Source organism: Streptomyces sp. NPDC086023, from assembly GCF_044540325.1.
Classification (GTDB): domain Bacteria; phylum Actinomycetota; class Actinomycetes; order Streptomycetales; family Streptomycetaceae; genus Streptomyces.
On the sequence record NZ_JBITRX010000002.1, the window covers coordinates 1 to 113,488 of the forward strand.

The 113,488-nt window shown below is 73.3% G+C and carries 93 protein-coding genes, 3 pseudogenes and 1 riboswitch (1 of these 97 cut by a window edge); of the genes and pseudogenes, 45 read left to right on the plus strand and 51 right to left on the minus strand.

Going from position 1 to position 113,488, the window contains the following annotated elements; translation table 11 throughout:
* The 9 genes and pseudogenes from ACIF6F_RS03360 to ACIF6F_RS03400 form a co-directional block, all read right to left on the minus strand.
* Nucleotides 1-170 (minus strand): annotated as a pseudogene (locus tag ACIF6F_RS03360) (sulfate adenylyltransferase small subunit); the annotation flags it as partial.
* A gap of 14 nt (nt 171-184) precedes the next feature.
* On the minus strand, nt 185-730 hold the full coding sequence (cysC, locus tag ACIF6F_RS03365) for an adenylyl-sulfate kinase (protein WP_399942106.1): 546 nt from the start codon (nt 728-730) through the stop codon (nt 185-187).
* A gap of 41 nt (nt 731-771) precedes the next feature.
* Complete coding sequence (locus tag ACIF6F_RS03370) at nt 772-1,485, minus strand: phosphoadenylyl-sulfate reductase (protein ID WP_399940586.1); 714 nt, start codon at nt 1,483-1,485, stop codon at nt 772-774.
* Nucleotides 1,482-1,661 (minus strand): hypothetical protein, encoded by a 180-nt coding sequence (locus ACIF6F_RS03375; protein WP_399940589.1) that lies wholly within the window; start codon nt 1,659-1,661, stop codon nt 1,482-1,484. The genes ACIF6F_RS03370 and ACIF6F_RS03375 overlap by 4 nt, the downstream gene beginning before the upstream one ends.
* Entirely contained in the window at nt 1,658-3,355 is a 1,698-nt protein-coding gene (locus ACIF6F_RS03380) for a nitrite/sulfite reductase (RefSeq protein ID WP_399940591.1), read from the minus strand. The genes ACIF6F_RS03375 and ACIF6F_RS03380 overlap by 4 nt, the downstream gene beginning before the upstream one ends.
* A gap of 203 nt (nt 3,356-3,558) precedes the next feature.
* Complete coding sequence (locus ACIF6F_RS03385; RefSeq protein WP_399942109.1) at nt 3,559-3,642, minus strand: putative leader peptide; 84 nt, start codon at nt 3,640-3,642, stop codon at nt 3,559-3,561.
* A gap of 501 nt (nt 3,643-4,143) precedes the next feature.
* Complete coding sequence (locus ACIF6F_RS03390) at nt 4,144-4,704, minus strand: GNAT family N-acetyltransferase (RefSeq protein ID WP_399940594.1); 561 nt, start codon at nt 4,702-4,704, stop codon at nt 4,144-4,146.
* 13 nt (nt 4,705-4,717) lie between these two features.
* A complete protein-coding gene (locus tag ACIF6F_RS03395) occupies nt 4,718-6,010 on the minus strand; it encodes a GAF domain-containing protein (RefSeq protein WP_399940597.1) in 1,293 nt (430 codons plus the stop codon).
* Nucleotides 6,011-6,420: 410 nt separating this feature from the next.
* Nucleotides 6,421-8,064, minus strand: coding sequence for an acyl-CoA dehydrogenase family protein (locus ACIF6F_RS03400; RefSeq protein WP_399940599.1), 1,644 nt, complete (start codon nt 8,062-8,064; stop codon nt 6,421-6,423).
* A 17-nt stretch (nt 8,065-8,081) separates the two neighbouring features.
* On the opposite strand from ACIF6F_RS03400, the gene ACIF6F_RS03405 reads away from it, so the two are divergent.
* Entirely contained in the window at nt 8,082-9,215 is a 1,134-nt protein-coding gene (locus tag ACIF6F_RS03405; RefSeq protein ID WP_399940602.1) for a YihY/virulence factor BrkB family protein, read from the plus strand.
* A gap of 96 nt (nt 9,216-9,311) precedes the next feature.
* Nucleotides 9,312-10,034, plus strand: coding sequence for a helix-turn-helix domain-containing protein (locus tag ACIF6F_RS03410; protein WP_399940605.1), 723 nt, complete (start codon nt 9,312-9,314; stop codon nt 10,032-10,034).
* Here the strand turns inward: ACIF6F_RS03410 and ACIF6F_RS03415 are convergent.
* Nucleotides 9,977-10,366, minus strand: coding sequence for a VOC family protein (locus tag ACIF6F_RS03415; RefSeq protein WP_399940608.1), 390 nt, complete (start codon nt 10,364-10,366; stop codon nt 9,977-9,979). The genes ACIF6F_RS03410 and ACIF6F_RS03415 overlap by 58 nt on opposite strands.
* Before the next feature lie 344 nt (nt 10,367-10,710).
* On the opposite strand from ACIF6F_RS03415, the gene rsgA reads away from it, so the two are divergent.
* Complete coding sequence (rsgA, locus tag ACIF6F_RS03420; RefSeq protein ID WP_399940611.1) at nt 10,711-11,880, plus strand: ribosome small subunit-dependent GTPase A; 1,170 nt, start codon at nt 10,711-10,713, stop codon at nt 11,878-11,880.
* 207 nt (nt 11,881-12,087) lie between these two features.
* Here the strand turns inward: rsgA and ACIF6F_RS03425 are convergent, their stop codons facing one another.
* Nucleotides 12,088-12,459: a PPOX class F420-dependent oxidoreductase gene (locus ACIF6F_RS03425; protein WP_399940614.1), complete on the minus strand. Its 372-nt coding sequence runs from the start codon at nt 12,457-12,459 to the stop codon at nt 12,088-12,090.
* 192 nt (nt 12,460-12,651) lie between these two features.
* Here ACIF6F_RS03425 and ACIF6F_RS03430 point away from each other — a divergent pair, with 192 nt between their 5' ends.
* The 3 genes from ACIF6F_RS03430 to ACIF6F_RS03440 all read left to right on the plus strand — a co-directional run bounded on the left by ACIF6F_RS03430 (nt 12,652) and on the right by ACIF6F_RS03440 (nt 15,659).
* A complete protein-coding gene (locus ACIF6F_RS03430) occupies nt 12,652-13,299 on the plus strand; it encodes a hypothetical protein (protein WP_399940616.1) in 648 nt (215 codons plus the stop codon).
* Between the two features lie 183 nt (nt 13,300-13,482).
* Nucleotides 13,483-15,054, plus strand: coding sequence for a serine/threonine-protein kinase (locus ACIF6F_RS03435; protein WP_399940619.1), 1,572 nt, complete (start codon nt 13,483-13,485; stop codon nt 15,052-15,054).
* Nucleotides 15,055-15,098: 44 nt separating this feature from the next.
* Nucleotides 15,099-15,659 (plus strand): YciI family protein, encoded by a 561-nt coding sequence (locus ACIF6F_RS03440; RefSeq protein WP_399940622.1) that lies wholly within the window; start codon nt 15,099-15,101, stop codon nt 15,657-15,659.
* Between the two features lie 19 nt (nt 15,660-15,678).
* Here ACIF6F_RS03440 and ACIF6F_RS03445 read toward each other — a convergent pair whose 3' ends face one another.
* Together ACIF6F_RS03445 and ACIF6F_RS03450 are read right to left on the minus strand one after the other, a co-directional pair.
* Nucleotides 15,679-16,164, minus strand: a complete 486-nt coding sequence (locus ACIF6F_RS03445) for a DUF456 domain-containing protein (RefSeq protein WP_399940625.1) — start codon at nt 16,162-16,164, stop codon at nt 15,679-15,681.
* A gap of 618 nt (nt 16,165-16,782) precedes the next feature.
* A complete protein-coding gene (locus tag ACIF6F_RS03450; protein WP_399940628.1) occupies nt 16,783-17,763 on the minus strand; it encodes a helix-turn-helix domain-containing protein in 981 nt (326 codons plus the stop codon).
* A 214-nt stretch (nt 17,764-17,977) separates the two neighbouring features.
* On the opposite strand from ACIF6F_RS03450, the gene ACIF6F_RS03455 reads away from it, so the two are divergent.
* The 4 genes from ACIF6F_RS03455 to ACIF6F_RS03470 all read left to right on the plus strand — a co-directional run bounded on the left by ACIF6F_RS03455 (nt 17,978) and on the right by ACIF6F_RS03470 (nt 26,744).
* Nucleotides 17,978-21,763 carry a S8 family peptidase gene (locus tag ACIF6F_RS03455; protein ID WP_399940630.1) on the plus strand — a complete coding sequence of 1,262 codons (3,786 nt, stop codon included), beginning with the start codon at nt 17,978-17,980 and terminating at the stop codon, nt 21,761-21,763.
* A gap of 165 nt (nt 21,764-21,928) precedes the next feature.
* Complete coding sequence (locus ACIF6F_RS03460) at nt 21,929-24,208, plus strand: hypothetical protein (RefSeq protein ID WP_399940632.1); 2,280 nt, start codon at nt 21,929-21,931, stop codon at nt 24,206-24,208.
* A 167-nt stretch (nt 24,209-24,375) separates the two neighbouring features.
* Nucleotides 24,376-26,118 (plus strand): pyruvate dehydrogenase, encoded by a 1,743-nt coding sequence (locus ACIF6F_RS03465; RefSeq protein WP_399940635.1) that lies wholly within the window; start codon nt 24,376-24,378, stop codon nt 26,116-26,118.
* 242 nt (nt 26,119-26,360) lie between these two features.
* Entirely contained in the window at nt 26,361-26,744 is a 384-nt protein-coding gene (locus ACIF6F_RS03470; protein WP_399940638.1) for an ATP-binding protein, read from the plus strand.
* A 183-nt stretch (nt 26,745-26,927) separates the two neighbouring features.
* Here the strand turns inward: ACIF6F_RS03470 and ACIF6F_RS03475 are convergent, their stop codons facing one another.
* The gene (locus ACIF6F_RS03475) at nt 26,928-28,001 is read right to left on the minus strand and encodes a DUF2637 domain-containing protein (protein ID WP_399940640.1); all 1,074 of its coding nucleotides are present in this window, start codon (nt 27,999-28,001) and stop codon (nt 26,928-26,930) included.
* A gap of 209 nt (nt 28,002-28,210) precedes the next feature.
* The gene (locus ACIF6F_RS03480; RefSeq protein WP_399940643.1) at nt 28,211-29,590 is read right to left on the minus strand and encodes a lipase family protein; all 1,380 of its coding nucleotides are present in this window, start codon (nt 29,588-29,590) and stop codon (nt 28,211-28,213) included.
* A gap of 218 nt (nt 29,591-29,808) precedes the next feature.
* Between ACIF6F_RS03480 and ACIF6F_RS03485 the strand changes: the two genes are divergently transcribed.
* Nucleotides 29,809-31,104 carry a PucR family transcriptional regulator gene (locus ACIF6F_RS03485; protein WP_399940645.1) on the plus strand — a complete coding sequence of 432 codons (1,296 nt, stop codon included), beginning with the start codon at nt 29,809-29,811 and terminating at the stop codon, nt 31,102-31,104.
* A gap of 25 nt (nt 31,105-31,129) precedes the next feature.
* Here the strand turns inward: ACIF6F_RS03485 and ACIF6F_RS03490 are convergent, their stop codons facing one another.
* Nucleotides 31,130-32,035, minus strand: a complete 906-nt coding sequence (locus tag ACIF6F_RS03490) for a (2Fe-2S)-binding protein (protein ID WP_399940648.1) — start codon at nt 32,033-32,035, stop codon at nt 31,130-31,132.
* A gap of 173 nt (nt 32,036-32,208) precedes the next feature.
* On the opposite strand from ACIF6F_RS03490, the gene ACIF6F_RS03495 reads away from it, so the two are divergent.
* Complete coding sequence (locus ACIF6F_RS03495; RefSeq protein WP_399940651.1) at nt 32,209-32,952, plus strand: GntR family transcriptional regulator; 744 nt, start codon at nt 32,209-32,211, stop codon at nt 32,950-32,952.
* A 129-nt stretch (nt 32,953-33,081) separates the two neighbouring features.
* On the opposite strand, the gene ACIF6F_RS03500 is transcribed toward ACIF6F_RS03495, so the two are convergent.
* Nucleotides 33,082-33,843 (minus strand): hypothetical protein, encoded by a 762-nt coding sequence (locus tag ACIF6F_RS03500; protein WP_399942111.1) that lies wholly within the window; start codon nt 33,841-33,843, stop codon nt 33,082-33,084.
* Between the two features lie 172 nt (nt 33,844-34,015).
* The gene (locus ACIF6F_RS03505) at nt 34,016-35,683 is read right to left on the minus strand and encodes a PucR family transcriptional regulator (RefSeq protein WP_399940654.1); all 1,668 of its coding nucleotides are present in this window, start codon (nt 35,681-35,683) and stop codon (nt 34,016-34,018) included.
* Nucleotides 35,684-35,936: 253 nt separating this feature from the next.
* Here ACIF6F_RS03505 and ACIF6F_RS03510 point away from each other — a divergent pair, with 253 nt between their 5' ends.
* The 7 genes from ACIF6F_RS03510 (at nt 35,937) to ACIF6F_RS03540 (ending at nt 45,385) form a co-directional block, all read left to right on the plus strand.
* Entirely contained in the window at nt 35,937-36,830 is an 894-nt protein-coding gene (locus ACIF6F_RS03510) for an FAD binding domain-containing protein (RefSeq protein WP_399940657.1), read from the plus strand.
* A 2-nt stretch (nt 36,831-36,832) separates the two neighbouring features.
* The gene (locus tag ACIF6F_RS03515) at nt 36,833-37,432 is read left to right on the plus strand and encodes a (2Fe-2S)-binding protein (RefSeq protein ID WP_399940660.1); all 600 of its coding nucleotides are present in this window, start codon (nt 36,833-36,835) and stop codon (nt 37,430-37,432) included.
* Nucleotides 37,433-37,434: 2 nt separating this feature from the next.
* Nucleotides 37,435-39,831: a xanthine dehydrogenase subunit D gene (gene pucD, locus ACIF6F_RS03520; RefSeq protein ID WP_399940662.1), complete on the plus strand. Its 2,397-nt coding sequence runs from the start codon at nt 37,435-37,437 to the stop codon at nt 39,829-39,831.
* A gap of 310 nt (nt 39,832-40,141) precedes the next feature.
* Complete coding sequence (locus tag ACIF6F_RS03525) at nt 40,142-41,602, plus strand: NCS2 family permease (protein ID WP_399940665.1); 1,461 nt, start codon at nt 40,142-40,144, stop codon at nt 41,600-41,602.
* Nucleotides 41,603-41,669: 67 nt separating this feature from the next.
* Nucleotides 41,670-42,821 (plus strand): XdhC family protein, encoded by a 1,152-nt coding sequence (locus ACIF6F_RS03530; protein ID WP_399940668.1) that lies wholly within the window; start codon nt 41,670-41,672, stop codon nt 42,819-42,821.
* A 135-nt stretch (nt 42,822-42,956) separates the two neighbouring features.
* A complete protein-coding gene (locus tag ACIF6F_RS03535; protein WP_399940670.1) occupies nt 42,957-44,126 on the plus strand; it encodes a glycoside hydrolase family 6 protein in 1,170 nt (389 codons plus the stop codon).
* Between the two features lie 32 nt (nt 44,127-44,158).
* Nucleotides 44,159-45,385, plus strand: a complete 1,227-nt coding sequence (locus tag ACIF6F_RS03540; RefSeq protein ID WP_399940673.1) for a GNAT family N-acetyltransferase — start codon at nt 44,159-44,161, stop codon at nt 45,383-45,385.
* Between the two features lie 54 nt (nt 45,386-45,439).
* Here the strand turns inward: ACIF6F_RS03540 and ACIF6F_RS03545 are convergent, their stop codons facing one another.
* A complete protein-coding gene (locus tag ACIF6F_RS03545) occupies nt 45,440-47,788 on the minus strand; it encodes a germacradienol/geosmin synthase (protein WP_399940676.1) in 2,349 nt (782 codons plus the stop codon).
* A gap of 358 nt (nt 47,789-48,146) precedes the next feature.
* Nucleotides 48,147-51,815 carry a cobaltochelatase subunit CobN gene (gene cobN, locus ACIF6F_RS03550; protein ID WP_399940678.1) on the minus strand — a complete coding sequence of 1,223 codons (3,669 nt, stop codon included), beginning with the start codon at nt 51,813-51,815 and terminating at the stop codon, nt 48,147-48,149.
* 53 nt (nt 51,816-51,868) lie between these two features.
* A riboswitch (cobalamin riboswitch) is annotated at nt 51,869-51,955 on the minus strand.
* Between the two features lie 1,247 nt (nt 51,956-53,202).
* Between cobN and ACIF6F_RS03555 the strand changes: the two genes are divergently transcribed.
* Genes ACIF6F_RS03555 through ACIF6F_RS03565 form a run of 3 tightly spaced genes read left to right on the plus strand, consistent with a single transcriptional unit; the run spans nt 53,203 to nt 56,701 of the window.
* Nucleotides 53,203-54,543, plus strand: a complete 1,341-nt coding sequence (locus tag ACIF6F_RS03555; protein ID WP_399940681.1) for a cobalamin biosynthesis protein CobG — start codon at nt 53,203-53,205, stop codon at nt 54,541-54,543.
* Nucleotides 54,540-55,187, plus strand: coding sequence for a precorrin-8X methylmutase (locus ACIF6F_RS03560; RefSeq protein WP_399940683.1), 648 nt, complete (start codon nt 54,540-54,542; stop codon nt 55,185-55,187). The genes ACIF6F_RS03555 and ACIF6F_RS03560 overlap by 4 nt, the downstream gene beginning before the upstream one ends.
* A complete protein-coding gene (locus ACIF6F_RS03565) occupies nt 55,184-56,701 on the plus strand; it encodes a precorrin-2 C(20)-methyltransferase (RefSeq protein WP_399940686.1) in 1,518 nt (505 codons plus the stop codon). The genes ACIF6F_RS03560 and ACIF6F_RS03565 overlap by 4 nt, the downstream gene beginning before the upstream one ends.
* Before the next feature lie 241 nt (nt 56,702-56,942).
* Here ACIF6F_RS03565 and ACIF6F_RS03570 read toward each other — a convergent pair whose 3' ends face one another.
* From ACIF6F_RS03570 to cbiE, 4 genes are all read right to left on the minus strand, one after another.
* A complete protein-coding gene (locus ACIF6F_RS03570) occupies nt 56,943-57,944 on the minus strand; it encodes a hypothetical protein (RefSeq protein WP_399940690.1) in 1,002 nt (333 codons plus the stop codon).
* 317 nt (nt 57,945-58,261) lie between these two features.
* On the minus strand, nt 58,262-59,032 hold the full coding sequence (locus ACIF6F_RS03575) for a cobalt-precorrin-6A reductase (protein WP_399940692.1): 771 nt from the start codon (nt 59,030-59,032) through the stop codon (nt 58,262-58,264).
* Nucleotides 59,022-59,771: a precorrin-4 C(11)-methyltransferase gene (cobM, locus tag ACIF6F_RS03580; RefSeq protein WP_399940694.1), complete on the minus strand. Its 750-nt coding sequence runs from the start codon at nt 59,769-59,771 to the stop codon at nt 59,022-59,024. Before cobM ends, ACIF6F_RS03575 begins: the two co-directional genes overlap by 11 nt.
* Nucleotides 59,768-61,060, minus strand: a complete 1,293-nt coding sequence (gene cbiE, locus ACIF6F_RS03585; RefSeq protein ID WP_399940695.1) for a precorrin-6y C5,15-methyltransferase (decarboxylating) subunit CbiE — start codon at nt 61,058-61,060, stop codon at nt 59,768-59,770. The genes cobM and cbiE overlap by 4 nt, the downstream gene beginning before the upstream one ends.
* Before the next feature lie 340 nt (nt 61,061-61,400).
* Between cbiE and ACIF6F_RS03590 the strand changes: the two genes are divergently transcribed.
* Complete coding sequence (locus ACIF6F_RS03590) at nt 61,401-62,330, plus strand: oxidoreductase (RefSeq protein ID WP_399940698.1); 930 nt, start codon at nt 61,401-61,403, stop codon at nt 62,328-62,330.
* A 74-nt stretch (nt 62,331-62,404) separates the two neighbouring features.
* Here the strand turns inward: ACIF6F_RS03590 and ACIF6F_RS03595 are convergent, their stop codons facing one another.
* Both ACIF6F_RS03595 and ACIF6F_RS03600 read right to left on the minus strand, forming a co-directional pair.
* Nucleotides 62,405-63,013 (minus strand): HIT family protein, encoded by a 609-nt coding sequence (locus ACIF6F_RS03595; RefSeq protein WP_399940701.1) that lies wholly within the window; start codon nt 63,011-63,013, stop codon nt 62,405-62,407.
* A gap of 113 nt (nt 63,014-63,126) precedes the next feature.
* Nucleotides 63,127-63,603 (minus strand): MarR family transcriptional regulator, encoded by a 477-nt coding sequence (locus ACIF6F_RS03600; protein ID WP_399940704.1) that lies wholly within the window; start codon nt 63,601-63,603, stop codon nt 63,127-63,129.
* A gap of 145 nt (nt 63,604-63,748) precedes the next feature.
* Between ACIF6F_RS03600 and ACIF6F_RS03605 the strand changes: the two genes are divergently transcribed.
* Together ACIF6F_RS03605 and ACIF6F_RS03610 are read left to right on the plus strand one after the other, a co-directional pair.
* On the plus strand, nt 63,749-64,963 hold the full coding sequence (locus ACIF6F_RS03605; protein WP_399940707.1) for an MFS transporter: 1,215 nt from the start codon (nt 63,749-63,751) through the stop codon (nt 64,961-64,963).
* Nucleotides 64,964-65,085: 122 nt separating this feature from the next.
* Nucleotides 65,086-66,147, plus strand: a complete 1,062-nt coding sequence (locus ACIF6F_RS03610) for a phosphatidylinositol-specific phospholipase C domain-containing protein (protein ID WP_399940710.1) — start codon at nt 65,086-65,088, stop codon at nt 66,145-66,147.
* 14 nt (nt 66,148-66,161) lie between these two features.
* On the opposite strand, the gene ACIF6F_RS03615 is transcribed toward ACIF6F_RS03610, so the two are convergent.
* From ACIF6F_RS03615 to ACIF6F_RS03625, 3 genes are all read right to left on the minus strand, one after another.
* The gene (locus ACIF6F_RS03615; protein ID WP_399940713.1) at nt 66,162-67,112 is read right to left on the minus strand and encodes an HET-C-related protein; all 951 of its coding nucleotides are present in this window, start codon (nt 67,110-67,112) and stop codon (nt 66,162-66,164) included.
* A 112-nt stretch (nt 67,113-67,224) separates the two neighbouring features.
* Nucleotides 67,225-68,151 carry an AEC family transporter gene (locus ACIF6F_RS03620; RefSeq protein WP_399940715.1) on the minus strand — a complete coding sequence of 309 codons (927 nt, stop codon included), beginning with the start codon at nt 68,149-68,151 and terminating at the stop codon, nt 67,225-67,227.
* Between the two features lie 76 nt (nt 68,152-68,227).
* A complete protein-coding gene (locus tag ACIF6F_RS03625) occupies nt 68,228-68,860 on the minus strand; it encodes a hypothetical protein (RefSeq protein WP_399940718.1) in 633 nt (210 codons plus the stop codon).
* Between the two features lie 348 nt (nt 68,861-69,208).
* Between ACIF6F_RS03625 and ACIF6F_RS03630 the strand changes: the two genes are divergently transcribed.
* A complete protein-coding gene (locus ACIF6F_RS03630; protein WP_399940721.1) occupies nt 69,209-70,522 on the plus strand; it encodes a phytase in 1,314 nt (437 codons plus the stop codon).
* Between the two features lie 56 nt (nt 70,523-70,578).
* Here the strand turns inward: ACIF6F_RS03630 and ACIF6F_RS03635 are convergent, their stop codons facing one another.
* The 3 genes from ACIF6F_RS03635 to ACIF6F_RS03645 are packed head-to-tail and all read right to left on the minus strand — an operon-like array spanning nt 70,579 to nt 76,456.
* Nucleotides 70,579-73,011, minus strand: a complete 2,433-nt coding sequence (locus ACIF6F_RS03635; protein WP_399940723.1) for a SpoIIE family protein phosphatase — start codon at nt 73,009-73,011, stop codon at nt 70,579-70,581.
* A complete protein-coding gene (locus ACIF6F_RS03640; RefSeq protein WP_399940726.1) occupies nt 72,998-75,520 on the minus strand; it encodes a SpoIIE family protein phosphatase in 2,523 nt (840 codons plus the stop codon). Before ACIF6F_RS03640 ends, ACIF6F_RS03635 begins: the two co-directional genes overlap by 14 nt.
* A 21-nt stretch (nt 75,521-75,541) precedes the next feature.
* Entirely contained in the window at nt 75,542-76,456 is a 915-nt protein-coding gene (locus ACIF6F_RS03645; protein ID WP_399940729.1) for an SDR family NAD(P)-dependent oxidoreductase, read from the minus strand.
* Between the two features lie 117 nt (nt 76,457-76,573).
* On the opposite strand from ACIF6F_RS03645, the gene ACIF6F_RS03650 reads away from it, so the two are divergent.
* From ACIF6F_RS03650 to ACIF6F_RS03660, 3 genes are all read left to right on the plus strand, one after another.
* Complete coding sequence (locus ACIF6F_RS03650; protein WP_399940732.1) at nt 76,574-77,236, plus strand: TetR/AcrR family transcriptional regulator; 663 nt, start codon at nt 76,574-76,576, stop codon at nt 77,234-77,236.
* 357 nt (nt 77,237-77,593) lie between these two features.
* Entirely contained in the window at nt 77,594-78,292 is a 699-nt protein-coding gene (locus ACIF6F_RS03655; protein ID WP_399940734.1) for a tRNA-dependent cyclodipeptide synthase, read from the plus strand.
* Nucleotides 78,292-79,470: a cytochrome P450 gene (locus ACIF6F_RS03660; RefSeq protein ID WP_399940737.1), complete on the plus strand. Its 1,179-nt coding sequence runs from the start codon at nt 78,292-78,294 to the stop codon at nt 79,468-79,470. The genes ACIF6F_RS03655 and ACIF6F_RS03660 overlap by 1 nt, the downstream gene beginning before the upstream one ends.
* A gap of 79 nt (nt 79,471-79,549) precedes the next feature.
* Here ACIF6F_RS03660 and ACIF6F_RS03665 read toward each other — a convergent pair.
* Nucleotides 79,550-79,957, minus strand: a pseudogene (locus ACIF6F_RS03665) (YidB family protein); the annotation flags it as partial.
* A 322-nt stretch (nt 79,958-80,279) separates the two neighbouring features.
* Nucleotides 80,280-80,741, minus strand: coding sequence for a DIP1984 family protein (locus ACIF6F_RS03670; protein ID WP_399940739.1), 462 nt, complete (start codon nt 80,739-80,741; stop codon nt 80,280-80,282).
* A gap of 172 nt (nt 80,742-80,913) precedes the next feature.
* On the opposite strand from ACIF6F_RS03670, the gene ACIF6F_RS03675 reads away from it, so the two are divergent.
* The 7 genes from ACIF6F_RS03675 (at nt 80,914) to ACIF6F_RS03705 (ending at nt 88,736) form a co-directional block, all read left to right on the plus strand.
* A complete protein-coding gene (locus ACIF6F_RS03675) occupies nt 80,914-82,440 on the plus strand; it encodes an MFS transporter (RefSeq protein ID WP_399940742.1) in 1,527 nt (508 codons plus the stop codon).
* 113 nt (nt 82,441-82,553) lie between these two features.
* Nucleotides 82,554-83,801, plus strand: coding sequence for an NAD(P)/FAD-dependent oxidoreductase (locus ACIF6F_RS03680; protein WP_399940745.1), 1,248 nt, complete (start codon nt 82,554-82,556; stop codon nt 83,799-83,801).
* 321 nt (nt 83,802-84,122) lie between these two features.
* Nucleotides 84,123-84,230, plus strand: coding sequence for a keywimysin-related RiPP (locus ACIF6F_RS03685; RefSeq protein WP_399940748.1), 108 nt, complete (start codon nt 84,123-84,125; stop codon nt 84,228-84,230).
* A 111-nt stretch (nt 84,231-84,341) separates the two neighbouring features.
* A complete protein-coding gene (locus ACIF6F_RS03690; protein WP_399940751.1) occupies nt 84,342-86,216 on the plus strand; it encodes a lasso peptide isopeptide bond-forming cyclase in 1,875 nt (624 codons plus the stop codon).
* A 4-nt stretch (nt 86,217-86,220) separates the two neighbouring features.
* Complete coding sequence (locus ACIF6F_RS03695; protein WP_399940754.1) at nt 86,221-86,478, plus strand: lasso peptide biosynthesis PqqD family chaperone; 258 nt, start codon at nt 86,221-86,223, stop codon at nt 86,476-86,478.
* Nucleotides 86,479-86,518: 40 nt separating this feature from the next.
* Nucleotides 86,519-86,935, plus strand: a complete 417-nt coding sequence (locus tag ACIF6F_RS03700) for a lasso peptide biosynthesis B2 protein (RefSeq protein WP_399940756.1) — start codon at nt 86,519-86,521, stop codon at nt 86,933-86,935.
* Nucleotides 86,936-86,939: 4 nt separating this feature from the next.
* Nucleotides 86,940-88,736: an ABC transporter ATP-binding protein gene (locus ACIF6F_RS03705; protein WP_399940759.1), complete on the plus strand. Its 1,797-nt coding sequence runs from the start codon at nt 86,940-86,942 to the stop codon at nt 88,734-88,736.
* Between the two features lie 82 nt (nt 88,737-88,818).
* Here the strand turns inward: ACIF6F_RS03705 and ACIF6F_RS03710 are convergent.
* Nucleotides 88,819-89,004: pseudogene (locus ACIF6F_RS03710) on the minus strand (CorA family divalent cation transporter); the annotation flags it as partial.
* A 345-nt stretch (nt 89,005-89,349) separates the two neighbouring features.
* On the opposite strand from ACIF6F_RS03710, the gene ACIF6F_RS03715 reads away from it, so the two are divergent.
* Nucleotides 89,350-90,867: a serine/threonine-protein kinase gene (locus ACIF6F_RS03715; protein WP_399940760.1), complete on the plus strand. Its 1,518-nt coding sequence runs from the start codon at nt 89,350-89,352 to the stop codon at nt 90,865-90,867.
* 1,430 nt (nt 90,868-92,297) lie between these two features.
* Here the strand turns inward: ACIF6F_RS03715 and ACIF6F_RS03720 are convergent.
* From ACIF6F_RS03720 to ACIF6F_RS03730, 3 genes are all read right to left on the minus strand, one after another.
* Nucleotides 92,298-93,428: a hypothetical protein gene (locus ACIF6F_RS03720; protein WP_399940762.1), complete on the minus strand. Its 1,131-nt coding sequence runs from the start codon at nt 93,426-93,428 to the stop codon at nt 92,298-92,300.
* A 1-nt stretch (nt 93,429) separates the two neighbouring features.
* Nucleotides 93,430-94,065 (minus strand): DUF4365 domain-containing protein, encoded by a 636-nt coding sequence (locus tag ACIF6F_RS03725; RefSeq protein ID WP_399940764.1) that lies wholly within the window; start codon nt 94,063-94,065, stop codon nt 93,430-93,432.
* A gap of 67 nt (nt 94,066-94,132) precedes the next feature.
* On the minus strand, nt 94,133-95,167 hold the full coding sequence (locus ACIF6F_RS03730; protein ID WP_399940767.1) for a serine hydrolase domain-containing protein: 1,035 nt from the start codon (nt 95,165-95,167) through the stop codon (nt 94,133-94,135).
* A 193-nt stretch (nt 95,168-95,360) separates the two neighbouring features.
* Here ACIF6F_RS03730 and ACIF6F_RS03735 point away from each other — a divergent pair, with 193 nt between their 5' ends.
* Entirely contained in the window at nt 95,361-96,392 is a 1,032-nt protein-coding gene (locus ACIF6F_RS03735) for a phosphotransferase (protein WP_399942114.1), read from the plus strand.
* Here the strand turns inward: ACIF6F_RS03735 and ACIF6F_RS03740 are convergent.
* From ACIF6F_RS03740 to ACIF6F_RS03770, 7 genes are all read right to left on the minus strand, one after another.
* Entirely contained in the window at nt 96,389-97,474 is a 1,086-nt protein-coding gene (locus ACIF6F_RS03740; RefSeq protein WP_399940769.1) for a glycosyltransferase, read from the minus strand. The two genes, ACIF6F_RS03735 and ACIF6F_RS03740, sit on opposite strands and share 4 nt — an antisense overlap.
* The gene (locus ACIF6F_RS03745; protein ID WP_399940771.1) at nt 97,471-98,085 is read right to left on the minus strand and encodes a hypothetical protein; all 615 of its coding nucleotides are present in this window, start codon (nt 98,083-98,085) and stop codon (nt 97,471-97,473) included. The genes ACIF6F_RS03740 and ACIF6F_RS03745 overlap by 4 nt, the downstream gene beginning before the upstream one ends.
* Nucleotides 98,082-98,960, minus strand: coding sequence for a PIG-L deacetylase family protein (locus ACIF6F_RS03750; protein ID WP_399940772.1), 879 nt, complete (start codon nt 98,958-98,960; stop codon nt 98,082-98,084). The genes ACIF6F_RS03745 and ACIF6F_RS03750 overlap by 4 nt, the downstream gene beginning before the upstream one ends.
* Before the next feature lie 14 nt (nt 98,961-98,974).
* Nucleotides 98,975-99,706: a glycosyltransferase gene (locus tag ACIF6F_RS03755; protein ID WP_399940774.1), complete on the minus strand. Its 732-nt coding sequence runs from the start codon at nt 99,704-99,706 to the stop codon at nt 98,975-98,977.
* Complete coding sequence (locus ACIF6F_RS03760; RefSeq protein ID WP_399940776.1) at nt 99,703-100,587, minus strand: phosphotransferase; 885 nt, start codon at nt 100,585-100,587, stop codon at nt 99,703-99,705. The genes ACIF6F_RS03755 and ACIF6F_RS03760 overlap by 4 nt, the downstream gene beginning before the upstream one ends.
* 20 nt (nt 100,588-100,607) lie before the next feature.
* Nucleotides 100,608-101,468, minus strand: a complete 861-nt coding sequence (locus tag ACIF6F_RS03765) for a glycosyltransferase family 8 protein (protein WP_399940779.1) — start codon at nt 101,466-101,468, stop codon at nt 100,608-100,610.
* A 180-nt stretch (nt 101,469-101,648) separates the two neighbouring features.
* On the minus strand, nt 101,649-102,041 hold the full coding sequence (locus tag ACIF6F_RS03770) for a hypothetical protein (RefSeq protein WP_399940782.1): 393 nt from the start codon (nt 102,039-102,041) through the stop codon (nt 101,649-101,651).
* Between the two features lie 166 nt (nt 102,042-102,207).
* On the opposite strand from ACIF6F_RS03770, the gene ACIF6F_RS03775 reads away from it, so the two are divergent.
* Both ACIF6F_RS03775 and ACIF6F_RS03780 read left to right on the plus strand, forming a co-directional pair.
* Nucleotides 102,208-103,482 carry a Tat pathway signal protein gene (locus ACIF6F_RS03775; protein WP_399940785.1) on the plus strand — a complete coding sequence of 425 codons (1,275 nt, stop codon included), beginning with the start codon at nt 102,208-102,210 and terminating at the stop codon, nt 103,480-103,482.
* 23 nt (nt 103,483-103,505) lie between these two features.
* Complete coding sequence (locus tag ACIF6F_RS03780) at nt 103,506-104,084, plus strand: GNAT family N-acetyltransferase (protein ID WP_399940788.1); 579 nt, start codon at nt 103,506-103,508, stop codon at nt 104,082-104,084.
* A gap of 541 nt (nt 104,085-104,625) precedes the next feature.
* Here the strand turns inward: ACIF6F_RS03780 and ACIF6F_RS03785 are convergent.
* From ACIF6F_RS03785 to ACIF6F_RS03795, 3 genes are read right to left on the minus strand one after another with little or no spacing between them, the layout of a single operon-like run.
* Entirely contained in the window at nt 104,626-105,489 is an 864-nt protein-coding gene (locus ACIF6F_RS03785) for a DUF2637 domain-containing protein (protein WP_399940790.1), read from the minus strand.
* Nucleotides 105,490-105,519: 30 nt separating this feature from the next.
* Nucleotides 105,520-106,170 (minus strand): ATP-binding protein, encoded by a 651-nt coding sequence (locus tag ACIF6F_RS03790; RefSeq protein ID WP_399940793.1) that lies wholly within the window; start codon nt 106,168-106,170, stop codon nt 105,520-105,522.
* Nucleotides 106,171-106,214: 44 nt separating this feature from the next.
* Nucleotides 106,215-107,108, minus strand: coding sequence for a hypothetical protein (locus tag ACIF6F_RS03795; RefSeq protein WP_399942117.1), 894 nt, complete (start codon nt 107,106-107,108; stop codon nt 106,215-106,217).
* A 253-nt stretch (nt 107,109-107,361) separates the two neighbouring features.
* On the opposite strand from ACIF6F_RS03795, the gene ACIF6F_RS03800 reads away from it, so the two are divergent.
* From ACIF6F_RS03800 to ACIF6F_RS03810, 3 genes are all read left to right on the plus strand, one after another.
* The gene (locus ACIF6F_RS03800; protein WP_399940796.1) at nt 107,362-107,646 is read left to right on the plus strand and encodes a helix-turn-helix domain-containing protein; all 285 of its coding nucleotides are present in this window, start codon (nt 107,362-107,364) and stop codon (nt 107,644-107,646) included.
* A gap of 119 nt (nt 107,647-107,765) precedes the next feature.
* Nucleotides 107,766-108,083: a helix-turn-helix transcriptional regulator gene (locus ACIF6F_RS03805; protein ID WP_399940799.1), complete on the plus strand. Its 318-nt coding sequence runs from the start codon at nt 107,766-107,768 to the stop codon at nt 108,081-108,083.
* A gap of 45 nt (nt 108,084-108,128) precedes the next feature.
* Entirely contained in the window at nt 108,129-109,376 is a 1,248-nt protein-coding gene (locus tag ACIF6F_RS03810; protein ID WP_399940802.1) for a tyrosine-type recombinase/integrase, read from the plus strand.
* Between the two features lie 62 nt (nt 109,377-109,438).
* Here the strand turns inward: ACIF6F_RS03810 and ACIF6F_RS03815 are convergent, their stop codons facing one another.
* From ACIF6F_RS03815 to ACIF6F_RS03825, 3 genes are all read right to left on the minus strand, one after another.
* A complete protein-coding gene (locus ACIF6F_RS03815) occupies nt 109,439-109,867 on the minus strand; it encodes a restriction endonuclease (protein WP_399940805.1) in 429 nt (142 codons plus the stop codon).
* Between the two features lie 254 nt (nt 109,868-110,121).
* Nucleotides 110,122-110,334 (minus strand): hypothetical protein, encoded by a 213-nt coding sequence (locus ACIF6F_RS03820; protein ID WP_399940808.1) that lies wholly within the window; start codon nt 110,332-110,334, stop codon nt 110,122-110,124.
* Nucleotides 110,335-110,733: 399 nt separating this feature from the next.
* Entirely contained in the window at nt 110,734-111,900 is a 1,167-nt protein-coding gene (locus ACIF6F_RS03825) for a CorA family divalent cation transporter (protein ID WP_399940810.1), read from the minus strand.
* A gap of 124 nt (nt 111,901-112,024) precedes the next feature.
* Here ACIF6F_RS03825 and ACIF6F_RS03830 point away from each other — a divergent pair, with 124 nt between their 5' ends.
* Entirely contained in the window at nt 112,025-113,203 is a 1,179-nt protein-coding gene (locus ACIF6F_RS03830; protein WP_399940811.1) for a winged helix DNA-binding domain-containing protein, read from the plus strand.
* Nucleotides 113,204-113,370: 167 nt separating this feature from the next.
* Nucleotides 113,371-113,488: the 5' end (the start) of an AMP-binding protein gene (locus ACIF6F_RS03835; protein WP_399940813.1), read on the plus strand. 1,412 nt of this gene lie beyond the right edge of the window; 118 of the gene's 1,530 nt are visible here — the first part of the coding sequence; its start codon is at nt 113,371-113,373; its stop codon lies beyond the right edge, outside the window.

Genomic DNA, 113,488 nt, shown 5'->3' on the forward strand with positions numbered 1-113,488 from the left:
TTGAGCGCCAGGTGCAGCATGACGATGGAGTCCTTGCCGCCGGAGAACAGGATCACCGGCTTCTCGAACTCGCCCGCCACCTCGCGGAAGATGTGCACCGCCTCGGACTCGAGGGCGTCGAGGTGCGACAGGGCGTACGGCGCGTCGGCGTCGGCGGCCGGGTTGTGCAGGTGCGCGGCGGTGGTCACGCCAGTCCCCTCTCGTTGAGCAGCGCGAACAGCGACGCCGCGGACTCCTGGACGGTCTGGGTGTGCGACTCGATGCGCAGGTCCGGCGCGGCCGGAGCCTCGTACGGGTCGTCGACGCCGGTGAGACCGGAGATCTCGCCGGCCGCCTGCTTGGCGTACAGGCCCTTCACGTCGCGCTCGGAGCAGACCTCGACCGGGGTGGCCACGTGGACCTCCAGGTACGCGGTGCCGGCGTCGGCGTGCCGCTTGGCGACGGCCTCGCGGCTGTCCGCGTACGGGGCGATGACCGGGACGAGCGCCTTGACGCCGTTGCCGGCCAGCAGTTCGGCGACGAAGCCGATCCGCTGCACGTTGGTGTGGCGGTCCTCGCGGGTGAAGCCGAGGCCCGCCGAGAGGAACTCGCGGATCTCGTCGCCGTCCAGGACCTCCACGCGGTGGCCCTCGCCGCGCAGCCGCTCGGCCAGCGCGTACGCGATGGTGGTCTTGCCCGCGCTCGGCAGACCGGTCAGCCACACGGTGGCTCCCTGGCCGGTCACGCTCATCTGCTTCTCCGTAGCTTCCGTCACTTCGGTGCGTTCCGTCATCAGCCGTGCAGTCCGCACTCGGTCTTGGCCCGGCCCGCCCAGCGGCCGGCCCGCGCGTCCTCGCCGTCCGCCACGCGGCGGGTGCAGGGGGCGCAGCCCACCGAGGCGTAGCCGTCCATGAGGAGCGGGTTGGTCAGCACGCCGTGCTCGACGACGTACGCGTCCACGTCCTCCTGCGTCCACTTGGCGATCGGCGAGACCTTGACCTTGCGCCGCTTCTCGTCCCAGCCGACCACCGGGGTGTTCGCCCGGGTCGGGGACTCGTCGCGGCGCAGGCCGGTCGCCCACGCGTCGTAGCCGGTGAGGCCCTCTTCGAGGGGCTTGACCTTGCGCAGGGCGCAGCACAGGTCGGGGTCGCGGTCGTGCAGCTTCGGGCCGTACTCGGCGTCCTGCTCGGCGACCGTCTGGCGCGGGGTGAGGGTGATGACGTTGACGTCCATCACCGCGTCGACCGCGTCACGGGTGCCGATGGTCTCCTCGAAGTGGTAGCCGGTGTCGAGGAAGACCACGTCCACCCCCGGGAACGCACGCGAGGCCAGGTGCGCGACGACCGCGTCCTCCATCGAGGAGGTGACGCAGAAGCGCGGCCCGAAGGTCTCGGCGGCCCAGGCGAGGATCTCCAGCGGGGAGGCGTCCTCCAGGTCGCGGCCCGCCCGCTCGGCCAGCGCCCTGAGTTCCGCGGTCCTGAGATCCGTGTCTTGAGCGGTGGTCATATCCCGTCCCCTCCGTTGCCGTTCGACTGGAAGCCGCGGGCCAGCAGCCCGAGGTACTTCAGTTGGAAGGCGCGGTTGCAGGACCGGCATTCCCAGGCTCCGTGGCCCTGTTCGTTGGGGAACAGGTCCTCGTCGCCGCAGTACGGGCAGTAGAACGGTGCGGCGCGCTCGCTCACGACAGGCTCTTCTCGTCCGCGCGGGCGACCCAGGCGGCGAACCGCTCGCCGTCCTCGCGCTCCTCCTCGAAGCGGCGGACGACCCGCTCGACGTAGTCGGGCAGCTCGGCCGAGGTGACCTTCAGCCCGCGGACCTTGCGGCCGAAGCCGGCCTCCAGGCCCAGCGCGCCGCCCAGGTGCACCTGGAAGCCCTCGACCTGGTTGCCGTCGTCGTCCAGGACGAGCTGTCCCTTGAGACCGATGTCCGCAACCTGGATACGGGCGCAGGCGTTGGGGCAGCCGTTGATGTTGATCGTGATCGGCTGGTCGAACTCCGGCAGGCGGCGCTCCAGCTCCTCGATGAGGGTCTGGCCGCGGCCCTTGGTGTCGACGATCGCCAGCTTGCAGAACTCGATGCCGGTGCACGCCATGGTGCCGCGCCGGAACGGGGACGGCTTGACCCGCAGGTCCAGCGCCTCCAGGGCGGAGACCAGCGGCTCGACCTGGGCCTCCGCCACGTCGAGCACGATCATCTTCTGCTCGGCGGTGGTGCGCACCCGGCCGGAGCCGTGCCGCTCGGCGATGTCGGCGATCTTGGTGAGGGTGGCGCCGTCCACGCGGCCGACGCGGGGGGCGAAGCCGACGTAGAAGTTGCCGTCCTTCTGGCGGTGCACGCCGACGTGGTCGCGCCACTGCTGGACCGGCTGGTCCGGGGCGGGGCCGTCGGTGAGCTTGCGCTTCAGGTACTCGTCCTCCAGGACCTGGCGGAACTTCTCCGCGCCCCAGTCGGCGACCAGGAACTTCAGGCGGGCCCGGGTGCGCAGGCGGCGGTAGCCGTAGTCGCGGAAGATCGAGATGACGCCGGTGTAGACGTCCGGGACCTCGTCGAGGGAGACCCAGGTGCCGAGGCGGACGCCGAGCTTGGGGTTGGTGGACAGGCCGCCGCCCACCCAGACGTCGAAGCCGGGACCGTGCTCCGGGTGGTTCACGCCGACGAAGGCGATGTCGTTGATCTCGTGCGCCACGTCGAGCAGCGGCGAGCCGGAGACGGCGGACTTGAACTTCCGGGGCAGGTTGGAGAAGTCCTTGTTGCCCACGATGCGGCGGTAGATCTCGTCGATGGCGGGGGTGCCGTCGATGATCTCGTCCTCGGCGATGCCGGCGACCGGGGAGCCGAGGATGACGCGGGGGGTGTCACCGCAGGCCTCGGTGGTCGAGAGACCGACCGCCTCCAGGCGGTTCCAGATCTCCGGGACGTCCTCGATGCGGATCCAGTGGTACTGCACGTTCTGGCGGTCGGTGATGTCCGCGGTGCCGCGGGCGAACTCCTCGGAGATCTCGCCGATCACACGCAGCTGCTGCGTGGTGAGGCGGCCGCCGTCGATGCGGACGCGCAGCATGAAGAACTCGTCGTCCAGCTCCTCCGGCTCCAGGATCGCGGTCTTGCCGCCGTCGATCCCGGGCCTGCGCTGGGTGTAGAGGCCCCACCAGCGCATGCGTCCGCGCAGGTCGTTGGGGTCGATCGAGTCGAACCCCGCCTTGGAGTAGATCGTCTCAATGCGTGTCCGCACGTTGAGACCGTCGTCGTCCTTCTTGAACTGCTCGTTGCCGTTGAGGGGCGTGAAGTGGCCTACGGCCCACTGGCCTTCTCCGCGGTGGCGGCCGGTCTTGCGGCGCGCGACGGCGGCGGCGGGCTTTTCGGGGGTGGCGGCCATGGCGGTACGTCCTTCTGTGGCGGCTCAAGGCAAGGGGACAGGTGGCGGCGGAATGACCCCGTTACTGCGGTGACCCGGGACAAATGCTTCCGGGTGCGGCAAAACGGGCCCCGCTGCGGGTGTGCGGGGGCCTGTTCCGGCCTCAGGGGGATCGACGCGTCCGCGACGACGGGGACGGCGAAATTACGGCGTGGCTGGTTCCGTCAGCGCGCCGGACAGATGGCGCTGGACACGCGGCCGAGGTCGACGTGCCGCCGACTCACCAAGGCAATTCCAGCTCCAGTCATGGCGGAAGCCTGGCATGCGGCGCTTGGAGGAGTCCACTAGTGTCCGCGATTTGGACGCGTGGGTCTCGAAATGCGGGACGCTGTGGCTTGGGTCACGTGCCGGCACGCCTGGGGGAGACGGCCCCGGGGGGCCCGATCCGGCCGCCGTCCGTGCCGGGCGGCCCCGGAGGGGCGACTGCCGGGGGCCGTCGCGGGGCGGGCCGCCGAGCCGAGTGCAAGCGCCCGGAGTCCGCGGCGATGCGGGCCGCCGAGCAGGGGTCCCGCCGCCGCGAACGAACCGCCGGGCGGCATCACGCACCGGGCGCCAGGGCCTCCGCCCCGGCGCCCGTCCGGGGCGGGGGAGGGTGGTGACGGCCGGCGGCCCCGGAGGGGCGATCGCGGGGTCCGACGCGGTGCGCGCCGCCGGGCGGCGGGCGTGCCGCCGGGGTTCGTCGCCGTCCGGCCGCCGGGTAGGGGCGGGCCCGCGCCTACCCGGCGGCCCGGAAGAACCGCCGGACGGCACTACGCGCCGGGCCAGGGCCCGGGCGTCGGGCCCTCCGCCTTCTCCTCGGTCTCGGTCCGGAAGAGCCGGAAGCCCCGCCGCAGGTAGTTGTCCATCGCCGTCGGCCCGTCCTGGCTGCACGTGTGCACCCAGACCCGCCGGGTCGGCTCGCGGTCCGGCCAGCGCTCCGCCAGGTCCCAGGCGCGGGCGGTGCCGACGGTCAGCAGGTGTCCGCCGATGCGGCGGCCCCGGAAGGCCGGCAGCAGGCCGAAGTACATGATCTCCACCACACCGTCCGGCTGCGGGTCCAGCTCGATGTACCCCGCCGGGGTCCCGCGGTCGTACGCCACCCACGTCTCCACGCCGGGCCGCTCCAGGACCTTCACCCACTCCTCGTAGGTGAGTGAGAGCCGGTCCGTCCAGTGGATGTCCTGGCCGACCGAGGCGTACAGGAAGCGGCTGAACTCGGGCGAGGGGACCTCGGCCCGCTCGACGCGGATCTCGTCGCCGGGCACGACCGCGGGCCGCAGGTCGTCCGGCGAGGTCTGCTCCAGCGACCAGGTGGTGAGAGTGATGCTCATGCCTGCCAGGGAATCACGGGTGCCCCTCGCGCCCCAAGCGGGTCCTGATCACAGCGGGCGCGGTCGAGTGCGGCAGCAGGTCGGAGGGGTCCTCCGGCATGACGACCTCGACGCCCACCGACTCCTGGAACCGGTAGGGCCGGTGCGCCAGCACCCCGGCCAGGTGCCTCCTGACCCGGGACATCTCGGCCCGCACGGTCACCGTGCGCGACGCGTCCCCGAAGATCTCCTCCGCCAGCTCTGCCGCCGTCCGACCCCGCGGGTCCGCGGCGAGCAGGAACAGCAGCTCCGCGTGGCGCGGGCTCAGCTCCAGCGTCCACTCCCCGGCGCTGCCGCCCACCGTCGCCGACCAGCGCCGCGGCCGGCTCAGGTCCAGCACCACGCGGGAGACCTCCCCGCCGGTACGGGCCTCCTCCACCCGTATCAGCCAGCCCCCCGGCAGCGGCTCCACCGCGCAGTCGCCCAGCGCCGGCAGCCAGACCCGCCCCGGCCCGAAGGACTTCGGCAGCGGCACCCGCCCCGGCGGCGCCATCCCGGTCACCGCCGCCGTCCAGCCCTGCCCGTCCACCGCCAGGGCCCGCCCCGGCAGCCGCGCCAGCAGCGGGGCGGCCACCGCCCGCAGCCCCTCCAGGGACCGCAGGTGCCGCAGCCGCAGCTCGCTCTCCGCCAGCCGGGCCACCGAGGACACCCAGGCCAGCGTCGCCGGGTGCATGGTCGCGAGCGGACCGCTCACGTCGATCACGCCCAGCAGCGAGCCGTCCCGCGGGTCGTGGACCGGCGCCCCGGCGCAGGTCCAGTCGTGGTGGCTGCTGACGAAGTGCTCGGCCGAGAAGACCTGCACCGGCCGCCGGGCCACCAGCGCGGTCCCCACGCCGTTCGTCCCGACCACGCCCTCGTCCCAGTCCGCGCCCACCTCGAAGCCGAGCCGGTCCGCCTTCCGCAGGATCGAGGCGTGCCCCTCCCGCCACAGCAGCCGCCCCTCGGCGTCGGCGACCACCATGATGTGCAGCGCCTCGTCGAGCGTGGGCAGCAGCCCCTCCCGCAGCACCGGCAGCAGCTGCCGCAGCGGCGACAGCTGCCGCCGCTCCTCCGTCTCGGCCACCGACAGCATCCGGGAGCGGGCGTCCCGGTCGGGGTGCACGCCGCCCGCCATCATCCGGCGCCAGGACTCGGCGATCTCGGGACGCGGCGCGGCCGGCGGTCTCCTGCCGGCCAGGGCGGCCGCCCGTACGCCCTTGAGCAGGCGCGCGGCCTGCCCCGCGTCCATGGCCGACAGGCGGGCCAAGTCGACAGCGGTGTTGGTCACCGGATCCTCCCCGTACTGAACCGGACGTGCCCCGGAACCGGACCGGTCACCCCGGGAGCGCTCCTCCCCGGGACCCCTCGCGGACGGTTCCGCACCAAAGCGTTGCAACGGTATGCAACTCTCGCCAAGTCCCGGTCGGCCGACCGAAACTAACCGCGACGCCGCTCGGCGGCGTCGCAGCTCCTCCTCGGGGCGAACGTGGCGGGGGTGGTGCCGAGTCGGCGCGGTGCCACCCCGGTCCGCAGCCGTACGGGCCGCCGCCACCCTCTCTCCGCCGCCCGGCGGACACCCCTCTCCCGGCCACGCGCCCGCGGCTCCGGCCCCACGGGTCGGGTACGTGCCGTCACTCCGGCCGGCCCCCCACGTTCAGGTACCTGCCATCACTCCGGCCCCAGGTCAGGTACGTGCCGTCACTCCGGCCCGGCCGCCACCCGCGCCCGCTCCACCAGCGCGCCCAGGTCCAGCGTGGGCGGCAGCGTGCCGAAGCTCGACCCCCAGTCCCCGCCCAGCCGCGAGGCGCAGAACACGTCCGCCACCTCCGGCGGGGCGAACCGCACCAGCAGCGACCCCTGCAGCACCAGCGCCATCCGCTCCACCAGCCGCCGCGCCCGCGCCTCGATGCCCTCCAGGTCGGCCAGCTCCGTCAGCATCCCCTTGACCGCCGCGTCCAGCCGGTGGTCCGCGCCCCGCGCCAGCCCCACCTCCCGCAGGAAGGCGTTCAGCGCCATCGGCTCCCGCTGCAACGCCCGCAGCACGTCCAGCGCCTGGACGTTGCCCGCGCCCTCCCAGATCGAGTTCAGCGGCGACTCCCGCAGCAGCCGCGGCAGCCCCGACTCCTCCACGTACCCGTTGCCGCCCAGGCACTCCAGCGCCTCCGCCACCACCGGCGTGCACCGCTTCGTCACCCAGAACTTGGCCACCGGCACCGCGAGCCGCAGGAACGCCCGCTCCGCCTCCGTGTCCGCGTCGTACGCCGCGGCCAGCCGCAGCGCCAGAGTCAGCGCCGCCTCCGACTCCACCGCCAGGTCCGCCAGCACGTTCCGCATCAGCGGCTTGTCGATCAGCTTCCCGCCGAACGCGCTCCGGTACGCCGTGTGGTGCACGGCCTGCGTGAGCGCCTGCCGCATCACCGCCGCCGCGCCCGTCACGCAGTCCAGCCGCGTCGCCGCGACCATCCCGATGATGGTCCGCACCCCCCGGCCCTCCTCGCCCACCCGGCGCGCCCACGTCCCGTCGAACTCCACTTCGGCCGAGGCGTTGGACCGGTTGCCCAGCTTCTCCTTGAGCCGCTGGATCGCGAAGGCGTTCCGCGTCCCGTCCGGCAGCACCCGCGGCACCAGGAAGCAGCTCAGCCCCTCCGGAGCCTGCGCCAGCACCAGGAACCCGTCGCTCATCGGCGCGGAGCAGAACCACTTGTGACCGGTCAGCAGGTACTCGCCCGCCGCGTCCAGCGGCCGCGCCTCCGTCGTGTTGGCCCGTACGTCGCTGCCGCCCTGCTTCTCCGTCATCCCCATGCCGAACAGCACCCCGGCCTTCAGGGCCGCCGGCCGCAGCTCGCGCTCGTACAGGTGCGAGGTCAGCAGCGGCTCCCACGCGGCCGCCAGTTCCGGGTCGGTGCGCAGCGCCGGCACCGCCGCGTGGGTCATGGACACCGGGCAGCCGTGCCCCGCCTCGGCCTGCGACCACACGTAGAAGCCGGCCGTCCGCCGCACGTGCCCGCCCGGCCGGCCCCAGGCGTCCGTCAGCCCCGCCGCCACGGCCTTGCCCAGCAGCCGGTGCCAGGCCGGGTGGAACTCCACCTCGTCGATCCGGTGCCCGTACCGGTCGTGGCTGCGCAGCCGCGGCGGGTTCTCGTTGGCCTGCGCCGCCCACTCCTGCACCTGGGACGAGCCCGCGGCGCGCCCCAGCGCGCGCAGCTCCCCCTCCGCCTCGGCGAGCGGTTCCGGCCCCAGGTGCCGGGCCACCCCCTCCACGAGGGCCGGGTCCGTGGCGTAGACGTCGTACCCGGCCAGCGGCGGGGCCTGATTGGTGACGGTGTGGGTGGTGGCTGCCATGCCGATACGGTAAGGACGTGCAGCCAGCAAATGAAACACCCGAGCCCCCTCCGGGGCGGCTCCACAGGGCCCGGGTCCTGTACCGCAACGTCTCCAAGCGCAAGATGGCCTGGCTGCTCCTGAAGGACACCGTCAACTCGTGCATCGAGTACCGGATCCTGGGCCTGGCCGCCGAGGCGGCCTTCTTCACCCTGCTCTCCCTGCCGCCGCTCTTCCTCGGCCTGCTCGGCCTGCTCGGCTACGTCGACGGCTGGACCAACACCCACACCGTCGCCAGCATCGAGGAGAACCTCCTGGGGGCCGTCGGCACGGTCCTGTCCGACCGGGGCGTCAACGACGTGGCCAAGCCGCTGCTGGACGACGTCACCAGCCGCGGCCGGCCCGACATCATCTCCCTCGGCTTCGCCTTCGCCCTGTGGTCCGGCTCCCGCGCGGTGAACGTCTTCATCGACACGATCACCGTCATGTACGGCCTCGACGGCCGCCGGGGCATTGTCAAGACCCGCCTGCTGGCCTTCCTGCTGTACGTGATCGCCCTGCTCATCGGCGCGGTGGTGCTGCCGCTGATGGTCGTGGGTCCCGACGCGGTGGTCGCGGTCTTCCCGTGGGGCACGGAGCTGATCAGCATCCTGTACTGGCCCACGGTCACGCTGCTGTCCATCGCCTTCCTGACCACGCTGTACCACGTGTCCGTGCCGGTCCGCTCGCCCTGGATCGAGGACGTGCCGGGGGCCCTGGTGGCGCTGGCGATGTGGGTGCTGGGCAGCTTCCTGTTGCGGATCTACCTGACCAGCACCGTCGAGGGCCCCACCATCTACGGCTCCCTCGCGGCCCCGGTGGCGGTGCTGCTGTGGATCGGCATCTCGGCCTTCGCCGTGCTCGTGGGCGCGGCCGTGAACGCCGCCATCGACCGCGTCTGGCCCTCCGTCGCCACCGCCGCCGCCCGGGAGGCCAACGAGCGGGCCAAGGAGGCGGAGGCCCACCAGCTGGTCGCCCGCGCCGCGGCCTGGCGGGCGCTGGCCGAGGGGGAGTCCGAGGACGACGAGGACGGCGGCGACATGCCCTCCGAGTTCCCGGAGCGCTGGTCGAAGTTCCTGCCGCCGGACGACGTCCAGGCCCGCCTGCGCAAGGAGGGCCACCGGCACCCCTAGGGCCTTCCGGCTGATCATGGCTGGGGCTGGGGCTGGGGCTGGGGCTGGGGCTGGGGCATGGGCCGGGGGCCGGGGGCGCCGCGTTAGCGTGGGGGTGTGTACCAGGAACGCGCCTCCCGCGTGCTGCCGGGCGCCGTCGTGTGGCGGGCCGAGCCGGGGGACGGGCCCGCCGCGCCCGTACTGCCGGACGGCTGCATGGACCTGCTGTGGGCCGACGGGCGCCTCTGGGTCGCGGGTACGGACACCCGCCCCCACAGCACCGGGGATGTGACCGCCGCCCGCTTCGCCGGTCTGCGGCTGCCGCCCGGCACCGCCCCGGCCCTGCTCGGCGTACCGGCCCACGCCCTGGTCGACCTGCGCGTACCGCTCGCCGAGCTGCTGCCCGGCATCCGGCTGCCGGACGGGGAGCGCACCGGGCCGGGTGCCGCCCGCGCCCTGGAGGACCTCGCCGCCCGGCTGGCCGCGGCTGCACCGCCGCCCGACCCCCTGGCCGCCGGGATCGTGGCGCACCTGCGCGCCGGGCACTCGGTGGCCCGTACGGCCGAGGCGGTCGGCCTGGGCGCCCGGCAGCTGCACCGCCGCTCCCGCGAGGCCTTCGGCTACGGGCCCAAGACGCTGGCCCGGGTGCTCCGGCTGCGCCGCGCGCTGGCCCTGGCCCGCGCGGGCATGCCGGCCGCGGAGATCGCGTACGCCGTCGGCTGCGCGGACCAGGCGCACCTGGCCAGGGAGGTCAGGGAGCTGGCCGGGACCACCCTCGGCGCCTACAGCGCCGCGAACAGGGAGACCCCGCAGCCGTCCGGGTCCAGCACCACCGCGTAGCGCTGCCCCCAGAACGCGTCCCAGGGCTTGAGGTGCCCCGGGTGGCCCGCGCCCGTCAGCTCCGCGTACAGCGCGTCGACCTCGGCGGGGGAGTCGCAGCGAAAGGCCAGCTCGCGCCGGTCGCCGCCGGTGGGCCGGGTCCAGGAGGGGTCGAAGGAACGGACCGTGTCCTCCGTGTCCCAGGCGATCCGCAGCCCGCCCGGCAGTTCCGCCTCGACGTGCGGCTGCGCGTCGGCGTCCGCGGGCAGCGCGAAGCCGAGCCGCCGGTAGAAGGCGAGGGAGGCGGCCATGTCGGAGACGACCAGGCCGATCATGTCGAGTCGTGGGGTCATGGGCCCATGCTGACCCCGCCGGGCGGCCGGGTCTTGAAGGAATCGGACGCACGGCGCGGCGCCCGGCCGGGGCCGGCGGAAAAAGAATTGACGGGCGTGCACGGGGGAGGGTTATGGTTCCGGAGTACCTGAGGGGCGGGACGCCGCTCGGGTGCCGACAGGACGTACCGACACGTGGATCCGACCAGGAGGTGGACTTTCGATGACTGCCGTCGCGCTGGGCGCTGCCCGCATCCCGAAGCTCGTCGTTCCCACTTCCGTGGTCTCCGGCTGACCTCTTCTTCCTCTGCGCCGCGCCGTCGAGCGCGTGTGCCGCCGGGACCGCCCACCGTGAAGGGTCCCCCTTGTCTCTCTCCGCCTCTCAGGCATCTTTCGCTTCTTCTTCTTCCTCTTCTGCCGCTGCGTCCTCCTCCTCTTCCGCTGCTTCGGCATCCGACGCCTGCGCCGCCCTCGCCCCCTACGGCTGGGACGCGGCCTGGGAGTCCGAGTTCGCGCCGTACGCCGCCGAGGGCCTGCTCGCCGGCCGGGTGGTACGGGTCGACCGCGGCCAGTGCGACCTCGTCACCGCCGGGGGCCCGGTCCGCGCGGACACCGCCTTCGTCACCCCGCACGACCCGCTCCGGGTCATCTGCACCGGCGACTGGGCGGCCGTCGAACCCGGCGGCAACCCGCGGTACGTCAAGGCGTACCTGCCGCGCCGCACCGCGTTCGTACGCTCCACCTCCTCCCAGCGCTCCGAGGGGCAGATCCTCGCCGCAAACGTCGACCACGCGGTCATCGCGGTCTCGCTCGCCGCGGAGCTGGACCTCGGCCGCATCGAGCGCTTCCTCGCCCTGGCCTGGGAGTCCGGCGCGCAGCCGCTCGTCGTGCTGACCAAGGCGGACCTCGTACCGGACCCGGCCGCCCTCTCGTACCTGGTCCAGGACGTGGAGACGGCCGCCCCCGGCGTCCAGGTGCTCACGGTCAGCTCCCTGACCGGCGAGGGCATGGACGTGCTCGGCGCGGTCCTCGGCTCCGGCACCAGCGTGCTGCTGGGCATCTCCGGCGCCGGCAAGTCGACCCTGGCCAACGCCCTGCTGGGCGAGCAGGTCATGGACGTCCAGGCCACCCGCGAGGTGGACGGCAAGGGCCGGCACACCACCACGACCCGCAACCTCCTGCTGATGCCGGGCGGGGGCGTCCTCATCGACACCCCCGGGCTGCGCGGGGTGGGCCTGTGGGACGCGGAAACCGGTGTCGGCCAGGTCTTCGCCGAGATCGAGGAGCTGGCCCAGGACTGCCGGTTCCACGACTGCGCCCACGAGAGCGAGCCCGGCTGTGCCGTGCGGGAGGCGCTGGAGTCCGGCGCGTTGCCCGAGCGGCGGCTGGACAGCTACCGCAAGCTGCTCCGCGAGAACCAGCGGATCGTGGCCAAGACCGACGCCCGCCTCCGGGCGGAGATCCGCCGTGACTGGCGGCTGAAGTCGGCCGAGGGCCGGGCCAATTACGCAGCGAAGCGCGGCGGCCGCGGCTGACGGAGGGGCCGCAGGCCCCATCGGTGCAGGTGCAGGTGCAGGTGCAGGTGATCGGTGCCGGTGATCGCTGGCCGGTGGCCGGTGGCCGGTGGCCGGTGGCCGGTGACTCGTGATCGGTGATTGGCTGCCGGTGACCGCGCGGCCCTCCGCCGTGCGGCGCCGCTCGTGCCGGCCGGCCCCTCTTTGGGGGCCGGCACGGCACGGCCGTCACAGGCCCCAGGAGTGCACCCGTGCCGGGTGGATGCGGATGACCTCCTGGCTGAAGTGGGGTCCCAGCTCGTGCGGCCCGGTCAGCAGTTCCGCCTCGCCCCGGATCTCGATCCCGCGCACCCGCCAGGGGCGGGTGCTGACCAGGTCGTCGACGACCAGCGCGAGCCACGGGTTCGCCGTCAGGTTGCGCCACTTCCTGGTGGTGCCCATCGCCATGCCGCCGACCAGGACCGTGCCGTCGTCCTGGAGGAAGAACCCGACCGGGTTCGCCTGCGGCCGCCCCTTCGGGTCGACGGTCGCCAGGCGGCCCAGGGGCTGGCTGCCGAGGTAGGCCACCTCGGCCTCGGTGAATCCGGTGAAGTCCCTCATACCGACCAGCATCCGCGCCGTACCGCGCCCGCGCATCGGTCCCAGGTCCCCCCGGTCCCGGTTCCCCGGACGTAGGCCCGCCGGGCGGATGTACGGGCGTACGGGCGTATTCCGGCCCCGCGCAAGGGCGTTCGTCCGGGCGGGGGAGGATGGGGCGGTCCCCGCCGACCGGAACACCCCAGGAGGAACACCGTGGGCAACGCCCTGATCGCGCTGGCCGCCGCGACCGTCGGCGTGATCGGCACGCTCCTCGCGCCCGTGCTGTCCCAGCGGCTGCTGGCCCGCGCCCAGGCGGACCAGTTCGACCGGCAGCAGCGGACCGCCGAGGACCAGTGGATCCGCGAGCGCCGGGTGGCCGAGCACGACCGGCGGCGCGACAGCTACGTGGCGGCCAACGCGGCGTACCGGCGCTTCCGGATCCAGCTGATGAACCACCTGTGGCTGGTGCACCAGGGCGAGGCCGGGCCGGAGGACCGCCAGGAGCTGGAGGCGGCCCGGCAGGGCCACCACGCCGCGTTCTCCGAGGCCCAGATGACCGCCTCCGACGCGGTGGTAGCGGAGCTGGACTCCTTGACCTCGGCGATGGCGGAGCTGTACGCGCGGACGATGCGGCTGGCGGAGGGCAACCCGGTGCCGGGCGGGTCCTTCCAGGAGATCCACGACGCGCTCCAGGACCTCTGGGAACGCGGGCTGGCCCTGCGCGGCACGATGCGGGCCGATCTGGGCGTGGGCGCCGGGGCGGACCTGGGTGCCGCGGGCGTGACGGCCCCGGCCCCGCCGCCGGGTGAAGCGGCGGGGGCGGAGGCCGGGAGCGGTGGGCGGGCGCGGGGGTGTCCGTAGCGGCTGCCGGTGTCGGTCCTCTCGGGCGTGGACCGCCGGGAGGGTGGCGCGCTTCGGCCACCCCGGGCCCGGGCCCGGGCCTGCTGCCACGACGCGTCAAGCCCTTCCCCGCACACCACACCAGGCCGCGGAAGCGGCCAACGGGCCCGTGTTCGCGGTCCTATACTCCCCACCTGCGCGGCGATGGGAGACACAGTGGCGGAGTACCTCGACCTTTCGCTGAGCGCGGGGGTCCTGGCCGTGGCCGGACCCGCGCTGGCGGTGCGGCTGGCGTCACTGCCGCTGCTGACGCGGGCCCAGGCGGCGGTACGTCGACGGGCGTCGGCCGACGGGCCGTCCCCGGGCCTCCTCCCGGCACCCGTCGCCGGCGAACTGGCCCTGGGAGCGGCCGCCGGGGCGGGCCTCTGGATGTTCCTGGACTCCCACTGGCTCACCGCCTTCGCCCTGTTGTCGGAACCCATTGCTCTGGGGCAGGCATGGGCCCTGGCCCTGGCCTACGGGCTGTCCCTCACGAACGCGCGGATCTCCTTCGTCGCCGCCGGCGTGCCGGTCCTGCTGCTCTGGCTGTTCCTCTGGCACCGCACCCAGCGCAACCTGCTGGCCGTCCCCGGGTCGCCCCCGGCCCGGACCGTGCCGGCCGCGCAGCTCGCCGTACGACTGGTGGCGGGACTGTTCCTGCCGGCCGGCCTGGTGCTGGCGGCCCTGGTCTGCCAGACGGTCGCCCTGGCGATGAGCCGACGCGCGGCCTCGGTCAGGGCCGCCGCGCCCGTCCCGTACGCGGAGACGCAGGCGGCGCCGCCGCGGGCGGAACCGGCACCGGTCCCGCAACCGCACGTCCCCGCCGCGGCCCCTCCCGCCACCGCTCCGGCCGGGTACCGGGAACTGCGCCCGCACGAGCCGCAGTCCATCGGCGGCTACCGCCTGCTCGGCCGGATCGGGGCCGGCGGCATGGGCACGGTCTACCTCGCCCGGCGCGAAGGGGCGGCGACCCAGGTGGCGCTGAAGACGCTGAACCCCGAACTCCTGGACCAGGAAGACCTGTTGCGCCGCTTCGAGCGGGAGGCGGAAGTCCTGGCCATGGTTCCGGGCGCGTACACGGCCCGGGTGCTGGACTCCGGGGTGGACGCCGGACGGCCTTACCTGGTCATGGAGTTGCTGGACGGCCGGCCCCTCGACGCGCACCTGGCCCAGCAGGGCCCGGTCCGGGCCCCCGAAGCGCTCCGCGCGCTCGCGCTGGCGCTGGCCGTGGCGCTGTCGGGCGTGCACCGCCTGGGCCTGGTCCACCGGGACCTCAAGCCGGCCAACATCATGCTGACCAGCGCCGGGCCCCGGCTGCTGGACTTCGGCATCGCGGCGATCGTGGACGGGACGCGGCTGACCCGTACCGGCGGCGGGCCGGGCACGCTGACGTACATGGCGCCCGAGCAGTTCGGCGAGGCCCAGGCGGGTCCGGCCGCGGACGTGTGGGCCTGGGCCTGCTGCGTGGTGTGCGCGGCGCACGGTACGAGTCCCTTCGCGGCGACGAGTACGGGCGCGGTGATCCGGCGCATCGTGGAGACCGGCCCCGAGCCGGCAGCCCTGGCGGCGGTCCGGTCCCTGGACCCGGCGCTGGCGGCCACCGTGGCCCGCGCCCTGACCCGCGACCCGGCCTCCCGCCCGGCCGACGGTGCGGCCCTGGTCGCCCTCCTGACCCCCGACCACCCCCTGACGCTCCCCGCCCAGATCACCCGGGGCTGGCGCACGCTGCCGCTGTGAGGGCCCCTCCCGAAGGAGGGGCGGGGCCCGCGAGAATGATCGGCATGGAGTTCTTCTGCTACCACCGCGACCGGGCCGGGTCGGCGGCGCTCCGGATGGAGCTGCTGGAGCGGCACTGGTCGTACATGGACGGGTTCCCCGAGATGATCGCCCGGGGCCCGACCTTCGCGCCCGACGGCGACGTGCCCAGCGGCAGCGTGCACATCGTCGACCTGCCCGGGCCCGCCGCCGCCCGGGCGTTCGCGTTCGACGAGCCCGGCTACCAGGCCGGCGTGTACCGCGACGTCCTGCTGCTCAGGTGGCGCAACGTCCTCGGGCGCACCATGTGGGAGTTCCCCGGTGGCCGGGAGGGCGGTGACCGCTTCCTCGTCCTCGGCCTCGCCGCCGCTCCGGCGGAGGCCGCCGAGGCCGATCTGCCGCCCGAGGAGTGGCACCCCGACGACCTCGTCGCGTACGGCCCGCTGCTCTCCGACGACGGCACCACCTGGCTCGGCACGGCGGCCCTGGTCCGCGCACCGGACGCGGCCACCGCCCGCCGCCTCCTGCCCACCGACCGCTACGCGGACGTGGAAGTCCACGAGTGGGAATTCGGCGGCCGCCGCTGACCGCGGCACCCACCCCCCCCTACACGCCTGCCAGCACCGCACCCAGCCAGGCACCCGCGATCAGAAGGCAGGCGAAGAGATCCACCAGCACGCTCGTGCCCACCGACCGCATCACCACCCGGGTCGAGGCGGCGGCCTCGCCGTGGCTGCCCAGCCGGAGGCGCTCGCACAGGTAGATCCCGCCGATGAACCCCGGGATCGCTCCGACCACCGGGACGAGGACGAACCCGACGAGCGCCCCGGCGCCCGCGAACACCGCCATCCGGCGGGACGCCCCCGTGCCCCGCAGCCGGCGCGGGGGCAGCTGCCACTTGACCACCTGGATGAACAGCAGCAGTGCCGTCGCCCCCACCAGCAGCACCCAGGCCACACCGGTCTGCTCGTGCAGGGACCACCACAGCAGGCCGGCCCAGACCAGCCACGTGCCCGGTACGCCGGGCACGAGCACCCCGAACAGGCCGAGCAGCAGCACCAGGCCCACCAGAACCTGCTGCGGCCCGTCCATTTCCCCAGCCTGCCGGACGTCCCGCCCCCCGGCCAGCTGACCGTCCGCCGCGGTCCGGCCCGCCTCCGGTGCAAGTGCGTGCGTGGCGGCTCATGTCCGGCCCCGGCCGGCCTGTCGGCCGCCGAGACGGCCGAAGCGCGTAGCGATCTGCGGCGGCTTATGAAGGGGCACAGCCGCCCCGGAGGCCGCCGAGACGGCCGGCGGACCTACGGACGCTGACGCGTCCGCCCGTGGGGCGGAGGCTCACCTCGGTGCGGCGAACCGCACCGGCACCGCCGGGCCCCAGGCATCCCTCCTGGGCGTCTTTCCTGGGGGTGTCCGCCGAGGGCTTTTGCTTCCGGGCCGGGGTGGCCTGTCAAGGGTGACCCGAAGGGTCATCGCGCAGCGACGCGACGAAGGAGCGCCCTTGACAGGCCACCCCGGCCCGGAAACCCTCGGTCGGCGGACGCCCACAGACCCGGCCAGCACCCAAAGCCCCCGGCCCCGGAGGCACCGCTTCGAAAGCCGAGCCGGATCCCGCTCCCGTGCCCGACGTCCCCTCCCGTGCCCGACGTCCCCTCCCGTGCCCGACGCCCCTACCGCGCCATCCACCCCCACCCCCACCCCCACCCCCGCCCCCTACCGCGCCACCCACCCCCGCTCGTACGCGTGCCACCCCAACTGCAGCCGCGTCGTCACCCCCGTGATCTCCATCAGCCCCTTCACCCGCCGCTGCACCGTCCGCAGCCCCAGCTCCAGGTGCTTGGCCACGCTCGCATCCGTCATCCCCGACAGCAGCAGTGACAGGATCTGCAGGTCCGTCGTGTCCGGCACCGTCTCGCCCTCCGCCACCGTGCCGGCCGTACCCAGCCGCAGCGGCAGCGCCTCCCGCCAGACCGCCTCGAAGAGGCCCATGAGGGACTCCAGCAGCCCGCTCGCGTGCACCACCAGTGCCGCCGGTTCCGTCGAGCCGCGCCCCGTCAGCGGCACCATCGCCAGGTTCCGGTCCGCGACGACCAGCTTCGTCGGCACCCGCCCCGTCACCCGGATCTGCTCACCGCGCTCCAGCGCCGAGGTCGCCTCCGCCAGCCCGGCCGGCAGGGCGAGGACGTCCCGCTCCAGCACCACCCGGTACTCGACACCGCGTACGGCGGCCTGCTCCTCGGCCTCGTTGTCCGCCCCGCTGACCACCTGCGGCTGCCCGGTGACCAGTGCGCAGACCTCCTCCACCGCCCCCAGCTGGAGCTGGACGAAGCGGTGCGCCACCGCGCTCGCTCCGGTGACGACCTCCACCAGGTCGTGCACCGCGGGCTCCGTCGCCTCCGCCCGGTACTCCTCCGCCAGCAGCGCCGCCGCCAGTTCGGCCTGCTCCAGCTCGTGGCGCTGCTGCGTCAGCAGCGCCCCCAGCGCCACCCCCGGCGGCGCCGCCACCCAGCGGCCCGGCCGCGCCGACGACTGGGCCGCCAGCCCGTGCCGCTCCAGATGGCGCAGCGCCCGCTCCGTCTGCGGCACGCCCAGCGTCAGCCGGTGTGCCAGATCGGGTATCTCCGCCGCCCCCAGCGCGACCAGCGCGCGATAAGCGGACTCCTGGGCCTCGTCGAGCCCTATCGCACCCAACACGCGAAACCACCCCTCCTCCGACCGGTTTCCGGCCGCGGTCGACGGCGGGAAACAGCCACGGCGCAAACCCGCCGGAGACATCATCACCGCATCGGCCGCCACTCTGCCAAGGTGACGCCACCGCAGCACCAACATCCGCTGGTCATACGCCCCTTGTCGGGCCCCTTTTGGGCTCCTCTGCGCGCGATGGCCGGAAATCCACCCTGGGAGAGCGATGCGCCCGATATCGCGTACGGCGTGGGGAGCGGCGACAGCCGCCGTCCTCGCCGTCACCGCGGTCGCCCCGTCCACGGCACAGGCCGGAAGCGGAACGTCCGGAAAGCGTCCCCTCGTCGGCAGCGAGCCCGCCGCCCGGCAGCAGCGCGGCCCGGTGACCGTCACCCTCGTCACCGGCGACCGCGTCCTCGTCAGCACCGACGCCGCCGGCCGCACCGCCGCCACGGTGCTGCCCGGCCGGGGATCCCCCCGGACGGAGTCCGAAGGCGGCAGCCTGCCCCTCGTCCAGACCCGCCGCTCCGGCAACGACCTGTACGTCTACCCCGAGGGTGCCGTCGCCGCCCTCGCCGCCGGAACCGTCGACGAGGAGCTCTTCAACGTCACCGGGCTGATCCGCCAGGGCTACGACGACGCCCACGCCAAGGCACTGCCCCTGATCGCCGTGTACGACAGCTCCGTGGACGTCGCCCGCACCGCCCCCGCCGCCCCGCGCGGTGCCGAGCGCACCCGGCTCCTCGACTCCGTCGGCGGCGTCGCGCTGACCGCCGACAAGCAGCAGGCCGCGCAGTTCTGGGCCGAGCTCACCAACCCCCGGTCCCGCTCGGTCCGGGGGCTGAAGAAGCTCTGGCTCGACGGCAAGGTCCAGGCGAACCTGGAACGCTCCACCCGGCAGGTCAACGCCACCGCCGCCTGGGCCGCCGGCTACGACGGCAAGGGCACCCGCGTCGCCGTCCTTGACACCGGTGCCGACACCGCCCACCCCGACCTCCAGGGCCGGGTCGCCGCCTCGGAGAACTTCACCGACTCCGACACGGCGGACGACCGCCAGGGCCACGGCACCCACACCATCTCCACCGTCGGCGGCTCCGGCGCGGCCTCCGGCGGGGCCAGGAAGGGCGTCGCCCCCGGCGCCGGACTCCTCAACGGCAAGGTCCTCAACGACGGCGGCTACGGCCTGGACTCGTGGATCATCGCCGGCATGGAGTGGGCCGTCGCCAACAAGGCCGACGTCGTGTCCATGAGCCTCGGCGACCCCTCCCAGAGGGACTGCACCGACCCCCTCGCGGCCGCCGCCGAGGAGCTGTCCCGCACCTCCGGCGCCCTCTTCGTCATCGCCGCCGGCAACTCGGGCCCCGGCCCCAACACCGTCTCCTCGCCCGGCTGTGCGCCCAGCGCGCTGACCGTCGGCGCCGTCGACCGGGACGACTCCACCGCGTACTTCTCCAGCCGCGGCCCGGCGGGCCTCGCCCACACCCTCAAGCCCGAGATCGCCGCCCCCGGAGTCGGCATCTCGGCCGCCGCAGCCGGCGGCCGCGGGGTGTACGCGTACCAGTCGATGTCCGGTACGTCGATGGCCACCCCGCACGTCGCGGGCGCCGCCGCCATCGTCAAGCAGCGCCACCCCGACTGGACCGGCGCGCAGATCAAGGCCGCCCTCACCGGCTCCGCGAACCCGAGGCTCCCCGGCGACGTCCGCGAGACCGGCGCCGGGCGCCTCGACGTTCTGGCCGCCCTGCGCACCACCGTCACCAGCGCCCCGGCCGTCCAGGGCGGCAGCTTCAACTGGCCCCAGGACCGCAGCGACCGGACCACCGTCCAGGTCCCGTACACCAACCACGGCGCCGCCCCGGTCACCCTGAGCCTGGCCGTCCGGCAGGTCACCGGCCACGACGGCTCCGCGGTCCGCAGCACCGTCGCCCGCCTGGGCCGTACCACCGTCACCGTGCCGGCCGGCGCCACCGTCAGGGTCCCGCTGGCCCTCGACCCCACCGCCCGGCTGACCCGCGCCCAGTACGGCGACGTCACCGGCCGCATCGTGGCCACCGCCAAGGGCGTCAGCGTCTCGACCCCCTTCTCCCTGTACGTACAGCCGGAGACCGTCACCCTGCGCGTGAAGCTGGTCGACCGGGCCGGGAAGCCGGCCGGGGGACCGTCCTCCCTCGACGTCATCGGCACCGACGACGCCAGCGGCGAGCGCCGCTTCAACGACGGCGCCGCCGACCAGGTCTACCGGGTCCGCCCGGGCGCGTACTTCCTCTCCGCCTTCGTGGGAACGCCCGACCGGGAGGAGGGCGCGACGCTCGTCGACTCCCTCACCTACCTCGGCCGTCCGCAGGTCGAGGTCCGCAGGGACACCACGGTCGTCCTCGACGCGCGCAGGGCCGCCCGGCTGCGCGTCGCCGCCGACCGGCCGACCGAGGTCCGCGGCGGCACCCTCGCCTTCGCCCGCTCCTGGGACGACCTGTGGCTGCACGCCGGCACCGCCGCGGGCGGCCGCGGCATCCGCGGCTTCTACGCCTCCGTCGAAGGGCGCGCCACCGACGGCGAGTTCGAGTTCGGCAGCTACTGGCGGGCCGCCGCCCCGCTGATCACCGAACTCAAGGCCGTCGGCGGACCGGTGCTGCACCCCAACACCGCGAGCACCGGCAGCGACAACCTCGACGGCACCGGCAGCGCCCGCCTGGTCGACGCCGGCACCGGCACCCCCGAGGAACTGGCCGCCGCCGGCGTCAAGGGAGCCGTCGCCCTGGTCCGCTCCGAGGACAGCTCTCTGTACGAGGCCGCGCAGGCCGCCAAGGCCGCCGGCGCCGTCGCCCTGCTCGCCCACCGCACGGCGCCCGGCCGCTGGTACGGCTTCACCGGCTACGCCGGAGGCGCCCTGCCCGCCCTGAGCATCGACTCCACGGAGGCCGCGGCCCTGCTCGCGCAGCTGAAGACCGGCCCCGTCACGCTGGCCTGGAAGGCCACCGCGAAGAGCCCCTACCTCTACAACCTGGCCTTCCCGGAGACCGGCACCGTCCGCGGCGACCGCACCTACCGGGTGCGCGACCGAGAACTGGGCCGGGTGGAGGCCGCGTACCACTCCATGGGCGTGGCCGCCGACTACGTCGACACCACCGCCGCGTACCGGCCGATCGGCAGCGCCGTCCACTTCGGCGGCATCGAGACGGTCGCCGTGCCGGGGAAGCGCACTGAGTTCTACACCGCCGGGGACACCGCCTGGGACCACCTGGTCTCCAGCAGCTTCCCCTGGGGTGAGTTCATGACGGACCGGCAGCGCACGTACCGGGCGGGCACCACGAGGTCCGAGAGCTGGTACGACGGCGTCGTCGGCCCGGTCGCCCCGCGCGGCACCGACGGCACGGAGGTGCTCGCGGCCGAACGCCAGGGCAACCTGATCGGCTTCGCCTCCGCCATGTGGGGCGACAGCGGGCACTACGCCCAGCCCGGCGGCTTCGGTGACATCGGCAATCTCCAGCTGAAGCGGGACGGCGAGGTGCTCGGCGACAGCGGCTACCCCTTCGGGGTCTTCGAGGTACCGGCCGAGGAGGGCCGGTACGAGCTGACCCAGAACGTGGAGAAGTGGGGTGCCCCGGCCCGCGTGTGGCAGCGCTCCACCGGGATCCGGACCACCTGGGGCTTCACCTCGAAGCTCGACGCGTCCGCGTACTCGCAGGGCCTGGGCATCCTCTTCCCGCGGATCGCGCTGCCCGGCGCGGACGGCCTGAAGACCCTGCCGGCGGCGGACGGCCAGACGGTACGGCTCTCCGCGACCGGCCACGCCGGGTATGCGCCCGGCGCGCTGACCGCCGCGAAGCTCGCGTACTCGTACGACGGCGAGCACTGGACCGAGGCCACCGTGCGCCGTGACGGCGCCGCGTGGACCGGGGTCGTGGACCACGCGGGGGCCTCCGGCAAGCCGGTGTCCCTGCGGGTGGAGCTCACCGACGCCAAGGGCAGCACCGTGAGCCAGACCGTGGCGCGGGCGTACGACGTGCGCTAGCCGCGGCCGTTGAGACGGGTCCGCCGGGCGACCTTCCCGTGGGGGGTGGGGCCGCCCGGCGGACCTCCGCGTCTTTCGGGTAGGCGTTCGACCGTTCGCCCGTAGGTGTGGTGTCCGCCGGTATTCGCGAGGTTTTCGCCCGCCCCGGGCGGCGAACATAAGGGCATGAACCAGCAGGGGGACGCGGACGACTGGTGGCAGGACCTGTACGAGGACTTCCCGCCCGACGACGACCGGGCCGCACGCGGCCCCGAGGGCACCCTGGACGCCCACTTCACGTCGGCGTCCCGCGTGACCGCCCCGGTACCGCCGGGCCCGGACACGCGCCGACCGGCGGGGCCGGCTGAGGTACGGCCACCCTCGGGAGAGCCGCCGGCCGGGCGAACGCCCGGAAGACCGGAAGCGGGGGCGGTGACCGGGGAGACGCGCGGGTCCGGAGGACCGGTGGCGGGGAAGGGACGCGGACCGGAGGGTCCGGCTCCCGGTGAGCCGCCGCGCAGCCCCGCCACGTTTCCCGGCAAGGACGTCCCCGGCAAGGACGTCCCCGGCCCCCGCAGGACCCCGGCCGCCGCGGGAGCGACCGACGCCCTCGCGGCCTCGGAGCCCTCACCACCGGGTGAGGGGCAGACACCGGGCGGCGGTCCGGACGCTCCGGGAAGCCCGGCGGACGGACGGCCGTGGAACCGGGACGACCCGGAGTCCGGGGCCCTGCCCACGCGCCCGCGCGCGCCCTGGGAACCACCGCCGACCCTCCCGGACTTCAGCGCCGGCACCTCCGGCCGGGGCATGTGGGGCGGCGACGACCCCGGCCGGGGCGGCGACGCCGCCGCCCGGCACCCCGGCCCTCCCGCACCGGGCGGCGACGCCTCCGGCCGGAATGCCGACCCCCGCGCGTCGGACGGTGACGCCGCCGGCCGCAACGCCCGTCCCGTCGCCGGGGAGGCCGGGTCCGGCGGCCCGCCGCCCGGCTCCGGCCCCGGACGCGGGCAGGCTCCCGGCAGCCTGCCCGCCCCGCCACCACCCCCGGCCCCCGGAAGCGCGGACGCCAGGCTGCCGTGGCCCGGTCACCCGGACGCGCCGCCGCCCCCGCCCGCCCCCCTGCCGCGGGAGTGCTCCGAGCCCGACCCCCGGTACGGCCCCCGCGCTCCCGGCATCGGCACCCCCGAACCCACCCCGCCGTACCCCGCCGCCGGAGCGGAAGACGGGACGGCCGGCACCCGTACCGGCAGCGGGAGTTCCGGCGCGCAGCCCCCGGACGGGCGCAGGGCGCCGGAGGACGCCGGGGCCGGCCGACCCGGCATCCCGGCACACCCCGCCCCGGGAGCCGGAAGCTCCGCCGGGCCGCCGTCCGCCGGCAAGGCGGACACTCCCGCCACCGGACCCGACCCGAGGTCCGCCGCGCCGGACACGCCGTCCCCGTACGCGTCTCCCGGTGCCGGGGCGGACCCGGAGGGGGCCGACGACGCGCCGCCGGCACCCCGCAGCGGGGCCGGCCCCGCGAACGGCGACACCGTCCGGGGCAGCGGCGCGGCGCCCGGACTGCCCGCGCAGCGCACCGGGCCACCGGAGGAGCTGCCCCCGCTGCCACCGCCCCCGGCGGAGCCGCGCCCGCACCCCGGGCGCCCCGCCGTCCGGTACCTCGGCGACCGGCCGCCCACCTACGAGGGCGAGCCCGGCGCCCTCCCGGTCGCGGACCCGGCCGAGCCGGCCGACCTCGTGCCCGACACCGTGCTCGAAGGCGCCCGGTACGGCCGCTACACCCTCCGCGCCGCCTCCGTACGCGGCGACTCCGCCCGCTACCGCGGCGAGGCCCGCCGGGACTTCCTGCTCACCGCCCGGTTCGGCCGCGGCGACGACGCCCTGCTGCTGGTCGCCCTCGCCGGCGGCGACCGCGCCACCCCCGGCGCACCGCAGGCCGACGCCGAACTCTGCCGGTGGATCGCCGGCGCCGTCGGCCGCAGCCAGCAGCGGCTCGGCGCCGACATCCGGGCCGGCCGCCGCGACGACCTCCGCTCCGGCCTCCAGCGCCTGACCGACCGCGGGTACGGCCGGCTGCGCGCCCTCGGCCACCCCCAGCCCACCGGGCTGCGCTGCATGCTGCTCCCCATCGACCCCGAGTGCCGCACCCGCGTGGTGTTCGGCGCGGGGGAGGGCGGCCTGTTCCGGCTCCGCGGCGGCGTGTGGGAGGACCTGGAACCCGCCAGGACCGATCAGCCCTTCCGGTTCCGCGCCTCCGTGGCCGAGAGCGGCGACACCCTCCTCGTCTGCACCGGCGGCCTCGCCGACCCGATGCGCGACGAGCCGCTGCTGCCCGAGGCCCTGGCCGGCCGCTGGGGCCCGGGCTCCGGCGGGGCGCCGGGACTGGCGGCCTTCCTCGCCGACTCGCAGCTCAGGGTCAAGGGCTACGCCGACGACCGCACCGCAGCCGCCCTCTGGGAGAGCTGACACGAGGAGGTCCGAGTACGGGGACGGAGACGGGTGCGGAGACGGGGACGGAGACAAGGACGGAGCAACCCGACGGGCGCAACCCGCCGGTGCGTGGGTTGATGGGAGGCGTGCCGCCGCCCGCGGCCGCACGGGCACCGACGCCGGACCGGAAGGGCACCCCTGTCATGGCCAAGCAGAACGTGGCGGAACAGTTCGTCGACATCCTCGCCCGCGCCGGCGTCCGGCGCCTGTACGGAGTGGTCGGCGACAGCCTCAACCCGGTGGTCGACGCCATCCGCCGCACGGGCGGCATCGAGTGGATCCAGGTCAGGCACGAGGAGACCGCCGCCTTCGCGGCCGGCGCCGAGGCCCAGGTCACCGGCAGGCTGGCAGCCTGCGCCGGCTCCTGCGGCCCCGGCAATCTGCACCTGATCAACGGCCTCTACGACGCGCACCGCTCCATGGCCCCGGTGCTCGCCCTCGCCTCCCACATCCCCTCCAGCGAGATCGGCCTCGGCTACTTCCAGGAGACCCACCCCGACCAGCTGTTCCGCGAGTGCAGCCACTACAGCGAACTGATCTCCAACCCCCGCCAGATGCCCCGCCTGCTCCAGACGGCCATCCAGCACGCCATCGGCCGCAGCGGCGTCAGCGTGGTCGCGCTGCCCGGCGACATCGCCTCGCAGCCCGCCCCCGACCGGCCGGTCGAGCACGCCCTGGTCACCGCCCGCCCCTCGGTACGCCCCGGCGACGGTGAGATCGAGAAGCTGGCCCGGATGGTCGACGAGGCCGACCGGGTCACCCTCTTCTGCGGCAGCGGCACCGCGGGCGCGCACGCCGAGGTGATGGAGTTCGCCGAGCGGGTCAAGGCGCCGGTGGGCCACGCCCTGCGCGGCAAGGAGTGGATCCAGTACGACAACCCGTACGACGTGGGCATGAGCGGCCTGCTCGGCTACGGCGCCGCCTACGAGGCCACCCACGAGTGCGACCTGCTGATCCTCCTGGGCACGGACTTCCCGTACAACGCCTTCCTGCCCGACGACGTGAAGATCGTCCAGGTGGACGTCCGGCCCGAGCACCTCGGCCGCCGCTCCAAGCTCGACCTCGCGGTCTGGGGCGACGTGCGCGAGACCCTGCGCTCCCTCACCCCGCGCGTGCGCGCCAAGACCGACCGGCGCTTCCTCGACAAGATGCTCAAGAAGCACGCCGACGCGCTTGAGGGGGTCGTGAAGGCGTACACCCGCAAGGTGGAGAAGCACACCCCCATCCACCCCGAGTACGTCGCGTCCGTCCTGGACGAACTGGCCGCGGACGACGCGGTGTTCACCGTGGACACGGGAATGTGCAACGTGTGGGCGGCGCGCTATCTTTCCCCCAACGGCCGCCGCCGCATCATCGGTTCCTTCAGCCACGGCTCCATGGCGAACGCCCTGCCCCAGGCGATCGGAGCCCAGTTCACCGACCGCGGCCGCCAGGTGATCTCGATGTCGGGCGACGGCGGGTTCTCCATGCTGATGGGAGATTTCCTCACGCTGGTGCAGTACGACCTGCCCGTCAAAGTGGTCCTGTTCAACAACTCCTCCCTGGGCATGGTCGAGCTGGAGATGCTCGTAGCCGGACTGCCTTCGTACGGAACCACGAACCGCAATCCGGACTTCGCCGGCATCGCCCGGGCCGCCGGGGCGTACGGCGTCCGGGTGGAGAAGCCCAAGCAGCTGGCGGGCGCCCTCAGGGACGCCCTGAAGCACAAGGGACCTGCGCTGGTGGACGTGGTGACCGATCCCAACGCCCTGTCCATCCCGCCGAAGATCAAGGCGGAGATGGTCACCGGCTTCGCGCTGTCCGCCAGCAAGATCGTGCTCGACGGCGGGGTCGGCAGGATGCTCCAGATGGCCCGCTCCAACCTCCGGAATGTGCCCAGGCCATAGCCCAGTGCGACCGGCCGGTGACCGGCAGGAGTGCCGCCGCCCGCGCGGGGCATGCATCCCGTAGACCTGTTCGAGGAAGGGATGGCACCGTGCGGGTGGGGGCGAACGCCGGGCAGCAGTGGAGAAGGGGGCGGCCGGTCGCGCGCGAGCCCTCCGAGGACGAGGACACGGACACGGAGGCGGCGCGCAACAGGCGTACGAGCCCCACGTCGTCCGGTCCGGCGGGGCCTCCGGGCCGCCGGATGAGCCGAACGGTGCGCAGGGCCGACCTCCGGGCCGTGGGCGAGGTGCGGCGGGCACTCCGGGAACTGCTCCGCCCCTGGGGTCGCGCCGACTCCGCGGACGTGGCGGAGCTGCTCACCACGGAACTCGTCACCAACGCCCTGGTCCATACCGACCAGGGGGCCGAGGTGACCGCCAGCCTCGCCGCCTCCCGGCTCAGGGTGGAGGTCCGGGACCACGCCACCCGGCATCCGCTGCCCCTCGTACCGGCCGCCGACGACGGTACGCACGGCAGGGGACTGCTGCTGGTGGAGGCGATGGCCGACGCCTGGGGCGTCAGCGCCCACGGGATGGGCAAGGTGGTCTGGTTCGAGATCGACGCCGCCGGCTCCGGACCGGACTGAAGCGGCAGGCTCCGGACGGGCCGGACTGAGCGAGATGCGACGGGCCGGACTGAGCGAGATGCGACGGACCGGACCGAGCGTGAGGCGACAGACCGGGAGGGAACCGGCGGCCGGGCAACGCGGAGGGGGAGGACCGGGCGTACCCGGTCCTCCCCCTCCGGCCGAACCGCTGCTCCCGGTCCCTCAGCCGAACTGCTGCTCCAGGTCCTTGAGCTTGCGCTCCAGGGAGTCCAGGCGCGGGATGGTCTGCGTGTCGTCCTCGGCGGTGAGGTCGACGGTCCGCGCGTAGCCGTCAATGGAGCTGGAGCCGCTCACGGCCTTCAGGGAGGGCCGCTCGGGGGCTCCGGTCAGGGGAAGCATGGGCAGCTGTCCCGGTTCTGCTATGGCGGGCTCCGCGCCGACCGGCGCGGAGCCCGACCCCGGAGCGAGTCCCGGTACGTCCACCTGCCGGCCGCGGGCCCGGCCGAACGCGCGGTGCTGGCGGCCCAGCGCCCGGATGTGGGCGCGCTCGCGGCGCTCCTGCTCCCGCCTGCGGTGCCGGTTCGCCTGCTTCTCCCGCTTGTCCTCGCGCACCTCCTCGACCGCCTCGTCGAGGGTCCGTACGCCTTCCAGCAGCATCAGCGACCAGGCGCCGAAGGTCTCGCGGGGAGCCCGCAGCCAGCGGACGATGCGGATCTGCGGCAGCGGCCTGGGCACCAGGCCCTGCTCGCGCAGCGCGGCCCGGCGGGTCTGCTTGAGGGCCCGGTCGAACAGCACGGCCGCCGAGAGGGACATCCCCGCGAAGAACTGCGGGGCACCGTCGTGCCCCAGCCCCCGCGGCGCGTGCACCCAGTTGAACCAGGCCGCCGCGCCGGCGAACAGCCAGACCAGCAGCCGGGAGCCGAGCGCTGCGTCGCCGTGGCTGGCCTCGCGGACGGCGAGCACGGAGCAGAACATGGCGGCGCCGTCGAGGCCGAACGGGACGAGGTACTCCCAGCCGCCGGAGAGGTTGAGGTTCTGCCGGCCGAAGCCGACCAGGCCGTGGAAGGAGAGGGCCGCGGCCACCGCGGCGCAGCAGAACAGCAGCACGTACGAGGCGGTCCCGTAGACCGCCTCCTTGCGGCGCCGGCGCTCCTCGCTGCGCTCCCAGCTGTCGTCCGCCGATGCCTTGTCACCCTCGCGCCTGCCGCGCGCCAGCACCGCCACCGCCGCCAGGACGCCGAGGATCAGGAGGCTGCCGGGAAGCAGCCAGTCCAGCGATATGTCGGTCAGTCTCATCCGGTGTCCCTTGCATCGCGAGAGCGGCGTTCCGGCGTCATATTGGCGGATCGCGTGCAGGCCGCATGCGGGTTTCGGGTCAAGTGACCGCCATCGGGTTGCGGCCCCCTCCGGATAGGGCGATCTGTCTCGAACTCCCAGCCGAAAATCCGTAGTTGAGTTCGAATCGCGTCACTCGAAAGAGTGGAGTAGTCCGGAGGGGCCGGTGTTCAGGACCCCGGGGCCTCCTCGGGGGCGAGCGAGTTGCCGGCGGGGATGCGGCCGCAGTCGGAGGGGGCCGTCCGGCCGGCGAAGCGGTCGTCGATCCAGCCCAGCGCGACGGGGATCCAGGCGGCGGTCGCGCCCACGTGGCTGAGGAGCTCGTACTGGCGGTACTTCACGGCGGGGGCTCCGGTGGCGCAGTACTGGCGGGCGAGCGCCCGTACGTCGCCGGCGACCATGACGCCGTCCCCGGTGCCGATGCCGGGCCGGTTGCCGAAGGTGCCCTCCAGGACGCCGGCGTCGCCCTGGCCGATGAAACCGGGCACGGTCGGGGTGGCGGCCGACCCGAGGTTCAGCCGGTTCACCGCCTCCAGGAAGGCGGGGATCGAGTTGGGGTCGGCGTACTCCGGCTTCGCCATCTTCTTCCACGTCAGGCCGGGGTAGTGGCCGATGGCGTCGATGATCGAGCCGTCCTCCAGCTGGTCGTACACCTTCCGGCCGTAGTCGCTGAGGTAGGACTTCAGGTCGATGTCGTACGAGCGGGAGACCCCGATGACCGCCATGGGGATGACGCCGGACCAGGCCAGCGAGCCGTCGACGTACTTGAGGTTGTGCGCCGGGTCCACGAGCAGGCCGCCCTCGGCGTAGCCGACCAGCCGGGCGTTGACGTCCGGGGCGTAGCGCGGTGCGAGCGCGGCGGCCCAGTTGGTCGCGATGGCGCCGCCGGAGTAGCCGAGCAGCGCGAAGCGGGTGTCCGCGTCGAGCCGGGTGCGGTCCGTGCGGGTGGCCGCGCGGATCGAGTCGAGGGTGTTGGTCCCGTACTCCGGCCCCGCGGCGAAGTTGGCCCGCTGGCCCTCGGTGTCCGGGATGACGAGGTCGTAGCCCTTGGCCAGGAGCGGTGCCATGAACAGGGCCTCGACGTTGGGGATCAGGCCGCCCAGGGTGACGTTCCCGGCGATCGCGCGGGACGGCCCGTCCTCCGGGCTGAGCGAGTCGTAGAAGGACTGGTACGACACCGCCCGGCTGCCGTCGCCCGACGGGCTGTGTACGACCGTGGTCACGTTCGCGGCCGGCCGGCCCTGGGCGTCGGTGGTGCGGTACAGCAGCTGGACCGCCTTGAGCGGGGTGGGGATCCCGACGAGGTGGTACTGCAGCGTCCGCGACCTCAGCACGGTGCCGGGCGCGAACGCGGACAGGGGCGTGCTGCCGGCGTAGGCGTAGAAGGGGTCGCTCGCGCCCGTGGCCGTGACCGAGGCCGTCGTGGCCGCGACCGGTGCGGTCGCGGCCGTCGGGACGGCGGACGCGCCGGCCGTCGCCGCCGGGGAGGCGGCCACGACCACCGCGGTGGCGGCGGCGAGGGTGGTCAGGCGCACGGCTGCCTTGGACATGGGTGCCTCGATTCGTGGGGGGCGTGCGGGGCCGGAGTCCGTGACGGCGGGCTCCCGGGTGCTGCGCTCTTCGGCAACGACGTGACAGGGGCGGGGGATTGTCTGGCGGTTCACCGGCCGGACGTGTTACCAACCAGTAGGAAAAGTCCCGGAAACATCATGCGGGCCCCGCACGGCCGCGTCTCCGGGGCGGGCCCCAGAGATTGGAGAGGTGGATTGTGACCGCGTCCAACGCCCCGGAACCCGACCAGGCGGCGCCGCGGTTCGGCGGCGTCCCGGTCCACAAACGGCTGAGGGCGGCCGAAGGCACGCTGGAACGGGCCGTGATGGTCCGGCTGGTCGAGCGGCTGCCCGTGTACGGCGCGCTGCCGCCGGAACAGCTCGGCGGCGACATCGCCAGGCAGGTCGTCCGCGGCATCCGGACCTTCGCCGAGGTGCTGCGCACCGGCGAGCTGCCCGGGCCCGCCGAACAGGCGGCGATCCGCGAGTCGTCGGCGCGGCGCGCCGACGAGGGGGTGCCGCTGGAGGCCGTGGTCAGTGCGTACCACCTCGGCGCGGAGGAGTGCGCCGCCCAGGTCTTCTCGGCCGCGGGGCCGGGGGACCTGGGCGACGTGCTGCTGGTCCAGCGCCAACTCCTCGCGTACCTGCGGCTGGTGAGCTGTGACGTGGCGGCGGGGTACGTGCAGGAGCGGCAGATGGCCCTGGGCGACGAGCAGGTCGCTCTGCAGTCGCTGCTGTCCCGGCTGCTGGAGGGCGGCAGTCCGCGGGCCGCGGCCGACCGGGCCGGCGTCCGGCTGCCGCCCTGCTACCTGGTGCTGAGCATCAGCGTGGGACCGCACCCCGACGAGCTGCTGCCCGGCGTGAACCACGCGGTCGCGGCCCGCCGCAAGCTCCGGCGGCTGCGGAACGAGCTCCAGCGCCAGACGGCCGGCCTCCCGCTGTCCGTGCTGTCCGGGTCCGGCGGGCTGGTGCTGGTGCCGTACGAGACCCCGGCCGCCGAGTGCGGCCCCGCGGACCGGGAGCGGCTCACCCGGATGGTCGGACAGCTCGGCCGGATGTGCGGCGCCGAGCTGCTGGCGGCGGTCGTGCCGGCGGCCCCCGAGGACGTGGCGGAGGCCGCCCGGCTGGCCGGCGAGGTGCGGGAGGTCGCGCAGGCCTCGGGCCGGGGGCCCGGGCTGTACCTGCTGGAGGACGTGCTGCTGGAGTACCAGCTGAGCCGCCCGAGTCCGGCGCGGCGCGGCCTCGCCGCGCTGCTGGGCCCGCTGGAGGGGCGCCCGGAGCTGCTGGAGACGCTGCGGACGTTCCTCGCGGCCGGGCTCGACCGGCGCGGGGCCGCCGCCCGGCTCCAGGTGCACCCCAACACCGTCGACTACCGGCTGCGCAAGGCGGCCGAGCTCACCGGACTGGACGCCGCCCGGGGCGCCGACGTGGTGACGCTGCACGCCGCGCTGGCCGCGCATGACGCGGTACGGCGGGGCGGCACGGGTGGGGCCGGGCGGGCGGGGGCCGGCTGAGGCGGGCTGCGGGGTGCGGTTCTGCCTACGCCGTCGTCGCGGTCAGCCGGGCGACCCGGTCCGCGTCGCAGGTGCGCGGACAGGTGACGCAGGTGTCCTCGGACCGCACCGTGTAGAAGAGGCAGCAGCTGGCGCGGTCCCGGGTGGGCAGCTCCCGGCCGCCGGGTCCGGTGAGCGTACGGAAGCCGGCGCCGCCGGTGTACGGGGCGGTCGAACCCGGCAGCAGCAGCGCCAGCTCCGCCGTGGCCCTCGCCTCCTCGCCGAGCAGGCTGGCGATGTACCAGATGCCCTCGGCGACCTCGTCGGTCACCATGCCCCACAGGGCCCGCCGCCCGCGCCGCATTCGCGGGCCGAACCCCTCCAGCACCGGCGCGACGTGCTGGGCCACCGCTGCCCGCACCTCCGCCCGCAGCGCCTCCTCGTCGGCCACGACCCGGGCCCCGGGGAGCGCGGCCGCCGGGTCCGACGGCAGGCAGGCGAACTCCTCGACCCGTACGGACATCCGGCCGAGGGTCCGGTGGAACGCCACCCGTTCCACGGGCAGCCGGGGCACCCGCCGGGACAGGAACCAGGGCGCCGTGAACAGCAGGCAGGCGGGCCAGGCGTACCGGTGGAGCCCGAAGCTCGCGATCACATCCGGGCGGGCCTGGCGTCCGTAGTCCCGCAGCACCTGGGCCTCGTCCCAGGCCAGGAACCCGTCCAGAGCCGCGCCTCCGGCTGCCAGCTCGGCCGCGCCGACCCAGCCCGCTCCGCGCGGGGCCGGTCCGGTTGCGCCCGACTCACGGACGGTCAGCCCCGGGAACACCTCGGCCAGCCGCGCGTACGCCGGTGCCACCGGAGAGCCGGCGGTGGCACCGGGCTCCCCCGCGGGGGAGCCGGAGACGTGGGCGGGGGCGGCCGGGGAGGCGGGGAGCGCAGCCGGGACGGTCATGACGGAGCCCATCGATCGCGATCGAAGCAAAGGTTAGGCTTACCTTACCCGATCTCGGCAGGTCCGTACCGCGGGGCCTGCCCGGCGTTTCGCCTATCCTCGGGGGACATCCCTGGAACGCGGCCGCGCACGGCGGCCCGCGCGGGGCGGACCGGGACGGAGGGACGAGGCGCGTGTCCGATGCCGTACTCCCCATGGCTCCCTCCGCCGAAGGAGTGGCCGCAGGGGCGGCCGGAGGGGCGGCCGGAGGGGTGGCGGGAGCGGTGGCCGGAGGGGGCGCCATCCCGTCCCAGAAGGTGTCCCGGCACTCGGTCCGGGGCCAGGTCCTCGGGCTGCTGCGCACCGCCCTGATCGACGGCGAGCTGGCGCCGGGGCAGATCTACTCGGGGCCCGCCCTGGGCGAGCGCTTCGGGGTGTCCGCCACGCCCGTCCGGGAGGCCATGCAGCAGCTGGCCCTGGAGGGGGCGGTGGAGTGCCTGCCGAACCGGGGCTTCCGGGTGATCGAGCGTACGCCGCGCGAGCTGGCCGAGCTGGCCGAGGTGCGGGGCCTGCTGGAGGTGCCGGTGATGCTGCGGCTGGCGCGGAGCGTGCCCGCGGGGACCTGGCCGTCGCTGCGGCCCCTCGCCGCCGCGACGACCGCCGCCGCGGCCGCGGGTGACGTGGCGGGGTACGCGGAGTCCGACCGCGCCTTCCACCGCGCGGTGCTGGCCCTGGCGGGGAACGAGCAGCTGCTGCTGGTCGCCGACGACCTGCACCGGCGCTCCCAGTGGCCCCTGCCGGGCGCGCCGGCGGTCCGGCGCGCCGACCTGGTGGCCGACGCCGCCGAGCACTCGGCGCTGCTGGAGGCCCTGATCGCCCAGGACCTCCCGGTCGTCGAATCGCTCGTACGCGAGCACTTCGCGGGGTCCCAGAGCTGACCGCGGGCGCGCCCTCGGGCGTGCCCGTGGGCTGTGGGCACCGCGGGGCTCCGAGTGGTGGGAGGGGGCGGGGGCGGGGTTGGGGAACGCGGCTGTGCCCGCCCCCCCCGGGGCGGGCACAGCCGGTGTTCAGACCGCCGGCGACGGCCGCAGTTGCGCCGCCAGCCATGTCGGTACGCCGCCCAGCAGGTTGACCAGACGCCGTGCCTCCTCCCGCAGTCGGCCCGCCTCGGGCTCCTCCTCCGCCTCGGCCAGCGCGGCCAGTGCCGGGGCGGTGCCCACCAGGTAGCCCAGCTCCTCCCGCAGCCGGAGGGACTGCGCGAACCCGGTGCGGGCCTCGGCCAGCTCCCCGTCCCGCAGCGCCAGCCCGGCGAGGTGCCGGGAGGTGAAGGACAGCAGCAGGAAGTCCCCGTGCGCCGCCGCGGCCGTGTGGGAGCGGCGGTACGCGGCCCGCGCGGCCTGGGGTGAGCCGGAGATGTTCTCGGACAGCAGCCCCCGCCGGAAGTCGAGCAGCGCCCGCGCGGGCGAGTCCGGCGAGATCAGCGCCGCGGCCCGGCCCAGCGCGGAACGGGCCTCGTCGGCCCGGTCCCGCACACCGAGCAGGGTCGACGCGTAGGCCAGGTACCCCCGCTCGCACGCGGCCTCGCCGCGCTCGTCGTCCGTACCGGCCACCGCCTCGGCGGCACGCAGGGCCTCCTCCGCCTCCGTCCAGCCCCGCTCGGTGTAGAGGCAGCCCTCGATCAGCAGTGCCGCGCGCTGTAGGGCGGCCGCCGGCGCCGCCGCGTGCGGTTCGAGCAGCGCGGCCGCATCCGTCCAGCAGCCGCGGGAGCGCAGCCGCCATATCGCCCGCTGGAGGGGGTCGTCGCCCCCGGTCGTTCCACCACCCGACATGGCGGTGTCCGCCACATTGCCCTCCCCGGAAAAGCGCGTCGTCGAGCCCGTGGACGCATCCCAGCACACACCGGAGGGCTGGGCCAAGGGGTCAGGTGAACGGTTTCACAATCTCTTGGCTGTGGTTTCGGCCGACCCCGGCGGGCGGCGGGCCCGCCGGAATGGCGTTCCGTCAGCTCATCCGCAGGGCGAGGAAGAAATCGAGCTTGTCCTCCAGGCGCGAAAGGTCACGCGCCGTCAACTGCTCGATCCGGCCGACCCGGTAGCGCAGCGTGTTGACGTGCAGGTGCAGACGGGTCGCGCAGCGGGTCCAGGAGCCGTCGCAGTCGAGGAAGGCCTCCAGCGTGGGGATGAGCTCCGCGCGGTGCCGCCGGTCGTAGTCGCGCAGCGGGTCCAGCAGCCGGGCCGTGAAGGCGCGCCGCACGTCGTCCGGGACGAACGGCAGCAGCAGCACGTGCGAGGCCAGCTCGTGGTGCCCGGCGGCGCAGACCCGGCCGGGCCGGGCGGCGGCCACCCGGCGGGCGTGCCGGGCCTCCTCCAGGGCGCCGCGCAGCCCCTCGGCCGAGTGCACGGCCGCGCTGACGCCCAGGGTGAGCCGCCCGTCGTCGGCCAGACCGGCCGCCAGGGGCTCGCGTACGGCCGCCAGCAGCGCGTCGGCGTGCAGCGCGGTGCCGGGCCCTTCCTCGCCGGCCAGGGCCGGCAGCGGGACCAGGGCGATCGCCTCGTCCCCGGCGTGCGCCACGGCGATCCGGTCGGACGGCTCGGGGCCGGACACGCCCGGGTCGACCAGGATCTCCTCCAGCAGCGACTGGGCCACCGGGCCGCCGGGGATGTCCCCGCCCTCCCAGTCCACCCGGGCCACCACGACCTGCCAGTGCGGGGCCGCGCCGAGGCCGGGCAGCAGCACGGGGGCGGCCACCCGCAGGCGGGCGGCGATCTCGGCCGGCGCCGCGCCGGTCTGCACCAGCTCCAGCACCTCCTGGGCGAGCCGGCGGCGCACGGTGCGGGCGGCGTCGCGCCGGTCCCGCTCGACGGCGATCAGCTGGGTGACGCCCTGGAGCAGGTCCAGCCGCTCCGCGGGCCAGTCCCCGGCGTCCGCCTCGACGGCCAGCAGCCAGTCCGACAGGACGCTCTCGCGCACGTCACGGGCGCCCGCGCCGGCCGCGGCGCGGCCGTTTCCCCCGATCGGGAAGAGGGAGTAGGTAATACCCTGGATGGAGATCCGGTGCGGGCCCCGGCGACCGGTCCGGACCGCCGCCAGATGCTCGCTCGCGAGCGCCGCGCAGACGCCCGGCGGGAGCGCCTCCCCGGCGCCGGCGATCTGGCGTCCCGTGGGGGACAGCACCCAGGCGCGCAGATCGAGGTCGGTGGTGAGCAGATCGAGCACCACATCAGGTCCGCCGCCGGCGGGGCCCGAGGTCATCAGCCGCCGGTGGCGGTCGACGACGGCCGCGAGGTCCCCGGCGCGCTCTCCGGAGACCTGCCGGACGACGTACTCCGTAATCGTGGCGAATGCAACGTCCTCGTTCACCGCGAACAGCGGAAGCCGGTTCCGCAGACAGGCCGAAACAAGATCCTCGGGGATGCCCCCGATCTCCGCCTCGCCCGCTGCGAGACCCGCGACACCCGCCGACGCAAGGATTCGTACGAAAGGCTCGGAGTCGGCCGGATTCTGTCGCCAGGCGAGCCCTGTCAGCACCAATTCTCCGCCCGAAAGGTATCTGCTCGGGTCTTTCAGGTCCGTGGTCATGACGCCTCGGACCGTACGGTCGAGCTCTTCCTCGCCGCCGAGCAGCCGCAAGCCCAGCGCCTCGGTTTCCAGCAGTGCGCGCAGCCGCATGGGGTCGCCGCCGATCTGTCTCGATGTTGCCGTTGGAAATCGGCGAGGTCAGCGCACCTCGCCTTTCATACGAATCTACAAGACGAGGGAGGCCGCCAGCCAACTGCTTCATGGTTTCGGTGACTGCACCCGAGGGATGCGCGGCTTGTGTACTGACTCCACACCGCGTTAACAGCACGTGAACGACCAGTCGAGGGCCTTTGGGCCTCCTGGCTTGAAGTGAACGACCCGATTAAGAAGAAGAGAGCCGCACATGGACTTCCTTCGCCCCGCCAGCTGGGAGGAGGCGCTCGCCGCTAAGGCCGAGTACCCCACAGCTGTGCCGATTGCGGGTGGCACCGACATCATGGTCGAGATCAACTTCGACCACCGCCGTCCGGAGTACCTCCTCGACCTCAACCGCATCGAGCTGCTGCGGGAGTGGGAGGTAGGCGAGGAGGTCACCAAGCTCGGCGCCTCCGTCCCTTACACCCAGATCATGGAGAACCTGCGCGGTACGCTGCCGGGTCTCGCGCTCGCCTCGCACACGGTCGCGTCCCCGCAGATCCGCAACCGCGGCGGCGTCGGCGGCAACCTCGGTTGCGCCTCGCCGGCCGGTGACTCCCACCCCGCCCTGCTGGCCGCCGACTGCCACGTCGAGGTCGAGTCGGTGCGGGGTTCGCGCCTGATCCCGATCGACGAGTTCTACACCGGCGTCAAGCGCAACGCGCTCGCCGCGGACGAGCTCATCAAGTCGGTACACATCAAGAACGCCACCGGCCCGCAGCAGTACTCCAAGGTCGGCACCCGCAACGCGATGGTCATCGCGGTCTGCGGCTTCGGCCTGGCGCTGCACACCGACACCCGCACCGTGCGTACGGGCATCGCCTCGGCAGCCCCGACGCCGATCCGGGCCAAGGCCGCCGAGGAGTTCCTGAACGCCGCGCTCGAAGAGGGCGGCTTCTGGGAGTCCGGCAAGGTCATCACCCCGTCGATCGCCAAGCAGTTCGGTGAGCTCGCCTCCGGCGCGTGCAACCCGATCGACGACGTCCGTGGCACGGCGAAGTACCGCCGTCACGCGGTTGGCATCCTTGCTCGCCGCCAGCTCGTCTGGACCTGGGAGCAGTACCGCGGCACGAACGGCCGCTCGCTTGAAGGGGCTGCGTAACCATGCGCGTCAATTTCACCGTCAACGGCCGTCCGCAGGAAGCCGACGACGTCTGGGAGGGCGAGTCCCTCCTCTACGTCCTGCGTGAGCGCCTGGGCCTGCCCGGCTCGAAGAACGCCTGCGAGCAGGGCGAGTGCGGTTCCTGCACCGTCCGTCTCGACGGCGTGCCGGTCTGTTCTTGTCTGGTCGCCGCGGGTCAGGTCGAGGGGCGCGACGTCGTGACCGTCGAGGGCCTGGCCGACTTCTCGAAGCAGCGCGAGGACCACGGCCACGCCTGTGGCTCCGGCGCCTGCGGCGGCGGCACCGGCGTCTCCACCGACGAGGCCAAGCGCTGGGCCGCCAAGCCGGGTGACTCCCAGACCGGCGAGGGCGTCGAGCTCTCCCCGATCCAGCAGGCGTTCATCGACGCCGGCGCGGTCCAGTGCGGTTTCTGCACCCCGGGTCTGCTGGTCCAGGCCGACGCCCTGCTGGAGCAGAACGCCGACCCGTCCGACCAGGACATCCGTGAGGCCCTGTCCGGCAACCTCTGCCGCTGCACGGGCTACGAGAAGATCCTCGACGCGGTCCGCCTGGCGGCCGCCCGCCAGGGAGAGGCGGTCTGACCATGGCTCAGAACACCCGCACCGTGGGTACGCCGACCAACGTCACCCAGAAGCACAGCAAGGGCGGCATCGGCGAGTCCACGCTCCGCCCGGACGGCACCCTCAAGGTCACCGGCGAGTTCGCGTACTCCTCGGACATGTGGCACGAGGACATGCTGTGGGGCCAGACCCTGCGCAGCCCGGTCGCCCACGCCGAGATCGAGAACATCGACATCTCCGAGGCGCTGGCCATGCCGGGCGTCTACTCGGTCCTCACCTACGCGGACCTGCCCGCGGAGATGAAGAACTACGGTCTGGAGATCCAGGACACCCCCGTCCTGGCCAACGGCCGCGTACGCCACCACGGTGAGCCGATCGCCCTCGTGGCGGCCGACCACCCGGAGACCGCCCGCCGCGCCGCCGCGAAGATCAAGATCGACTTCAAGGAGCTGCCGGTCGTCACGGACGAGGCCTCCGCCCTCGCCGAGGACGCGGTCCTGCTCCACCCGGGCCGCGACGACCACCACGCCGGACACGTCCCGCACCCGAACATCGTGCACCGCCAGCCGATCATCCGCGGCGACGCGGACGAGGCGGCCAAGAAGGCCGACGTCATCGTCACCGGCGAGTACACCTTCGGCATGCAGGACCAGGCCTTCCTCGGCCCGGAGTCCGGCCTCGCCGTGCCGAGCGAGGACGGCGGCGTCGACCTCTACGTCGCCACCCAGTGGCTGCACTCGGACCTCAAGCAGATCGCCCCCGTCCTCGGCCTGCCCGAGGAGAAGGTGCGCATGACGCTCTCCGGCGTCGGCGGTGCCTTCGGCGGCCGCGAGGACATCTCGATGCAGATCCACGCCTGCCTGCTGGCCCTCGCGACCGACAAGCCGGTCAAGATGGTCTACAACCGCTTCGAGTCCTTCTTCGGACACGTGCACCGCCACCCGGCGAAGCTCTGGTACGAGCACGGCGCCACCAAGGACGGCAAGATCACGCACATGAAGTGCCGGATCGTGCTCGACGGCGGTGCCTACGCCTCCGCCTCCCCGGCCGTCGTCGGCAACGCGTCCTCCCTCTCGGTGGGTCCGTACGTCATCGACAACGTGGACATCGAGGCCGTCGCCCTCTACACGAACAACCCGCCCTGCGGCGCGATGCGCGGCTTCGGCGCCGTCCAGGCGTGCTTCGCGTACGAGGCCCAGATGGACAAGCTCGCGGCGAAGCTGGGCATGGACCCGGTGGAGTTCCGCCAGCTGAACGCCATGGAGCAGGGCACGATCATGCCCACCGGCCAGGTCGTGGACTCGCCGGCGCCGGTCGCCGAGCTGCTGCGCCGCGTCAAGGAGCGTCCGCTTCCGCCGGAGCGCCAGTGGGAGACCGCCGGCGAGAGCGCGGACGTCCGCGCGCTGCCGGGCGGCCTGTCGAACACCACGCACGGTGAGGGCGTCGTCCGCGGCGTCGGCTACGCGGTCGGCATCAAGAACGTCGGCTTCTCCGAGGGCTTCGACGACTACTCCACCGCCCGCGTGCGCCTGGAGGTCATCAACGGCGAGCCCGTCGCGATGGTCCACACGGCCATGGCGGAGGTCGGCCAGGGCGGTGTCACCGTGCACGCCCAGATCGCCCGCACGGAGCTCGGCGTCACGCAGGTGACCATCCACCCGGCCGACACGCAGGTCGGCTCCGCCGGTTCGACGTCCGCCTCCCGGCAGACGTACATGACCGGTGGCGCGGTGAAGAACACCTGTGAGGCCGTCCGCGAGAAGCTGCTGGAGATCGGCCGCCGCAAGAACGGCTCGTACCACCCGGCGTGGGCCCACGCGGAGCTGGTCCTGGAGGGCGGCAAGGTCGTCACCGACGGCGGCGAGGTCCTCGCGGACATCGCCGACATCCTCGAGGACGAGGCGATCGACCTCGAACTCGAGTTCCGTCACCGCCCGACCCAGGCGTTCGACCTGGTCACCGGCCAGGGCGACGGCCACGTCCAGTACACCTTCGCCGCGCACCGCGCGGTCGTCGAGGTGGACACCGAGCTCGGCCTCGTCAAGGTCGTCGAGCTGGCCACCGCCCAGGACGTCGGCAAGGCCCTGAACATGCTCTCCGTCGTCGGCCAGATCCAGGGTGGCACCACCCAGGGTCTCGGTGTCGCGGTGATGGAGGAGATCATCGTGGACCCGAAGACCGCGAAGGTGCGCAACCCCTCCTTCACGGACTACCTGATCCCGACCATCCTCGACACCCCGACCATCCCGGTCGACGTCCTGGAACTCGCCGACCCGAACGCGCCGTACGGTCTGCGCGGTCTCGGCGAGGCCCCCACCCTGTCGTCCACCCCGGCCGTCCTCGCGGCGATCCGGCAGGCGACCGGTCTGGAGCTCAACAAGACGCCGATCCGTCCCGAGGCCCTCACCGGCACCCTCTAGGACGGCGTCCTCCGGGGGCCGCGAGGCCCCCGGACCCCGGACTCTCCGGGCGGTGTGACCAGGGAACGTCACACTTCACGCGGTCACACCGCCCGGAGCAGCGAAGTACCGCACCGCTCGCGGTCAGCTTCTCCAGCACCACCCGAAGCACCGGCAACACCCAGCAGGACCGAAACACCGAAGTTTCATCCCCAGCAGTACCACAGCTCGGGCCGTCACCCCGGGTCGTGCAGCCAAACGCAGTCCCAAATCCCGCGATTGAAAAAGAACCCCCTGCGGGTGCCCCTTTGAACCTTGGGAGTTAGGCACCATGACCCAGTCGTCAGTGGAGCCCAAGACCACCGCGGAAGACGCCGGAACCGGCTCTTCCCCCGCGGCCGGACGGTCTTGGCTCGACCGGTACTTTCACATAACCCACAGAGGATCCTCGGTCGGCAACGAGGTCCGTGGCGGCATCACCACCTTCATGGCGATGGCGTACATCCTCCTGCTCAACCCCCTGATCCTCTCTGGCAAGGACGCCGCCGGCGACACTCTGAGCCAGAAGGCCCTCATCACGGCCACCGCGTTCGCCGCGGCCGTGACCACGCTCCTCATGGGCTTCATCGGCAAGGTGCCGCTGGCCCTCGCCGCCGGACTCTCCGTCTCCGGCGTGCTCGCCTCGCAGGTCGCCCCCGAGATGACCTGGCCGCAGGCCATGGGCATGTGCGTGATGTACGGCGTCGTGATCTGTCTCCTGGTCGTCACCGGCCTCCGCGAGATGATCATGAACGCGATCCCGCTCGCCCTCAAGCACGCGATCACCATGGGCATCGGCATGTTCGTCGCCCTGATCGGCCTCGTGAAGGCCGGATTCGTGCACGCTTCCCAGGGTGGCGGTCCCGTCACCCTCGGCCCCGCCGGCGAGCTCGCCGGCTGGCCCGTCCTGATCTTCTGCGTGACCCTGCTCGCCATCTTCATGCTGCAGGCACGCAAGGTTCCCGGCGCGATCCTGATCGGCATCGTCGGCGGAACCGTCCTCGCCGTGATCCTCAACGCCGTGGCGGAGATCAGCCCCAAGGCGTGGCGCAGCGGCCCGCCGGAGCTCAGCGGCTCCGCGGTCTCCATGCCGGACTTCTCGCTCTTCGGCAAGGTCGAGTTCGGCGGCTGGGGCGAGGTCGGCGCCGTGACGATCGGCATGATCGTCTTCACCCTGGTGCTGGCCGGCTTCTTCGACGCGATGGCCACCATCATCGGCGTCGGCACCGAGGCCAAGCTGGCCGACGACAAGGGCCGCATGCCGGGCCTGTCCAAGGCCCTGTTCATCGACGGCGCCGGCGGTGCCATCGGCGGTGTCACGGGCGGCTCCGGCCAGACCGTGTTCGTCGAGTCCGCGACCGGCGTCGGCGAAGGCGCCCGTACCGGCTTCGCCTCCGTCATCACCGGCCTGTTCTTCGCCGCCTGCATCTTCTTCACCCCGATCACCCAGATCGTCCCGGGCGAGGTCGCCTCCGCGGCCCTGGTCGTCATCGGCGCGATGATGATGCAGAACGCCCGCCATGTGGACTGGGCCGACAGCTCGGTCGCGATCCCGGTCTTCCTGACCGTCGTGATCATGCCGTTCACGTACCAGATCACCGCCGGTGTCGCCGCGGGCGTCATCAGCTACGTCGCCATCAAGATCGCGCAGGGCAAGGCCCGCGAGATCGGCGGCTTCATGTGGGGTCTGACCGCGATCTTCGTGGTCTTCTACGCCCTGCACCCGATCGAGGGCTGGCTCGGCATCAGCTGAGCCCGCCGACCGGGACCGCACCCTCCACCCGTCCGATACTGGAACCGAACCCCTCAGGGAGGCCGCAATGCTGGACATCGCCGAAGAGCTGAACCGGTGGGTCGAGCAGGGACGCGACTTCGCGGTCGCCACCGTGGTGGCGATCAGCGGCAGCGCGCCCCGGCAACCCGGAGCCGCGCTCGCCGTCGACAGCGACGGCACCGCGATCGGTTCGGTCTCCGGTGGATGCGTGGAGGGTGCGGTCTACGAGCTGTGCCGCGGGGCCATCGAGGACGGGGAGACCGTCCTGGAGCGCTTCGGCTACAGCGACGACGACGCCTTCGCCGTCGGACTGACCTGCGGGGGCATCATCGACATCCTGGTCACCCCGGTCCGCGCCGACAGCCCCGACCGGGCCGTCTACGAGGCCGCGATAGCCGCCGCCGCGGCCGGCTCCCCGGCGGCCCTGGCCCGCGTCGCCGCCGGCCCGGCCGAGCTCATGGGCCGCCCCGTGCTGGTCCGCCCCGAAGGCGCCCACGAGGGCGGTCTCGGGGGCAACCCCGAGCTGGACCGCACCATCGCCGAGGAGGCCCGCGCCATGCTGGACGCCGGCCGGACCGGCGTACTGGAGGTCGGCGCGGACGGCCGCCTCTGCGGAGAGCCGCTGAAGGTGCTGGTCGAGTCCAGCGTCCCGGCCCCGCGCATGATCGTCTTCGGTGCCATCGACTTCGCCGCCGCCCTGGTGCGGGTCGGCAAGTTCCTCGGCTACCACGTCACGCTCTGCGACGCCCGCCCGGTGTTCGCCACCAAGGCCCGGTTCCCGGAGGCCGACGAGATCGTCGTGGACTGGCCGCACCGCTACCTGGAGTCCACCGAGGTCGACGGCCGCACGGTGCTCTGCGTGCTCACCCACGACGCCAAGTTCGACGTCCCGCTGCTGGAACTGGCCCTGCGCCTCCCCGTCGCCTATGTCGGTGCGATGGGCTCCCGCCGCACCCACGACGACCGCAACAAGCGGCTCCGCGCCGTCGGCGTCACCGACGTGGAGCTCGGCCGTCTGCGCTCTCCGATCGGCCTCGACCTCGGCGCCCGGACCCCCGAGGAGACCGCGGTCTCCATCGCCGCCGAGATCGTCGCCAACCGCCGCGGCGGCAGCGGCATCGCGCTGACCGGCGCCCACTCGCCGATCCACCGCGAATTTCCCGAACCCCGCCCGGCCCGCCACTCCGCCATCGCCTGACCCCACCTGCTCGCAGCCGCCGCCGGACGTTCCGTAAGCACACCGCCGAGGGCGCAACCCGCACGGGTTGTGCCCTTGAGCCGTCCCGGGGAACAGGGGTTGACCCGTGCGGGGCCGTTCCGCCAGCGTTTGGGCGTGTTCCACCGCAACCTCGCCCGGGCGCTGGCCGCCCTCGCCGCGGGCGCCGCGCTGCTGCCCGCTCCCGGCGCCGCCGCTCCCGCCCCGCAGACCGCCCTGTACGTCCCCGAGCCCAACCCGGCCGCCGGGCGGCAGGCCCGGGAGCTCGCCGACCGCGGCCTGCACCGCGAGGCCGCCGGGATCCTGGCCATGGCCCGCACCCCGCACGCCGTCTGGCTCGGCGACCAGACCCCCGCCCAGGCCGAGTCCGAAGCCCGGGCCACCACGATGGCCGCCGCCCGCGCCGGCACGCTGCCGGTGCTGGTCCTCTACAACGTGCCCGGCCGCGACTGCTCCCAGTACAGCGCGGGCGGCGCGGCCGGCACCGCCGCGTACCGCTCCTGGATCGACGCCGTGGCCCGCGGCATCGACGACCACCGCGCCCTCGTCGTCCTCGAACCCGACTCGCTCGCCCTGCTCCCGCGCGAGTGCGCCGGCGGCGCCGACGCCCTCGGGCGCACCAGGACCGCCTCCCGCTACACCGAGATCGACTACGCGGTCCGCACCCTGGAGTCCAAGCCGGCCGCCGACGTCTACCTGGACACCGGACACGCGGGCTGGCACACCGTCAACAACATCGTGCCGCGCCTGCGCCAGGCCGGCATCGACGCGGCCACCGGCTTCGCCGTCAACATCTCCAACTACACCACCGACGACGACAGCACCTGGTTCGCCCACCTGGTCTCCGCCTGCCTCCGGTACGCCGACCAGGGCGGCGACAGCGCGGACTGCCCCGACCAGCGGCGCCCGCGCGGCGAGGCCCGCGCCTGGATCGCCGCCCGAGTGGGGGCACCGGATCCGGCCACGATGAAGCACTTCATCACCGACAGCAGCCGCAACGGACAGGGCCCCTGGAAGGCCCCGGCCGGCCGTTACGGAGACCCCCAGGAGTGGTGCAACCCGCCGGGCCGCGGCCTGGGCGCCCGCCCCACCACCGCCACCGGCGACCCGCTCCACGACGCCAGACTGTGGATCAAGACGCCGGGGGAGTCCGACGGCGCCTGCCTGCGCGGCGGCAAGGGCCCCGAGGACCCCGCGCGGGGCACCGTGGACCCGAAGGCCGGCGAGTGGTTCCCGGAGCAGGCCCTGGAACTCGTACGCCTGGCGAAACCGGCCATTCTGCGGTAACCGGGCCGTAATGACCCATTAGGGTCTTGATCATGCTGGACATCCGAGAGGTGCCCGAGGACGGCATCGACGCCGCGCTGGAACTCGCCTACCTGGTCTTCCACGACCGCCCCGAGGAACAGGTCCGCGAGCGCCACCGCGAGCTGCTCCGCGGGTGCGACCGCCTCGGCGCGTACGACGGCACCACCCTGGTGGGCTTCCTCGCCGCCCACCCCTTCCGGATCTCCGTACCGGGCGCGGACCTGCCGTGCCCCGGCCTCACCTTCGTCGCGGTGGCCCCCACCCACCGCCGGCGCGGCGTGCTCACCGCGATGATGGCCGCGCGGCTGGACCGGGCCGTCCGCGACGAGCACCCGGTCGCCGCGCTCTGGGCCTCCGAGACCGCCATCTACGGGCGGTTCGGCTTCGGCGCCGCCACCCAGGGGGTCAGCGTCGAGATCGACGCCACCCGCCCCCTGGCCCTGCGCATCACGCCCGACCCGCGTCCGCTGCGCCTGGTCGCCCCCGACCAGGCACCCGCACTCCTCGGCCCCTACTTCGAACGCACCCGGACCCTCCGCGCCGGCCGGACCCTGCGCGACGAGGCCCGCTGGCGCTCGGACTGGCTGGCCGAACAGGACGAGGAGGACGACGAGCTGGGCCCGCCGCGCATCCTCGCCCTCGGGGACCCGCTCGCCGGGTACGCCGTCTACCGCAGCAAGACCGAGGACCTGCCCGGCGCACCGGGCCGCAGCCGCGGGGTCGTGCAGGTCCACGAACTGGAGGCGGACACCCCCGCCGCGGCCGCGGCCCTCTGGCAGTGCCTGACCGCCCTCGACCTGGCGGGCACGGTACGGGCCTGGGGCCGGCCGGCCGACGACCCGCTGCTGCTCTTCGCGGCCGACCGCGACCAGGTGCGCGCCACCGAGCAGTTCCCCGCCCTCTGGATGCGCCTGGTCGACGTCCGCGCCGCGCTGACCGCGCGTTCCTGGGCCGCACCGGTGGAGCTGGTGCTGGAGGTGCGGGACGACCGGCTGCCGGCCAACGCGGGGCGGTTCCGGCTCAAGGCCGGGCCGGACGGGGCCGCGTACGAGCCCGTGCACGAGGCGCCCGACCTCACCTTCGACGTGCGGGACCTGGCCGCCTGCTACCTCGGCGGGACCCCGGTCGGGACGCTGGTGCGGGCCGGGCTGGTCGCCGAGCACACGCCGGGGGCGGCGGAGTGGTTCGACGCGGCGCTGCGCACCGGGCCGCTGCCGCACACCCTCGACGAGTTCTGACCCGGCGAGCGCCCCGGCCCGGCCCTTCGCGGACCGGCCGGGGCACGCGCCGGATCAGGCGGGCTGGGGGCGGAACAGCCGTACCGCGGACGACCCGAGGCCGGTCGGCAGCCCGACGTCCGAGGGCAGCCGGGCTGCCGGGGCCGACCCCGCGTCCGGAAGGCGCCCGGCGACGGCCGCCGGCCCGGCAGCGGCGTTCCCGGCCGTCACCCGGGACGCGTACGCCTCGTCGTACCGCCGCGTCTCCCGGTGCCAGTGCAGCACGCCCGCCATCCAGTCCTCCAGCTCCCGGACGTACGCGTCCATGGCCGCCCGGGCCGCCGCGTCGAGCCCCCGGTCCTCGTACAGCACCGGCAACTGGTGGTCGCGGATGTGCTCGAACTCCCGGGTCCGCTGCTCCAGGAGGTCGGCGACGATGCCGAAGGCCGCCGGGGGCTCGATGTCGAAGAAGGTCTCCGTGACCAGGACGTGGTTGTGCACCTCGCCCTCGAACTCGATCTCCTTCCGGTACGAGAACAGGTCGTTGACCATGCAGCCCACGTCCGACGCGGCGTTCTCCAGCGAGCGCACCACCCCGTCCCCGAACACCTCGGCCGGCACGCCCCGCCCCGCCTGCCCCTGCCGCGCCAGGAACATGGTCAGCCCGCTGCCGAAGGTGTGCCGGCGCATCTCCGCGTAGTCGACCGGGTCCGGGACGCGGTTCAGCGTGGTGTTGTCGACCTCCCACACCCAGCTCTCCAGCATGTCGGCCAGGGTGGCCCGGAACTCCTCGCGCACCGGCCCGGCCATGCCGGCCACGCTGTGCGCCCACAGCTCCCTGAGGCTGCGCTCCAGCGGGATCAGCGGCTCGGGCGCGTCGGCCGGGTCCGTCGGCACCATGGACAGCAGCCGTTCGGTGGCGACGCGGGCCGCGTCGGGGGACCTGGTGGCTCCGAAGGCCGCCGGGTAGTAGTCGTCGGCGTACGTGCCCCAGGCCAGCCAGCGGGCGCTGACGTCCAGCTGCTCCGGCGTGGCGTCCGGGTCGATCGCCGCGGAGCAGAGCGCGAAGTCGAAGGCCCGCAGCCGGTCCTCGTCCCAGATGCCGGAGGCCGGGTCGCCCGGATACGGCTCCAGCAGGCCCATCTCGCGGCACCACGCCACCAGCCCGGCCCGCGCCCGGTCGAGGTGGGGACTGAAGGAGACCGGGAAGGGCAGCGACACCTCCGGCCGCGCGACCGGACCGACCTGCCGGAAGGGCACGTGGCCGAGGCTCCGCCGGCGCAGCTCCGCGGCGCGCGGCGCGAACACGGACCGGATGTCCAGCGCCGCGGTCCCCGGACCGCTGTGCGTCACGGCGCCCGGGCCGCCCGGTGCGCCCGCCCCGCCCGCGGACCACGGCGCCGGCGCGGGCAGCGGGACGGCGGCGGTCCGCCGGGCGTGCTCGTTCATGTACCGGCTGGAGACCATGTGCCACTCGTGGCCGCCGGACTGCCAGTCCTGGAGGCCCTTGGCGTACGCGAGTACGGCGGCCAGCTCGGGCGCCGTGAGCCCGTGCTCGGCGGCCAGCGCGGGCACCTCGGCGAGCGCCGTGTGCTCGAACTGGTGCAGGCGGGAGGTCAGCAGGTCGTTCGAGAGGTCGGCGGCCTCCTGCGTGGTGCAGCCGAGGAAGGTCTCCAGGACCAGTACCGCGTTGGAGAGTTCGCCCTCGTCCTGCACCTCGCGCTGGTACGAGAACAGGTCGTTCCTGATGTGCACCGCGTCCGAGAACGCGTCCCGCAGCACCCGGAGCGGCCGGGCGTGGGCCACCCGCGCGGGCACCTCGGCCGCGGCGTACTCCACCAGCCCGGCCGACCAGGGCGCGCCGCCGACCTTGCGGCGCATCTCGACGTACTCCAGCGGGTTGGCCACCCGCCCGATGCCGATGTTGTGCAGCTCCCACATCGACTCGTTGAGGAGGTTGCGGGTGCTCTCCGCGAACCGGGCCCGCCAGTGCGCGGACATGGCGGGCACCGTGCGCAGCCACAGGTCCTTCAGGCCCGCCTCGACCGGGTTCGACGGCTCGGGGAAGCCGTCGGCGAGGTCCATCGGCATGAACGCGGCCAGCCCGTCGAGGTAGGTGCGGGCGCCCTCGCGGTCGTTGGTGCGCTTGAACAACTCCAGGAAGTGGTCGTCGAAGAAGAAGACCCACACGTACCAGTCGGTGATCAGGGACAGGGCGTCGGCGTCGCAGTCCGGGTGCGTGTACGCGCAGAGCAGCGCGTAGTCGTGGGAGTCGAGGTCGCTCTGCTCCCAGACCCCGGACCCCTCCAGCATCCCGAAGCCGCGGGCCCACTCCGTGCTGTGGGCCCTGGCCTGCTCCACGTGGGGGTTGAGTCTCGCCGGATGGGGCACGTAGAAGTCCGGCAGGTGGAACGGCTGCGTCACGGAGGGCCCGGCCTTTCACTTCGCTTCGTCGTCGGGTCGCGTCCCGTCGGGCGGAGGGTGACCGTTTCCCCGGTCCGCGCGCGAGATCGGCAGTGCCCTACCCCCGACCCGGCCCGCCCATGGGGCGGTTCACCGCATCAGGTGAAAGCCCGGCGACCCGCTGGCGGTTCGGCCCGCGCCGTGCAGGGTCACGCATGAGGGGCGGGCTCCGTTCCGCGGGAGGAGTCGTGTGACGTCCTTCCCATGGAACGGGGCCCGCCCCCCAACGGCCGCGTAGGGCGCGTCCGGCCGCGTAGGGCGCCCGGTCCCCGGTGTGCACCCGGGACCGGCACCGCCCGGCCGCTCCGTACCGCCTCCGCTACTCCTGCCCGGCCTGGCCCTCCAGGTCGCCCTCGGCGTCCAGGAACACCTGCCGCAGCGCCTCGATCACCTGCGGGTCCGGCTTCTCCCACAGCCCGCGGGACTCCGCCTCCAGCAGCCGCTCCGCGATGCCGTGCAGCGCCCAGGGGTTGGCCTCCTTCAGGAAGGCCTGGTTCTCCGGGTCCAGCACGTACGCCTGGGTGAGCTTGTCGTACATCCAGTCCGCGATCACGCCGGTGGTCGCGTCGTAGCCGAACAAGTAGTCCACCGTCGCGGCGAGTTCGAAGGCGCCCTTGTAGCCGTGGCGGCGCATCGCCTCGATCCACTTCGGGTTGACCACGCGCGCCCGGAACACCCGGGAGGTCTCCTCGACCAGCGTGCGGGTGCGGACCGTCTCCGGCCTGGTCGAGTCGCCGATGTACGCCTCCGGGGCGGTGCCCCGCAGCGCGCGCACGGTCGCCACCATGCCGCCGTGGTACTGGAAGTAGTCGTCCGAGTCGGCGATGTCGTGCTCGCGGGTGTCGGTGTTCTTCGCCGCCACCGTGATCCGCTTGTACGCCGACTCCATCTCGTCCCGCGCCGGACGGCCGTTCAGGCCCCGGCCGTAGGCGTAGCCGCCCCACACCGTGTACACCTCGGCCAGGTCGGCGTCGGTGCGCCAGTCCCGGCTGTCGATCAGCTGGAGCAGGCCGGCGCCGTAGGTGCCCGGGCGGGAGCCGAAGATGCGGGTGGTGGCCCGCCGTTCGTCGCCGTGCTCGGCCAGGTCCGCCTGGGCGTGCGCCCGTACGTAGTTGTCCTCGGCGCTCTCGTCCAGCGAGGCGGCCAGCCGCACCGCGTCGTCGAGCAGCCCGATCACGTGCGGGAACGCGTCCCGGAAGAAGCCCGAGATGCGCAGCGTCACGTCGATGCGCGGGCGGCCCAGCTCGGCGACCGGCACCGGCTCCAGGCCGGTGACCCGGCGCGAGGCCTCGTCCCACACCGGCCGGACGCCCAGCAGCGCGAGGGCCTCGGCCACGTCGTCGCCGGCGGTGCGCATGGCGCTCGTACCCCACAGGGACAGGCCCACGGAGGCCGGCCACTCGCCGTTGTCCGTGCGGTAGCGCTCCAGCAGGGAGTCGGCGAGGGCCTGTCCGGTCTCCCACGCGAGGCGCGAGGGCACGGCCTTGGGGTCGACGGAGTAGAAGTTCCGGCCGGTCGGCAGCACGTTGACCAGGCCGCGCAGGGGCGAACCCGAGGGCCCGGCCGGCACGAAGCCGCCGTTCAGCGCGTGCACCGCGTGGTCCAGCTCGTCGGTGGTCGCTGCCAGCCGCGGCACCACCTCGCGGGCGGCGAAGGCGAGTACGTCGGCCACGCCGGCCGGGTGGCCCTCGGCGACCCCGGCCACAGCGGCCGGGGCCCAGCCCGCCGCCTCCATCGCCTCGACCAGCCCGCGGGCCGTCTCCTCGGCCTCGTCGGCGGAGGTGCGGGTGGCCTTGGACTCGTCCAGGCCCAGCGCCTCGCGCAGGCCGGGGAGGGCCGTCGTACCGCCCCAGATCTGGCGGGCCCGCAGGATCGCCAGCACCAGGTTGACCCGCTCGGGGCCGGTCGGCGCGCCGCCCAGCACGTGCAGGCCGTCGCGGATCTGGGCGTCCTTGACCTCGCACAGCCAGCCGTCGACGTGCAGCAGGAAGTCGTCGAAGCCGTCGTCGTCCGGACGCTCCGCCAGACCGAGGTCGTGGTCGAGCTTGGCGGCCTGGATCAGCGTCCAGATCTGGGCGCGGATCGCGGGCAGCTTCGCCGGGTCCATCGAGGAGATCTGCGCGTACTCGTCGAGGTGCTGCTCCAGGCGCGCGATGTCGCCGTACGAGTCGGCGCGGGCCATCGGCGGCACCAGGTGGTCGACCAGCGTCGCGTGCACCCGGCGCTTGGCCTGGGTGCCCTCGCCCGGGTCGTTCACCAGGAACGGGTACACCAGCGGCAGGTCGCCGAGCGCGGCGTCGGGCGCGCAGGCCGCGGAGAGGCCGGCGTTCTTGCCCGGCAGCCACTCCAGGTTGCCGTGCTTGCCCAGGTGGACCATCGCGTCGGCGCCGAAACCGCCGTCCTCCGCGGCCGCCTGGATCCAGCGGTAGGCCGCCAGGTAGTGGTGCGAGGGCGGCAGGTCCGGGTCGTGGTAGATGGCGATCGGGTTCTCGCCGAAGCCGCGCGGCGGCTGGATCAGGATGAGCAGGTTCCCGCGGCGCAGCGCCGCGAGGACGATGTCGCCCTCCGGGTTGTGCGTGCGGTCCAGGAACATCTCGCCCGGCGCCGGGCCCCAGTGCTCCTCGACCTGCTCGCGCAGCTCCGCGGGGAGCCGGGCGTACCAGCGCTTGTAGTCGGCGGCCGGGATGCGGACCGGGTTCCTGGCCAGCTGCTCCTCGGTCAGCCAGTCCTGGTCGTGGCCGCCGGCCTCGATCAGGGCGCGGATCAGCTCGTCGCCGTCGCCGGAGACCAGGCCCGGGATCTCCTCCTCCGGCCCGAAGTCCCAGCCCTCGGCGCGCAGCCGGCGCAGCAGCGCCACCGCGCTGGCGGGGGTGTCGAGGCCCACGGCGTTGCCGATGCGGGAGTGCTTGGTGGGGTACGCGGAGAGCACGAGGGCCAGCCGCTTCTCGGCGTTCGGCAGATGGCGCAGGCGGGCGTGGCGCACGGCGGTGCCGGCGACGCGGGCGGCGCGCTCGGGGTCGGCCACGTACGCGGGCAGGCCGTCCTCGTCGATCTCCTTGAAGGAGAACGGCACGGTGATCAGCCGGCCGTCGAACTCCGGTACGGCGACCTGGCTGGCGGCGTCGAGCGGCGAGAGGCCCTCGTCGTTCTCCTCCCAGTCGGCGCGTGAGCCGGTCAGGCACAGGGCCTGGAGGATCGGCACGTCGAGCGCGGCGAGCGCGCCCGCGTCCCAGGACTCGTCGTCGCCGCCGGCGGAGGCGTCCGCCGGGCGGGTGCCGCCGGCGGCCAGGACGGTGGTCACGATGGCGTCGGCGGAGCCGAGTTCGGCCAGCAGCTCCGGCTCGGGGCTGCGCAGGGAGGACACGTACAGCGGCATCGGCGTGCCGCCGGCCTCGACGACCGCGTCGCACAGGGCGTGCACGAAGGCGGTGTTGCCGCTCATCTGGTGGGCGCGGTAGTAGAGCACGGCGATCCGGGGCGCGTGCGGGTGGGCGGTGGGAGGTGTGGGGGTGGTGGGGTGTGCGGGGGTGGCGGGAGTGGTGGGGGCTGGATCGCGCTCCAGCGCGCCCCAGGTGGGCGAGGCGGCCGGGGGCTCGAAGCCGTGGCCGGTGAGCAGCACGGTGTCCGAGAGGAACCGGGCCAGCTGCTCCAGGTTGGCCGGGCCGCCGTGCGCGAGGTAGGCGTGGGCCTCGGCGGCGATGCCGATCGGCACCGTGGAGGCCTCCATCAGCTGTGCGTCCGGGGCCTGTTCACCCGTGAGGACGACGACGGGCTTGGTCTGGCCGGGGGAGAGGAGGAGGTCGAGGCCCTCCTGCCAGGCGCGCAGGCCGCCGAGCAGGCGTACGACGACGAGGTCGGCCTCGTCGAGCAGCGCGGGCAGGTCGTCCAGGGGGAGCCGGGAGGGGTTCGCGAAGCGGTACGGGACCGGGCCGTCCGACGCACGTGCGCTCAGCAGATCGGTGTCCGACGTCGACAGCAGCAGGATCATGCGGCGTCCGGCCTTCCTCGGGGTTTCCGCGCCCCGGGCAGTGAAGACGGCGGGAGTTCCTGGCTCACCCGGGCGCCGCGCGGGGCGGGCACCGGGGCTCACAGTGGCGGGACCGCGCCGGATTCACACCGGGCTTCCTCCCATGACGCCGCCTTCGGCGGTGCCGGGCCAGACGACCCGACGGGGAGCATCTTAGTGCGGGGGGTGGGGGGCGGGGGAGTGGGGGTTGGGGCGTGGGGAGTGGGGGTGCGGGGGTTGGGGGGGTGAGGTTGGGGGTTGGGGGTTGGGCCCGTGGGGGTGCGGGCTGAGGATCTGCGGACCTGTGGGGCTGCGTGTGCCCGCTGCCTGCTCCCGCCTCACGGCCTGTTCCGGTTTCCGGCAACCGGCGTTAGCCGCGGCCTGCGGGGCTGTGCAAGCTTGCCTGCCACGGCCTGCTCCCGCTTCCCGCTCCGTTTCCTGCTCCGGCTTCCCACCACCAGCCCGTCACTTCCCACCCGCACCGGCCCGCCACTCGCCGCCGCACTCCGCCCGCCCCCACTCGCCGCCGCGTCCCGGTCCACCCCATTCGTGCTGGGGTGATGCCGCGTTGGCCTGGTGGCGTGCTGGAGCGCGACTTGTGCCCCCAGCGCCGTCGGCGCGCCCGACACCGCGTACCGCGGTTCGCTGCTGGGCGTCCCCGGTAGCGGCGGGGCGTGGCGTCCGAGGCGGGTCCCGAGTCTTGGCCCGCCCGGCGTTTGAGGGCGCAGGGGGTCCGGGGACCGCCCCGGTGAACGGGAGAAGGGCGGGGAGGGGCAGCTCCGCGCAGCGGCCACGGCCCGTCCGGCCGCAGCGGGTCCCGCGCCTGATACGGGGCCCACGACGGTGCCGGGGCGAAGGCTGGGCCAGGGGTTCCCGTGGCCCGCCTCGGTTCGGCGCCCCGGTGCCGGTGCCGGGGGCGAGCCGGTGCCGGGGTGGGCCGGTGTCGGTGCCGGGCGAGAGCCGGTGCCGGGGCGAGCCGGTGGTGCCGGGTGGCCGGTCGTGTGGTGTGTGGGTCCCCTCGGTGCTTGACCCGTCGTGGCCTGCAGGCCCAGCGGCAGGCCCACCCCTGGGGCTTTGGGGCTTCGCCCTGGCCTTCGGCCACCCCAGGCCCGGGCCTGCCACCGGACCAGCCTGCCACGACGCCTCAAGCACCTTCCCCACACACCACACGACCGGCCGGGAGCGGAGGGGACGGCGGGCATCGGGCTGGACCCGGGGCCAGGGTGGGCGCACCGGGGATCAGGCCGGCCCTCCTGGGTCTGCGCCCTTCCCGGCGGCGGTGTGGGGCGCCGGCCTGCCGGGATCGAGACGGGGGCCGGCCGGGGAGGGGGTGGTGACGGCCACAGACCGGGGCCCGAGAATCGTGGGTATGCTCGCCGCCATGCCCCCAGCCCCTTCCCCCGCGTCCCGGGACGAACCAGTCATACGGGACGGCGGCGACGCCTGCCCGGGTGCGCTGCGTCTGCACGCGGCGGACGACGGGTACCTGGCGCGCGTACGTCTGCCCGCCGGTCTTCTCACCGCTCGTCAGGCCGCCCTGCTGGGGGAGGCCGCCGAGCGTTTCGGGGACGGGAACCTGGACGTCACGTCGCGCGGCAACGTGCAGTTGCGGGGTCTCGCGGATGCGTGCGGGGCGGAGCTGGCCGCGCTGCTGGACGGGGCCGGGCTGCTGCCCGCGCCCGGGCACGAGCGGGTGCGGAACATCGTGGCCACCCCCATGTCCGGGCTGGACGGGCCGCCGGAGCGCGATGTGCTGCCCTGGGTGCGGGAGTTCGACCGCAGGCTGTGTGCGGATGCGCGAGTGACCGCTTTGTCTGGACGTTTTCTGTTTGCGTTTGATGATGGTCGCGGCGATGTCGCGGCGCTCGACCCGGACGTCACCGTGCTGGCAGTCGGCGGGTCCGCGGGTGCCGGGGTGGGCGCACTGGTTCGGCTCGGGGCGGGCGCGGATGCCGTTGAGGTGGGTGCCGGTGACGCGCCGCGGGCCGCGCTGCTCGCTGCTCATGCCTTTCTCGACGCCGTGCAGGTGGCCGGGACCAAGGCCTGGCGGGTGGGCGAGCTGCCTGCCGAGCATGCCTTGTGCGCAAGGGAGTTCGTCGGGCGGTTGAGTCGTGACGGGATCGGTGCCCGGTACCGGGCCGATGTGGTGTGGCCCTACGCCGCGCCGGTGCGGCCCCGTGGTGTCGGTGCCGGGCCCCGGTCGCACCTGTGCGTTCTGCCGCCGCTCGGCCGGTTCTCCGCCGGTCAGTGGCGGGAGCTGGTCCGTGTTGCCGGGCTGTCCCGCGGTCCTCTGCGCATCACCCCCTGGCGTGGTGTCGTGCTTGCGGACGTGCCCGTGGACGGTGCTGCGCTGCTGGAGCGGGCCGGGCTCGTCGTCGCGGGCGACAGCGTCTGGGAGTCCGTCACGGCCTGTACCGGACGTCCCGGTTGTGCCAAGTCCCTGGCGGATGTGCGGGCCGACGCACCCCTCGCCGTGGGGGCCACGGGCGGGGCCGGCGTGCTGCCCGTCCACTTCGCCGGGTGCGAGCGCCGGTGCGGACACCCGCGCGGCACCGACTGGGTCGATCTGGTCGCTGCCCCCGACGGCTACCGCCTCACCGCCCCCGGCCGGCCGGCCCGTACCGGCCTTGCCCCCACCGACCTCGCCGCCGCCCTGGCGGAGGCGCGTACCACCCCTCACCCGTCGTCGCAGACCGCAGTGAAGAAATGAGCGAGTACACCGTGTTCGAGTACGAGAAGGACGGCGCGTCGATCTACCGCCAGTCCTTTGCCACGATCCGCGCCGAGGCGGATCTCGCCGGGCTGCCCGCCTCGGTCGCCCAGGTGGCGGTGCGCATGATCCACGCCTGCGGCATGACCGACCTGACCCGGGACCTCGGCTACACCGACGACGTCGTGCTGCGCGGCCGGGCCGCCCTGCACGCCGGCGCGCCGATCCTGTGCGACGTACAGATGGTCGCCAGCGGCGTGACCCGCAAGCGGCTCCCCGCCGACAACCGGGTCGTGTGCACCCTCTCCGACCCCGAAGTGCCGGAGCTGGCCCGCAAGATGGGCACGACCCGCAGCGCGGCTGCTCTTGAGCTGTGGCGCGACCGGGGCCTGCTGGAGGGTTCCGTGATCGCCGTCGGCAACGCGCCGACCGCGCTCTTCCGGCTGCTGGAGATGATCGAGGAGGGCGCGCCGCGCCCGGCCGCGGTGATCGGCGTGCCGGTCGGCTTCATCGGCGCCGCCGAGTCCAAGGACGCGCTGGCCGGACACCACTCCGGGCTCGACCACCTGATCGTGCGGGGCAGGCGCGGCGGCAGCGCGATCGCCGCCGCCGCCATCAACGCGATCGCGAGCGAGGAAGAATGAGCGAGCAGACTGCCCCGCCCGCCGCCGGGCGCCTCTACGGTGTCGGGCTCGGCCCCGGCGACCCCTCGCTGATGACGCTGCGTGCCGTCCAGGTGATCGCCGAGGCGGACGTGGTGGCGTACCACAGTGCCCGCCACGGCCGCTCGATAGCGCGGTCGATCGCCGCGGAGCACCTGCGCGCGGACCACATCGAGGAACCCCTGGTCTACCCCGTCACGACCGAGACGACAGACCACCCGGGCGGCTACCAGGGCGCGATGGAGGAGTTCTACGCGTCCGCGGCGGCCCGGCTGGCCGCGCACCTGGACGCCGGCCGGACGGTCGCCGTACTCGCGGAGGGCGACCCGCTCTTCTACGGCTCGTACATGCACATGCACAAGCGGCTGGCCGACCGCTACCGGACCGAGGTCGTCCCCGGCGTCACGTCGGTGAGCGCCGCCGCCGCCCGGCTCCAGACGCCGCTGGTGGAGGGCGAGGAGGTGCTCACGATCCTGCCCGGCACGCTCCCCGAGGAGGAGCTGACGGCCCGTCTGGCCGCCACCGACTCCGCCGTGGTGATGAAGCTCGGGCGCACCTTCCCGGCCGTCCGCCGGGCCATGGAGACCTCCGGGCGGCTCGCCGAGGCCAAGTACGTGGAGCGCGCCACCATGGCGGGCGAGCGGACCGGCGAACTCGCCGACACGGACCCGGAGTCGGTCCCCTACTTCGCCGTCGCCGTGGTGCCGAGCCGGGTGGGCAACCCCGGCAGCCGGCCCGCCCCGGAGACCGGTGAGGTCGTGGTCGTGGGCACCGGGCCGGCCGGCCCGCTGTGGCTGACCCCGGAGACCCGGCGGGCGCTGGCCGACGCCGAGGTGCTGGTCGGGTACACCACGTACCTCGACCGGGTGCCCCGCAGGGCGGGCCAGGTGCGGCACGGCTCCGACAACAAGGTCGAGTCGGAGCGCGCGGAGTTCGCCCTGGACCTGGCGCGGCGCGGCAAGCGGGTCGCGGTGGTCTCCGGCGGCGACCCGGGCGTCTTCGCCATGGCCACGGCCGTCCTGGAGGTCGCCGCGCAGGACGCGTACCGGGACGTGCCGGTGCGCGTGCTGCCCGGCGTGACGGCCGCCAACGCCGCGGCCGCGGCCGCCGGAGCGCCTCTGGGCCACGACTACGCGACCATCTCCCTCTCGGACCGCCTCAAGCCGTGGGAGGTCATCGCCGAGCGGCTGGCCGCGGCGGCCCGGGCCGATCTGGTCCTGGCCCTGTACAACCCCGGTTCCCGCAGCCGCACCTGGCAGGTCGGCAAGGCCCGGGAGCTGCTGCTGGAGCACCGGTCCCCGGACACGCCGGTCGTGATGGCCCGCGACGTGGGCGGCCCGGAGCAGTCGGTCCGCATCGTGGGGCTGGCCGACCTGGACCCGGAGGAGGTCGACATGCGGACGATCCTGCTGATCGGCTCGTCGCAGACCCAGGTGGTCCGCCGCGGGGACGGTGCGCAGGTCACCTGGACCCCGCGCCGCTACCCGGAGGCGTGACGCCCGCGGCGCCCTGACGCGCTCTGCCCGGGTCCCTCCCCCTCCCCCGTGCGGGGGAGGGGGATCCCCCGCACGGGGGGAGGCACACCCCCGTGCCTGCTGGGAGCTTGGGGGCATGGAACACGAACTGATGCCGATCCGTGCCCGCCGCCCCCAGGGGCTACGGCTGGGCGAGCTGCCGGAAGAGGGCGCCGATCCGGGACTGGTCGGCGACGAGCGGGAGCGTGTCGAAGTACAGCTCCTACGCGCCGCCCGGCCCGAAGCGCTCCACGATGCCGAAGGAGGCCTCGCGGAAGCGGGGTTCCGCCGCCGGGTCGTCCTGGGGCAGGGGGATCCGGGCGGTGCCGTGCCACTCCACGTACGTCGTGGTCCGCCCGAAGGCCGCCTGGCCGGCCTCGAAGCGCAGGTCCGCGGTCTCGAACAGCCGCTCCAGGTACGCCGTCTTCGCCTCCGGGGAGGTCAGCTGCTCCCGCTGCCCCGGGCCGGTCAGCCGTGCTCCGGCCATGCGCCGGACCAGTGCCCCGGCGTCCGCGCCGTTCCACGCGGCCAGCCGGTCCGCGATCTCGTCGGCACGGAACCGCTCCGGCGCCCGCCGGGGCGTCCCAGGCGCGCCGTCCGCCCGGTCGGTGACGCCTCCGAACAGGTCCGGCACCGCACCCGGCAGGGTGTCGCGGAACAGCGCGGCACGGTCGTGGTAGCGGCGCGCCTGGAGCGTCCTGCCGTCGTCGCCGAGCACGTTGCGGGCGATCTGCGGGTAGGCCACGGTACGGCCCTTGAGGGTCACCTCGTTCCACTGGCCGAACATCATCACGGCGCCGTCCGCCACCACGTCCGTGCCCCGGTTGCGCAGGTCGGGCGCGAGTCGCAGCGAGCCGGTGATGGAGGTGCCGATCGTGCTGTGGCCCCGCTGCGCCGCGCCGCCGGCCTCCCACAGGGACGCGTCCGCGTCGAAGATGTCCACGTAGGCCCTGACCCGCGGGTGCCCCAGCTCCCCGAGGGCCGGGGGAGTGCCGGTCGGCATCCGCCCGAAGGCGAGCTGCCGCTGCATGAAGGCACAGGCGTTGGGCGTGATCCGGCCCTCCAGCCGGTCCACCTTCTCCCGTACCGCCGGACAGTCCCCGAAGGACGGCGCCCCGGCGGTGCCACCTGCGATGGCGGCCGTCCCGCCGCCGGCGAACCCCACCGCACCCATCGCCAGCACCGCCGCCGCACCCGCGACCACACCATGCCGACCTGCGAACATTCCCCGCACCCCTTTTCGTTGCCGCTTGCGTGCGACCACCATCGCCGCCGGCCCACGACCTGGTCGATTACCCCGGAGGTCATGCCGGGGACGCCGGGGCAGGGGCGGTCGGCGGCAGTCGTGGCGCCGGTCCCACGGGAAGCCGTGACAGCGGCGGCAGTGCCGGAAGGGGACGCCGCCGCAGTCGCCCGGCTGCATCCCGCCGGTGACGGTCAGGAGGTGTTCCGTACGGTGCCCGACGGCGCATGGCAACGGGCGACGCCGCAGGCGGTCGTACGCGCCACCGGCAGCCCGGCCGGCGTACGGCGGGTCGGACGTCAGCGCCGAAGTGACGTGCCACGGAGCCAGGTGACGGCGTCCGGAACCGTGGTGGCGACCGCGACGCCCGGGGGGACGGGTGGGCGGCGGACGATGACGACCGGGACGTTCGCCTCGCGGGCGGCGGTGAGCTTCGGGGACGTGGCGGCGCCGCCGCTGTCCTTGGTGACCAGGACGTCGACGGCGTGGGTGCGCAGCAGGGCACGCTCGCCGTCCAGGGTGAACGGGCCCCGGTCCAGCAGGACTTCGGTGCGGGCCGGGCGCGGGCCCTCCGGCGCGTCCACCGAGCGGACCAGGAACCAGAGGTCGTCCAGGCCGGCGAAGGCCGCCAGGCCCATCCGGCCGGTGGTCAGGAAGACGCGCTCGCCCAGCCCCGGCAGCGCGGCCGCCGCCTCCTCCAGCGTGGACACCTCGTGCCAGTCGTCGCCCGGCACCGGCGCCCACGAAGGCCGGCGCAGCGCCAGCAGCGGCACACCGGCCGCTGCGGTGGCCGCGGCCGCGTTGAAGCTCATCTTCTCCGCGAAGGGGTGCGTGGCGTCGACCACCGCGTCCACGCCGTGCTCCCGCAGCCAGCCGGCCAGGCCCACGGCGCCGCCGAAGCCGCCGATACGGGTCTCGCCGGGCGGCAGCACGGGCCGGTTCACGCGTCCGGCCAGCGAGTTGGTGACGCGCAGGCCGGGCTCGCCGGCCAGCGCCTCGGCCAGGCGGCGCCCCTCGGTGGTGCCGCCCAGCACCAGGACGTGCGCCGCCGCGGGCGTACTAGCAGACATGCCGGTCGCGCTCGGCCGAGTACAGGTGGCTGTCGCGGAACTGCTCCGCGCCCAGGGTCCGGCCCACGATGATGACCGCCGTGCGCACCAGGCCCGCCGCCTTCACCTGCCCCGCGATGTCGTCGAGCGTGCCGCGCAGCACCAGCTCGTCCGGGCGGCTGGCCATGGCCACCACCGCGGCCGGGCAGTCGGCGCCGTAGTGCGGCAGCAGTTCCTCCACGACCCGGTCCACGTACCGCGTGGCCAGGTGCAGCACCAGCAGTGCCCCGCTGCGGCCCAGGGTCGCCAGGTCCTCGCCCGGCGGCATCGGGGTGGCCTGCTGCGCGATGCGGGTCAGGATCACCGTCTGGCCGACCGTGGGCACGGTCAGCTCCCGCTTCAGCGCGGCGGCCGCCGCCGCGAAGGCCGGTACGCCCGGCACCACTTCGTACGGCACCCCGGCCTGGTCCAGGCGCCGCATCTGCTCGGCGACCGCGCTGAACACGGACGGGTCGCCCGAGTGCAGCCGAGCGACGTCCTGACCGGCCTCGTGGGCCCGCACCAGCTCGGCGACGATCTCGTCGAGGTTCAGCTGCGCGGTGTCCACCAGCCGGGCGTCCGGGGGGCACTCGGCCAGCAGCTCCCGGGGGACCAGGCTGCCCGCGTACAGGCAGACCTGGCAGGAGGCCAGGGTCCGCGCACCGCGCACCGTGATCAGGTCCGCGGCGCCGGGCCCGGCGCCGATGAAGTACACGGTCATGTGCGATCTCCCGATGTGGCATGTGATGTCGTACCGATGCCGGCCGTAGCCGTGGTCTCCGCCGGCTCCGCAGGCTCCGCCGCGCCGCCCGGCTTGCTGACGGACCACTGGGTGATCGGCATCGCCTGCCGCCAGCCAGTGAACCCGCCCACCGGCACCGCGTGGGAGACCGCGAGCTTCACCAGCTCGCCGCCCAGCTCCCGGTGCCACCGGGCGAGCAGCGCCTCGGACTCCAGCGTGACGGTGTTGGCGACCAGTCGGCCACCGGGCCGCAGCGCGGCCCAGCAGGCCTCCAGCAGCCCGGGCGCGGTCAGGCCGCCGCCGATGAACACCGCGTCCGGCACCGGCAGTTCGGCCAGCGCCTCCGGCGCGGCGCCGCCGACCACGCGCAGTCCGGGCACTCCGAGCGCGAGCGCGTTGCGGCCGATGCGCTCGGCCCGTACGGCGTCACGCTCGACGGTCACGGCCCGGCAGGACCGGTGCGCGCGCATCCACTCGATGGCGATGGACCCCGAGCCCCCGCCGATGTCCCACAGCAGCTCGCCGGGCGCGGGCGCCAGCGCACCCAGCGTGACGGCCCGCACGTGACGCTTGGTCAGCTGCCCGTCGTGCTCGTACGCGGCGTCCGGCAGGCCCGGCGTGACGGCCAGCCGCAGGGCGCCCTCGGCCCGCCGGCACTCCAGCGCGATCACGTTCAGCGGATCGCCCGGAGCGTGCGACCAGTCCTCGGCCCGCCCGGAGAAGGAGTCCTCGCGCTCGGACCCGAGCTGCTCCAGTACGGTCATCCGGCTCGGCCCGAAGCCGTGCTTCCGCAGCAGCGCGGCCACCTCGGCGGGGGTGCCGGCACCCGCGCTCAGCACCAGCACCCGCCGCCCGTCGTGCAGGGCGGCGGCCAGGCCCGCAGCGGGCCGCCCCACCAGCGTGACGACCTCGGTCTCCTCGACCGGCCAGCCCAGCCGGGCGCAGGCGTACGAGACGGAGGACGGGTGCGGCAGCACCCGGAGCCGGCCGGCGCCCAGCTCCTCGGTGAGGGCCCGGCCGATCCCGTAGAACATCGGGTCCCCGCTGGCCAGTACGGCGATCCGGCGCCCGGCGTGGGCGGCGAGCAGCCGCGGGACGGCGGGCCGCAGCGGCGAGGGCCAGGCCACCCGTTCGCCCGGGCAGTCCGCCTCGGGCAGCAGGTCGAGCTGCCGCCCGCCGCCGATGAGGACCTCGGCGGCGCAGAGTTGCGCGCGGGCCGTGGCGGAGAGGCCCGCCCAGCCGTCCGCGCCGATCCCGACGACGGTCACGGGTGACGGTGACGGTGACGGGGGCACTGGGGAACTCACGGGCCGGGTCCTCGGGGCTAGCTGGAGGGGAGCGGGACCCGACTCTACTGGCCCCTGACCTGCACGGGCGCTCCGGGCCCTGTGGCCGTCCTCACGCCGCCGGGGCCCGCGGGACCCGCCGGGGCGGCAAACCGGGACGGCCGGGGGCGGCACCCGCCACCGGAACCCGCATGGCGCTGTTACCGCCGGTAGCGGCATGATGCGGGTGTCGGGAACCGGGTTTCGGGAATCGGGTGGTCCCGGCGGCGGACCGGGGGAGGGTGCCCGGTCCGGTGCCGCGGCCGGAAGGAGAGTGCGGGCAATGGCGGCGTGGAGCGCGCAGGACATCCCCTCCCAGCGGGGGCGCACCGCGGTGGTCACCGGGGCCAACAGCGGCATCGGCTACGTGACCGCCCGCGAGCTGGCCCGGGCCGGGGCGCACGTCGTACTCGCCTGCCGCAGCCGGAGCAGGGGAGAGGCGGCCCTCGTCCGACTGCGCGCCGAAGTCCCCGGGGCGGACGTCGTGTTCGAGCCGCTCGACCTCGCGGACCTGTCCTCCGTACGGAAGTTCGCCGCCGGCCACGCCGACCGGCACCCCGGACTCGACCTGCTCGTCAACAACGCGGGCGTGATGGCCCTGCCGTACGGCCGCACCGCGGACGGCTTCGAGACGCAGTTCGGGGTCAACCACCTCGGCCACTTCGCGCTCACCGGACTGCTGATGCCCGCCCTGCTGCGCACCCGCGGGGCCCGGGTGGTCACCCTCTCCAGCGGCTTCCACGCCCTGTCCGACCTGGACCACGGCGACCTCAACGCCGAGCGCCGGTACCGCCGTTGGATCGCGTACGGCCGCTCCAAGACCGCCAATCTGCTCTTCGTCCACGAGCTGTCCCGGCGGCTTGCGGCGGCCGGCTCGGGCGTCGTCGCGGCCGCCGCCCACCCCGGCTACGCGGCCACGAACCTCCAGACGGCGGCCGCCCGGCAGGAGGGCCGCCGGGCCGCCGAGCGGATGATGGAGCTGGCCAACCGGGTCGTCGCCCAGCCCGCCGCGGCCGGAGCCCTGCCCAGCCTGTACGCCGCCACCGCGCCCGGGGTGGCCCCCGACGCCTTCATCGGGCCGAGACTGGGCTGGCGTGGGGCGCCCACCCGGTCCTGGCGGGCCGGATGGACGCTCGACGACGCCTCGGGCGAACGCCTCTGGGCCGCCTCCGAGGACCTCACCGGAGTCCGGTACGCGTCGCTGGACGCCTGACGGAACGTTTCGGCGAGGCGTCGGAGGGCCTCCCGGCCGCGGGGTGCGCGGCCCGCCTGCGAGCCCTTCCCCGCCTACACGTGCGCCGTGCCGCCCCCGGCCGCCAGCGCCCGCGCGATCCGCCGGTGCGTCTCCCGCCACTCCTCCAGGGGCACCTTGGGCAGCACGTCGCCCCACAGCGGCAGGCAGGTCCCGCGCAGCTGCAGCATGCCGGCCGGGCGTGCGAAGAACCACCAGTGCAGGTGCTCGGCCCCGTCGCCGTACCGGTTGACGTGGACCCGCGCGACGCCGCCCGCCGACATCACCGCCTGCTCCACCCGCTGGAGCACCGGGCCCAGCTCCGCGGCCCGCGCCGGGGGCATGTCCGCCAGGTCGAAGTGCGCGCGCGGCAGCAGCATCACCATCGCGGGCAGCCCCTCAGGATCGGCGAAGCCGCGTACCCACCAGTGCTCGTCGCTCCACAGGATGCCGTCGTACGCGCCGTCCGCCGACGGGCACACCTTGCAGGGCCGGTCCTCCTCGCCCTCCCGCGGGGGCTCGGGCAGCACGGGCTCGTCCAGCACCTTGATCCGGAGGTCCCCCTCGTAGGGGAACACCTCCCAGAACGGTATGCCGCCCTCGGGCATCGGGATGCGCTCTCCGAGGGGCAACCGCTTGACGAATTCACTGGGTTCGACAGTCATGGCCGCAGCCTCGCACACCGTAGGCGGGGGCCCTTTCCCGACCCGCCCCGGCGTTCCCCGCCCCCCGGCGTCCCCGGGCCCCCGGCCCCTTCCCATGTCAGCCGCGCGCCGCGTCAGCCGCGCGCCGCGCCCGCCGCGGCCGCCCCCACCGCGCCCAGTGCCTCCACCAGCGGCGCCAGCTCGGGACGGGTGGCGGCCTCCGTCAGGGCCTCGTGCAGCGCGGCCCCGTTCGTGGGCCGGGCCTCCGCCAGCAGGGCCGCGCCCGCCTCGCTCACCTCGGTGTAGATCCCGCGCCGGTCGGTGGGGCACAGGTAGCGGGAGAGCAGCCCGCGCTCCTCCAGCCGCGTGACCAGGCGGGTCGTTGCGCTCTGGCTGAGGACGACGGCGTCGGCGACCTGCTTCATCTGCAGGTGCCCGCCGGGTCCGTCGTGCTGCCGGCTGAGCACGTCCAAGAGGGAGAACTCGCGCACGCTGAGCCCGTGGCCGGCCTGCAGGGCCCGCTCCAGGTGGGCCTCGATCCGGCCGTGCAGCAGCGACAGCGCGCACCAGCCCTGGGCCAGGCCGGTCAGCGAGGCGTCCGTGGCGGTCATCGGGCGCTCCTCTCCTCCTCCGTACGACGTCACCCCCAATGTACCGCGCTTGCAAATAACCCGCGTCTGCAACTATTGTGGACGCTCGTTAACGGCTCCTGCAATGAATCGCACGCACCGCACTCCCGGGAAGGCCCCTCCTCCCATGCCCCTCGCCCTCCTCGCCCTCGCGATCGGTGCCTTCGGCATCGGCACCACCGAGTTCGTGATCATGGGGTTGCTCCCCGAGGTCGCCGCCGACTTCGGCGTCACCATCCCCGCCGCCGGACTGCTCGTGACCGGCTACGCCCTCGGTGTCGTGGCCGGGGCCCCGCTGATGACCGCCCTCGGCACCAGGGTCCCGCGCAAGCGGATGCTCATGCTGCTGATGGGCCTGTTCGTCGCGGGCAACCTGCTCTCCGCCCTCGCGCCCGCCTTCGGCGTCATGCTCGCGGGCCGCATCGTCGCCTCCCTCGCCCACGGCGCCTTCTTCGGCATCGGCTCCGTCGTCGCGGCGGGCCTCGTCGCCCCGGCCAGGCGGGCCGGGGCCATCGCCCTGATGTTCACGGGCCTGACCGTCGCCAACGTCGTCGGCGTGCCCCTCGGCACCTTCCTCGGGCAGCGTGCGGGCTGGCGCGTCACCTTCCTCGTCGTCGCGGCCCTCGGCGTGGTCGGACTGCTCGGCATCGCCCGGCTGGTCCCCGAGCTGCCCCGCCCCGAGGGCGTGCGGCTCCGCCACGAGCTGGCGGCCTTCCGCAACGTCCAGGTGCTGCTCGCCATGGCGATGACCGTGCTCGGGTTCGGCGGCGTCTTCGCGGCCATCACCTACATCGCCCCGATGCTGACCGGGGTCACCGGCTTCGCCGGCTCCTCCGTCACCTGGCTCCTGGTCCTGTTCGGCCTCGGCATGGTCGGCGGCAACCTCGTCGGCGGCCGGTTCGCCGACCGCGCCCTGATGCCGATGCTGTACGCGAGCCTCGGCGCCCTCGCCGTGACGCTGGCCCTGTTCACCGTCACCGCCCACCACAAGGCGGCCGCCGCCGTCACCCTCGCCCTCGTCGGCGCCCTCGGCTTCGCGACCGTACCGCCCCTCCAGAAGCGGGTCCTCGACCAGGCCGCCGGCGCCCCCACCCTCGCCTCCGCCGTCAACATCGGCGCCTTCAACCTCGGCAACGCCCTGGCCGCCTGGCTCGGCGGCCTGGTGATCTCCGCCGGGTACGGGTACACGGCCCCCGACTGGGTGGGCGCCGCCCTCGCCGCGGCCGCCCTGGCCCTCGCCCTGCTGTCCGGCGCCCTGGAACGGAGGGACACCCGTACCCGTAGCCGCGTGGTCGCCCAACATCAGCCCGCAGAAACGGACTTGGCAGCAAACGGCCGCTGACGCAAGCCCCCCGGACACGGCGGGAACCCGCCGTACTGATCGGTAACCCGACGTCTTCCCCACGGCCACCCAACTCCCCTACGCTCCCCCCTCGTTGACCGACGAGCGAGGGGAGCGCTGGTATGCGGAGACTGGTACGCACGGGAGCGGCACTGGCGGGACTGGCCCTGGCCGTGGGCGCCCTGACCGCGGCACCGGCCGGCGCCGCGGTCCACAAGGCGTCCGCGGAGGCGTCCGCGGACCAGGCCTACTCGGCCTCCACCGGGGTCGGCGTCCACAACGCCTACGAGAAGTCGAAGTTCCCCTACCTCGCCGACGCCCTGGACTCCGGCGCGGCCATGCTCGAACTCGACGTGTGGACCAACTTCTTCGGCAGTTCCTGGCGGGTCTCGCACAGCAACCCCTTCGGCAACGACAACAACTGCGAGAACGCCACCAGCCCCGCCCAGCTGCGCACCAAGTCCCGCAACCAGAACCTCGCGGGCTGCCTCTCCGACCTGCGCGCCTGGCACGACGGGCACCCCGGCCACCGGCCCGTGCTCATCAAGATGGAGCTGAAGGACGGCTTCGCGTCCAACCTGAGCCGGGGCCCCGCCCAGCTCGACGCGCTGCTCACCGCAAAGCTGGGCGACGCGCTCTACCGGCCCGCCGAGCTGGCCGCCGGGTACCCCGACCTCGACGCGGCCGTGCAGGCGCGCGGCTGGCCCGCCCGCTCCGCCCTGGCCGGGAAGTTCGTCGTCGAGCTGATCCCCGGCACCGTCGAGCAGGACAACCCCAACGACACCCTCTGGACCGACCGCGAGTACGCCCAGTACCTGCGCGACCTCGCCGGCGCGGGCCGCCTCGGCCAGGCCGGCGTCTTCCCGGCGGTCCTCCGCGCCGCCGCCGGCGACCCGCGCACCCGCTACGCCGACGCCTCGATCCGCCCTTGGTTCGTGGTCTTCGACGGCGACGCCAACGCCTACGTCACCGGCACGGCCGACGCCGCCTGGTACGACCAGCGGCACTACCTCCTGGTGATGACCGACGCGGCGGGCGTGGCCCCCGCCATCGACGGCACCCGCCCCACGGAGGCGCAGGCCCTGGACCGGGTGAACCTCCTGGCCCGCGGCCACGCCAGCATCATCTCCGCGGACTGGTACCCGCTGCCCAGGGTCCTGTCCACGGTCGTCCCCCGCGGCTGACCGGGCCGACGGGGTCAGCGGCAGCTCTCCCACGGCGTGTCGTGGACCAGGGCGCAGACCATCAGCTCGCCCCGCCCGCCCGGATAAGCGGTCCGCAGCTCCTCCTGGAAGTCCGCCCACTGGCGCCCGATCCCCTCCTGGGCCAGCACCGCGGCCCGGTCGAAGTTGTGCTCGGCCCGGGTGCGCGGCATGCCCCGGAAGTCCTTCGCCAGGTCGGCGTGGCCGACCCGGCCCGCGCAGTCCTGCTCGACGCCGGCCGAGTCCAGGTCCTCGTAGCAGCCGGTGGTCAGCTCGTCCGGCGCTCTCTGGACGATGTCCCGGCGGACGGCGGCGTCGCTCATGTGCGCGTAGCGCGAGAACGCGAAGAACGGCGCGACCTCCCGCCGCTCCAGCCCCGCCGGGTTCGTGATGCCCAGGGACCCGGACCCGGCCACGTCCGCCCAGTTGCTGTGCGCGTAGAAGTCCTCCACGGCGTGCCAGGCCAGCCCGAGGTGCCGGATCACCTCGCACTTGGCCCGCCGGTTCGGCCCGTTCCAGACACAGTCGGTACGCAGCTCGGTCTGGCTCTCGGGCACCCGGCCGTGCTCGTCGACGAGCCCGTCCGCCGCCGCCACGGCCGCCTCGAACTGCGCCAGCGCCCCGGTGGCGCAGGCCGTCAGCTCGGTGTTGCGGTCCTCGATCGTGCGCGGGTACGTGCCGTCCGGGAACCAGTCGGCGTTGTCGCAGTGCATCGGCCCCTGGTGCCGGAAGGCCGGGTCGACGTCACTCGCGACCACCGCGCCCCGCACCGGGCTCGCGATCTGGTCCTCGGTGAGCGGCTGCCACGGCAGCGCGGCCCGGGTGATCTCCGCATGGTTGCCCAGCGTGTACGCCCCCGCCGGGGCCGGCACGGCGAGCGTCAGGGCCACCGACGACGCGCAGGCCAGCAGCAGGACCCCTCGCCCCCGCCGGCGGCTTCCGGACATGGCAGGTCACTCCTCGGGCACGCCGCACCGGGCCCGCCCGGTGCCGGCGTGCTCAGAATGGCACCGTTCCCGCGCCCCCGCGACTCACCCGTCCGGCCGAACGGGCCCGGTCTCAGGCCAGCAGCCAGGCGATCGCCGTCAGGGACGCCATCGAGCAGAGCGTGGACAGCAGGACGGTGTCCCTGGCCAGATCGGTGTCCAGCCGGTACTCGGAGGCGAAGAGGAAGGCGTTCTGGGCCGTCGGCAGCCCGGCCACCAGCACCACCGACAGCAGCGCGTGCCCGTCGAGCCCGAACGCCCAGCGCCCCAGCGCGTACGCGAGGAGCGGCTGCCCCACCACCTTCAGCGTGACCAGCACCCCCCGTTCGGCCCGGCCCCCGGCGTCCGGCCGCACCCGGGCGTGCAGGGACATCCCGAGGGCGAACAGCGCTGCCGGCACGGCCGCCCCGCCCAGCAGTTGCAGGGGCCCGGTCACCTCGTGCGGCAGCGGAAGGCCCAGCGCCGCCACCGCCAGCCCGCACCCCGAGGCCGCCACGATCGGGTTCCGGAACGGCAGCTTCAGCAGCGCCAGCCAGCGCTCCCGCGTCCCGCGCCGGGTCCCGAGGTCGATCAGCGTGAGGATCAGCGGAGTGATCAGCAGGGTCTGGAAGAGCGCCGCCGCCACCAGGAACGAGGTGTCCTTCAGCACGTGCACGGCCACCGGGATGCCCAGGTTCGCCGAGTTCACGTACGCGGCGGCCATCGCTCCGATCGCCCGCTCGCCGGGCCCGCGCCGGAACACCCGGTGCCCCAGCACCAGTCCCGCCGCGAACACGGCCAGCAGGCTGAGCGCGAAGACGAGCACCCCGGGCTGGAACAGGTCGCCGACCCGGGACCTGGACATCGTCAGGAACAGCAGCGCCGGCATGGCGAAGGTGAACGCGAACCGGCCCAGCACCCCCTGCGCGTGCGGCCCGAGGACGTCGAAGCGCCCGGCCGCCCACCCCACGGCGGTGATGGACCAGATCGGCAGGAAGCCCGCGAGCACCGTCCCCGTCACGGCGCCCAGTATCGATCACCCGTGGCGGAACCCGGTGGGCAGGTCCCGCCACGGTGCTTTTCGGAGGTCCCCCGGGTCAGGGCGTGAAGACCTGGTCCAGCTGGTGGATCGCCCCGTCCTTGCCCAGGCTGTACCTGAAGACCAGGCCCGAGTTCGGGTGCGCCTCCAGCCAGTCGAGGAACTCCTGGACGCCGATCTTCTGGTTCTCGGTGGACTCCACGATCGGGGTGACCACCGTGATGGACGCGGCCTGGTCGAGCGGGATGAAGGTCTCGACCCCCACCGTCTCGAACGGCGCCCCGTCCGAGTCCGGCGTCCCGCAGCCCCAGTTGCCGTGCCGCACGATCAGGCTCAGGAACCCGCCCTCGGGCGTGTACCGGTACACCGCGATCTCGTCCGGGGAGATCGGCATCTTGTGGTCGCAGGACGGGGTCGCCCCCGGCTTGGCCGTGGCGGGCGCCTTCGGCTTCCCGGCCGGGGCCTTCGGCGGCGCGGTGGTCGAGGCCGGCTTGCCCTCGGCGGTCGGCTTCGCGTCGGGGGTGGCGCTCGCCGTCCCGCCGGGCGCCACGGGCGCGGAGGCGGCGGGCTTCCCGGGCGCGGGGGCCTTCGGCGCCCCGGCGGCGTCCCCGTCGCCCTTGCAACCGGTCAGCACCAGCGCACCGCACAGTGCCGCCGTCGCGAACACCGCTCTCCGACCGCTCCGCTTCATGTCACGTCTCCCCTGCGCGAGGTGCCGCCGAGCGGCAGCCGTTGAACCTCGGGGAGGAAAGTAGCGTGGCCGGATCCCGCAGGGTAACGCCGTCCGCCCGTTCGTCACGGATCCGCGATCGCGCTGTTGCCGATCGGGGAACTCCCGGAGGCCGCGGGGACATTCGAGGGCCCGGCGGAGATCCGGCCCGAACCCCGGCGCAGGCCCCGCGCGTGCCCGCCCCGGCACACCGCCCCGGGTGTTCACCATGCGGACGGTCCCCGGCCGGACCGCGTAGGCCCGCCCGCCGCCTCCCCGTTCGATTCTCTCGCCCGATCTGCGTGTTCCTGACAGTCGGGAGACCCCCTCATGACCAAGCCCCGTCCCGTCCGTACGGCGGCCCTCGTCCTCACCTCGGCCCTCGCCGTGCTCGCCGCCGTCGTCCCCGCCCAGGCCCAGCCCGGCCCGGCCGGCGCCGCCGGCGCCCTGCCCGTGGTGACCCCCCGCGCCGAGACCGCGACGCTGTACGACGACGAGGCCGGCGGCAACGCCAACGCCGACGACCCGGCGATCTGGCGCAACCCGTCCGACCCCGACCGCAGCCTGGTCATCGCCACCGCCAAGGAGGGCGGCCTGCGCGTCTACGACCTCGACGCCCGCACCGTCCAGAAGATCACCCCGCCCTCCACCGGCCGGCCCGACGACGCCCCCGGCCGCTTCAACAACGTCGACCTGGTGCACGGCCTGCGCCTGTCCACCGGCCGGGCCGACCTGGCCGTCACCACCGACCGCGGCAACGACCGCCTCCGCTTCCACCGCATCGCCCCCGGCCACCGCGGCGGCCCGCTCGTCGACGTCACCGACAAGGCCGTTCCGCCGGTCTTCAACCGCGACCAGGACCAGATCAACGACCAGCGCACCGTCTACGGCCTGGCCACCTGGACCGACCCGCGCACCGGCCGCTCGTACGCCCTGGTCAGCCGCCGCGAGCGGACCCGCGTCGCCCTGCTGGAGCTGCGCCCGACCGCCACCGGCACCGTCACCTACCGCACCGTCCGCACCCTCGACCTGCCCTCCTCCTTCCGGCTCCCCAACGGCAAGACCTGGCGCCCCTGCGGAGAGCCCGGCGAACTGCCGCAGATCGAGGGCATGGTGGTGGACCCGCTGAACGGCATGCTCTACGCGGGCCAGGAGGACGTGGGCATCTGGCGCATCAGCGCCGACCTCAAGGGCACCCCCAAGCTGATCGACAAGGTGCGCGACTACGGCGTGCCGGCCACGTACGACGAGGACACCGAGGAGTGCACGCCCGGCGCCGACCCCGGCTACGGCGGCAAGCACCTCACCGCCGACGTCGAGGGCCTGACCCTGGTCCGCCGCGGCGGCCACGGCTACCTGCTGGCCTCCAGCCAGGGCGACAACACCTTCGCCCTGTACGACCGGGACGTCGCCGACCGCAACGCCTACCGCGGCGGCTTCCGCATCGGCGCCCGCAACTCCGTGCTCGACGGCTCCGAGGTCTGCGACGGCGCCGCGGCCTTCACCGGCCCGCTCGGCCGCCGCTACCCGCGCGGACTCCTCGTCGTCCAGGACGGCCAGGCCACCCCGGCCCCGGCCGGCCGGGAGGCCACCGGCTTCAAGTTCGTGGACCTCGGCACCGTGCTGGACGCCGTCCGCCGCTGACCCGCGCCGGGCACGCCCCCGCCCCGCCGGCCAGCCGGCCGGGCGGGACCGCGCGCCTACCCCGGCCAGGACCTCCGCAGCGAGGGCGTCTTGACGAACGGCAGCGCCTGTTCCGCCCAGATGGTCTTGCCCGAGGAGGTGTACCGGGTGCCCCACTGCTGGGTCATCTGGGCGATCAGGAACAGGCCCCGGCCGCCCTCGTCGTCACCCGACGCGCGCCGCAGGTGCGGCGAGGTGTGGCCGGTGTCGGACACCTCGCAGATCAGCGTCTGGTCCCGGATCAGCCGCAGCTGCACCGGGCCCGACGCGGCGTACCGCACCGCGTTCGTGACGAGCTCGCTCACCACCAGCTCGGTGGTGAACGCGAGCTCGTCCAGGCCCCATTCGGAGATCTGCCGGACGGCCAGCGCACGGGCCCGGCCCACCGAGCGCGGATCCGGCTCCAGCTCCCACACGGCCACCTGGTGCGAGCCGAGGGTGTGCGTACGGACCAGCAGCAGCGCCGCGTCGTCGTCCACCGGGCGGGGCAGCAGCGTGGCCACCGTCTCGTCGCACAGCTCGTCCAGCGGCCGGCCGTGGTGGGCCAGCACCCGGCGCAGCGCGTCCAGCTGCACGTCCACGTCCCGGTCCCGCCCCCGCACCAGGCCGTCGGTGAAGAGCGCCAGCAACGAGCCCCGGGGCAACTGGAGTTCGGCCGACTCGAAGGGCAGCCCGCCCAGGCCGAGCGGCGGCCCGGCCGGCAGGTCGGGGAACCTGACGGCACCGGTCGCCGGGTCCACCACGGCCGGCAGCGGGTGCCCGGCCCGGGCCATCGAGCAGGTCCCGGCCACCGGGTCGTACACCGCGTACAGGCAGGTGACGCCCAGGGCCTCGTCGTCGGGCACGGACTCGCCGTCGACCAGCACCGCGGCCCGCTCGTTGGCGGCCTGCGCCACCAGGTCGTCCAGCCGGGAGAGCAGCTCGTCGGGGGCCAGGTCCAGCCGCGCCAGCGCCCGTACGCTGGTCCGCAGCCGGCCCATGGTCGCGGCGGCCCGCAGCCCGTGCCCCACCACGTCGCCGACCACCAGCCCGACCCGGGTGCCGGACAGGGCGATCACGTCGAACCAGTCGCCGCCCACCCCGGCCTTGCTGTCCGCCGGCAGGTAGCGGTAGGCCAGCTCCACCGCCGTCAGCCGGGGCAGGATCCGCGGCAGCAGACTGCGCTGGAGCATCAGGGCGGCGGTGTGCTCGCGGGTGTAGCGGCGGGCGTTGTCGACGCACATCGCGACCCGCGCCACCAGCTCCTCGGCGACGGCCAGTTCTCCGGAGTCGAAGGCGTTCACGCGGTGCTCCCACGTGAAGGTGACCACCCCGAGCACGCTCGCCTCGGCGCGCAGCGGCACCGCCAGCCGCGCCCGCCCGCCCCCGGCGGCGCCGTTCTCGCCGTCCGCCACGCCGTCCTCGCGCACCGGCAGGCCGGTGGCCAGCGCCCGCGCCTGCGGACCGTCCGGGAGCAGGGCGATCCGCTGCGGTTCCTCGCCCGCGCCCACCCGGACCAGCGGCCCGTGGAGCGTGGCGCCGGGGGTGGGCCGGTCGCCCTCCAGCACCTCGGCCAGCAGGTCCACCACCAGGTCGTCCGCGAAGCTCGGCACGGCCACGGCCGCGAGCTCCCGTGCGGTGCGGGCCATGTCGAGGCTGAGGCCGACGCTGCCCCCGGCCCGGACCAGCAGGTCGAGCCGCTGCTGGGCGAGGTACCGCTCGGTGATGTCCACCGACTCCTCGCAGACGCCGAGGGGGGTGCCGGCGGCGTCCTGGAGGCGGTAGTACGAGCAGGACCAGACGCGTTCGCGGTCCGGGTCGACCGGCGCGCGGCCGCGGTAGTGCAGGTCGATCACGGGCTGCCCGGACTCCAGCACCCCGCGCAGCGTCTCGGTGAGGGTGGGCGGGCTGTCCGGGGTGAGGACGCGGCCGTCGCCCACCATCTCGTCCGGGCCCTGGCCGACGTACTGCGAGTTGCCCATCTCCTCGCACAGCGCCTGGTTCGTCCAGACCACCTTCAGGCCGGTGTCGTAGATGGCGAGGCCGACGGGGGACTGGGTGACCAGGCCGCGCAGCATCGACTGGAGCGCCTCCCACTGCTCGCTCTCGTCGGCGTCGGCCATTGCCATCAGCCGCGCGGGGGCGGCGTCCTCGGTGTTCAGCGGCAGCACGGCGAGGCTGACCCGGACGGTGTGGCCGTCGCGGTGCCGCAGTACGGCGGTCCGCCGGGCGCGGCCGGGGAGGGCGTCCAGGGGCACGGGGGCGCCGGCCTCCTGGGCGACGTACCGCGCCACGGGCCGGCCGAGCACCTCGGCGGGGGAGTAGCCGAGCAGCTCCTCGGCCGCCGCGCTCCAGCCCAGGACGGTGCCGCCGGCGTCGATCACGGCGGTGGCGGCGCGGGAGACGTCCAGCGGGCCGCGCGGGTCCTCGTCGCGCCCGTACCGGGCCGGGCCGCGGTCAGGGTCGTCCACTGCGGTCACCTCCCCCGGTCCCGGCGTCCTCCCGGCGGGCGGCGAGCAGCAGGGCGATGTCGTCGGGCCGGTCGTCGACCTGGCCGGCCTCGCCGATGAGCCGGTCCGCGGTGGCGGCGAGGGAGTCCTGCCCGGCCTCGGCGAGCGCGCGGCGCAGGCGTTCGATGCCGAGGTCGATGTCGGTGCCGGGCTGTTCGACCAGGCCGTCGGTGAACAGGGCCAGGACGGCGCCGGGTTCGAGGCGCAGCTCGGTCATCGGGTACTCGGCCGCCACGTCGATGCCGAGCACCACCCCGCCCGCCAGGTCGAGTTCCTCGGTGATGCCGTCGGGGTGGCGGACCAGCGGCTGGGGGTGGCCGGCCCGGACCGCCTGGGCGCGCCCGTCGGAGGGGTCGAGGACCACGTAGAGGCAGCTGGCGAACTGGCCCGGGTCGAGGTCGATCAGCAGTCGGTTGGTACCGGTCATCACCTCGCGCGGGTCGTGCCCGCTGAGGGAGAAGGCGCGTACGGCACTGCGCAGCTGGCCCATGGTGGCGGCCGCGTTGACGCCGTGGCCCTGGACGTCTCCGATGACCAGGGCCAGCAGGCCGTGGTCGGTCTCGATGACGTCGTACCAGTCGCCGCCGACGTCCATCCCCTGGGTGCCGGCCAGGTAGCGGCCCACGGTGTCGACGTTGGGCCGAACGGGAAGCCGGTGCGGCAGCAGCGCGTCCTGGAGCCCGCGGGCGACGGCCGACTCGGTGTCGTACCGCTGGGCGCGCTGGAGGGCCTGGGCGATCAGCCCGGCGAGGGCGGTGAGCACGGTCCGCTCCTCGGGGCTGAAGCCGCGCGGCTTGTCGAAGCCGAGGATGCAGGAGCCGACCGGGCGGCCGGAGGCGATCAGCGGCAGGAAGGCGCGGGCGCCGACGTGCGAGTCCAGCGGGATGCCCGGGTAGGCGGCGGCGAGGTGCTCCATCGACTCGAAGAACAGCGGGCGGCCGGTGGTGAGCGTCTCCACGCCCGGCAGGCGGGTGTCGAGCGCGACCCCGTCGAAGCGGTCGAGGAAGCCCTGCGGGAAGCCGGTCTCCCAGGCGAGGTACAGGTGCCGTTCGTTGAGGAGGTAGATGGCCAGCTGGCGGCCGCCGAAGGCGGGCAGCAGCTCCTCGGTGACCACGGCCGAGACCTGGCGGGCGGTGATGGCCTCGGTGAGCGCGATGGCCAGGGCCACCGGCCGGTACAGCGCCGCGGCCCGGTCGGCGGGGGAGCCGAGGCTGCTGCCGGGGCTGACCACGGAGCCGGGCGCGTACGCGGGGTGCTCGGCGGCGGACAGCAGGACGGTCACGCCGCCGGGGGAGGGGTGCAGCGAGACGGAGACCCATTCGGCGGTGCCGCGGCGGGCCAGGAAGTGCACCGGGTCGTGCGAGAGGAACACGGCGCGGAAGAAGTCCTCGTACGCGGCGTTGGCGAACCAGGGCAGCGCCTCCCACAGCACCTCGCCGGTCAGTTCCTCGCGGGCGCGGCCGAGCAGGGCCTCGGCGCTGTCGTTGACGTAGCCGACCCGGCCGAGCCGGTCCAGGCAGAGCAGGGCCTGCGGCAGCCGGTCGGTGGCCTCGCCGGCGACGGGGCCGCCGTGCAGGTCGAGGAGCACGCCGGTCAGGGGGGCGCCGGGCGCCTCGGGGGCGGAGAGCTCCAGCAGCCGCATGCCGCCCCGGGGGCCGCGGAGCCGGATGCGGCGGGAGCCCTCGCCCGGGGACTCGGCCAGCCGGCGGGCCGCCACCCGGAGGCCGTACGCGTCCTCGGGCGCCCAGCCCTCGGTGAGCGCGTCGACGGTGCCGGGGAAACGGCCGGGGGAGGGGCGGCCGCGGCGGCCGCGCCCGGCGCCGCGGGCCAGGTCGGCGCGGAGGTCGGGGTCGGGGGTGACCTCGTCGGTGGCCGGGTCCCAGGCGAAGCGGCCGACGCGGGCGGGCGGGGCGGGGCTGCCCGGGGGCTGGACGGTGACGGGCTCGGCCTCCCACTCCACGCTCCCTCCCTCGTCCGCCAGGGCCGCGAGGGCGGCGCCGAGCCGGTCGGCGGCCCGGTGCAGGCGGCGCCGGTGGGCATGGCTGACGGGGATGCCGGGGGTGGCCGGGCGGAGCACCATCAGGACGCCGTACTTCTCGCCGCGGGCGGTGACCGGCTCGAAGAGCGAGCCGAAGGGGTACGGCAGCCCCGCCATCAGCTGCGGGAAGCGGCGCATGGCCTCGTCCGGGTCGGCGAGGTGGACCGGCATGCCGGAGCGGTGGGCCTCCGCGACGGGGAACGGGCGGTTCATGTGCATCCGCCACCAGGGCCGGAAGAGGGGGCCGGGCAGCCCGGCGAGCACTGCCAGCCGGAGGAGCTCTGCCGTCCCCGACCGCAGGTACACGCCGCCGGCGTACCCGCCCACGGACTCGATGGCGCCCACGACGGCATGGGCGAGCACCAGGGCCAGTCCGTCCGGAGCCCGTCCGTTCACACAGACAGCATGCTCCCGTTCCGGCGCCCCGCGCATCTCGCGCGCATCTCGCGCGGGTCACGCGGGGTCGCCGGAGGCGGGCCCGGCGGCCGGCACGGGCACCTGCTCGGCCGGTACGGGCGCGGGCACGGCCCGCTCCGCGGCCCGGCTGGTCTCCTCCCAGGCGGCCCAGGTGTCCATCCGCCGCCGGGCGACGTCGAAGGCCAGGTCGTACACCATGGAGCCGAGCAGCAGCCGCAGCGGCGGCTCCTCGGCGCCGACGAGCGCGAGCACGGCGTCGGCGGCGAGGCGGGGCTCGCTGTCGACGGACCCCTCCGCCCATTGGGCCTCCAGTTCGGCGCGCAGGGGGGCGTACGCGTCCAGCGGCGCGGCCGCGTGCATCGAGGTGTAGAGGTCGGTCCAGTAGCCACCGGGCTGGACGATGCTCACCTTGACGCCGAACGAGGCCGCCTCCATGGCCAGGGCCTCGCTCATGCCCTCCAGGGCGAACTTGCTGGCGCTGTACAGCCCGGTGGCCGGGAAGGCGGCGACGCCGCCGATGCTGGAGATCTGGACGATGTGGCCGGCCCTGCGCTCCCGCAGGTGCGGCATGACGGCCTGGCAGACCCACAGGGCGCCGAAGAAGTTCACCTCCATCTGGGCGCGGGCCTCGGCCTCGGTGAACTCCTCGGTCATGCCCATCGACAGGGTGCCGGCGTTGTTGACGACCACGTCGAGCTGCCCGAAGTGGCCGACGGCGTCGGCGACCGCGGCGAACACCGCGGCGCGGTCGGTGACGTCCGCGGTGAGGACCCGTACCCGGCCCGGGTGGGCGGCGGCGAGCTCGTCGAGTGCGGAGGTGGTGCGGGCGAGTGCGGCGACGGAGTCGCCCGCGGCCAGGGCGGCCTGGGCGAAGGCCCGGCCCAGGCCGCGGCTGGCGCCGGTGACGAACCAGACGCGGGGGGCGGCGGGGCGGGCGGTGGCGCGGGTCATGCGATCTCCTCGCTCGAATGAGACGAGACGGTCCGTCTCGCCTTGATGTGATGACTATGAGCCCCTTCGGGCGCACTGTCAAGACGGACCGTCTCGTCTCTTTGCTAAGGTCCCGCCATGACCCCAGCGAAGAACGCCCCGGGCGGCGCGAAGGGTGCCCCCAGCGCCGCGCGCCGCAGCGAGGCCTCCCGGCGCGCCATCCTCACCGCCGCCGTCGAACTCGCCGGCGAGGTCGGGTACGCGAAGCTCGGCATCGAGGCCATCGCCGCCCGGGCCGGCGTCGGCAAGCAGACCATCTACCGCTGGTGGCCCTCCAAGGGCGCCGTACTGCTCGACGCGGTGCTGATGCTGAGCGGCGCCGAGGCCGGGGCGGGCGGGGGAGTGGCCGACGGAGCGGCCGAGGAGGGGGCGACCGGGCTGCCGGACACCGGGGACCTGGAGGCCGATCTGAAGGCGGTGCTGCGCGCCACCGCCGCCGAGCTGGCCGACCCGGCCTTCGACGGCGTGCTGCGCGCGCTCACCACCGAGGTCATCAACGATCCGGCGCTGGCCGACGCGTACGCCGAGCGGCTCCAGGCGCCGCTGCACGCGATGAAGCGCGGCCGCCTGGTGGCCGCCCGGGAGGCGGGGCAGCTCGCCGAAGACGTCGACCTCGACGTCGCCGTCGACCTGATCTGGGGCCCGCTGACCAACCGCTGGCTCCAGCGCGGCGGTCCCCTCACCGCCGAGTACGCCGACCGCGTCGTCGAGACCGCTCTCCGCGGCCTGCGCCCGGCGTGACCCGGCGGCCGCTTCCCGAGGTCGGGGCCTGCGATGCCGCCGGGACGTGCGGGGTTCCGGCGGCGCGTGGGGGCCATGGGACGGTCCAATCATTTTCAGTCATGGCCGGTCCCGCGCCGAGACCCCCCGGCGCGCCGGCCGGCCCCGCCGCCGCATCGCCGAGGCGGCCCCGGTCGGACGACCGGAACTCCCTTGTGCGATGGGCCTGTTTCGGCCACGCAAAGTGAACATCAGGTGTACATTCGGTTACTTGTGTTGTCGCGGCGAAGATCGTCAGTAGGTTCTGTGCGGACGTCGCCGCACCCTGGGCAAGGAGCCCGCACGGGGAATCGCGGCGTCAAGGATGCGGCAACATCCATGACGACAACGACAGTTGCGTTCCAGGTTCAGCCCTACACCCCGCACTGCCAGGTCATCGCCGACGAAGGCGAACACGCGGTGATCGGCATCAGCCCCGGAAACTCCTACTTCTCCCACCAGCGGGTTCAGGACCTCGCGCGCTGGGGACTCGACAACTTCGCGCAAGTCGACCTGATATATACGGACTTGCACGTCGCCGAGATGTACGAGGCGCTCGGCTATCCGGAGGACGAAGCGCGCCGCAAGGCCGTGAAGAACCTCCGCGGCGTCCGCGCCAAGGTCACCGCCGCCGTCGCCGACAACGACCCGAGCGGTGAACGCCTCCGCGGCCGGCCCATGTCGGCGCTGCGCGACATCCCCGAGTACCGGCGGATGCACGCGGAGCTGATCGGCCGCCTCGACAGCGACCCGGCGTTCCGCGAGACCTGCAACGCCCTGGTCGACATCTTCCTGTCCTCGAAGGTCCTCGACGGCAGGGCCCCGACCGCACGGCAGCGCCAGGTCTGCATCGACTACGTGTGCGCCGAGGCCCCGCTCTTCCTCGACACCCCCGCCATCCTCGGCGTGCAGTCCTCCCTGAACTGCTACCACGCCGCGCTCCCCATGGCGGACCTGCTCTACGCGCGCGGCGCCGGTGTGCGGGCCTCCCGCAACCAGGGCCACGCCATCGTCACCCCCGCTGAAGGAGACCACTGATGTCCGCCGCCGAGACGATCCTGGACTTCCCGTTCACCTGGGACGGGACCCAGCTCCCGACGGAGGTCGCCGAGCTCGCGCCGATCACGAAGGTGCGTACCATCGCCGGGGCCGAGGCCTGGCTGGTCTCCTCGTACGAGCTGGTGAAGCAGGTGCTGGAGGACGACAACTTCAGCCTCAAGAACACCTCCGACCCGGGTGTGCCGCGCCAGTACGCGCTGACCATCCCGCCGGAGGTGGTCAACAACATGGGCAACATCACCGGAGCCGGGCTCCGCAAGGCCGTGATGAAGGCCATCAACCCCAAGTCCCCCGGCCTGCAGGAGTGGATGCGCGACCACGCCGCCGAGCTGGTCGAGCGGATGCTCAAGCACGGCGCCCCGGTGGACGTCCGCTCGATGTTCACCGACCCCTTCAGCGAGGCCATGCACAGCTACCTGCTCGGCATCCCGCTGGAGGACACCCCGCTCCTGGCCGAGTCCCTGCCGATCGCGTTCATGAACTCCGCCACCGAGATCCCGGCCGCCCGCCTCAACTGGGACCGGGACATCGCCTACATGAAGGAGCGCCTGAACGACACCGAGGGCGGCCTCATCGGCGACCTCGCCAAGCTGCGCGGCACCGAGGAGTACGCGCACGTCTCGGACGAGATGTTCGCGACCGTCGGCGTCACGCTCTTCGGCGCCGGTGTCATCTCCACCGCCGGGTTCCTCGCTATGGCGCTGGTCACCCTCCTCACCCACCCCGAGGAGCTCGACCAGCTCGCCGCCGACCCGGAGCTCATGCCGAAGGCGGTGGACGAACTCCTGCGGATCAACCTGTCCATCGGCGACGGTCTGCCCCGCCTGGTCATGGAGGACGCCGTCCTCGGCGGCCAGGAAGTGCGCAAGGGCGAGCTGATCCTCGTCCTGCCCGAGGGAGCGAACTTCGACCCGAAGGTCTTCCCGCAGCCGCACAAGCTCGACTTCCACCGCGAGAACTCCTCCGCCCACTTCTCCTTCGGCGGCGGCTCGCACTACTGCCCGGCCACCGCCCTCGGCAAGAAGCACGCGGAGATCGCGCTGACCGCCCTGTTGGAGGCCATGCCGCGGATCCGCCTGGCCGTGCCGGTCGAGCAGCTCGTCTGGCGCACCGGCTTCATGAAGCGCCTCCCGGAGCGCCTGCCCGTGATGTGGTAGTCCCGGCGACCAGGGACCGGTAGACCGGGGGGACTGGTCGAGGGGGGGCGGGCTCCGGCGCGGAGTCCGCCCCCCCCTCTCACATCCGCTGCCGGATCAGGTCCTCCAGCGAGCCCTCCGGCACCGTGCCGTCGGGGGTCAGCCGGTCCACCGCCACCGGCAGCACCTCGGCCAGCCGGTCCGCCGCCTCCTCGGGAGTGACGCCCGCCTGCCCGGCCACGTGGTCCAGGGCCTGGTACGGCAGGGCCTGCGCGACCTCGGGTCCGCTGACCTCCTGGTTGTCGCCCGTGCCCACCCAGGAGTCGGCCTTCGCGCCCAGACCGCCCTCCTTCAGGGTGTCGACGAGCGCGCCCAGCGGGTTGCTGCCCGCGCCGTGCGTACCGGCCCCGCCCAGCGAGGTCAGCAGGGCGCCCAGCAGGTCGCCGCCCTTGCCGGAACCACCGCCGAGCAGTCCGCCCAGCAGACTGCCCAGATCGTTGCCCATGCCGGCCGCCTTTCGTCGAGTACCCGGAGCCCCCTACGTTGGTCGGCGCCCGCGAGCGGGGCACCCCGGCACGCGGCCCGGCGCGCGACGTTCACCCGTACCGGGGTGTGGAGGTTCCCCGAACCCGCCCTCGTCGTCGCGGATCTGCACATGGTGGTGAACCGTGCGCCGTGCGCCGTTACCTGTGCGCAGTGCTGAGCTGCACCGTTACCCGGGGAATCGAACCCCCGCGCTGCTCTCCGCGCACCGCGAGACCGGATTGACCGCCGGCCCTCGGCTTGTGCACGCCTCCGTGACGACTACCTGCTCCACATCCGGGTGCTGGTCAGTCCAGCAGGTCGACCTCCCAGTTGGAGCGCTGGATCAGCACGTCGACCTCGCGGATCTCCTTGGCCACCAGGTCGGCCTGCGCCCGCAGTTCGCTGACCGGGAGTGCGGCGAACATCCGCAGCTCGGAGCGCATCTGACGGCCGGCGGCGGGCCCGGCGGCCGCGTCGGCCGCCGAGGTGAGCACGGAGTGGCGCAGCCGCAGGACGTCGCGGCGCGCGAGCGCGTCGGTGAGGGTGCCGCCGCCGGCGACGACGGCCTGCGCGTTGGTCCGGTTGATGCGCCGGATCAGGGTCTCCAGGCCGTCGAGCGTCTCCCCGGCCTCGGTGAGGAGAGCCGCGGCGTCCTCGACGGGCGTCTCGCCCTCCTGGTAGCGCGCGTTGCCGACCACGCGGGAGCGCAGCTGCTCCACCCGGCGCGCCGCGTCGGCCCGCAGTGCCAGTGCTTCGGCCAGCTTCATGGTCCGTCCGTCCCCCTGTGCGTCGATCAGTGCCGCATTATGCCTGGTCCGCACGGGCAGTCAGGGAGGCCGCGCGGCAGAAATATCTTGACGTCGAGATTCATGGGCGGGCACCCTGGCGCAGGTATCTCGATATCGAGATACCTCTACGGGGAGCACGGAGGAGCCCGGCATGGGACGGAACGGCGCGCGGGGGACGGCACCCGCGGGGTGCGCGGGAGACGGGACGGGCCGGGGGCCGGACGGCGTGCCGGGGGACGGGCCGGAGGCAGGCGGGGCGGCGGCCGATGGGGCGGCGGCCGATGGGGTGGAGGCCGACGGCCCGGGCCGCCAGGGGTCCGTACGCGAAGGAGCCCCCGGCGGCGGCCTGATCGCGCAGCTCCGCCGCCCGCCCGGCGGCCGCGACGCCCGGATCATGCTGTTCGCCCAGCTCCTCGACCGCACCGGAACCGGCGTCTGGGCCGCCTCCATGGTCCTGTTCTTCACCTTCGTCGTCGGCCTCGACGCCGGCCGGCTCGGCCTGCTGCTCGGCGCCGGCGCGGTCGCCGGCATCGTGGGCTCGCCGATCGCGGGCCACCTGGCCGAACACTGCGCCGTACGACCACTCCTGATCGCCTGTCACCTGCTCCGCCTGGTCGCCCTCCTCGCGCTGCTGGTCGTCACCCGCTTCGAGGCGCTGCTGCTGATCGTCGCCCTGACCTTCCTCGGCGACCGCGCGGCGAAGACCCTGGAGATGCTGTTCGCCACCCGGGTGGCGGGCGAGCGGCGCGCCACCTACCAGGCCCTGTCGCGCAGCGCGGCCAACGCGGGCTACGCCGTCGGCGCGGGCATCGCCGCCGCGGGACTCGCCGTGGGCTCCAGGGGCGCGTACGAACTCCTCATCCTGGCCAACGTCCTGTCGTTCCTGCTGGCGGCCGCCCTGACCTGGCGCACGGCGGAACCGCCGGTGATGCACGCGGCGGAGCCGGTGGTGCGCCCGGCCGCACCCCCGGCCGCCGCCGTGCCCGCCGGCCCCTCCGCGGAACCGGCGGCGGCCGGACCCGCGCGCACCGCGGCGGCGGCCGGACCCGCCCCGGCAGCGGCGGCCGCGAACCCCTGGCGGGACCGGGGCTACCTCCGCTTCGTGCTGCTGGACATCCCGCTCTGCCTGGACGACGCGATCCTGTCCGTCGGCCTGCCCCTGTGGCTCGTGCACCACACCGACGCCCCCCACGCCCTGGTCCCGGCCTTCCTCTTCCTCAACACCGTGCTGGTCGTCGTCCTCCAGCTCCCCGTTTCGGCGAGGGTCGAGCGGCCGCGCCAGGCGGCCAGGTCCGTCGCCTGGTACGGGCTGTTCCTGCTCGGCGCCTGCGTCCTCGTCGCCCTCACCCCGGCCCGCGGCCCCTGGGCGGCCTCCGCGACCCTGCTGGCCGCCGCGGTCCTGGTCACCGCCGCTGAGCTGGTGCGCTCGGTGTCGTCCTGGGAGCTGGCCGTGTCCCTCGCCCCGAGCGAGGGGAAGGCCTCGTACCTCGGCGTGGCGGGCATCTCCTCGGCCACCCAGAAGGCCGCCGGCCCCCTCCTCCTCACCGCGGCGGTCATGCCCACGGGCCCGGCGGGCTGGCTCGCCCTCGGCGTCGTCGTCACGGGCCTCTCCCTCCTCCAGCGCCGCACGTCCCTGGCCCGCCTGGCCGCCCTCGCCGGACACCCCCGTACCGACTGACTGGCCATCAACTATGGTCCCGTGCCACCAAATTGGCATACGTTCCGTAAAGTCATGGCCCTGCCCCACGCCTGCCACCCATCGCACGCCCATGACGAAGGGACGATCGGCGCATGACGCTGCCCGAGAGCACGGTGTACGAGTACGACGTCGTGATCAGCGGGGCCGGCCTCGCCGGCAGTGCCGCGGCGATCCTGCTCGCCAGGCGGGGGGCCCGCGTCGCGCTGCTGGAACGCCGGTCGGACCCGGGAGCGTTCAAGGTGCTCTGCACCCACTCCCTCACGGCCAACGCGCACCCGGTGCTGGACGAGCTGGGCCTCGTGCCCGACCTGGAGAAGGCGGGCGCCGTCCGCAACGAGGCACGCTGGTACACCCGTTGGGGATGGATCGAGCCGAAGGCCGCGCCGGGCGGCCCGGAGCTGCCGTACGCGTACAACGTACGGCGCAGCACCCTCGACCCGCTGATCAGGTCCCGGGCCGCCGAGACCCCCGGTGTCGACCTGCTCCTCGGCCACCGGGTGACCGGGGTGGTCCGGAAGGCAGGCCGCACCGTGGGCGTGCGCGCCTCGACCCGGCAGGACGAGCGAGAGCTGCGGGCCCGCCTGGTGGTCGGCGCCGACGGCAAGGACTCGGCCGTGGCCAGGCTCGCGGGGGTGCCCACCCGGCAGCACGAGAACGCGCGGTTCGCGTACCTCGCGCACTACCGCGACCTGCCGCTGCCCGGCGGGATCGGACAGGCCTGGTTCCTCGAACCCGACATGGCGTACGCCTTCCCCAACGACGACGGCGTGACGGTCCTCGCGGTGGTGCCGGACAAGAAGCGGCTGCCGGCCTTCAGGGACGATCTGGAGGGCAGCTTCAACGCCTTCGTTCGCGCCCTGCCCGAGGCCCCGCCGGTCGACTCCGCCCGGCGGGTCTCGAAGTTCATCGGCACCGTCGACTACCCGCTGCACACCCGCAAGCCGACCGCACCGGGCCTCGCGCTCATCGGCGACGCCGCTTTGACCTGCGACCCCCTGTGGGGAGTCGGGTGCGGCTGGGCCCTCCAGTCCGCCCAGTGGCTGGCGGAGGCCGTCGCCCAGGCCGCGACCGGCCGCGGCGACCTGGACCGCTCCCTCGCCGCGTACGCCCGTACCCACCGCCGCCGGCTGCGCGGCCACCAGTCCCTGGCCGCCGACTTCGCCAGGTCCCGTCCGTTCAACCCGGTGGAACGCCTGATGTTCTCGGCGGCGACCCGCGACCCCTCCCTGGCCCGCCACATGCACCTCTTCGCCTCCCGCCTGATCACCCCCCTCGGCTTCCTCAGCCCGGCGGCCGTCCTCAAGTCGGTGACGGCGAACCTCCGGCCCCGCCGGACCTGATGCGTTGCCGCGCTGCCGCGTCCCGGTCGGTGGGGGTGCCGGCCCCGGCCCGCCGGACCGAAAAGATGCTTTAACGGCGTCGCTGTTGCGGGGGTGGCGCATGGGGCCGGACTCCCGCGAATTCGAGGGCGGATACACGGATTCGGTGGCGCGAGGGGTGATCTGCGCGCCGCGGGCGCGCTACAGCCCGGCCCCGGCGCGCCGTTGCGATGATCCGGTCACCCTACGTAGCGTTTCCGGTCGGGATCACCGGTCCTCGGACCGGAGGCCCGCTGCGTGCGCATGCACCCCATCACCCCTGAGGCGAAAAGGAGTTCGACCATGACGTATGGGCGCCCCACCCTCACCAAGGCCGGCAGCTTCCGCAAGCTGACCGGGATCAAGAACACGGGGCCCAAGGACGTCCTCGGCGGCAAGCAGCTCCTCTGATGTGAGGGCCCGGCCGCGCCGCTGAACCGGCGTCTGTGCCACCGGGTGGCGGCACCCGGCCGCCACCCGGCCACCCTGCTTCCCGCACATCGCCGACCGAAGGCCGCAGCCGTGGAAGACTCCCTGTCACTCCAGACCCTGCCCGCCTGGTTCACCGTCCTGCCCGACACCGACGCGGCCGCCCCGGTCGCCGCCAAAGCGCTCAGCCACGCCGACCAGAGCCTGCGGCACCGGTCCGGGCGCCCCTGGCTGGTGGGGCGCTGGGCACCCTCCGGCCTCACGGTGGGCGAGTGCGGAGGTACCCGTATCGCCGTCCTCGGCGAACACTCCGTCACCGCCGAAGCCGCCCGACGCGCCGCCGAAGCGGCCGAGAGCACGTCCCTGTCCGCACTCGACCGTCTCAGCGCCACCTGGTCCGGCAGCCTCCACCTCGTGGCCAGCAGCGGCGGGCGGGTCCGGGTCCAGGGCGGCGTCGTCGGCATGAGGCGGGTCTTCTTCACCGATGCCACCCTCCCGGCGTCCGGCGGCGTCAGCCTCGCCGCCGACCGGGCCGACGTGCTTGCCGAACTGGTCGGCGCCGAACTCGACGAGCGCAGGCTCGCCCTCGAACTGCTCACCTTGGGCGTGCCGCACCCGCTGGCGGGCGCCCCGATGTGGAAGGGCGTGCACGCCCAGCCCGGCGGCCACTACCTGACGCTCGACTCCGACGGACGGGCCGCGGGGACCCGCTGGTGGTCACCGCCCGATCCCCACCTGCCCCTGGCCGAAGGTGCCGTGCGCTTCCGGGAGGCGCTGACCACCGCCGTCGCCGCGCGGACGCGCGGGCGCGAACTGGTGACAGCCGACCTGGGCGGGCTCGACTCCACCGCCGTGTGCTGCGCCGCCGCCCGCGGGGACGCGAAGGTCGCGGCGTACACCGCAGCCATCCACGACGAACTCGGCGACGACGTGTACTGGGCTCGCCGGACCACCCGGGCACTGGGGACGATCGAGCACCACGTCGTTCCGGCGCCCGACCTGGCCATGACGTTCGACGGGATCGACACCCTCGACGACCTTCTGGACACCCCCAGCATCCTCACGGTCGACCGCAACCGCCGCATGCACATCATCGCCCTGGCAGCTGCCCGCGGGTCGAGCCTGCACCTGACCGGCCTGGGGGGCGACGAACTCCTCGCGGGGGCACCCGCCCGCCTGCACGCGCTGATGCGCACCCATCCGCTCACCGCGCTGCGGGACATGCGCGGATACTCCGCGAAGTACCAGTGGTCCCGGCGGCGCGTGCTCCGCCAGCTGTTGGACCGCCGCTCCTACCGCGCCTGGCTGGGCAGGGTCGCACGCGACCTCAACGCGCCCCCGGCCCCGGCGGACGAACCGCTGCTCGACTGGTCGGCGCCGCCCCGCATGCCGGCCTGGGCCACGCCCGCGGCCGTGGAGGCGGCCCGCGAGCTGCTCCGCGCCCACCTCCCCGGGGCAGAGCCCCGCGGCCGCGGCCACGGAGAGCACCGCGAAATGGCCGCCATGGACGGCATCTCCCAATGGACCCGGCACATCGGCCAGATGGCCGCCCCGCTGGGCGTCACGGTGGCGGCCCCCTACTACGACGACCGGGTGATCGAGGCGGCCCTCGCCATCCGGCCCCAGGAGCGGATCACTCCCTGGCGGTACAAGCCGCTGATCGTCGAAGCCATGCGCGGCATCGTCCCCGAGGCCAGCCGCACCCGCGGCACCAAGGCCAACGCCACCTTCGAGGAGGAGGTGGGGCTGCGCCGCCACCGCGCCCGACTGCTGGCGCTGTGCGAGGAGTCGCGCCTCGCCCGGCTGGGCCTCGTCGACGTCGGGGCCCTGCGCGAGTGGTGCCGCCGTGCCCTGTCGGCCGAGACGGAGAGCTACCTCCTGCACCCGACCGTGGCGTGCGAGGTCTGGCTGCGCTCGCGGGAGACGACACCCTCCTGGACGCGCCCCCCTACGGAACGCGAAAGGTGAGCCGATGTGGACGCTCAAGTCCGGAGTGCTGCTGACCGAGACCGAGTACGGCATGGCCCTGCTCGACGAGAAGAGCGCCGAGTACTGGACCCTCAACCCCGCGGCGGCCGTCGTGCTCCGCGAGCTCCTGGACGGGCACGGCGTCGAGCGGGCGGCGGCTGCCCTCGTCGAACGGTACGAGGACGTGGACGCCGAGGTGGCCGCCCGCGACGTCGGGAGCATCGTCGAAGACCTCCGCTCCGCGGGGCTCATCACCCCGTAACCGCACCCGGCGGCCGACCGCCCGGAGAAGGGATGTGCAGATGTCGAGCCCGGAAGCCGTTCCCTACCGCCCCCGGTCCGTCCCCCTGGCCCGCCGCCTCGGAGCACGCCTCGTGATCGGCTGCGCCCACGTGCTGGCCGCCCTGCCGCCCCGGCTGATCCGGGCCGTGCTGGCCCGGCTCCGCCACGGAGCACGGCCCGCCACACGGGCCGAGGCGGCGGCGGCCCGGGAGACGGTGCTCGCCGTGAGCCTGGCCGCGGGCGGGCACAAGGGCTGCCTGCCGCGGTCCCTGGCCACCGTGCTCCTGTGCCGCTGCCGCGGCCAGTGGCCCACCTGGTGCGTGGGAGTGCGCACCCGCCCGCCGTTCGCGGCGCACGCCTGGGTGGAGGCCGAGGGCGAACCCGTCGGCGAGGGCACGCCCCCCGGGTACTTCCAGCGCTTCTTCGCGGTGGAGTGAGCCCGTGCCCACCACGTCACTCGCCCTCATCGGGCACCTCCGACCGCAGCGCGGCCGCATGACGGCAGGTGTCCTGCTCGGCCTGCTCGGCAGCGCGATGGGCCTCGCCCAGCCCCTGGCGGCCAAACAGGTGATGGACGACATGGGCCGAGGCGCCCCGGCGTACGGCCCGGTGATCGTCCTCAGCGTGCTGGTGGCGGCGGGCGGGATCCTCGCCGGCCTCGGGCACTACGTGCTGGACCGGTCCGCGGAGTCCGTCGTCTGCACCGCCCGGCGCCGGCTGATCGACCGCATCCTGGCCCTGCGCGTTCCGGTGGTGGAGCGCACCGAACCGGGGGACCTGATCTCCCGTGTCACCTCCGACACGGCGCTGCTCCGGCAGAGCGCGCCCCAGGCCGTGTCGGCCGCGGTCACCGGTTCCCTGATCACCCTCGCGACGGTGGTCATGATGGGCCTTCTCGACGCCGTGCTGCTCGGCGTCACGCTCGCCGTGATCGCGTTCGTCGGCATCGCCGTCGCCGCCGTCGCCCCGCGGATCGGCCGGGCGACCCGGCACACGCAGGAGGCCGTCGGCCGCATGGGTGCCGCGCTGGAACGAGCCCTGGGCGCCTTCCGCACGATCAAGGCCTCGGGCGCCGAACGACAGGAGGCCCGAGCGCTGCACGCCGCCGCCGAGCACGCCCGGCGCACCGGAGTGCGCGCTGCCGCCTGGGAAGCGGTCTCCGCGACCCTGTCGGCGGTGGTCGTCCAGGTCTGCTTCCTGGTCGTGCTGGGAGTGGGGGGCGCACGCGTCACCTCGGGCGCCATCGGCGTCTCCACCCTGGTCGCGTTCCTGCTCTACCTCTTCGCCCTCGCACCCCGGATCGGCCAACTGGTGGAGGGCGTCGTCCAGTTCCAGATCGGCACGGCCGCCGCCGCCCGGATCCGGGAGGTCGAGAGCCTGGAAGTCGAGGGCCAGGAGGCCGATGGCGCGGAGGCCGGGGGCACGCACCAGGGCAGGGACGGCGGTGCCGGCCGGGCGGGGGCCGATCCGCTGCCCGCCGGCGTGGCCTTCCGCGATGTCTCCTTCGCCTACCGGCCCGGGCTGCCCCGGGTCCACCACCGTGTCTCCTTCAGCATTCCCGGCGGAGGCCTGACCGCGTTCGTCGGGCCGTCCGGCACGGGCAAGACCACGGTCTTCTCCCTCATCGAGCGCTTCTACGACCCCGACGCCGGCCAGGTGCTGCTGGACGGCAGGGACCTGCGGCAGTGGCCGCTGGCCGAACTCCGCGCGGCCATCGGATACGTGGAACAGGACACGCCCGTCCTCGCCGGCACCCTGCGCGACAACCTGACGCTGGGCGCGGCCGACGCCACTGAGGAGGAACTCCGCCACGCCCTGCGCCTCGTCCGCCTCGACACCCTGACGGACCGGCTGCCCCGTGGCCTCGACACCGAGGTCGGCCACCGCGGCAGCAGGCTCTCGGGCGGCGAACGCCAACGCGTCGCGATCGCCCGGGCCTTGCTGCGCGGGCCGAGACTGCTCCTGCTGGACGAGGCCACCTCGCAGCTCGACGCGGCCAACGAAGCCGCGCTGCGCGACACGATCACCGACATCGCGGGCCGCATCACCGTCCTCGTCGTCGCCCACCGCCTGTCCACCGTCACCACCGCCGACCGCATCGTCGTGATGGAGGCCGGCCGCGTACGGGCAGTGGGCACCCACACGGCACTCCTCGAAACGGACGCGCTCTACCGCGAACTGGCCACCACCCAGCTGCTCGACGGCCGCTCCGGCCCCTCCCGGAGGGCCCTCACCTGAGCCGGCAGAAGCTCGCCCGCCACGACGGCCCGGCGAGTCCGCCCGCACCCTCCCGCGCCGCGGACGTGCCGGAACGGCACACCTAGAGCCAGTCGCGCTTCTTGAAGATGACGTAGAGGCTGGTGCAGACGACGGCCATCAGGAGGATGGCGAAGGGGTAGCCGCCGGCCCAGTGGAGTTCCGGCATGGTCTCGAAGTTCATGCCGTAGATCGTGCCGACGAGGGTGGGGGCGAAGAGGATGGCGGCCCACGAGGAGATCTTCTTGAAGTCGTCGCCCTCACACCGCTGACCTGCGAGAATAGGCCGGACAGGCGCTCTGACCTGCGACGACCCGGCTTTCCGGCCCTTTCGCCGTACTGCCGATCGATGCGGCCGATCCTCCCCAGCCGCTCCCCAAGGGGCTTCATTCTCCCCAGACTCTCCCCAGCCCGCACCGTACCGAACTCCACTCCGAGAGTTGTCTCGGACGAATTGCCCGTGGGGCATCGAACTCCACTGACTTCGGTTCGGGGCACTGCCTCTGTGCTGGGGGAGGAGCCAGCAGGCCCGCGACCGGCCGGGCTGCGGGATCCGCTTGCAGCACGCTGTGTCAGTGGCCTACGCCATGATGGGATGAGCGCGAATGCGCGCCCGGACACCGACAAGTGCGAGGCCCGTGTGGAGAAGCTGAAGCTGCAGCGGAGCGAGTGGGAGCTGGGTAGCCAGCTGGGAGAGGGAGGGTTCGGGCGCGTCTTCGAGGCTTGTTCCCTTGAAGGCGAACTTGCGGTGGTGAAGCTGATACCTAAGGAACCTGGGGCGGAGCGTGAGTTGCTGTTCAAGGGAAATGGTGCCCCTAACGTCGTTCCGATCATCGATAGTGGTGAACACGACGACGCCTGGGTGATCGTCATGCCCAGGGCAGAGAGACCACTCGATGCCTACTTGCGGGACTCTGGGGGCGTGCTCTCCGTCGACGAGACGGTGGCTGTGCTGCGGGACATCGCCATCGCACTCGAAGGGTTGGACGGTGGCGTCGTGCATCGGGACCTGAAGCCGGCGAACATCCTGTTCCTAGACGGGCACTGGTGTTTGGCTGACTTTGGCCTGGCCCGCTACGCAGATGCCGCAACGGCGACCCACACTTGGAAAGGCGCTGGCACTCGCCCCTACATGGCCCCGGAAGTGTGGAGGAACGAGCGGGCCACTACGGCGACCGACATCTACTCAGTTGGCGTCATTGCCCATCAGCTACTCACTGGCGATCTACCGTTCCGAGGGCCGAAAGTCTCCGATTACCACGACCAACATCTTCATACGCTGCCTCCTGCCCTGACCGGGGTGCCAACCCGCCTGGCGGCGCTCGTGGAGGAGTGTCTACTCAAGCCGCCCCAGGCCCGGCCGACACCGGCCAACATGCTGGCGAAGCTGGACAGAATGGTCCAGCAACCCCTTGCAGGCGGGCTGGCGGTGCTGGCGGCGGCGGATCGCGGTGAAGTCGTGCGGAAGGCCGAGGAGCACCGGCGCAGGTCTGAGTATCGGACTGAACAGGAACGCCGGGAAGACCTGGTTCGTGCCGCAGAGAGCCTGCTTTCCCGGTTCTCGGACGCGTGTCTCACGGCCTTCGCTGAAGCCGCTCCGACAGGCAGACTCGACCGCGGTAAGGACGGTGGATGGACGTTTGAGCTTGGTCAGGCTGGCCTGGCCTTCTCTTATGCCCGCACCGCTGCCCCCGAAGTCTGGAGCAATGGTACGAGGCCGCCCTTCGACATCATCGCGTATGCCGCGATGTCGCTGCGCTTGAAGGAGGCCAGTGCCTATCAGGGCCGCAGCCACTCCCTGTGGTACTGCGATGCCCAAGTGCAAGGGGAGTACCGCTGGTTCGAAACCGCGTTCATGACCACTCCGCTCATGGCCCAGGGGTCCGCCATCGAGCCGTTCGCACTCCTCCCCGACTCGGCGGCCAGGGGTGCCGTGGGGCCGGGTATTGACGTTCGGCAGGTTGCCTGGCCCTTCATGCCTCTGGAAGTTGCCGAGCCGGAGGAATTCATCGACCGGTGGGCCAGTTGGCTCGCCGCAGGGTCCCAGGGGCGCCTGGGCCGACCTAGCCAGATGCCCGAGCGCCCCATACAAGGGACCTGGCGACGATCCTGATAGTTGAGGGCCCACCTAGTGTGGATCGACGGGACCTGAGAAGGGTCACGACTCATGGGTAGGCCAGTCTTCATTATGGGTGGCGCGCCTGCGGAGTTCCTTGGCCTCCAGAACTCCGCTGTCGCGGCGGAGGCGTACGCCCGTTTCCTGGAGGGCCGCCTCGACCTGCACGGAGCGGATGCCGTCCACGCGGTGACTGACTGGGGGAGTAGTGTCGCTGTCACGGGGGAACTGCGCATACAGGCCGCGACGGGCTCCGCTCGGGGGCCTTTGGGAACCGGTTCTGACGACTGTTGACCGTCCTCAAGGGCATGGTTTTGGGCACGCCCTCGCGGTGGTGGTGAGGAAGAGGTGCGAGCCGCCTGGACTGCCTGCGGTCGGGGCCAGGCTGGTAGGTCGCCCTTACGTATGATTGCACCCGCTAGCGGATAGCTGGAGGGCGTCGGGGATGACATCCGTGCCGGCCGTATCTCAGGCCGAAGGCTGGGCCTTCCAAGAACGGGCCAGAGACTCGTCCCACGCAGACTCGGCGTCGTAGTCGAAGGACGCTGCCCTGCAGCCCCGATTGCGGGCAGGGTTGCAATGGACCCAGTTGTCTTCGCCAGGGCCCAGCTCGATGGGCTTCCGGCAGTTGCGACACTTTGACCGCTCGGTGGCTGAGCTGATGCTCTCGGCGAACTCGTCGATGCGCTCGAGTAGCTCCCGCGCAGTCATCTCGGGGTCCTCTGTGGCAAAGAGGGCGACCAAGCGGCGGGCGTTCTGGATCGTGGACGCGTTCAAGGTGGTGCCCCCTCTTTGGTCGGAACTCTGGCGAACCCATCCGATCCTGCCCGACACGGGCTGAGTGTGTCCTGGCTACGAGAGATCCCTTCGGGTCAGGGGTGGACGAGACCCACCCCTGACCCAAGAGGCAGACAGGAGCACGCGTGCGCGAGGACATGGCGCCAGGGTCGAGCGTCCCTATTGCGTCGCGTCACAGCTCTCGCAGCGGCTCACAGCCACCCGCTCGGGGTTGCCCTGGGTGGCGTGGATCGGGTTTGAGGGCGAGAGGCGGCGCCATGCCCCGGGGGACGGGGCGGTGATCCAGCCATAGCGGGGTGGCTGGATGTCGGCCGGAACGATGTGCGTGCAGCCGGGCAGGTGGGCTTTGCCGCTGGCGTGGATGATGATCGCAGCCGCTGGCCAGCCGTCCCATTCGCTGGTGGGTGCGCTACTGCGCGGTGCGCGGGGAGCGCAGTCTGCGCAGTTGTGCATTTCGTGGCGTTCGCAGTACTGCATCGCTCTCTCCCCGTCAGGTCCGACAAGCAGCCTACTTGTCCCGACCGTGGCACCAGGTCGCTTCCTGGGGCTGCCCGCCGATACGACGGGCTGCCAGGGAGGGGACTGATAGGGCAGGCCTCGTGCAAGCGTTCGGCATTAGGTGCGAGCGGCTACTGCCCCAGGGACGGATCCGGCCCGAAGTCGGCGACCTGCATGGTGGCGGATCCTCCGGGCGGGCAGTTGAGCACCCCACGGACACGTACGGGGATGCCGGAGTCATGGCACCGCACTGCCTCGTGGTAGCCGGCGTCAGGGAGGTCCATCCAAACCGTGCGGCTGCGTCGCTGGATAAGGGCTTGGACGCCCACCTTGCCCGTCTCGTCGTCCGGATGCCGGTTCAGGTGGGTCACCAAGCCGAAGATCACGTTCTCGCGACTGTAGACACTCGTCTTGAGCTGATCGGACACCCGTTCCACGATCGCCATGGCATCGTGGTTGAACTCGACTTCACGTGGCGTGCCGGGCGGAGCCGCCGCCACGCGGGACCAGTGGAAGGTAACGTCCAGCCTGTCGACCGCTTCGCTGTTCACGACCTTCGAGAGAGCTTGGCACAGCTCGTACGAGACGCCTTCTCCGATGGAATCCGTGATTTCGCTGGGGGTGGGTACCCGCTCGGCACCAGCCATTTCCTCCAGCACCCCCAGGGCGCGTGACATGGTCGCGGTGACTCGTCGGTCGAAGAGCGTCTCCTCGACCTCGATGTCGATCTGTTGCTGTCCCCGCTCGTACACGTCCAGCGGCGACCGCGCTTGGCTGATGATGGGCACGATGTACGAGCCCTTGCGAGTCTGCCCGAGGCGGACGTCGCGGGCCTGTTCCCGGGCGCGGGTGGGAAAGTTTCGAAAGTGTCCCTGACGGCGGATGGTGGCCGCGGCCGATGCCACGCGGAGGCGCTTGGCGGACTGGAACAACTCGAAACCGGCGTCAAGGGGAATGGATCCGTCGCGGATGGTGGGGTGGGAGGCCCTGAGGTCCGTGACGTCGTGAAAGATGGACGCGATGGCGTCCTGCACGGTCCGCATGTCTTCGGCGCTGACACGCGCCAGGTCTTCGACGAGCATGCGTGCGCGCTTCCCGAAGTCTGGTGCCCCCGGCTTCATGGGAACGAGTACGACTTCCTCGGCGGGCCCCGGCAGGCGCCAGAGCTCGGCCACGTCACTGCCGGACACAGTGGACCAGCCGGTGACCTTGAGATAGCTGCGGATCTCGTCGGGTCCGAAGGGAAGCGTGTCGGTAGCCATGTCAGTGCACCCCCGCGCTGCCGGAGAGAAGAATGCTGCGCGCCATGTCGAACATGCCGCGCATGGACTTCACCGAGAGCTGTTGCTCCTCAGGGAGGCTGATCGCGGTCGTGGCCCGGCTGGCCACCGAGTGGCGACCGTGCAAGCAGGCCCAATATCCGTGACAGGCGAGCACGACGGAATCCGAGTGCTGGGTGACCCATAGTTCGAGGTTGGGTGGCACCACCAAGAGCACCAGGTGCCCAGGTGCCGAGCGTTCCGTGCTGCGCAGCTTGTCGTATGTCTCAACATCTAGGTCGAAGCTGTACCCGCCTCGGATGACCCGCGGACTCTGCGTGCACTTGAGCTGAATGTCGACCATTAGGCCGCGATCCCGGAGAGTGACGTCCACACCGTCTTTGTCGACGTTCCACTCCCCCACGGTGTAACCGCCTTGGGAAGCGAGTGCGTGTACGTACGCGCGGCTGATCTGTTCCTTCTGCCAGCTTGTCGCTTCGCCTGCCACGCGCCCTCCCCCTCGCTGCTTGATCGCGAGAATAGGTGCGGGTGAAGCATGTGGGAACAGGGCCTCAACATCTCGATCGTTAGCAGGAGTCGGCGACGCTTCTTTTTCGCCACTTGTGTCCAGCAGGGCCACGAGTCCTCGTCCTTGAAGCCGTTTGCGGTCGATGACAGCGGCGTCTGCTTTGGGCCGCACGGTAGCGTCAGGCAAATGACTCCTGGCGGAAGGCGTCACGGACATCGCTCAGCGGCTGGCGGTCGCGGGTGTAGTAGAGCTTGTTGGTCAGCAGTACTGCCCACCTTTCCTGGGCGGGGGAGACCCACATGCCGGTGCCGGTGAAGCCGTAGTGGACCCAGACGTCCTGGTCGTCAGCGGTGCCGGGGGCGGGGTGCCAGAAGAGGCCGCGGGCGGGGGTGAGGGCGCCGGTCTGGAGGCGGAGGGAGTCCTTGATCCAGGTCGGACCGAAGGCGGCCTGGGCGGGGGCGAGCATGTGGCGGAGGAAGAGGGCGAGGTCGTCGAGGACGGAGAAGGTGCCGGCGATGCCGCAGAAGCCGCCGAGGAGGCGGGCGGAGAAGTCGTGGGCGGTGCCCATGAGGTGGGTGCCGGTGGACTCGTCGTACTCGGTGGGGGCGCAGCGGGCAGCCTCGGCGGCGGGGAGGGGGCCGAAGCCGGTGTGGGCCATGCCCAGGGGGTGCCAGACGCGGGCGGTGGCGAGCCGGTCCAGGGGCTGACCCGACAGGTGCTCGGCGAGGTAGCCGAGAACGAGGGCGGCACGGTCGGTGTACTCGACGGCCTCGCCCGGCGGGCGGTGGAGTGCTTCGTGGAGGACGCCGTCGCGGATGTCCTGGGGGTCGGTGCCGTAGAGGTTCTTCAGGTTGGCGCGCAGGGGCAGGCCTGCGGTGTGGGTCAGGAGGTGGTGGGCCGTGGCCCGGGCCAGGGGGTGGCCGGCGACCTTGTCCCAAAAGGTGCCCAGAGGGGCGTGGAGGTCGAGCTTGCCCTCTTCGACGAGCGTGCCGATCGTGGACCAGACGGCGAGGATCTTGGTGAGGCTGGCCACGTCGAAGACGGTGTCCAGCCGCATGGGCTCGTCGGGCCGGTCGGGGTCGAGGAGGCCGACGGCTCCGCTCGCGCGGGTGCCGTCGGCGTCCCCGACCGCCCACACCGCGCCGGGGTAGACCTCCTCGCGCACGCCGGTCTGGAGGAGGTCTTCGATGCGGGCGGTGGAGGGCGTGGTCATGGTCTCCCGATCGTCGTACGGCCGCCGGTGGTCCGTCGGCCAGGGTAGTGAGGCAGCCGGGACGGTTCCGGCTCCGCCACGGACGGAGTCAGGCGAGCCGGTGGGGGCGGGCGATTCCGGCTCGCTTCTTCCTCCGACTCTCTGTCGGGGCCTCGGTGACGAAACCAGCTGCGAGGTTCGGCATCGGCGTACCGTGCTCGGGGTGACGGATACGACTCGAGAAGACGGTCTGGCGGCAGTGCTGCCCACCCTGTCCGACGCGTTCGGGCTGGGCGCGGTAAGCGATCGGCAGTTCCTTGCCCATGGCCTGATGAACCGGAACTGGCGTCTCGTGACGGCGGCCGGCGTGTACGCGCTCAAGGAGATCACCGACGTTCCTCTGCCGAAGGCTCGCAGGAACCTCGCGGTCCTCGTGGACCTGGCGCGGGAGGGCATCCCGGTGCTGGCGCCGCTGGTCGACGCGAGTGGGGACTTGGTGGTCGAAGTTGGTGGTCACGGCTACTGCGTCCTGCCGTGGGTGGACGGTGAGCACCTTCAAGGGACGGACCTCCCGCTCGACCAGGTCCGCGATCTCGGTGCTCTCCTGGGCCGCTTGCACGAGGGCTTGCGGCGGCACGGGCCCGGCCCGGTCCCGGAACAGGCACCGGTGGCGAAGGTCCGCGATGTGGCCGAGGCAGAGCAGGCAGCTGCTGCGCTTCTGAGCCGCTTCCCGGCCGATCCGGTGACCGACTTCGACAAGGCCGCCGCCGAGGCTCTGTACAGCCGCCGAGGTCTCCTCGCCCGGTACGCCGATGCCCGGCCGGACGGCGAGGTGCCGGCCGGGCCGTACGGGTGGACGCACGGCGATTTCCAGTACCGCAACCTGCTGCGCCGGGACGGCCGGGTGGTGGCGGTCCTGGACTGGGACCGGCTCGGGGTCCGTCCGTACGGGGAGGAGGTCGCGCGGACCGCGCAGGTGCAGTTCGGGGTCGGTGGTGGCTTCGACCTCGACCGCGTCGCCGCGTTCTGCTCCGGATACCGGTCCGTGATCAATCTGGCCGAGGGTGACCTCGCCGACGCGGTGAAGCGGCTGTGGTGGAAGCGGCTGACTGACTTCTGGCAGCTGGAGTTCTACCTCGACCGCCAGGACCCCACCTTCGGCGAGATGTTCCTGACGGACGAGGCACTGCTGAACTGGTGGACAGACCGCGCCGACGAGGTGCAGGCCGCCTACGCGGCCCGTTAGCCGGCTGCTGCTACCGCCGGGATCAGCCCGGCGGCAGCCAGCTCGGGCAGGCACGGCCGGACCAGCGGTGTTGCCCCGGCGCGGGCCTTCGTGCCGAGACCGGTCCGGTCGGCCGACTCGATCGCCTGCACCCAGCCGTCCACGTCGTCGGGGTGGAGGCAGATTCCGCCGTCTCTCACCGCCTCGGGAATGCCGCCGCGGGACGAGCCGATCGTGGGGACGCCGTGGAGTCCGGCTTCCACGATCACCCGGGGGAAGGCGTCCTCGACCTGGGAGGGCACGAGCAGCAGGTCGTTCGCGGCGTAGATCGGGCCCATGGCGTAGGTGCGGGGAACCCAGTGGACGTTCGGGTACGCGGTGAACTCGCCAGCCGGGTCCCACCAGCCCTCGACGAGGGTGAACCGGCAGGCGGGCAACCGGAGGATGAGCTGGTGCAGGAGGGCTGCGCCCTTGGCTGGGATGGGGTTCACCATCAGCACGCCGCCGGGGACGCGGCTGGCTGTGCCGCGCCCCGCGGCGAGGAGGGGCCCGGCGCCTTCGGCCGGCGCGAACGGCGGGTAGAAGACGACCGCCTTCATGTCGGCCTGGGCCTGGGCCCGTCCGGCGACGAACTTCGACGTGGCGAGGGCGACGTGCGGTCGGCCGTGGAGGACGCCCATGCTGTTGGCCGAGACCGAGTGCAGCCATCCGGCGACCCGCGAGGACCGGCGGGCAAGGGCGGCGAGGTCGGCCGCCCGTTCCTGCGAGGTCACCACCAGCTCCGGCCGGGCCTCGGCCAGGAGGCCCTTCAGCGTCGCTTCCACCCTGTCTTGCGGCACGGCCCGGCACGAGACGCCGTTCCACTGGTAGCGGACCTCTCCGCCGGCCTCCTCCCACACGGTTCCGTGGGCCCGGAGGTGGGCGCGCAGGTGGCCGATCTGGGCGGACCCGTTCCAGGGGGCCTCGTGGCTGCCGAGGTAGACGACCCGCCAGCCGGCCCGGACGAACTCTTCCGCCAGGAGCTGCTGGGAGACCTCCGCGCCCCCGATCAGCAGCGGTGGCGGGGTCCGCCGCCATGCGAACAGCACCGTCGGGCCGGTCACCGGACACCCGCCCAGTACGTGAAGAGGGCTTGCACGACGGCGGCAGTCTCCTGCCGGTCGCCGTCCCCGGAGGCGATAGCCAACTCCGCAGTCGCCGGGCTGCGGACGGGGCGGCAGAAGTAGTCGCGGAAGTGCGTGAGGAAGGCGGGGTCGTGGAGGAAGTACTCGGGCTCGACCTCATGGTGTCCAGCCGCCTTGCGCCGCAGGTGCAAGAGCTCGGGCGTCACGTCCAGGTACAGGGTGTGGTCCGGCCTGAGGTGCGGCATCTCCTCGACCCGCCGGCACAGTTCCGGCAGGATGCCGAAGCCGTGGATCTCGTCCATGGCTTGGGCGTGGGCGAGGAGGGTGTCGACGGTCCGGTCCAGGACGACCAGCCCGCCGTGCCGGCGGGCTGCAAGCACGCGCTCGCCCTCGATCTCCATGAACGTCACGAACGCCTCCACCTGCTCGGCGGCGGACCGGGTGGCGGGGGTGGGGATGTCCTCGCGGCGCGCGAACGACTTCACGTAGCAGGGGAAGAACATCGCGTCCCGCATCGCCGGCACCCGGCGCAGCCGTCCCAGGGCGGAGGTCTTGCCCCCGTAAGAGGGGCCTTCCAGTCCGAGGATCACCACGACCCCCCGACCCGGTAGAAGCGTTCTGCGAACTGGCCGCGTGGACGGCCGTCCGGGTCGGGCAGCAGGTTGGCGGCGACGGTGTGGGCGTGCCGGATCGGCCGGTACATCTTCCGCGCGGGGTGCATCTGCGAGCCGTGCATGTGGAGCAGGGTCACCTTGTCCAGGGCGGTGCCCGTGATGTCCTCGACCTCCGGGGTGAGGATGCCGCGTGCCCGCTGCCGGAACAGTTGCCGGTCGCATCCGGACAAGGCGTATGTGGACCAGAAGGCGGCGTCCTCCCAGAACCACCGGCAGCCCAGGCGGCGCGCCGCCTCGTGGACGGCGAGGTGATCGGGGTGTCGGGTGACGGCGGCCGGGGCGAGCAGTTCCGCGTCGTCCATCCGGTCCAGCACCTCGGCGAGCTCGGAGGTGATCCGGTCCACCTGCGCGGGCACGGGTGCCCGGTACGGCTTCTCGGCGTCCTTGTGCCCCAGCCCGACCCGGGCCGCTCCCAGGGGCAACAGGGACTGGGCGGCTTCGCGGTCGCGGAGCTCGGAGACCGCCTCCACGCTGTTGTAGGTGCTTTCGAGGGAGGGGTGGACGCTGCGCGAGCGGGTGAAGACGGTGACCACGGTCAGCGGTCGGGGACGGGCGAGGAAGGTCCCTGAGGCGGAAAGGACGAAGTCGTCGTGGTGGGGTTCGATGACGACCACCGGACGCCCGGACGGCTTGCGCGGCTCGATCCAGTACGGCGCGAGGGTCAGCGGCGCCGTCAGCGTCATGATCTCCTTCGACCCGGTCAAGGAGTCCATCCAGGACCGGTGCGCGGTCAGGAGGTCGGTGGGGAAGGTGTAGATGCCGTCGGCGTCCGGCAGGGGAAGGCGGGTCACCTGAGGTTCTCCGATCATCGGATGGTGGTGGCGTACCAGTTGCGCCAGAAGCGGGGCGAGGTCAGGCCGAGGCGGACAATCAGCGGGTTCTGCCACCAGAGCATCCGGGCCGTGGACCAGGCGTCGTAGCGGCGGGTGGAGGGCCGCACGCGAAGGTTTTCGAGGACCGCAACCGGCCCGCCCGTGCGGCGGCCGTAGGCGGTCAGTCGGGCGAAGAACTCCATGTCCTCACTCATGAAGTAGTCCGGCCGGTAACCGTGTACAGCCTTGAAGGCGTCTCGGGTGCAGAACTGGTTGACGCCTTGGGCGCCGCCGTGGCGGGCGCGGTGATGGTCCCAGTAGGCGCAGAGCAGACGGGCCCCGAACCGGGCGGGGGTGTAGAGCGGTGGGATGGCCCCACCGACGGCCCCGGCGTCCATCGCGGCCACGGCGGCGGTGATCCCCTCCAGCGGTAGGGCCACGTCGGCGTCGACGAAGAACAGCATTCGCCCCTCGGCTGCGCGGGCTCCGGTGTTGCGGACCAGGCCGATGCTGCGGACCAGCTCTGTCACCACCTTGGCCCCCAGCTCCTTTGCGACGGTCGCGGTGTCGTCGGTGGAGGCGTTGTCCACCACGATCACCTCTCCGACGAGGCCGGAGAGGGATTCCCAGGCTCGGAGGGACGCGAAGACGGTGGGCAGGTAGCGGGGCAGGTACTTGGCCTCGTTGTATGCGGGGATGATCACCGACAGATCGGGATCGGTCACAGCACGGTCCTTCCTGGTTGCGGGGGCAGGGCAAGGTGCAGGCGTGCCGCCCAGGCGTCGCGGTCGCGGCCCTCCCGTTGGGCGGCGTAGGTCCAGCCGCGTACGGCTTGGAAGGCCACGTAGGCGTCCAGGAGGCGGGTGTCGAGGGGCCGCCCGTAGGCGGCGGCCATGAACATCCGGTCGGACGGTTCCAGGGCGTCGCAGGTCACGAGGGTCTGGGCGAGGTCGTATTCGGGGACTTCCACGGTCGCGGCCTCGAAGTCCACGAGGTAGTCGGGGAGGCGAAGCCGGCCGTGTTCGCCGGAGGTGAGGCGTAGGTCGTCTCCGCGGACCACGTTCTCCAGGTGGAGGTCTCCGTGGCACCACACCAGCCGTTCCACGCGGGCCCCGGCTGCGATGACTTCCAGGGCGGGCGCGAGCCGGACGAAGAGCTGTTTGGGGCAGTGGGTGGCAAGGGCGCTGACCTGCTGGCCGATGCCCGGCGCCAGGGGGACGCCGGGCGGGGCCTTGGTGCTGTGGAAGGCCGCCATCAGCAGGGCGAGCCGCAGCAGGGCCGCGGGACGTGGGATCTGCCCGGCCCGGACGGCGCGGCCCAAGGTGCTCGGTCCGGCATCGGCGGTGACCAGGGCTGAGACTGTCAGACCGGGAACGGGGCCGTGCCCGATTACGACCGGTACCCGCACCCGCCCGGCGGCGGTGACGGCGGCCAGGAGGCGGGCCTCGTCGGCCGCTCCGTGGTTGGTGTCGGCCGCGAACAGCTTGACCACCACCCGGCGGCCGTCGGCGAGACGGACGCGGTAGACAGCCGTCTTCGGCCCACGGCGGACCCGGACCGTCTCGGCCGGAGCCGACCCGGCCAGCTCCGCGCAGGCTCGCTCCACTGCCGGGAGCGTGCCGCCGGTCACCGGGCGCCCGCCCCGGCCAGGTGCCGCAGGGTGCGGTGCATCTGCTGCCGGTAGACACGTACGTCCTCGGTGCCGGGGCACGAGCGCATCCACGGCTTGTGGCCCCCGACGAAGTGCACCACGTGCCCGTCCCGGCGGGTGACCGGACGGCGGAGGACCCTGCGGACCCAGTCCCCCCGCTGGAGGAACCGGTCCACCTCGAACCGGTTGAACATCGGCCCGACCGGGTGCGCGGCCCCGGAGGACAGCAGCCAAAGGTTCAGGGCGCACTGGTCGTTGTGCTTGATGTACTGCCGTCCGCCGACCAGGGCCCGCTGGACCCCGGCCCGCATGGGGGCGAGCATCGGCGCGGGCACCCACAGCATCCCGGCGTTGAAGTAGGTGCGCCCGACGAGGTGGGGCCAGCGCTCGGCGACTCCGGGGAGTGCCGGGCACTGCCCGACGGCCGGGTTGAACTCGTCCTGCACGGCGCCGATCCGGTCCGCTGGCAGTCCGTCCAGGGGCGCGGAGACGTCGCCGCGCACGTGTACGTCCGCGTCCACGTAGATCAGGAACGGCCGGTCGAGGAAGCCGGGGGTGAACCCGAACCTCAGGTAGGTGGCGACGGAGATGTAGGCGGTGTCCGCCATGACGCTCTCGGCCGGCGGGGTCTGCCAACGCAGGTCGAAGGAGCCGAACCCGCAGCGGCGGGCGAAGGACTCCATCACGGCGGCCTGCCCCGGGGACAGGCCGTTGGTCAGTACCCGTACCGCGCTCTCGCGGCGGTCGGCCACCGGCAGGTGGTCGGCGACCGACCCGAGCGTGACCAGGGCGGGCAACAGGTAGCGGCCATCGACGCACATGCCGATCGCGTACACGCGGGTGCCTCCAGGGCGAGATTCGACGGGCCCGGCGCGAGCCGGGGAACGGTGGCCGCCTCCTCGCCCGTATGTGGAGGAGACGACGGTCGGTGGGGCGCTGTTGTCACCTGCCGGGGCCGGGCAGGTGGTGGGGCTTCCGGTAGCGGCGCCTCCGGGCAGGCCGGCGCCGGAAGCGGTTCAGGTAGACCGCAGGAGGTCCGTGTACCGGGCGAGGTAGGCCACTGACTTGGCCAGCAGCCGCAGCGCTATCGCCGGATCGCTCCCGCAGTCCCGGGTGACCTTGCGGGCGAACCGCACGGTGCCGGCCGCGATGTCCTTCTCCCGGCTTTCCGGCAGTAGGTCCGCGTACCGTTCGGCAGGCACCGCGAGGGTGTGGACGTGCTCGCGCAGCCGATCCCGCAGCCGGACGGCCGCCTCCCCGGCCGGTTGGTGGTCGGCGAGGGCGAGAGCGGCCTCGACGTCCCCGGCGACGGCGGCAGTCGCAGAGGTGATCGCGGTCTCCTGGCCGGCGGAGGTGACCGTGGCTGTTTCGCTCGGTACTGCTGCCACATCGCGCGCGAGTACGGTCACGATTCCGCTCCCATCCGGCTGCTGCCAGTTCAGCTGTGCGGACAAGTAACCCGCGACCGAGCTGCGTTGGACATGACGAATCGGCTCGTGCCTACTCGCGTGACCACTGACGAAAAGTCCCGACCTCCGCTACCTCGGACGTCGGCCCCACCCCTACCGTGGCTGCATGGTGCGGAAGCGGAACGCGGAATTAGAGACCTGGATGAAGGAACACGGGCTCGGTGCGGGCGCTCTTGCCGAGCAGGTCAACGACGCCATGGCAGACCTCACAGGCCACCGAGGCGCCGTCACCGAACGGACGGTCTACCGGTGGCTGTCGGGAGAGAACCGCTCGCCCCAGGATCGCCAGTGGCAGGCCCTGGAGGTCGTCTCCGGGCTTCCTGCGACCGACCTGGGGTTCGTGCCCCGCGCCCGCCCCCGCCCCACAACGCCCCCGGCACGACTGGAGGACCCCGTGCTCGGCCGTCGAAGCTTCATCTCCGTAGCCACCGGCGCCGCCGTCGCCGTGTCCACCGGCACTGCGACCGTAGCCACCCGACCCACCGTCGGGCACTCCGACGTCGACCGCCTGCGCGTCCTCCTGGCCGAACTGTGGCTACTGGACGACCAGAACGGCGGCGGCCCCGTTCTGGAGAGGCGCGCCGCCGACCTCGCCGCCCGTACGCTCAGCCTCCAGCAGCACGGTTCCGCCAGCCAGCGCGTCCGCTCCCGCCTCTACGCCGTCGCCGCATCCTTCACGGCCTTCGCCATGTTCTCCGCCATCGACGCCCGCCGGCTGGGGGAGGCCCAGCGCTACCTGGAGCAGTCCGTCACCCTCGCAGGACTTTCCGGAGACGGACAGGTCCAGCACCAGACCTGGCGGTACGCCGCCATGCTCGCCGGACAGCGGGGCCGGTACGCCGACGCCCTTGCCGCGGCCGAAGCCTGCACCGGCACCCGGGCGCACCGCACCGACCCCCTCTACGCCTCGCTGACCCACTCCCGGATCGCCCTGACCGCCGCCAGCCTCGGTGACAAGACCCGGGCCCTCCGAGCCCTGGACCGGGCCCATGGCGCCTACGACCGAGCCGATCCCGCTGAGGCCCGTCCGTCCTCCGTCGCCTTCTACACCCGGGGCGAACTCCACGGGCTGACCGGCATCACCCACTACAGGCTCGGCGAAGCAGAGAAGGCCGAGTTCCACGCCCACCGGTGCATCGCGGACCTCCGCGACGACCAGCACCGCAACCGCGCCTACTACCTGTCCCAGGCGGCCCTCGCGCAGGTCGCGCAGGGCGACGTCGAGCAGGCCGTGGCCACCGCCACCCGCGTCATAGCTCCGACCGGCGCCGACTCGGGCCGGGTCCCCCATCTCTTGGGCAGCTTCACCTCCGCACTCAACCAGGCGGCCCCCAAGTCCGCCGTCACCCTCCAGTGGAACGACCGCACCCGCACTGCCTGAACCGTCACGAGACAAGGAGCACCATGCCCGTCCCCGAGATCACCCTTCACCGCTACGGCACCGATCAGTTGGCCATCATCCGCCCCACGCTGGTCGGTGTGTACGCCGAGGTGTACGAGAAGGAGATCGGCGAGGACCCGTTCTTCTCCGTCGACCGCTTCGAGGGTCGTCTCACCGGCCACTCCTCCCGCCCGTCCTGGGAGGCGGTGGTCGCCTACGACGGTGGCGAGGCCGCCGGCTACGCCTACGCCGCGGCCCTGCCTCAGAACACCGGCTGGTGGGCCCACATGCTCCAGCCGCTTCCCGAGGCGGACACGACCGAGGACGGTACCCGCACCCTCGCCCTCTTCGAGATCATGGTCCGTGCTCCCTGGAGGGGCACGGGCCTGGCGCACCGGATCCACGAGGAACTGCTGGCCGGTCGCACCGAGGAACGCGTCACGCTGCTCGTCGAGCCCGGCCACCCGAAGGTGAAGGCCCTCTACGAGGGGTGGGGGTACCAGCACATCGGTGATCAGCAGCCGTTTCCCGATGCTCCGGTGTACACCACCATGCTCCGCGCACTCCGGTCTGATGGCAGTCCATCTGTAGGGCGGTCCTGAGGCCTGGAACCGTCCTGAGGGCGGCTCGGGCGAAGCAGGCGACGGTGACGCCGACGACCCTGGCGGCGGTCGCAACGAGCGCGTGCTCGTCGTTCAAACGGACGCTGCACACTTTGGAGCGCTGACCGTCCCTGTGGATACGTCGTTGTGTACGAGGCTCAGGCGCGGTAGCGAAGGTGCACGCGACTTCGCGCACGCAGTCTGCTGCTCTTTCCTCGGCTGCGATCCGCCCTCGGTCGCTGCCTGGTGGACCGGTGCCCCCTGGCTCCGGTCCGCTCCCGCAACTCCAGGGGCGGGATTGGTCGAGACGCTCTCCCCCGACGGGGAAGAGCGTCTTGGCCGATAACTTGCTCCATCTGGGGCTTGGGTAGGGGCCGCCTGCTTGGAGGTTGTGGGGACGTGTGGCAGTGGGGTCGTCGTGCAAGAGCGTGCCTCCTGTTGGTCGGGCTGGAACGGCTTCGGGGCTGTGGGGATGGGCGTACGAACGCCAGCTCGCGCCGCGACTGATGCGTGGGGGAGCAGCGTGACTTCGGGCGGAGGCCTACGCGGCGTCCGCTCTGCCGCTGTCGAGTTCGGCTTGGACCTGCCGGGTGATCTTGTCCCGCCGGTCCCTGCCGATGGAGAGGCCGCGTGCACGGACAGCCGTCTCGATGTGGCGGCTTGACGCGCGTCCATCGCGTCCGAGCGGGGCGGTGAGGGCGATGGCGAAGAGCTCGTCGTCGGTGGCGGCGGGCTTGCGACCGGTGCGCTTCTTTGGCGGGACGTGGGCTTCCGCCACTTGGTCGGTCTCTTTCGCCACATCGACTGATGCGCCCTGTGCGGCGCCAGCCGGAGTGGGGCGGTCACCCTCGTGGCCTGAGTGCCGTTCCGGGTCCGGGAGCTGGGGTGTGGCGGAGTGCCCGCGGGGGCGGTCCAGGTCCGCAGGATGCGCTGAGGGTTCCCCTACCGGACGGCGACTGTGGCGGGACTCCTCGGCAGCGACGTGGCGGTGGATCTGCCGCATGAGGACGCCGAAGGCGAAGAGCGCGGCTGCTGGTGGGACAGCGGCGACGACGTAGTCGAGGGCTGGGGCCGGTACGCCGTCGGACCTGCTGACGCCGGCGACGTTCAGGGCGATCGAGCCCAGCGATCCGGCTGCGGTGAGGGCGATCGCCCACCCGTCGGCTTCTCGGCGGAGGCTGGCGCGGAGCATGAGCACTTCGCCGGCGACGATGAAGGCATCGAGCGTGGCGGGCCATGCCCACTGGCGGGTGGGGGAAGTCCCGAGGCCGTGCCGCCCCGCGACTTCGGCCAGGTGGGCGTAGGAGAGCCAGAATCCTGCGGCGGTGAGAGCGATGATGACGCAGCCTGCGACGGCGAGGGCGTACCGCTCGGCCGTCTGCGTGCGGTGGGACGTGGTGGTCAAGCGGGTGGTGCTCCAAAGGGGTGGGCGCGTTCAAGCGGCGGGGGTGCGGCGGCGGTCGGGCCCGTCGAGGATGACCCGGTGGGTCATCTCGGAGAGGCGGGAAGCGACGCGGTCGCCGAGGGCGGTGCGGAGCTTGGCGATCGGGAGGTTGGTCGTGAGCAGGGTGGGGCGCAGGTACTCGTACCGGTGGTTGATCAGCCGGTAGGCCAGCTCCTCCGTCCACTCGCTGCCTTTGGCGGCGCCGAGGTCGTCCAGGACCAGCAGCGGGCAGCGGGCCAGGGTGTGCAGTTCACGCTCGGCATCGAGCCCTGGCCGTGGCCTGAGGCGGGCGTACAGGTCGGCGGCGGTGACGGCTTCCCAGCGCAGGCGGACGCCGGCTGCGAGCAGGCTGCGGACGGCCCCGTAGGCCTGGTGGGTCTTTCCGGTGCCGGTGGGGCCGACGATCAGCAGCGATGGGCCCTCTGCGATGCCCCGCATGCCGGACGGGCCGGGGCGCCCGGCACGCACGACCTCGTCCACCCAGGCGGCGACCTCGGGGTGATCAGCGAGGGCCTGCCGGTAGCGCGGAGGGATGCGGGCGTCGGCCAGTGCCAGGGACGTGACCGGTTGGGACGCGGGCTCCGGTTCCTGCGAGTCCACGATGGACGGGTCCATGCCCCGGCGGCGCAGGATCCCCGCCATGGCCCGGACGACGTGGTCGGCGGGCCGCGGGAGAGCGGTGGTGGTCAGAGGGCACCTCCATAGGCAGCGGCGACGTCGGTGGGGTTGGTCCAGGGGCGGTGGGCGGCGGTGGTCGCGGGCATTCCAGCGTTCATGACCTCGTGTACGAGGCTGGGCAGGGTTTTCGGGTGGAGGCCCCTGGCGCGGTGGCGGTGGAGACCGGCTCGTACGTGGGCGGGGTCGATGCCCTCGTCGAGGAGCTTCTTGGCCTCCTGCCCGAGTTGGCCGAGCACGGTGGAGGGAGGGCGGTGCTCGCAGGCCGCGGCGTACTCGGTGATGAGGTCCTTCGCCGAGACGGTCTGGGGCGCGGGGGCGCTCGCGCCCCCCAACGGGGTAGTTCCTAGATCCCTGTTCCTAGGTCCTAGATCCGGACGCTGAGGGCTCACGTCAGGCTCAGTGAGCCCTCCCGCAACGGCCTGCGAGGGCTCACTGAATTGCCCTTGACCTGCGGATTCCCTGCTCATGGCGGGCTCACTGCCTGCTGTCTGACCCGTCCTGGAGGCCTCCGTGACGGCTCCGTGCACCGGCAGTGAGGGCTCACGCGGGACGCCGAGGTCGTGGTGCGGGCAGGACGGGATCCTGCTGATGCTGGGGCGGTTGATCTTCTGGTGGAGGGCGAAGGCGACGACGTGCAGGTACTGCCTTCCGTCCTCGCCCTCGTAGCGGCAGATCAGGCCGGCGGCGTCGAGCTGCGTCAGGTCGTCCTCGACCTCGACGGGGCCGTGTTCGCGGCGCAGCGACCACAGTTGTCCGGCGATGACGGCGGCCTGATCGCGGATGCGGCCCTTGTCGTCGGCTTGGGTGAGCAGGCCGAAGAAGGTCCGCTCGGCGCTCAGTGACACGGCCGCCAGGGACTCGGAGGCGAAGGCCTCGGGCTTGATGGTGCGGATACGGGCGATGGAGATCGACCGCCTTTCGAAATCGGGGCAGGTACACCGGCGGAGCCAGGGCACGTGGACAACACAGCCACACCCCGGATCCAGAAGTCCAGACCTGGCTCAAGCGGCCGTGAAAGGTTTTCCGGTCGCACGACCGTAAACCCGAAACCCCGGCCGGCGAAATCGCCCGCGATATCCGATGTCGGCCGGGGATCGCTCACAGCAGACGGGGAATGCCTTCCCAAGTCTCTGGCGGGCAAGCTACAACACACCAATGCCGCCACGCCCTCTCGAAATCGGACCCGCTGGACGCGCCGCCGCCCAGGCCATCGAACGCACCCGCGTGGCCCGTGGCTACTCCCAGCGTCAGCTCGCCGCCCGGGTCACCGCACTCGGTCGCCCCATGACCTTCACCGCACTCTCCCGCATCGAACGCACGGTACGGCGCTGCGACATCGACGACCTCGTCGCCATCGCCGCAGCCCTCGGAGCGCCGCCGCACGCGCTTCTCGCTGCTCCATCGAGCCGCCCCGAGTCGCTGCGGGTGGGCGGAATATAGCCGACGATCCCCGGTTTCCGAAACCGGGGATTCTCCGCACCATTGGTGGTCCCTGGAGGCCGCTGCGCCTGTCCGTGGCCAGTGGCCTATTCCCCCGTCCCCTGCGTAAGGAACTTAGCTTGTCCGTCGTCGTTCCGATTCCCTCTGCCGGTGCCCCCGAATTTCGTCACCGTTCCATCGTCGGCCGTGCGTTTCTCGGGGTTCAGGACACGGCCGCGTATCTCGGCATTTCACCCAAGACGCTGTACGTCTGGCGTCACCGGCGGCAGGGTCCGCCCAGTTTCCGGATGGGTGCCCGCGGGCGGGTGACGTACAGGGTCGACGCGCTCGACGCGTGGATACGTGCGCAGGAGCAGGCGGACTCCCGCTCCAACCCCGACCTCAACCCCGTGAGCGCCGCACCGCAGCGGCGCGCTGCCTACTCGGCAACCGCCTGACGGCTTCCGGTCGACCGTCCCGAACCCCTAACTGCAAGGAAACACTTGGCCGGCTACATCGAAGACCGCTGGATCAACAAGAAGAAGGACCCCGTCACCGGCAAGCGCGAGCGTACCGCCCGGTACGGCAAGGGCAGCCGGTACCGGGTCGCGGGCATCCCGGGTGTCCGGGGCATGTCGTTCGACACCTTGGAGGACGCCAAGGCGTGGCTCCGCAGGGCCGGCACCGACAGTGAGCGGGGCGAGTTCGTCGACCCGCGCGACGGCTCCATCACCCTCGCCGACTACGTCACGCGCCACTGGCAGGCGGGCGTACGGGGCGCACCGGGCACGGTCAAGCGGGTTGACGAGCGCGTCCGCCTCCACGTCCTTCCGCACATCGGCGAGGTGGCGCTGCGGGACGTCTCCGCGTCCGTCTTGCGCGGCTACATCGCCACGCTCGAAGGCGAGTGCGCGCCGCGCTACGCCCGGCAGATCCTCACCACCCTCTCGAACGTTTTCGAGACGGCGATCGACGACAAGCGCCTGGTCCGGAACCCGATGCGAGCCAAGTCAGTGCGCTGGCCCAAGGCCCTGGAGGACCAACGGGAGGCTTGGCCGTTGGAGACCGCGCAGCGGGTGTGGGACGTCATCAACCAGCGGTACCGGATCGCCGTCGTCGTCGCTCTCGGGTGCGGGCTGCGCCAGGGGGAGGTCTTTGGGCTGTCGCCGGCGGACATCGACTTCGAGCGCGGCCTCATCCGCGTCCGCCGCCAGGTTCAGCTCCTGTACGGCCGCTTGTACTTCACTCTTCCCAAGGGCGGGAAGACCCGGGTCGTCGACATGCCGCCTTCGGTGGCCGCCGAGCTGCGCGCACACTTCCTGCAGCTTCCGGCCGTCGAGGTCGAGTTGCCCTGGGGCGGCCCCGAACCGGATCGGGAGAAGCGCTCCTTCCCGCTGGTCCTGACCACCACCTACGGTAACGCGATCCGGGCCAACATCTTCAACGACGAGGTGTGGAAGCCCGCCCTCGCGAAGGCTGGCGTGATCCCCGTGCGGGAGAAGGGCCAGCGCTGGAAGGCCTCCCGCAAGGACGGCTTCCACGTACTCCGGCACACCTACGCCTCCGTGATCCTCGAGGCGGGCGAATCCGTCGTCACCCTGGCCCGATGGCTCGGCCACTCCAGCCCGACTATCACCCTCGACCACTACGCCCACTTCATGCCCGAGGCCGGTGGCAAGGGCCGCGCGGCAGTCGATGCGCTGCTCGGAGTGGTCCCTCAGTACGTCCCAGACGACCTTGCCCTTGCCTGAGAACGGGTGGCACAGCTCATGCTGTGCCACCCGTTCTCATTTGGTGGGTCAGGCTTTGTGTCTCATGCCGCTCGACGCCAGGGCAGGCGGGCGCGCCGCGCGGGCAGTCTGAGCAGTTCGTGCAGGGCCTTGCCCTTGTGGGCCCATTGGTCGAGTCGGTCGCGGTCGATCCAGTGGACTCCGTGGCGGTCGCCCCAGGCCATGGCGTCGCGGGTGAAGGAGCCGTTGGTGACGACGACCGCGTGGTTCGCCCTATGCGAGGGCCCTGCGGTGCCGTTCACCTCGTACATCACCGACGAGCCGACCTTGCCGCCGACGCGGGTGTACTTCGCCTGCACCACTATCCGTCCGAGGGGGATCAGGACGCCGATCACGTCGGCGGCCTGGTCCCCTCCCCGGCCCACCTTCGTGGCCGCCCAGCCGTCGCGGACGAGGAGGTCGCGCAGCGCGTACTCGAACTGCTGGTCGTCCATCGCGTCCAACTCGGACAAGGTGATGCGTAGACGGGCCAGCCTCTCGCTGTCCGCGCGATGCTGACGGGAGCCCCGTACCCGGAGGCAGGCCAAGCCGACGGCAAGAGCGAGACCGATCAGGACGAGCACCGGCCAGGCTGTGGCGGCCCTCGTCAGGAGGCGCGATGCGGCCTGTGCCAGGGCGACCGAGAGCGCGAGGGCAACGGCTGCCGCACCCAGGAGGTCCACGGTGTTGCGCGGTCGCCACCGGATGCTTCGCCGCCGCCGGGCCGTCACTGCCCACCCGCTGGAGCGGAGATCGCGGGCTTCGGCGTGGGCTGCTGTTCGGCGGAGCTGTCGCTGAATCCGAAGACCTGGCCCCAGAGCCAGACCACCGCACACAGGCCGGCGATGGCCCACACACTCAGGCCCTTGGCGGACTTCGGGCCCGGCCTGTTCCGGAAGTGCGGCCGTACGTACACCTTGCCGTGCGGAGCCTTCGGCATGCTGATTCCCTCCCCATCGGTCCGCGCCGTGCGGACCTCCAGTTCGGTTGTAGCGGCGGCCACTGACAGAACCTGATGAGCCGTCACGATCGTGTGGATGGCAAGGGTGCGAGTCGGCCAAGTCTGCGGGGACGCCTAGAAGATTGGACGGCCCGCTGGCCTGCGTCGAGGCGTCTCGGTCGTGTGTCACGCTGCGGAAATGCAGGGCGTACCGAATGGCGAGTTCCCGTGGAGCGCGGTCGGTGACGACTGCGCCGGGCGCCGCCCCCTGGTAGGCGGCGGAGCTGCGCATGGTCGACCCCTCACCGCGCGTTCTCCCCAGATACTCCCCACGGGGCCTCCAGGGGCACGGTACGCAGTTCGCTTACGCTAAGTCGATCAAGCTCGTGAGGTGGATCGCTACAGCCAGTCGCGCTTCTTGAAGATCACGTACAGGCTCGTGCACACCACGGCCATCAGGACGATGGCGAAGGGGTAGCCGCCGGCCCACTTCAGTTCCGGCATGTCCTCGAAGTTCATGCCGTAGATGGTTCCCACCAACGTGGGAGCAAACAAGATGGCGGCCCACGAGGAGATCTTCTTGATTTCCTCGTTCTGTTCGAAGCCGGCTTCGGCCAGGGCGCGCATTTCGGCGTTCTGCTGCTGGGTGACCAGGGTGGCGTTGACCGTGAGGATTTCGGTGAGGGCCTGGCGGAAGCCGTCCACGCGTTCGCTCGTGTGCGTGACGTGGTCGGCCACGTCGCGGAGGTAGCGCTGGAGTTCCTCGTCCGTGCCGTACTTCGCGAAGCCCGCCATCAGGCCGTGCAGCATGCCGACCAGAGGGCGGGTGGCGCGCTGGAACTCGACCATCTCGCGGGAGAGTTCGTAGATGCGGCGGGAGACCTCCGGGTCGCCGCGGAACACCTCCGTCTCGATCTCGTCGATGTCGGTCTGGACGCCGTCCACCACCGGGGCGTAGCCGTCGACCACCGCGTCGAGGATGGCGTACAGGACCGCCTCGGGGCCGAGCTTGAGGAGGTCCGGGGTCTCCTCCATGCGGCGGCGGACCGCCGAGAGGTCGGGGGCGGCCGCGTGGCGGACCGTGATCAGGAAGTCCGGGCCCACGAAGACGTGCAGCTCCCCGAAGTCGACCTCCTCCGGCGCGTCCAGGTAGCGGGCCGCGCGGAGGACGACGAAGAGCGTGTCGCCGTAGCGTTCGAGCTTCGGGCGCTGGTGGGCTTCGAGGGCGTCCTCCACCGCCAGCGGGTGGAGGTCGAACTCGGCCGCGAGGGAGTGGAGTTCGGCCTCGGTGGGGCGGTGCAGGCCGATCCAGGCCATGCCGTCGCACTGCTCGCGCAGCTGCCGGAACGTCTCCGCGAGGGTGGCCGGGGACGCGACCCGGTGCCCGTCGCGGTAGAGGGCGGCCTCGACCACGCTGCGGTGGTTCGCGGGGGCGTCGGCGGGTTCGGTGGAGGGGGAGGGAGGGGAGGCCGGTTCGCCCGGGGAGGCGGGGGAGGGAGCGGCGGGGCGCAGCCAGGAGGTCCTCTTCTGCGGAGAGGAGGGGCGGCGGTCGCGGCGCTCGGCCATGTCGGGTCAGCTCCCGGTCGTTTCCTGCCAGGGGGTCCTTTTGCGAACACCGAGCAGGATATACGGATGAATCGGGGCACGGGCCGGGAGGTGGGATCGTCATTGCGGACCGAAATCGTCCGCAATGCTCGTTAGCGTGGTCTCCATGGACGCCACGAAGAAGCACGTGCTCGGCCCCCGCGCCCTCAACCGCGCCACCCTCGCCCGCCAGCTGCTCCTCCGCCGCTCCGGGATGGGCGCGGGGGAGGCTGTCTCGCACCTGCTGGGGCTCCAGGCGCAGAACGTGAAGCCGCCCTATTTCCAGCTGTGGTCCCGCCTGGAGGGCTTCGAGCCGGCGGCGCTGGCCGCCCTCATGGAGTCCCGGGAGGTGCTGCGCATGGTCACCATGCGTTCCACCATCCACACCCACACGGCCGAGGACGCGCTCGTGCTGCGCCCGCTCGTCCAGCCTGCCCGCGACCGGGAGATCAACAACTTCCGCAAGGGCCTCGTCGACGTGGACCTGCCGCGCCTGGCCGAGCTCAGCCGCCGCTTCGTCGAGGCCGAGCCCCGCACGATGGCGGAGATCCGCGAGGAGCTGCTCAAGGAGTGGCCGCACGCCGACCCGCCCGCGCTCTCGGTGGCCGCGCGCTGCCTGCTGCCGCTGGTCCAGGTCACCCCGCGCGGGGTCTGGGGGCGGTCGGGGCAGGTCCGGCTCACCACGCTGGACAACTGGCTCGGACGGACGGAGTCCGGGGGCGGGGCCGCGCCGGATCGCGCCCGCGAGGACCGCGACACCGACGCCGTCCTCGACGCGACCGTACTGCGCTACCTCGCCGCCTTCGGCCCCGCCTCCGTCCAGGACATGCAGACCTGGGCCGGGCTGACCCGGCTCCGCGAGGCCTTCGAACGCCTGCGGCCCCGGCTCGTCACCTTCCGGAGCGACTCCGGCACCGAACTGTTCGACCTCCCCGACGCGCCCCGCCCGGACGAGGACACCCCCGCGCCCGCCCGCTTCCTGCCCGAGTTCGACAACCTGCTCCTCTCCCACGCCGACCGCACCCGCGTCGTCCCCGAGGAGTACCGGGGCCGCACCTGGCAGGGGAACCAGGCGCGCTGCACGTTCCTCGTCGACGGGTTCCTCGCCGGGACCTGGCGGCTGGAGCAGCCGAAGGGCGGCGCGGCCGCCCTGCTCACCGTCGAGCCCTTCGGCCGGCTCACCCGGCAGCAGCGGGCCGAGCTCACCGCCGAGGGGCATGACCTGCTCGCCGCCCTGACGGAGGCGGGGGAGGGGGACGTCCGGTTCGGGCCCGTCGACGAATAGCCCCAGGCCCTCCGCCGGTCGGTCCCCGGTCAACCGCGGCTGACGGCCCACTGGTGCTCCGCCGTCCCGCCCGGCACGATGCCCATGCGCAGTGATCCACATCCACGCCGACCGCAGTCCATCGTGCGACGCAGACGAGATGCCAGGAGTGAGCAGTGCGGGTTCCCATGACCGTGTCCGACTTCCTCGACCGGGCCGAGCTGGGGTTCGCCGCCGGCCCCGGTGTGATCGACGAGCCCGACCAGCCCGGCCCGCCGGTGCCCGATTCGACGTACGGCCGCCTCG

What these genes read in the sequence shown, in the direction of transcription:
- cysC (WP_399942106.1), bottom strand. Translation starts at nt 730, where the DNA reads ATGAGCGTGACCGGCCAGGGAGCCACCGTGTGGCTGACCGGTCTGCCG.
- ACIF6F_RS03370 (WP_399940586.1), bottom strand. Translation starts at nt 1,485, where the DNA reads ATGACCACCGCTCAAGACACGGATCTCAGGACCGCGGAACTCAGGGCG.
- ACIF6F_RS03380 (WP_399940591.1), bottom strand. Translation starts at nt 3,355, where the DNA reads ATGGCCGCCACCCCCGAAAAGCCCGCCGCCGCCGTCGCGCGCCGCAAG.
- ACIF6F_RS03385 (WP_399942109.1), bottom strand. Translation starts at nt 3,642, where the DNA reads ATGACTGGAGCTGGAATTGCCTTGGTGAGTCGGCGGCACGTCGACCTC.
- ACIF6F_RS03390 (WP_399940594.1), bottom strand. Translation starts at nt 4,704, where the DNA reads ATGAGCATCACTCTCACCACCTGGTCGCTGGAGCAGACCTCGCCGGAC.
- ACIF6F_RS03400 (WP_399940599.1), bottom strand. Translation starts at nt 8,064, where the DNA reads ATGGCAGCCACCACCCACACCGTCACCAATCAGGCCCCGCCGCTGGCC.
- ACIF6F_RS03415 (WP_399940608.1), bottom strand. Translation starts at nt 10,366, where the DNA reads ATGACCCCACGACTCGACATGATCGGCCTGGTCGTCTCCGACATGGCC.
- ACIF6F_RS03425 (WP_399940614.1), bottom strand. Translation starts at nt 12,459, where the DNA reads ATGAGGGACTTCACCGGATTCACCGAGGCCGAGGTGGCCTACCTCGGC.
- ACIF6F_RS03435 (WP_399940619.1), top strand. Translation starts at nt 13,483, where the DNA reads ATGGGAGACACAGTGGCGGAGTACCTCGACCTTTCGCTGAGCGCGGGG.
- ACIF6F_RS03440 (WP_399940622.1), top strand. Translation starts at nt 15,099, where the DNA reads ATGGAGTTCTTCTGCTACCACCGCGACCGGGCCGGGTCGGCGGCGCTC.
- ACIF6F_RS03445 (WP_399940625.1), bottom strand. Translation starts at nt 16,164, where the DNA reads ATGGACGGGCCGCAGCAGGTTCTGGTGGGCCTGGTGCTGCTGCTCGGC.
- ACIF6F_RS03455 (WP_399940630.1), top strand. Translation starts at nt 17,978, where the DNA reads ATGCGCCCGATATCGCGTACGGCGTGGGGAGCGGCGACAGCCGCCGTC.
- ACIF6F_RS03460 (WP_399940632.1), top strand. Translation starts at nt 21,929, where the DNA reads ATGAACCAGCAGGGGGACGCGGACGACTGGTGGCAGGACCTGTACGAG.
- ACIF6F_RS03465 (WP_399940635.1), top strand. Translation starts at nt 24,376, where the DNA reads ATGGCCAAGCAGAACGTGGCGGAACAGTTCGTCGACATCCTCGCCCGC.
- ACIF6F_RS03470 (WP_399940638.1), top strand. Translation starts at nt 26,361, where the DNA reads ATGAGCCGAACGGTGCGCAGGGCCGACCTCCGGGCCGTGGGCGAGGTG.
- ACIF6F_RS03475 (WP_399940640.1), bottom strand. Translation starts at nt 28,001, where the DNA reads ATGAGACTGACCGACATATCGCTGGACTGGCTGCTTCCCGGCAGCCTC.
- ACIF6F_RS03480 (WP_399940643.1), bottom strand. Translation starts at nt 29,590, where the DNA reads ATGTCCAAGGCAGCCGTGCGCCTGACCACCCTCGCCGCCGCCACCGCG.
- ACIF6F_RS03490 (WP_399940648.1), bottom strand. Translation starts at nt 32,035, where the DNA reads ATGACCGTCCCGGCTGCGCTCCCCGCCTCCCCGGCCGCCCCCGCCCAC.
- ACIF6F_RS03500 (WP_399942111.1), bottom strand. Translation starts at nt 33,843, where the DNA reads ATGTCGGGTGGTGGAACGACCGGGGGCGACGACCCCCTCCAGCGGGCG.
- ACIF6F_RS03505 (WP_399940654.1), bottom strand. Translation starts at nt 35,683, where the DNA reads ATGCGGCTGCGCGCACTGCTGGAAACCGAGGCGCTGGGCTTGCGGCTG.
- ACIF6F_RS03510 (WP_399940657.1), top strand. Translation starts at nt 35,937, where the DNA reads ATGGACTTCCTTCGCCCCGCCAGCTGGGAGGAGGCGCTCGCCGCTAAG.
- ACIF6F_RS03515 (WP_399940660.1), top strand. Translation starts at nt 36,833, where the DNA reads ATGCGCGTCAATTTCACCGTCAACGGCCGTCCGCAGGAAGCCGACGAC.
- pucD (WP_399940662.1), top strand. Translation starts at nt 37,435, where the DNA reads ATGGCTCAGAACACCCGCACCGTGGGTACGCCGACCAACGTCACCCAG.
- ACIF6F_RS03525 (WP_399940665.1), top strand. Translation starts at nt 40,142, where the DNA reads ATGACCCAGTCGTCAGTGGAGCCCAAGACCACCGCGGAAGACGCCGGA.
- ACIF6F_RS03530 (WP_399940668.1), top strand. Translation starts at nt 41,670, where the DNA reads ATGCTGGACATCGCCGAAGAGCTGAACCGGTGGGTCGAGCAGGGACGC.
- ACIF6F_RS03540 (WP_399940673.1), top strand. Translation starts at nt 44,159, where the DNA reads ATGCTGGACATCCGAGAGGTGCCCGAGGACGGCATCGACGCCGCGCTG.
- cobN (WP_399940678.1), bottom strand. Translation starts at nt 51,815, where the DNA reads ATGATCCTGCTGCTGTCGACGTCGGACACCGATCTGCTGAGCGCACGT.
- ACIF6F_RS03555 (WP_399940681.1), top strand. Translation starts at nt 53,203, where the DNA reads ATGCTCGCCGCCATGCCCCCAGCCCCTTCCCCCGCGTCCCGGGACGAA.
- ACIF6F_RS03560 (WP_399940683.1), top strand. Translation starts at nt 54,540, where the DNA reads ATGAGCGAGTACACCGTGTTCGAGTACGAGAAGGACGGCGCGTCGATC.
- ACIF6F_RS03565 (WP_399940686.1), top strand. Translation starts at nt 55,184, where the DNA reads ATGAGCGAGCAGACTGCCCCGCCCGCCGCCGGGCGCCTCTACGGTGTC.
- ACIF6F_RS03570 (WP_399940690.1), bottom strand. Translation starts at nt 57,944, where the DNA reads ATGTTCGCAGGTCGGCATGGTGTGGTCGCGGGTGCGGCGGCGGTGCTG.
- ACIF6F_RS03575 (WP_399940692.1), bottom strand. Translation starts at nt 59,032, where the DNA reads ATGTCTGCTAGTACGCCCGCGGCGGCGCACGTCCTGGTGCTGGGCGGC.
- cobM (WP_399940694.1), bottom strand. Translation starts at nt 59,771, where the DNA reads ATGACCGTGTACTTCATCGGCGCCGGGCCCGGCGCCGCGGACCTGATC.
- ACIF6F_RS03590 (WP_399940698.1), top strand. Translation starts at nt 61,401, where the DNA reads ATGGCGGCGTGGAGCGCGCAGGACATCCCCTCCCAGCGGGGGCGCACC.
- ACIF6F_RS03595 (WP_399940701.1), bottom strand. Translation starts at nt 63,013, where the DNA reads ATGACTGTCGAACCCAGTGAATTCGTCAAGCGGTTGCCCCTCGGAGAG.
- ACIF6F_RS03600 (WP_399940704.1), bottom strand. Translation starts at nt 63,603, where the DNA reads ATGACCGCCACGGACGCCTCGCTGACCGGCCTGGCCCAGGGCTGGTGC.
- ACIF6F_RS03605 (WP_399940707.1), top strand. Translation starts at nt 63,749, where the DNA reads ATGCCCCTCGCCCTCCTCGCCCTCGCGATCGGTGCCTTCGGCATCGGC.
- ACIF6F_RS03610 (WP_399940710.1), top strand. Translation starts at nt 65,086, where the DNA reads ATGCGGAGACTGGTACGCACGGGAGCGGCACTGGCGGGACTGGCCCTG.
- ACIF6F_RS03615 (WP_399940713.1), bottom strand. Translation starts at nt 67,112, where the DNA reads ATGTCCGGAAGCCGCCGGCGGGGGCGAGGGGTCCTGCTGCTGGCCTGC.
- ACIF6F_RS03625 (WP_399940718.1), bottom strand. Translation starts at nt 68,860, where the DNA reads ATGAAGCGGAGCGGTCGGAGAGCGGTGTTCGCGACGGCGGCACTGTGC.
- ACIF6F_RS03630 (WP_399940721.1), top strand. Translation starts at nt 69,209, where the DNA reads ATGACCAAGCCCCGTCCCGTCCGTACGGCGGCCCTCGTCCTCACCTCG.
- ACIF6F_RS03640 (WP_399940726.1), bottom strand. Translation starts at nt 75,520, where the DNA reads ATGCGCGGGGCGCCGGAACGGGAGCATGCTGTCTGTGTGAACGGACGG.
- ACIF6F_RS03645 (WP_399940729.1), bottom strand. Translation starts at nt 76,456, where the DNA reads ATGACCCGCGCCACCGCCCGCCCCGCCGCCCCCCGCGTCTGGTTCGTC.
- ACIF6F_RS03650 (WP_399940732.1), top strand. Translation starts at nt 76,574, where the DNA reads ATGACCCCAGCGAAGAACGCCCCGGGCGGCGCGAAGGGTGCCCCCAGC.
- ACIF6F_RS03655 (WP_399940734.1), top strand. Translation starts at nt 77,594, where the DNA reads ATGACGACAACGACAGTTGCGTTCCAGGTTCAGCCCTACACCCCGCAC.
- ACIF6F_RS03660 (WP_399940737.1), top strand. Translation starts at nt 78,292, where the DNA reads ATGTCCGCCGCCGAGACGATCCTGGACTTCCCGTTCACCTGGGACGGG.
- ACIF6F_RS03670 (WP_399940739.1), bottom strand. Translation starts at nt 80,741, where the DNA reads ATGAAGCTGGCCGAAGCACTGGCACTGCGGGCCGACGCGGCGCGCCGG.
- ACIF6F_RS03675 (WP_399940742.1), top strand. Translation starts at nt 80,914, where the DNA reads ATGGGACGGAACGGCGCGCGGGGGACGGCACCCGCGGGGTGCGCGGGA.
- ACIF6F_RS03680 (WP_399940745.1), top strand. Translation starts at nt 82,554, where the DNA reads ATGACGCTGCCCGAGAGCACGGTGTACGAGTACGACGTCGTGATCAGC.
- ACIF6F_RS03685 (WP_399940748.1), top strand. Translation starts at nt 84,123, where the DNA reads ATGACGTATGGGCGCCCCACCCTCACCAAGGCCGGCAGCTTCCGCAAG.
- ACIF6F_RS03695 (WP_399940754.1), top strand. Translation starts at nt 86,221, where the DNA reads ATGTGGACGCTCAAGTCCGGAGTGCTGCTGACCGAGACCGAGTACGGC.
- ACIF6F_RS03700 (WP_399940756.1), top strand. Translation starts at nt 86,519, where the DNA reads ATGTCGAGCCCGGAAGCCGTTCCCTACCGCCCCCGGTCCGTCCCCCTG.
- ACIF6F_RS03715 (WP_399940760.1), top strand. Translation starts at nt 89,350, where the DNA reads ATGAGCGCGAATGCGCGCCCGGACACCGACAAGTGCGAGGCCCGTGTG.
- ACIF6F_RS03720 (WP_399940762.1), bottom strand. Translation starts at nt 93,428, where the DNA reads ATGGCTACCGACACGCTTCCCTTCGGACCCGACGAGATCCGCAGCTAT.
- ACIF6F_RS03730 (WP_399940767.1), bottom strand. Translation starts at nt 95,167, where the DNA reads ATGACCACGCCCTCCACCGCCCGCATCGAAGACCTCCTCCAGACCGGC.
- ACIF6F_RS03775 (WP_399940785.1), top strand. Translation starts at nt 102,208, where the DNA reads ATGGTGCGGAAGCGGAACGCGGAATTAGAGACCTGGATGAAGGAACAC.
- ACIF6F_RS03780 (WP_399940788.1), top strand. Translation starts at nt 103,506, where the DNA reads ATGCCCGTCCCCGAGATCACCCTTCACCGCTACGGCACCGATCAGTTG.
- ACIF6F_RS03790 (WP_399940793.1), bottom strand. Translation starts at nt 106,170, where the DNA reads ATGGCGGGGATCCTGCGCCGCCGGGGCATGGACCCGTCCATCGTGGAC.
- ACIF6F_RS03800 (WP_399940796.1), top strand. Translation starts at nt 107,362, where the DNA reads ATGCCGCCACGCCCTCTCGAAATCGGACCCGCTGGACGCGCCGCCGCC.
- ACIF6F_RS03820 (WP_399940808.1), bottom strand. Translation starts at nt 110,334, where the DNA reads ATGCCGAAGGCTCCGCACGGCAAGGTGTACGTACGGCCGCACTTCCGG.
- ACIF6F_RS03825 (WP_399940810.1), bottom strand. Translation starts at nt 111,900, where the DNA reads ATGGCCGAGCGCCGCGACCGCCGCCCCTCCTCTCCGCAGAAGAGGACC.
- ACIF6F_RS03830 (WP_399940811.1), top strand. Translation starts at nt 112,025, where the DNA reads ATGCTCGTTAGCGTGGTCTCCATGGACGCCACGAAGAAGCACGTGCTC.